Annotated in this window: 87 protein-coding genes, 2 rRNA genes, 10 pseudogenes and 1 riboswitch (2 of these 100 only partly in view); of the genes and pseudogenes, 37 read left to right on the plus strand and 62 right to left on the minus strand. The window is 71.0% G+C overall.

Going from position 1 to position 115,343, the window contains the following annotated elements; genetic code table 11:
* Positions 1-1,318, minus strand: a 23S ribosomal RNA gene (locus StrepF001_RS03160) (it extends 1,803 nt beyond the left edge of the window).
* Positions 1,319-1,623: 305 nt separating this feature from the next.
* Positions 1,624-3,150 (minus strand): 16S ribosomal RNA (locus StrepF001_RS03165).
* Together the 16S and 23S rRNA genes form the textbook arrangement of a ribosomal RNA operon.
* 555 nt (positions 3,151-3,705) lie before the next feature.
* Between StrepF001_RS03165 and StrepF001_RS03170 the strand changes: the two genes are divergently transcribed.
* Both StrepF001_RS03170 and ptsP read left to right on the plus strand, forming a co-directional pair.
* A complete protein-coding gene (locus StrepF001_RS03170) occupies positions 3,706-4,155 on the plus strand; it encodes a PTS glucose transporter subunit IIA (RefSeq protein ID WP_129796733.1) in 450 nt (149 codons plus the stop codon).
* A 78-nt stretch (positions 4,156-4,233) separates the two neighbouring features.
* Positions 4,234-5,904, plus strand: a complete 1,671-nt coding sequence (gene ptsP / locus StrepF001_RS03175; RefSeq protein WP_129796734.1) for a phosphoenolpyruvate--protein phosphotransferase — start codon at positions 4,234-4,236, stop codon at positions 5,902-5,904.
* A 74-nt stretch (positions 5,905-5,978) separates the two neighbouring features.
* On the opposite strand, the gene StrepF001_RS03180 is transcribed toward ptsP, so the two are convergent.
* Both StrepF001_RS03180 and StrepF001_RS03185 read right to left on the minus strand, forming a co-directional pair.
* Positions 5,979-6,872: a hypothetical protein gene (locus StrepF001_RS03180; RefSeq protein ID WP_129796735.1), complete on the minus strand. Its 894-nt coding sequence runs from the start codon at positions 6,870-6,872 to the stop codon at positions 5,979-5,981.
* 198 nt (positions 6,873-7,070) lie between these two features.
* Positions 7,071-9,038 carry an acetoacetate--CoA ligase gene (locus StrepF001_RS03185; protein WP_129796736.1) on the minus strand — a complete coding sequence of 656 codons (1,968 nt, stop codon included), beginning with the start codon at positions 9,036-9,038 and terminating at the stop codon, positions 7,071-7,073.
* 214 nt (positions 9,039-9,252) lie between these two features.
* On the opposite strand from StrepF001_RS03185, the gene StrepF001_RS03190 reads away from it, so the two are divergent.
* Positions 9,253-11,619, plus strand: coding sequence for a glycoside hydrolase family 31 protein (locus StrepF001_RS03190; protein WP_129796737.1), 2,367 nt, complete (start codon positions 9,253-9,255; stop codon positions 11,617-11,619).
* Between the two features lie 2 nt (positions 11,620-11,621).
* On the opposite strand, the gene StrepF001_RS03195 is transcribed toward StrepF001_RS03190, so the two are convergent.
* Positions 11,622-12,158 carry an NUDIX domain-containing protein gene (locus StrepF001_RS03195; protein ID WP_129796738.1) on the minus strand — a complete coding sequence of 179 codons (537 nt, stop codon included), beginning with the start codon at positions 12,156-12,158 and terminating at the stop codon, positions 11,622-11,624.
* 47 nt (positions 12,159-12,205) lie between these two features.
* On the minus strand, positions 12,206-13,015 hold the full coding sequence (locus StrepF001_RS03200; RefSeq protein ID WP_129796739.1) for a M15 family metallopeptidase: 810 nt from the start codon (positions 13,013-13,015) through the stop codon (positions 12,206-12,208).
* Between the two features lie 155 nt (positions 13,016-13,170).
* Between StrepF001_RS03200 and StrepF001_RS03205 the strand changes: the two genes are divergently transcribed.
* The 3 genes from StrepF001_RS03205 (at position 13,171) to StrepF001_RS03215 (ending at position 16,647) form a co-directional block, all read left to right on the plus strand.
* Complete coding sequence (locus StrepF001_RS03205; protein ID WP_129797495.1) at positions 13,171-13,596, plus strand: zinc ribbon domain-containing protein; 426 nt, start codon at positions 13,171-13,173, stop codon at positions 13,594-13,596.
* Positions 13,593-14,783 carry a lipid-transfer protein gene (locus StrepF001_RS03210; protein WP_129797494.1) on the plus strand — a complete coding sequence of 397 codons (1,191 nt, stop codon included), beginning with the start codon at positions 13,593-13,595 and terminating at the stop codon, positions 14,781-14,783. Before StrepF001_RS03205 ends, StrepF001_RS03210 begins: the two co-directional genes overlap by 4 nt.
* A gap of 211 nt (positions 14,784-14,994) precedes the next feature.
* Positions 14,995-16,647: a GGDEF domain-containing protein gene (locus tag StrepF001_RS03215; protein ID WP_129796740.1), complete on the plus strand. Its 1,653-nt coding sequence runs from the start codon at positions 14,995-14,997 to the stop codon at positions 16,645-16,647.
* A 420-nt stretch (positions 16,648-17,067) separates the two neighbouring features.
* On the opposite strand, the gene StrepF001_RS03220 is transcribed toward StrepF001_RS03215, so the two are convergent.
* Positions 17,068-17,859: an IS630 family transposase gene (locus tag StrepF001_RS03220; RefSeq protein WP_206306758.1), complete on the minus strand. Its 792-nt coding sequence runs from the start codon at positions 17,857-17,859 to the stop codon at positions 17,068-17,070.
* Complete coding sequence (locus StrepF001_RS46255; protein WP_206306759.1) at positions 17,748-18,188, minus strand: helix-turn-helix domain-containing protein; 441 nt, start codon at positions 18,186-18,188, stop codon at positions 17,748-17,750. Before StrepF001_RS46255 ends, StrepF001_RS03220 begins: the two co-directional genes overlap by 112 nt.
* A gap of 134 nt (positions 18,189-18,322) precedes the next feature.
* On the opposite strand from StrepF001_RS46255, the gene StrepF001_RS03225 reads away from it, so the two are divergent.
* Together StrepF001_RS03225 and glpK are read left to right on the plus strand one after the other, a co-directional pair.
* Positions 18,323-19,072, plus strand: coding sequence for an MIP/aquaporin family protein (locus StrepF001_RS03225; protein WP_129796741.1), 750 nt, complete (start codon positions 18,323-18,325; stop codon positions 19,070-19,072).
* 20 nt (positions 19,073-19,092) lie between these two features.
* Positions 19,093-20,613: a glycerol kinase GlpK gene (glpK, locus tag StrepF001_RS03230; RefSeq protein ID WP_129796742.1), complete on the plus strand. Its 1,521-nt coding sequence runs from the start codon at positions 19,093-19,095 to the stop codon at positions 20,611-20,613.
* Between the two features lie 75 nt (positions 20,614-20,688).
* Here the strand turns inward: glpK and StrepF001_RS03235 are convergent, their stop codons facing one another.
* From StrepF001_RS03235 to StrepF001_RS03255, 5 genes and pseudogenes are all read right to left on the minus strand, one after another.
* Positions 20,689-21,294 (minus strand): ATP/GTP-binding protein, encoded by a 606-nt coding sequence (locus tag StrepF001_RS03235; protein ID WP_129796743.1) that lies wholly within the window; start codon positions 21,292-21,294, stop codon positions 20,689-20,691.
* A pseudogene (locus StrepF001_RS03240) lies at positions 21,275-24,909 on the minus strand (hydantoinase B/oxoprolinase family protein). Before StrepF001_RS03240 ends, StrepF001_RS03235 begins: the two are co-directional and overlap by 20 nt.
* A gap of 24 nt (positions 24,910-24,933) precedes the next feature.
* Complete coding sequence (locus StrepF001_RS03245) at positions 24,934-25,329, minus strand: DUF742 domain-containing protein (RefSeq protein WP_129796744.1); 396 nt, start codon at positions 25,327-25,329, stop codon at positions 24,934-24,936.
* A gap of 9 nt (positions 25,330-25,338) precedes the next feature.
* A complete protein-coding gene (locus StrepF001_RS03250) occupies positions 25,339-25,776 on the minus strand; it encodes a roadblock/LC7 domain-containing protein (RefSeq protein ID WP_129796745.1) in 438 nt (145 codons plus the stop codon).
* Positions 25,773-28,712, minus strand: a complete 2,940-nt coding sequence (locus StrepF001_RS03255; protein WP_129797496.1) for a nitrate- and nitrite sensing domain-containing protein — start codon at positions 28,710-28,712, stop codon at positions 25,773-25,775. Before StrepF001_RS03255 ends, StrepF001_RS03250 begins: the two co-directional genes overlap by 4 nt.
* A gap of 416 nt (positions 28,713-29,128) precedes the next feature.
* Here StrepF001_RS03255 and StrepF001_RS03260 point away from each other — a divergent pair, with 416 nt between their 5' ends.
* The 4 genes and pseudogenes from StrepF001_RS03260 to StrepF001_RS03275 all read left to right on the plus strand — a co-directional run bounded on the left by StrepF001_RS03260 (position 29,129) and on the right by StrepF001_RS03275 (position 32,481).
* A complete protein-coding gene (locus tag StrepF001_RS03260) occupies positions 29,129-29,776 on the plus strand; it encodes a hypothetical protein (RefSeq protein ID WP_129797497.1) in 648 nt (215 codons plus the stop codon).
* A gap of 142 nt (positions 29,777-29,918) precedes the next feature.
* Positions 29,919-30,604, plus strand: a pseudogene (locus tag StrepF001_RS03265) (SRPBCC family protein); the annotation flags it as partial.
* A gap of 37 nt (positions 30,605-30,641) precedes the next feature.
* A pseudogene (locus StrepF001_RS03270) lies at positions 30,642-30,838 on the plus strand (aldehyde dehydrogenase family protein); the annotation flags it as partial.
* Between the two features lie 86 nt (positions 30,839-30,924).
* The gene (locus StrepF001_RS03275; RefSeq protein ID WP_129796746.1) at positions 30,925-32,481 is read left to right on the plus strand and encodes an amino acid permease; all 1,557 of its coding nucleotides are present in this window, start codon (positions 30,925-30,927) and stop codon (positions 32,479-32,481) included.
* Positions 32,482-32,617: 136 nt separating this feature from the next.
* Here the strand turns inward: StrepF001_RS03275 and StrepF001_RS03280 are convergent, their stop codons facing one another.
* The 4 genes from StrepF001_RS03280 to StrepF001_RS03295 all read right to left on the minus strand — a co-directional run bounded on the left by StrepF001_RS03280 (position 32,618) and on the right by StrepF001_RS03295 (position 40,686).
* Positions 32,618-37,393 carry a hypothetical protein gene (locus StrepF001_RS03280; protein ID WP_129796747.1) on the minus strand — a complete coding sequence of 1,592 codons (4,776 nt, stop codon included), beginning with the start codon at positions 37,391-37,393 and terminating at the stop codon, positions 32,618-32,620.
* A gap of 59 nt (positions 37,394-37,452) precedes the next feature.
* Entirely contained in the window at positions 37,453-38,334 is an 882-nt protein-coding gene (locus StrepF001_RS03285; RefSeq protein WP_129796748.1) for a hypothetical protein, read from the minus strand.
* A 37-nt stretch (positions 38,335-38,371) separates the two neighbouring features.
* Positions 38,372-39,898 carry a hypothetical protein gene (locus StrepF001_RS03290; RefSeq protein ID WP_129796749.1) on the minus strand — a complete coding sequence of 509 codons (1,527 nt, stop codon included), beginning with the start codon at positions 39,896-39,898 and terminating at the stop codon, positions 38,372-38,374.
* A 92-nt stretch (positions 39,899-39,990) separates the two neighbouring features.
* The gene (locus StrepF001_RS03295) at positions 39,991-40,686 is read right to left on the minus strand and encodes a GntR family transcriptional regulator (protein WP_129796750.1); all 696 of its coding nucleotides are present in this window, start codon (positions 40,684-40,686) and stop codon (positions 39,991-39,993) included.
* Positions 40,687-40,860: 174 nt separating this feature from the next.
* Between StrepF001_RS03295 and StrepF001_RS03300 the strand changes: the two genes are divergently transcribed.
* The 5 genes from StrepF001_RS03300 to StrepF001_RS03320 are packed head-to-tail and all read left to right on the plus strand — an operon-like array spanning position 40,861 to position 45,288.
* Positions 40,861-42,180 carry an MFS transporter gene (locus StrepF001_RS03300; protein WP_129796751.1) on the plus strand — a complete coding sequence of 440 codons (1,320 nt, stop codon included), beginning with the start codon at positions 40,861-40,863 and terminating at the stop codon, positions 42,178-42,180.
* Entirely contained in the window at positions 42,177-42,998 is an 822-nt protein-coding gene (locus StrepF001_RS03305; protein ID WP_129796752.1) for a putative hydro-lyase, read from the plus strand. The genes StrepF001_RS03300 and StrepF001_RS03305 overlap by 4 nt, the downstream gene beginning before the upstream one ends.
* Before the next feature lie 15 nt (positions 42,999-43,013).
* Complete coding sequence (locus tag StrepF001_RS03310; RefSeq protein ID WP_129796753.1) at positions 43,014-43,772, plus strand: 5-oxoprolinase subunit PxpA; 759 nt, start codon at positions 43,014-43,016, stop codon at positions 43,770-43,772.
* The gene (locus StrepF001_RS03315; RefSeq protein ID WP_129796754.1) at positions 43,769-44,422 is read left to right on the plus strand and encodes an allophanate hydrolase subunit 1; all 654 of its coding nucleotides are present in this window, start codon (positions 43,769-43,771) and stop codon (positions 44,420-44,422) included. The genes StrepF001_RS03310 and StrepF001_RS03315 overlap by 4 nt, the downstream gene beginning before the upstream one ends.
* Entirely contained in the window at positions 44,419-45,288 is an 870-nt protein-coding gene (locus StrepF001_RS03320; RefSeq protein WP_129796755.1) for a biotin-dependent carboxyltransferase family protein, read from the plus strand. The genes StrepF001_RS03315 and StrepF001_RS03320 overlap by 4 nt, the downstream gene beginning before the upstream one ends.
* 22 nt (positions 45,289-45,310) lie before the next feature.
* Here StrepF001_RS03320 and StrepF001_RS03325 read toward each other — a convergent pair whose 3' ends face one another.
* From StrepF001_RS03325 to StrepF001_RS03345, 5 genes are all read right to left on the minus strand, one after another.
* On the minus strand, positions 45,311-46,282 hold the full coding sequence (locus StrepF001_RS03325; RefSeq protein ID WP_129796756.1) for an SGNH/GDSL hydrolase family protein: 972 nt from the start codon (positions 46,280-46,282) through the stop codon (positions 45,311-45,313).
* Positions 46,279-47,442 (minus strand): glycosyltransferase, encoded by a 1,164-nt coding sequence (locus StrepF001_RS03330; RefSeq protein ID WP_129796757.1) that lies wholly within the window; start codon positions 47,440-47,442, stop codon positions 46,279-46,281. Before StrepF001_RS03330 ends, StrepF001_RS03325 begins: the two co-directional genes overlap by 4 nt.
* Complete coding sequence (locus StrepF001_RS03335; RefSeq protein WP_129796758.1) at positions 47,439-48,569, minus strand: glycosyltransferase family 1 protein; 1,131 nt, start codon at positions 48,567-48,569, stop codon at positions 47,439-47,441. The genes StrepF001_RS03330 and StrepF001_RS03335 overlap by 4 nt, the downstream gene beginning before the upstream one ends.
* A gap of 245 nt (positions 48,570-48,814) precedes the next feature.
* Positions 48,815-50,233: a HEAT repeat domain-containing protein gene (locus tag StrepF001_RS03340; protein ID WP_129796759.1), complete on the minus strand. Its 1,419-nt coding sequence runs from the start codon at positions 50,231-50,233 to the stop codon at positions 48,815-48,817.
* A 323-nt stretch (positions 50,234-50,556) separates the two neighbouring features.
* A complete protein-coding gene (locus StrepF001_RS03345; protein ID WP_129796760.1) occupies positions 50,557-50,949 on the minus strand; it encodes an ankyrin repeat domain-containing protein in 393 nt (130 codons plus the stop codon).
* A 304-nt stretch (positions 50,950-51,253) separates the two neighbouring features.
* Here StrepF001_RS03345 and StrepF001_RS03350 point away from each other — a divergent pair, with 304 nt between their 5' ends.
* Positions 51,254-51,448, plus strand: coding sequence for a hypothetical protein (locus tag StrepF001_RS03350; protein WP_129796761.1), 195 nt, complete (start codon positions 51,254-51,256; stop codon positions 51,446-51,448).
* A gap of 58 nt (positions 51,449-51,506) precedes the next feature.
* The gene (locus tag StrepF001_RS03355; RefSeq protein ID WP_129796762.1) at positions 51,507-53,108 is read left to right on the plus strand and encodes a hypothetical protein; all 1,602 of its coding nucleotides are present in this window, start codon (positions 51,507-51,509) and stop codon (positions 53,106-53,108) included.
* Between the two features lie 48 nt (positions 53,109-53,156).
* On the opposite strand, the pseudogene StrepF001_RS03360 reads toward StrepF001_RS03355, so the two are convergent.
* Positions 53,157-54,655: pseudogene (locus StrepF001_RS03360) on the minus strand (PLP-dependent aminotransferase family protein).
* Between the two features lie 101 nt (positions 54,656-54,756).
* Here StrepF001_RS03360 and StrepF001_RS03365 point away from each other — a divergent pair.
* The 4 genes from StrepF001_RS03365 to StrepF001_RS03380 all read left to right on the plus strand — a co-directional run bounded on the left by StrepF001_RS03365 (position 54,757) and on the right by StrepF001_RS03380 (position 58,214).
* On the plus strand, positions 54,757-55,410 hold the full coding sequence (locus StrepF001_RS03365; protein WP_129796763.1) for a hypothetical protein: 654 nt from the start codon (positions 54,757-54,759) through the stop codon (positions 55,408-55,410).
* A complete protein-coding gene (locus StrepF001_RS03370; protein WP_129796764.1) occupies positions 55,407-56,174 on the plus strand; it encodes a glycerophosphodiester phosphodiesterase in 768 nt (255 codons plus the stop codon). The genes StrepF001_RS03365 and StrepF001_RS03370 overlap by 4 nt, the downstream gene beginning before the upstream one ends.
* 52 nt (positions 56,175-56,226) lie before the next feature.
* Positions 56,227-57,573, plus strand: coding sequence for an MFS transporter (locus StrepF001_RS03375; protein ID WP_129796765.1), 1,347 nt, complete (start codon positions 56,227-56,229; stop codon positions 57,571-57,573).
* A gap of 266 nt (positions 57,574-57,839) precedes the next feature.
* Positions 57,840-58,214, plus strand: coding sequence for an RNA polymerase-binding protein RbpA (locus StrepF001_RS03380; RefSeq protein ID WP_099500427.1), 375 nt, complete (start codon positions 57,840-57,842; stop codon positions 58,212-58,214).
* A gap of 112 nt (positions 58,215-58,326) precedes the next feature.
* Here the strand turns inward: StrepF001_RS03380 and fxsA are convergent, their stop codons facing one another.
* From fxsA to StrepF001_RS03400, 4 genes are all read right to left on the minus strand, one after another.
* Complete coding sequence (gene fxsA / locus StrepF001_RS03385) at positions 58,327-58,881, minus strand: FxsA family membrane protein (protein ID WP_129796766.1); 555 nt, start codon at positions 58,879-58,881, stop codon at positions 58,327-58,329.
* Between the two features lie 42 nt (positions 58,882-58,923).
* The gene (locus StrepF001_RS03390) at positions 58,924-59,724 is read right to left on the minus strand and encodes a polyprenol monophosphomannose synthase (protein ID WP_129796767.1); all 801 of its coding nucleotides are present in this window, start codon (positions 59,722-59,724) and stop codon (positions 58,924-58,926) included.
* Between the two features lie 584 nt (positions 59,725-60,308).
* Positions 60,309-61,910, minus strand: coding sequence for an amidohydrolase (locus tag StrepF001_RS03395; protein ID WP_129796768.1), 1,602 nt, complete (start codon positions 61,908-61,910; stop codon positions 60,309-60,311).
* An 80-nt stretch (positions 61,911-61,990) separates the two neighbouring features.
* The gene (locus StrepF001_RS03400; protein WP_018548954.1) at positions 61,991-62,431 is read right to left on the minus strand and encodes an Lrp/AsnC family transcriptional regulator; all 441 of its coding nucleotides are present in this window, start codon (positions 62,429-62,431) and stop codon (positions 61,991-61,993) included.
* Positions 62,432-62,696: 265 nt separating this feature from the next.
* Between StrepF001_RS03400 and StrepF001_RS03405 the strand changes: the two genes are divergently transcribed.
* Complete coding sequence (locus tag StrepF001_RS03405) at positions 62,697-63,134, plus strand: hypothetical protein (RefSeq protein WP_129796769.1); 438 nt, start codon at positions 62,697-62,699, stop codon at positions 63,132-63,134.
* Positions 63,135-63,601: 467 nt separating this feature from the next.
* On the opposite strand, the gene StrepF001_RS03415 is transcribed toward StrepF001_RS03405, so the two are convergent.
* Positions 63,602-64,774: an acyl-CoA dehydrogenase family protein gene (locus StrepF001_RS03415; protein ID WP_129796771.1), complete on the minus strand. Its 1,173-nt coding sequence runs from the start codon at positions 64,772-64,774 to the stop codon at positions 63,602-63,604.
* A gap of 325 nt (positions 64,775-65,099) precedes the next feature.
* Between StrepF001_RS03415 and StrepF001_RS03420 the strand changes: the two genes are divergently transcribed.
* A complete protein-coding gene (locus tag StrepF001_RS03420) occupies positions 65,100-66,332 on the plus strand; it encodes a glycoside hydrolase family 18 protein (RefSeq protein ID WP_129796772.1) in 1,233 nt (410 codons plus the stop codon).
* Positions 66,333-66,388: 56 nt separating this feature from the next.
* Here StrepF001_RS03420 and StrepF001_RS03425 read toward each other — a convergent pair whose 3' ends face one another.
* The 3 genes from StrepF001_RS03425 to StrepF001_RS03435 form a co-directional block, all read right to left on the minus strand.
* Entirely contained in the window at positions 66,389-67,048 is a 660-nt protein-coding gene (locus tag StrepF001_RS03425) for a TetR/AcrR family transcriptional regulator (RefSeq protein WP_129796773.1), read from the minus strand.
* A gap of 65 nt (positions 67,049-67,113) precedes the next feature.
* Positions 67,114-67,254, minus strand: a complete 141-nt coding sequence (locus StrepF001_RS03430) for an SCO1431 family membrane protein (RefSeq protein ID WP_129796774.1) — start codon at positions 67,252-67,254, stop codon at positions 67,114-67,116.
* A 153-nt stretch (positions 67,255-67,407) separates the two neighbouring features.
* Positions 67,408-68,802, minus strand: a complete 1,395-nt coding sequence (locus StrepF001_RS03435) for a peptidase C39 family protein (RefSeq protein ID WP_129796775.1) — start codon at positions 68,800-68,802, stop codon at positions 67,408-67,410.
* 214 nt (positions 68,803-69,016) lie between these two features.
* Between StrepF001_RS03435 and StrepF001_RS03440 the strand changes: the two genes are divergently transcribed.
* The gene (locus tag StrepF001_RS03440) at positions 69,017-69,637 is read left to right on the plus strand and encodes a hypothetical protein (protein WP_129796776.1); all 621 of its coding nucleotides are present in this window, start codon (positions 69,017-69,019) and stop codon (positions 69,635-69,637) included.
* A gap of 434 nt (positions 69,638-70,071) precedes the next feature.
* Complete coding sequence (locus StrepF001_RS03445; RefSeq protein WP_129796777.1) at positions 70,072-71,937, plus strand: AAA family ATPase; 1,866 nt, start codon at positions 70,072-70,074, stop codon at positions 71,935-71,937.
* A gap of 225 nt (positions 71,938-72,162) precedes the next feature.
* Here the strand turns inward: StrepF001_RS03445 and StrepF001_RS03450 are convergent.
* The 9 genes and pseudogenes from StrepF001_RS03450 to StrepF001_RS03490 all read right to left on the minus strand — a co-directional run.
* Positions 72,163-73,182: pseudogene (locus StrepF001_RS03450) on the minus strand (hemolysin family protein); the annotation flags it as partial.
* On the minus strand, positions 73,179-74,510 hold the full coding sequence (locus StrepF001_RS03455) for a hemolysin family protein (protein WP_129796778.1): 1,332 nt from the start codon (positions 74,508-74,510) through the stop codon (positions 73,179-73,181). The gene StrepF001_RS03455 and the pseudogene StrepF001_RS03450, both read right to left, overlap by 4 nt.
* 214 nt (positions 74,511-74,724) lie before the next feature.
* Positions 74,725-75,177, minus strand: a complete 453-nt coding sequence (locus StrepF001_RS03460; protein WP_129796779.1) for a PH domain-containing protein — start codon at positions 75,175-75,177, stop codon at positions 74,725-74,727.
* Between the two features lie 16 nt (positions 75,178-75,193).
* Positions 75,194-76,042 carry an ATP phosphoribosyltransferase gene (gene hisG, locus StrepF001_RS03465; protein ID WP_129796780.1) on the minus strand — a complete coding sequence of 283 codons (849 nt, stop codon included), beginning with the start codon at positions 76,040-76,042 and terminating at the stop codon, positions 75,194-75,196.
* A gap of 45 nt (positions 76,043-76,087) precedes the next feature.
* Positions 76,088-76,360 carry a phosphoribosyl-ATP diphosphatase gene (locus StrepF001_RS03470; protein ID WP_031486114.1) on the minus strand — a complete coding sequence of 91 codons (273 nt, stop codon included), beginning with the start codon at positions 76,358-76,360 and terminating at the stop codon, positions 76,088-76,090.
* Between the two features lie 34 nt (positions 76,361-76,394).
* Positions 76,395-76,880, minus strand: coding sequence for a 6,7-dimethyl-8-ribityllumazine synthase (gene ribH / locus StrepF001_RS03475; RefSeq protein WP_129796781.1), 486 nt, complete (start codon positions 76,878-76,880; stop codon positions 76,395-76,397).
* Between the two features lie 25 nt (positions 76,881-76,905).
* A complete protein-coding gene (locus StrepF001_RS03480; RefSeq protein WP_129796782.1) occupies positions 76,906-78,204 on the minus strand; it encodes a bifunctional 3,4-dihydroxy-2-butanone-4-phosphate synthase/GTP cyclohydrolase II in 1,299 nt (432 codons plus the stop codon).
* Positions 78,201-78,842: a nicotinamide mononucleotide transporter family protein gene (locus StrepF001_RS03485; protein ID WP_129796783.1), complete on the minus strand. Its 642-nt coding sequence runs from the start codon at positions 78,840-78,842 to the stop codon at positions 78,201-78,203. The genes StrepF001_RS03480 and StrepF001_RS03485 overlap by 4 nt, the downstream gene beginning before the upstream one ends.
* Complete coding sequence (locus tag StrepF001_RS03490; RefSeq protein ID WP_129796784.1) at positions 78,839-79,441, minus strand: riboflavin synthase; 603 nt, start codon at positions 79,439-79,441, stop codon at positions 78,839-78,841. Before StrepF001_RS03490 ends, StrepF001_RS03485 begins: the two co-directional genes overlap by 4 nt.
* A 148-nt stretch (positions 79,442-79,589) precedes the next feature.
* Positions 79,590-79,720: riboswitch (FMN riboswitch) on the minus strand.
* Between the two features lie 257 nt (positions 79,721-79,977).
* Here StrepF001_RS03490 and StrepF001_RS45430 point away from each other — a divergent pair.
* Positions 79,978-80,139: a hypothetical protein gene (locus StrepF001_RS45430; protein WP_165396150.1), complete on the plus strand. Its 162-nt coding sequence runs from the start codon at positions 79,978-79,980 to the stop codon at positions 80,137-80,139.
* Positions 80,140-80,241: 102 nt separating this feature from the next.
* Positions 80,242-80,996: pseudogene (locus tag StrepF001_RS03495) on the plus strand (SDR family oxidoreductase).
* Here the strand turns inward: StrepF001_RS03495 and StrepF001_RS03500 are convergent.
* Positions 80,993-82,188 (minus strand): annotated as a pseudogene (locus tag StrepF001_RS03500) (ROK family transcriptional regulator). The pseudogenes StrepF001_RS03495 and StrepF001_RS03500 overlap by 4 nt on opposite strands.
* A gap of 128 nt (positions 82,189-82,316) precedes the next feature.
* Here StrepF001_RS03500 and StrepF001_RS03505 point away from each other — a divergent pair.
* Together StrepF001_RS03505 and StrepF001_RS03510 are read left to right on the plus strand one after the other, a co-directional pair.
* On the plus strand, positions 82,317-83,528 hold the full coding sequence (locus tag StrepF001_RS03505) for an MFS transporter (protein ID WP_129796785.1): 1,212 nt from the start codon (positions 82,317-82,319) through the stop codon (positions 83,526-83,528).
* A gap of 101 nt (positions 83,529-83,629) precedes the next feature.
* On the plus strand, positions 83,630-85,021 hold the full coding sequence (locus StrepF001_RS03510) for a solute carrier family 23 protein (RefSeq protein ID WP_129796786.1): 1,392 nt from the start codon (positions 83,630-83,632) through the stop codon (positions 85,019-85,021).
* Here the strand turns inward: StrepF001_RS03510 and StrepF001_RS03515 are convergent.
* Entirely contained in the window at positions 85,003-86,133 is a 1,131-nt protein-coding gene (locus StrepF001_RS03515) for a glycoside hydrolase family 6 protein (protein WP_129797498.1), read from the minus strand. The two genes, StrepF001_RS03510 and StrepF001_RS03515, sit on opposite strands and share 19 nt — an antisense overlap.
* Before the next feature lie 193 nt (positions 86,134-86,326).
* Here StrepF001_RS03515 and StrepF001_RS03520 point away from each other — a divergent pair, with 193 nt between their 5' ends.
* A complete protein-coding gene (locus StrepF001_RS03520) occupies positions 86,327-87,013 on the plus strand; it encodes a DUF5995 family protein (protein WP_129796787.1) in 687 nt (228 codons plus the stop codon).
* Positions 87,014-87,101: 88 nt separating this feature from the next.
* Positions 87,102-88,031, plus strand: a complete 930-nt coding sequence (locus StrepF001_RS03525; RefSeq protein WP_129796788.1) for an LLM class F420-dependent oxidoreductase — start codon at positions 87,102-87,104, stop codon at positions 88,029-88,031.
* Here the strand turns inward: StrepF001_RS03525 and StrepF001_RS03530 are convergent.
* From StrepF001_RS03530 to rpe, 12 genes are all read right to left on the minus strand, one after another.
* Positions 88,028-89,725 carry an NAD(P)/FAD-dependent oxidoreductase gene (locus StrepF001_RS03530; protein ID WP_129796789.1) on the minus strand — a complete coding sequence of 566 codons (1,698 nt, stop codon included), beginning with the start codon at positions 89,723-89,725 and terminating at the stop codon, positions 88,028-88,030. The genes StrepF001_RS03525 and StrepF001_RS03530 overlap by 4 nt on opposite strands.
* 46 nt (positions 89,726-89,771) lie before the next feature.
* Entirely contained in the window at positions 89,772-90,560 is a 789-nt protein-coding gene (locus StrepF001_RS03535) for a carbon-nitrogen hydrolase family protein (protein WP_129796790.1), read from the minus strand.
* Positions 90,561-90,724: 164 nt separating this feature from the next.
* A complete protein-coding gene (locus StrepF001_RS03540; protein WP_240797274.1) occupies positions 90,725-91,105 on the minus strand; it encodes a DUF742 domain-containing protein in 381 nt (126 codons plus the stop codon).
* 7 nt (positions 91,106-91,112) lie between these two features.
* Positions 91,113-93,080, minus strand: a complete 1,968-nt coding sequence (locus StrepF001_RS03545) for a nitrate- and nitrite sensing domain-containing protein (RefSeq protein WP_129796791.1) — start codon at positions 93,078-93,080, stop codon at positions 91,113-91,115.
* A gap of 139 nt (positions 93,081-93,219) precedes the next feature.
* Entirely contained in the window at positions 93,220-94,374 is a 1,155-nt protein-coding gene (locus tag StrepF001_RS03550) for an MFS transporter (RefSeq protein ID WP_129796792.1), read from the minus strand.
* Between the two features lie 91 nt (positions 94,375-94,465).
* On the minus strand, positions 94,466-94,918 hold the full coding sequence (locus StrepF001_RS03555) for an Lrp/AsnC family transcriptional regulator (protein ID WP_129796793.1): 453 nt from the start codon (positions 94,916-94,918) through the stop codon (positions 94,466-94,468).
* A gap of 10 nt (positions 94,919-94,928) precedes the next feature.
* Positions 94,929-96,398, minus strand: coding sequence for an amino acid permease (locus StrepF001_RS03560; RefSeq protein WP_129796794.1), 1,470 nt, complete (start codon positions 96,396-96,398; stop codon positions 94,929-94,931).
* Between the two features lie 234 nt (positions 96,399-96,632).
* On the minus strand, positions 96,633-97,028 hold the full coding sequence (locus StrepF001_RS03565; protein WP_129796795.1) for a hypothetical protein: 396 nt from the start codon (positions 97,026-97,028) through the stop codon (positions 96,633-96,635).
* A gap of 144 nt (positions 97,029-97,172) precedes the next feature.
* Complete coding sequence (locus tag StrepF001_RS03570) at positions 97,173-98,618, minus strand: GuaB1 family IMP dehydrogenase-related protein (RefSeq protein WP_165396176.1); 1,446 nt, start codon at positions 98,616-98,618, stop codon at positions 97,173-97,175.
* Between the two features lie 107 nt (positions 98,619-98,725).
* Positions 98,726-99,064, minus strand: coding sequence for a barstar family protein (locus StrepF001_RS03575; RefSeq protein ID WP_129796797.1), 339 nt, complete (start codon positions 99,062-99,064; stop codon positions 98,726-98,728).
* Between the two features lie 357 nt (positions 99,065-99,421).
* Entirely contained in the window at positions 99,422-100,465 is a 1,044-nt protein-coding gene (locus StrepF001_RS03580; RefSeq protein WP_129796798.1) for a sugar-binding domain-containing protein, read from the minus strand.
* A gap of 89 nt (positions 100,466-100,554) precedes the next feature.
* A complete protein-coding gene (gene rpe / locus StrepF001_RS03585; RefSeq protein ID WP_129796799.1) occupies positions 100,555-101,241 on the minus strand; it encodes a ribulose-phosphate 3-epimerase in 687 nt (228 codons plus the stop codon).
* Positions 101,242-101,432: 191 nt separating this feature from the next.
* Between rpe and StrepF001_RS03590 the strand changes: the two genes are divergently transcribed.
* Together StrepF001_RS03590 and StrepF001_RS03595 are read left to right on the plus strand one after the other, a co-directional pair.
* Positions 101,433-101,726, plus strand: coding sequence for a hypothetical protein (locus StrepF001_RS03590; protein ID WP_129796800.1), 294 nt, complete (start codon positions 101,433-101,435; stop codon positions 101,724-101,726).
* A 388-nt stretch (positions 101,727-102,114) separates the two neighbouring features.
* Positions 102,115-102,651, plus strand: a complete 537-nt coding sequence (locus tag StrepF001_RS03595; protein ID WP_129796801.1) for a phosphate-starvation-inducible PsiE family protein — start codon at positions 102,115-102,117, stop codon at positions 102,649-102,651.
* Here StrepF001_RS03595 and StrepF001_RS03600 read toward each other — a convergent pair.
* The 3 pseudogenes from StrepF001_RS03600 to StrepF001_RS49990 form a co-directional block, all read right to left on the minus strand.
* Positions 102,625-103,509: pseudogene (locus tag StrepF001_RS03600) on the minus strand (FUSC family protein); the annotation flags it as partial. The gene StrepF001_RS03595 and the pseudogene StrepF001_RS03600 sit on opposite strands and share 27 nt — an antisense overlap.
* Positions 103,510-103,691: 182 nt before the next feature.
* Positions 103,692-104,225 (minus strand): annotated as a pseudogene (locus StrepF001_RS03605) (IS5 family transposase); the annotation flags it as partial.
* 238 nt (positions 104,226-104,463) lie between these two features.
* A pseudogene (locus StrepF001_RS49990) lies at positions 104,464-105,595 on the minus strand (hypothetical protein).
* Positions 105,596-106,292: 697 nt separating this feature from the next.
* On the opposite strand from StrepF001_RS49990, the gene StrepF001_RS03620 reads away from it, so the two are divergent.
* Positions 106,293-106,742: a DUF1931 family protein gene (locus StrepF001_RS03620; protein WP_129796802.1), complete on the plus strand. Its 450-nt coding sequence runs from the start codon at positions 106,293-106,295 to the stop codon at positions 106,740-106,742.
* Between the two features lie 239 nt (positions 106,743-106,981).
* Here the strand turns inward: StrepF001_RS03620 and StrepF001_RS03625 are convergent, their stop codons facing one another.
* Together StrepF001_RS03625 and fmt are read right to left on the minus strand one after the other, a co-directional pair.
* Positions 106,982-108,400 carry a transcription antitermination factor NusB gene (locus StrepF001_RS03625; protein ID WP_129796803.1) on the minus strand — a complete coding sequence of 473 codons (1,419 nt, stop codon included), beginning with the start codon at positions 108,398-108,400 and terminating at the stop codon, positions 106,982-106,984.
* Between the two features lie 68 nt (positions 108,401-108,468).
* The gene (fmt, locus tag StrepF001_RS03630; RefSeq protein ID WP_129796804.1) at positions 108,469-109,401 is read right to left on the minus strand and encodes a methionyl-tRNA formyltransferase; all 933 of its coding nucleotides are present in this window, start codon (positions 109,399-109,401) and stop codon (positions 108,469-108,471) included.
* A 370-nt stretch (positions 109,402-109,771) separates the two neighbouring features.
* On the opposite strand from fmt, the gene StrepF001_RS03635 reads away from it, so the two are divergent.
* Entirely contained in the window at positions 109,772-110,317 is a 546-nt protein-coding gene (locus StrepF001_RS03635; protein WP_129796805.1) for a hypothetical protein, read from the plus strand.
* A 146-nt stretch (positions 110,318-110,463) separates the two neighbouring features.
* On the opposite strand, the gene StrepF001_RS03640 is transcribed toward StrepF001_RS03635, so the two are convergent.
* The 3 genes from StrepF001_RS03640 to coaBC form a co-directional block, all read right to left on the minus strand.
* Positions 110,464-112,623 (minus strand): primosomal protein N', encoded by a 2,160-nt coding sequence (locus StrepF001_RS03640; RefSeq protein ID WP_129796806.1) that lies wholly within the window; start codon positions 112,621-112,623, stop codon positions 110,464-110,466.
* A 190-nt stretch (positions 112,624-112,813) separates the two neighbouring features.
* A complete protein-coding gene (gene metK / locus StrepF001_RS03645) occupies positions 112,814-114,022 on the minus strand; it encodes a methionine adenosyltransferase (protein WP_129796807.1) in 1,209 nt (402 codons plus the stop codon).
* Between the two features lie 239 nt (positions 114,023-114,261).
* Positions 114,262-115,343, minus strand: the 3' portion of a protein-coding gene (coaBC, locus tag StrepF001_RS03650; protein ID WP_129796808.1) for a bifunctional phosphopantothenoylcysteine decarboxylase/phosphopantothenate--cysteine ligase CoaBC. The gene runs 124 nt beyond the window's last position; the window shows 1,082 of its 1,206 coding nt (coding positions 125-1,206); the start codon falls outside the window, past its right edge; it ends in the stop codon at positions 114,262-114,264.

The following is a 115,343-nucleotide window of genomic DNA, read 5'->3' on the forward strand; positions in this document are numbered from 1 at the left end:
CAGACGACGCTCCCCTACCCATCACAGCGGGCGTTGGCCCTCATGCTGCAATGACACGACTTCGGCGGTACGCTTGAGCCCCGCTACATTGTCGGCGCGGAATCACTTGACCAGTGAGCTATTACGCACTCTTTCAAGGGTGGCTGCTTCTAAGCCAACCTCCTGGTTGTCTCTGCGACTCCACATCCTTTCCCACTTAGCGTACGCTTAGGGGCCTTAGTCGATGCTCTGGGCTGTTTCCCTCTCGACCATGGAGCTTATCCCCCACAGTCTCACTGCCGCGCTCTCACTTACCGGCATTCGGAGTTTGGCTAAGGTCAGTAACCCGGTAGGGCCCATCGCCTATCCAGTGCTCTACCTCCGGCAAGAAACACACGACGCTGCACCTAAATGCATTTCGGGGAGAACCAGCTATCACGGAGTTTGATTGGCCTTTCACCCCTAACCACAGGTCATCCCCCAGGTTTTCAACCCTGGTGGGTTCGGTCCTCCACGAAGTCTTACCTCCGCTTCAACCTGCCCATGGCTAGATCACTCCGCTTCGGGTCTTGAGCGCGCTACTCTACCGCCCTGTTCGGACTCGCTTTCGCTACGGCTTCCCCACCCGGGTTAACCTCGCAACACACCGCAAACTCGCAGGCTCATTCTTCAAAAGGCACGCAGTCACGAGAATGAAGCAAGCTCCATTCCGACGCTCCCACGGCTTGTAGGCACACGGTTTCAGGTACTATTTCACTCCCCTCCCGGGGTACTTTTCACCATTCCCTCACGGTACTATCCGCTATCGGTCACCAGGGAATATTTAGGCTTAGCGGGTGGTCCCGCCAGATTCACACGGGATTTCTCGGGCCCCGTGCTACTTGGGTGTCTCTCAGACGAGCCGCTGACGTTTCGACTACGGGGGTCTTACCCTCTACGCCGGACCTTTCGCATGTCCTTCGCCTACATCAACGGTTTCTGACTCGCCGACCGGCCGGCAGACCGGTCAAGAGAGATCCCACAACCCCCACGACGCAACCCCTGCCGGGTCTCACACGTCGTAGGTTTGGCCTCATCCGGTTTCGCTCGCCACTACTCCCGGAATCACGGTTGTTTTCTCTTCCTGCGGGTACTGAGATGTTTCACTTCCCCGCGTTCCCTCCACATGCCCTATGTGTTCAGGCATGGGTGACAGCCCATGACGACTGCCGGGTTTCCCCATTCGGACACCCCCGGATCAAAGCCTGGTTGACGACTCCCCGGGCCTATCGTGGCCTCCCACGTCCTTCATCGGTTCCTGGTGCCAAGGCATCCACCGTGCGCCCTTAAAAACTTGGCCACAGATGCTCGCGTCCACTGTGCAGTTCTCAAACAACGACCAGCCACCCATCACACACCACCGTGATGCACTGGGGCCGGCATCCGAAGGACGAGCAGCGCTCGCACCCTCAGACACCCAACAGCGTGCCCGGCACGGCCAGCCGACCAGATCAGCGTTCCACGCCCTTGCGGGCAGTACTAGCGCCTGGTCCATCCTGGACCGTGCCGAATAATCAACGTTCCACCCATGAGCAACCGGCATCGGACGTTCGCCGATGTACCGGCCCCTGAACCGGGCAAGCCCGGCTTAGAAGTGCTCCTTAGAAAGGAGGTGATCCAGCCGCACCTTCCGGTACGGCTACCTTGTTACGACTTCGTCCCAATCGCCAGTCCCACCTTCGACAGCTCCCTCCCGCGAACGGGTTGGGCCACCGGCTTCGGGTGTTACCGACTTTCGTGACGTGACGGGCGGTGTGTACAAGGCCCGGGAACGTATTCACCGCAGCACTGCTGATCTGCGATTACTAGCGACTCCGACTTCATGGGGTCGAGTTGCAGACCCCAATCCGAACTGAGACCGGCTTTTTGAGATTCGCTCCACCTCACGGTATCGCAGCTCATTGTACCGGCCATTGTAGCACGTGTGCAGCCCAAGACATAAGGGGCATGATGACTTGACGTCGTCCCCACCTTCCTCCGAGTTGACCCCGGCGGTCTCCCGTGAGTCCCCAGCACCACAAGGGCCTGCTGGCAACACGGGACAAGGGTTGCGCTCGTTGCGGGACTTAACCCAACATCTCACGACACGAGCTGACGACAGCCATGCACCACCTGTACACCGACCACAAGGGGGCGCCTGTCTCCAGACGTTTCCGGTGTATGTCAAGCCTTGGTAAGGTTCTTCCGCGTTGCGTCGAATTAAGCCACATGCTCCGCCGCTTGTGCGGGCCCCCGTCAATTCCTTTGAGTTTTAGCCTTGCGGCCGTACTCCCCAGGCGGGGAACTTAATGCGTTAGCTGCGGCACCGACGACGTGGAATGTCGCCAACACCTAGTTCCCACCGTTTACGGCGTGGACTACCAGGGTATCTAATCCTGTTCGCTCCCCACGCTTTCGCTCCTCAGCGTCAGTAATGGCCCAGAGATCCGCCTTCGCCACCGGTGTTCCTCCTGATATCTGCGCATTTCACCGCTACACCAGGAATTCCGATCTCCCCTACCACACTCTAGCCAGCCCGTATCGAATGCAGACCCGGGGTTAAGCCCCGGGCTTTCACACCCGACGTGACAAGCCGCCTACGAGCTCTTTACGCCCAATAATTCCGGACAACGCTTGCGCCCTACGTATTACCGCGGCTGCTGGCACGTAGTTAGCCGGCGCTTCTTCTGCAGGTACCGTCACTTGCGCTTCTTCCCTGCTGAAAGAGGTTTACAACCCGAAGGCCGTCATCCCTCACGCGGCGTCGCTGCATCAGGCTTGCGCCCATTGTGCAATATTCCCCACTGCTGCCTCCCGTAGGAGTCTGGGCCGTGTCTCAGTCCCAGTGTGGCCGGTCGCCCTCTCAGGCCGGCTACCCGTCGTCGCCTTGGTGAGCCGTTACCTCACCAACAAGCTGATAGGCCGCGGGCCCATCCTTCACCGCCGGAGCTTTCCACCATCAAAGATGCCCAAGATGGTCGTATCCGGTATTAGACCCCGTTTCCAGGGCTTGTCCCAGAGTGAAGGGCAGATTGCCCACGTGTTACTCACCCGTTCGCCACTAATCCACCCCGGAGGGCTTCATCGTTCGACTTGCATGTGTTAAGCACGCCGCCAGCGTTCGTCCTGAGCCAGGATCAAACTCTCCGTGAATGTTTACCGGTCATCCGGTGCAACACCACGAGAGCGGAACAGCCGGGCGGAATAGGCCCGGCCGTTCACAGCGTCCTCGCTGTGTTATTTCAAAGGAACCTCGCCCCGGCCTGACGGCCGGAGACGGGGCATCAACATATCTGGCGTTGATTTTTGGCACGCTGTTGAGTTCTCAAGGAACGGACGCTTCCTTCGTACTCACCCTCTCGGGCTTTCCTCCGGGCGCTTCCCTTCGGTGTTCCAAACTCTATCAGTGTTTTTCCGTCTCTCTGACCACCGTCCTGCGGGCATGCAGAAGGTGACCCCGAGATAGGATCTGACGAGTTGGATGCTGCCAGGCCTAGGCGCTCGTTGCGTCGCTCGGTCCCAAGCAGGGGTACGACTCTACACGGGGCTCCGGAGTGGGCGCAAATCGATTTGTGCTGTGCTCTAGGGCGGCCAAGCGGGACCTCGCATGCGGAACCGGGACTTCATATGACATACCCTGCTGACCAGTGTGCCGTCCGGGACAGGCAGTGACGGCCCATATACATCGCCACCTCTGGGAGGCTTCCCATGACCACCGTGACGTCCCCGATTGCCGGACGCACCATCGGGCTGGCCGCCGTGCCGGATCCGGTCTTCTCCGGGGCCATGGTCGGCCCGGGTACCGCCATCGACCCCGTCCGTGAGCCCTCCGAGGCCGTCTCTCCCGTGGACGGAGTCATCGTCTCCCTCCATCCGCACGCCTTCGTCGTCGTGGACGGCGAGGGGCATGGTGTGCTCACTCACCTCGGCATCGACACCGTGCAGCTCAACGGTGAGGGCTTCGAAGTGCTCGTGAACAAGGGGGACACCGTGACGCGCGGTCAGAGCATCGTGCGCTGGGACCCTGCCGCCGTCGAGGCCGTCGGCAAGTCGCCGGTGTGCCCGATTGTGGCGCTGGAGGCCACGGCCGAATCCCTCTCCGAACTCCGTACGGACGGCGACGTCAAGGCCGGCGACAGTCTCTTCGTCTGGAAGTGACGTCATTGCCGTCGTAAGACGGCGTGTAGGACAACCACCGCGGCGGCGGGACCCGCCGCACTATCGGAGACGGGTGAGATGGAGACAACGCTGCGAGGCGTCGGTGTGAGTCACGGGGTGGCGATCGGCGAGGTTCGGCACATGGGAACGGCGGTGCTCGAGCCGCCTGCCAAGCAGATCCCGGCGGAAGAGGCGGAGCGTGAACAGGGGCGCGCCCGCCAGGCCGTGGAAGCCGTGGCGGCCGACCTGATAGCGCGCGGAAATCTGGCAGGGGGCGAAGCCCAGGGGGTGCTCGAGGCGCAGGCCATGATGGCTCAGGACCCCGAACTGATGGCGGACGTGGACCGGCGGATCGCCGTCGGCAGCACCGCCGAGCGCGCGGTGTACGACGCCTTCGCCGCGTACCGGGATCTCCTCGCTGGCGCCGGTGAGTACCTGGCCGGCCGGGTGGCCGACCTCGATGACGTGCGGAATCGCATCGTCGCACGGCTGCTCGGCGTGCCCATGCCTGGTGTCCCGGACAGCGACGAGCCGTATGTCCTCGTCGCGCGCGATCTTGCGCCGGCCGACACTGCGCTGCTGGACCCGACACTGGTCCTCGGCTTTGTCACCGAGGAGGGCGGTCCGACCAGCCACAGCGCGATCCTGGCGCGGGCTCTGGGTGTGCCGGCCGTGGTGGCCCTGCCGGGTGCCGGTGAACTCACCGAGGGCACGGTCATCGCGGTCGACGGCAGCACCGGCGAGATCTTCGTGGCTCCCAGCGACGAGAAGAAGGCGCAGCTGGAGGCTTCGGCCGCTCAGCGAAAGGCGGCGCTGGCCGCGTCGACCGGGCCGGGTGCCACGTCCGACGGCCACAAGGTGCCGCTACTCGCCAACGTCGGAGGTCCCGCGGACGTTCCGGCCGCGGTGGAGGCGGGTGCCGAAGGTGTCGGTCTGTTCCGGACCGAGTTCCTCTTCCTGGACGACAGCAAGAAGGCTCCTTCCGAGGAGAAGCAGGTCGAGGCCTACCGACAGGTTCTCGAGGCGTTTCCCGAAGGCCGCGTCGTGGTCCGTGTACTGGACGCGGGCGCGGACAAGCCGTTGGACTTCCTGACGCCGGCCGATGAGCCGAACCCGGCCCTGGGTGTGCGTGGGCTGCGCACGCTGCTGGACCACCCCCAGGTGCTGCGCACGCAGCTGACCGCTCTCGCGAAGGCCGCCGAGGGTCTGCCGGTCTACCTCGAGGTGATGGCTCCGATGGTGGCGGACCGCATCGATGCCAAGGCGTTCGCGGACGCGTGCCGGGAGGCCGGTCTGCAGGCCAAGTTCGGCGCGATGGTGGAGATTCCGTCGGCAGCGCTGCGGGCGCGTTCGATCCTGCAGGAGGTCGAGTTCCTGTCGTTGGGGACCAACGACCTCGCGCAGTACACCTTCGCCGCCGACCGTCAGGTGGGTGCCGTGTCCCGTCTGCAGGACCCGTGGCAGCCCGCGCTGCTGGACCTGGTCGCGGTGTCCGCCGAGGCGGCGAGGGCTGAGGGCAAGAGCTGCGGTGTCTGTGGTGAGGCCGCTTCCGACCCGCTGCTCGCGTGTGTGCTGACGGGTCTGGGTGTCACCTCCCTTTCCATGGGTGCGGCGTCGATTCCTTATGTCCGGGCGACACTGGCGAAGTACACGCTGGCGCAGTGCGAGCGCGCTGCGGCAGCTGCGCGGGCGGCGGACAGCGCCGAGGAGGCGCGCAGCGCGGCTCAGGCGGTCCTTTCCGGCGAGTAGGGGAACCGGCCACCGGCAGATCCTTTTCTGGGGCGCTCCACCTGCGGGTGGAGCGCCCCTTCGTCGTCAGGTGTTCAGTGGTGGTGCTCCGTGGTCGGTCCTCCGTCCGGTCCCAGGTCGGGTGGTTCGCAGTAGTCGACGCCTGATTCGGGGGCGATGAGGTCTCCCGATTCGATGTCGGTGCAGTAGGCGTCGAAGACCTCGCCGGCGCTGAGGGGTTCGAGGCCGTCTCCGCGGAGGCGCCATCCGTAGATGCGGTCTGCGGTTCCGGGAGTGGTCGTCCGCATGACGAGTCCGCCGGGGGTCTGGGTGGCAATGCCCAGGGCCAGGACGGTGCTGAATTCGAGGGCTTCGGCCTCGTCGAGTCGCGTGGTGCCCTCGGTGTCGTCTGCGTGGAGGACGGCGACGAGGGTCTCCGGCGTGGCTGAGACGCTGCACACGAGGTGCCGGTTGCCCGGCGGGGCCGTGTCGAGAATGCGGACGAGGAGGTTTGTGGCGCGGGCGAACGCGGCACGGCCGAGGTCCTCGCCGCAGGTTGCGCAGGCGCCGAGGCGGGCCAGGAGCGTCGAGGCGTATTCCCAGGTCGCTTGCCGGACCGCTTCGTCGACGAGTACGGGAACCAGGTCGGTGAGGGTCTGGCCTTCGTAGGGAACGGTGGAGCCCGTGGCCGCCAGTTCCGCTGTGAAGCGGGTGCGGCTCGCCGGGATGTCGGGGTCGAGTCCCTGCTCCGCGCAGAACTCGGCGTACTCCCGTGGGTCGAAGAGAGCCACCGTGGTGTGGCTGCCCTGCGAGGCGCGTGTCCTGAGCAGGGATTCGACCTCCTGGAGGTAGGTCTTGTGGTCGTCGAAGGTGAAACTGCGGTAGCGCCGCATGGCGCGGAAGTCGTGTTCATCGGTCAGCAGGCCGATGATGCCGGCGATTTCGCGGCGCAGGACGCGTCGCATGGTCTGGTGGTCGGTGTGCGCCATCTTTCCCCCTGTGCGCAGTCGATCAATGCTCACTCACAGTAACCGGCCGCACTGACAACGGTGTCCGAGATGGTCGATCGCTGACGAACAGCACAGGTCACAGCGGGCATGGCCGACTGGCGTGCTTGGGCCTCGGACGTCGACGTCGTGGTCGGTGAACGGGAGGCAGCCGTGCTTGATCGCTTGCGGTGCGGGGGGTCAGGCTCGCTTGCGGCCCAGGTCCTCGTAGAAGTGGAGCAGCTCGAGGTTGTCGATGGAGCCGGGGTTGACGGCCTTGTCGAGGGGGGTGCCCTGGAGCAGGCGTTTGACCGGGACCTCGATGCGCTTTCCGGTGAGGGTGTGCGGGACTCCGGGCACCTCGATGATGTCGTCGGGGATGTGGCGCGGTGAGAGCTGCTCTCGGATGGTCTGCTTGATGCGGTTCACGAGGGTTTCGTCGAGGGTGGCTCCGGGGGCAAGGTGCACGAACAGGGGCATCCAGTAGCCGCCGTCGGGCTGTTCGATGCCGATGACGAGGGATTCCTTGATCTCGGGGAGGCGTTCTACGGCTTCGTAGATGTCGGCTGAGCCCATGCGCACGCCCTGCCGGTTGAGGGTGGAGTCGGAGCGGCCGTGGATGACCACGGAGCCTCGGGAGGTGACAGTGATCCAGTCGCCGTGGCGCCACACGCCGGGGTAGGTGTCGAAGTAGCTGTCGTGGTAGCGGCTGCCGTCCGGGTCGTTCCAGAAGCAGATCGGCATGGACGGCATGGGGTTGGTGACCACTAGCTCGCCGACCTCGTCGATCAGAGGTGTGCCGCTCGGGTCCCAGGACTGCAGGTCGGTGCCCAGGCCGGGCGCCTGGAGTTCACCGATGTACACGGGCAGGGTCGGTACGGCTCCTGCGAAGCAGGAGCACACATCCGTGCCGCCGCTGACGGAAGCGATCCACAGGTCGTCGCGGACCTCGTCGTGGAGCCAGCGGAATCCGTCGGGGGGCAGGGGCGATCCGGTGGTGGCGACACATTGCACTGTGGAGAGGTCGTAGTCCCGCGCGGGGTGCAGGTCTGCTTTGCGGCAGGCCATGACATACGCGGCCGAGGTGCCGTAGAGGGTGGCTGCCGTGCGTTCGGCGACGCGCCATTGGGCGCCTGTGTCGGGGTAGCCGGGGCTGCCGTCGTAGAGGACGATCGTGGTGCCGGTCAGGAGGCCGGAGACGAGGAAATTCCACATCATCCAGCCGGTCGACGTGTACCAGAAGAAGCGGTCCTCGGGGCCGAGGTCGCAGTGCAGGCCGAGTTGCTTGAGGTGTTCGACGAGGATGCCGCCCTGGGACTGGACGATGGCCTTGGGGAGGCCGGTCGTGCCGGAGGAATACAGCACCCACAGGGGGTGGTCGAAGGGGACCTGCTCGAAGTGCGGGTCGGTGTCCGCGCTCGTCAAGGTGGACCATTCCAGCGCTCCGTCGGGTGCTTCCGTGCCGAGGAGGGGGATGTGCACGACGGCGCGCAGGGTGGGCAGCTCGCGGCGCAGCTCGGCAACGGTGTCCCGGCGGTCGTGCTGCTTGCCGCCGTAGCGGTAGCCGTCGACGGTGAACAGGACCACCGGTTCGACCTGCTGGAAGCGGTCGAGGACGCTGCGGGCGCCGAAGTCGGGGGCACAGGACGTCCAGACGCCGCCGACAGTGGCCGTGGCGAGGAGGGCGACGACGGCCTGCGGGATGTTCGGAAGGTAGCCGCTGACGCGGTCTCCTGGGCGGACGCCGAGGGCGCGCAGTTCAGCGGCCAGGGAGCCGACCTGGCGGCGCAGCTCGGACCACGTGACCGGGCGCGGCTCGTGGGTCTCGTCGACGCACAGGAGGGCCGGTTCGTCCGGCCGGGTCGTGGCTGCGCGCAGGGCGTGCTCGGCGTAGTTCAGGGTCGCGTCGGAGAACCACTGCGCGCCGGGCATCGATCGATCACCGAGCACGCGCGCGTAGGGGGTCGAGAACCGGACGTCGAACCATTCGGTGACGGCTTCCCAGAACGTCTCGAGCTCGTCGACGGACCAGCGGTGCAGCGCGGCGTAGCCGCCCTCGGACGGGGCACCGTGGTGCTCGGCTGCCCAGGCCTGGAACTTGGTGATCTGTGCCTGGGTGATGCGTTCCGGGTCTGGCTGCCAGAGCGGCTGGGGGTTCACGATCGACATGAGGCGGCTCCCGGGCTGTGCGCGTCGTGTGGCGTCGCTCGCGCACGGGCTGGGGTGCGCGCGTGACGCGGCTGTCACGGACGATGCCATGTGATCGACTTGTACACCAGGGTGCCACCCACATAGTCCGCGTCGTGAAGATGTGGTCGTGGCACGGGTGAACGGCAGTTGAACGGCACCCTCTTATGGGCCGGTCAATGGCAGGCTGAGCAGCATGGACGGTCGTGACCTGGTGCGTTCGGTGAAGGCGGTGGGTTCCGTGCGGGCGGCCCAGGGATTGCGTACCGTTCGGGCGGCGTGGCGCAGAAGGCGCGCCGACGCCGCTGGGCTGCCGCCGCGGGGTGCCGAGCGCGCGAGAGTGCCCGGACAGGTGCGGGATGTGGAACCGGGGCAGGGTGGTGGCACTCTGCGGTTCGACAGGTCCCGGCTGCGGATCGTCGTCGCGGTGAACGGGGCCGTCTTCTGGGGCTGGGACGGTGTGGGGCCGGAGCCCTCGTACGCGCTCGCCGGGCGCTGCCCGGAGCCCGACCCCCGCGCGGTGCTGGAGCCGGACAAGGACGGCGGCTGGCGCGTCGTGGCCGAGCGGGTGACCGTCGTGGTGTCGCGGAACGGTGCTGTCGAGGTGCGCACCCCCGGGGGCGTGACCCTGCGTCGCGCTCTGCCGCCGCGGTGGTGGGAGCCGGTCGGAGGAGACCGGGCGCGTTGGTTGCAGCGGTCGGAGGTGCCGGCGGACGCGCGTTTCTTCGGACTCGGCGGGCGCGCATCCGGGCCGCGGTTGCGGGACGGTACGTACCGGCTGTGGAACACCGATCCGGGCCGCGCGTTCGCGCCTGGGGACGATCCGCTGTACATCACGATGCCCGTGCAGTTCGTGGTGGCCGATGCGGGCTCGCATCTGGTGTTCCATGACAGCACGTGGGATGGCACCGTCACGCTGCGGGAGGGCGAGGAGGGGGCCGGTTCCGGACACGACCGGGCAGGGATGAGCGAACTGCGCATGGACGGCGGTCCGCTGCGGTGCTGGGTGATCGTGGGCACTCCCGCGCGCGTGCTGCTTGCCTGGGCCTCGCTCACCGGGGCGCCCGCGCTGCCGCCGGCATGGGCGCTGGGCCACCATCACGCGCGGTGGGGCTTCGGCAGTGAGCAGGAGGTACGGCGGATCGTCGCAGGGTATCGGGAGCATGGCCTGCCGCTCGACGCGGTCCATCTGGACATCGACCACTACGACGCCCACCAGGTGTTCACCGTGGACCACGAGCACTTTCCGAAGTTGCCGGAGCTTGCCGAGGAGCTGCAGCGGGACGGGATCCGGCTGGTGTCCATCGTCGATCCGGCGGTGAAGGCCGAGCCCGGCAACGACGTGTACGACAGCGGGTCGGCGGAGGACGCGTTTGTGCGGGACGGCTCGGGAGAGCTGGTGCGGGGCGTGGTGTGGCCGGGCGAGGTGGTGTACCCGGACTTCACGCACGCGCGCGTACGTGAGTGGTGGGGTGGCCTCTATGAGGAGCGGCTCGCTCAGGGGTTCTCCGGGTTCTGGCACGACATGAACGAGCCGACGTCGTTCGCGGCCTTCGGCGAACCGACCCTGCCGAGATCGTCCCGGCATGCCCTGGAGGGGCGGGGCGGCGACCATCGCGAGGCGCACAACGTGTACGCGCTGTGCATGGCGATGGCGGGATACGAGGGGCTGCGCGAACTGGCGCCACAGCAGCGGCCGTTTGTGTTCTCGCGCTCTGGCTGGGTCGGCATGCAGCGCTACGGAGGCACCTGGTCCGGTGACGTGGCGACGGGCTGGCCGGGGCTGCGGGCGTCACTGTCGCTGGTCATTGGGCTGGGCCTGTGCGGAGTGCCGTATTCGGGGCCGGACGTGGGCGGCTTCGACGGAAGTCCGTCGCCCGAGCTGTATCTGCGCTGGTTCCAGTTCGGAGCGTACCTGCCGCTGTTCCGCACGCATGCGAGTCTGCGAGCGGGGCGCAGGGAGCCGTGGGAGTTCGGCGCCGAGGTGCTGGAGCATGCTCGCGTGGCGCTCGTCGAACGTCGGCGGCTCCTGCCGTACTTCATGACGCTGTCGCACCTGGCCCGCCGTACAGGGGCGCCCTATGTGCGGCCGCTGTGGTGGGGCGCGCCCGAGGACCGGGCTCTGCGGGACTGCGAGGACGCCTTCCTGCTGGGCGACTGCCTACTGGTGGCGCCCGTGCTCGATCCCGGCGCGGACCGGCGTGCCGTGCAGCTGCCCCGGGGGCTCTGGTACGACACGGCCACGGAGCAGATGTACGAGGGGCCCGCGCAGGTTCTCGTCGAAGCCCCTTTGTCGCGGATTCCGGTGCTCGCGCGCGCGGGTTCCGTCCTCCCTGTGCGCGGGGATGACGGCGCACTGGAGCTGGAGGTGTGGGCTCCCGCTCCGGGACGCGGTGGAGGCGGGCTGGTCGTCCCGGACGTCGGCGACGGGTGGGAGGAATCGGAGATCGAGCGGTATGCCGTGCGTTGGGAGGGCTCGCGGGTGGTCGTCGAGCGGGAGGATGCCGACCGCATGGGCGAGCCGCCCCATCCGGTGCGTGTACGCGGGCTCGGGGACCGCTGACGTCAGACGTACCTGCCCTCGAACCAGGCTCGGACGGCGAGCGTGTGCAGGGGGAAGGCGAGTTCCTCGGGCCTGCGCAGGAGATGCCAGCCCTCCGTCTCGTCAGTGGCAGCCGACTCCGGGAGGCTGTCGGCGGGACGTTCCGGAAGGACACCGAACACCAGCAGATGGCCGTCGGGCGAGCTCATCGCGTCGACAAGCCGTACCTCGCGGCTCGCCGCCTCGATGCCCGTCTCCTCCTTGAGCTCTCGGACGACGGCGTGCCGCCAGTCCTCACGGTCGTCGATGTAACCGCCGGGCAATGCGATGCCCCCGCGCGCGGGGGCCACGGTTCGGATGACGACGACCAGAGCAGTGCCCTTGGTGTCGTAGACCGGCTGGAGGGCGACCGCCACCGGGAGTGGATTGCGGTACGCGACGGTGCCGCAGGCCGGGCAGGTGCGGGGCCAGCCGGAGACGCCCTCTCCGTAGGGCGATCCGCAGCTCGAACAGTGGGAGTTCGGCGCGGGGTTGGGGATGAGGTGTTGAGTCTCGGACACGCGGCGGACTGTAGCCGATCTTGGAGAGGGCGTCTTCCCCAGGCCGCTCAGTGGTCGTGGGCGAGCGACTTCGCCGACACGGGGAAGTCGAAGTAGGTGTCCGGGTAAGGCTCGGGCTTGTACGTGTAGTGCCACCATTCCTCGGCCAGGTTCACGAATCCGAGGTCTTCCAGGACGTTCTTGAGCAGGAGCCGGTTGGCCCGCTGCTCGCTCTGGATGCGCGGGTCGAGGGTGTGGGAGAGGGTGTCGAAGCAGTCGAATCCGGTGCCCATGTCGACGGTGTTGTCGGGGAAACGCTCGCTCTGGGGTGCGTAACAGGGCACGAGGGGTTCTCTGGGGGCGTAGGGCCGGGCCGGCCTGGCCGGGAGCTTCACGATCGTGAGATCCACGGTGGAGCCGCGGCTGTGGCCGGACTTCTCGGCGATGTAGCCGTCCGCGAACAGGCGGGTCTTGTCGACATTCGGATAGAACTCGTTCTTCATGGCCTGGTCGTCGAGATCCTTGGCCCAGCGGACGAAGTGGTTCACGGCTCGCTGTGGCCGGTAGCAATCGTAGACCTTCAGTGTGTAGCCCTGGCGCAACAAGATCGCCTGGGCCTCGTGGAGCGCCTCGGCGGCGGGGCGGGTGAGAATGCAGAGGGGCTGCCGGTAGCCGTCGATGCGCTCACCCACGAAATTGTGCGGGGTGAAGTAGCGCATCTCCTGAATGATCGTCCGGTCCACGGTGCGCAGTGCGACGAAGCCGTCGGGCGCCTTGGGCTCGGTCTTCGCCTGGGCGGTGGCGGAGGCGGTGGTCAGAGCCAGCGCGGCGGCGAATGAGGTGATCAGGCCGCGGACCACCAGGGAAAGTCGTGTCATGTCTCCTACATATTGCCGGAGAGATCGGCATCCGGGAAGCGGTAGGGGGCAGTGCGCGTCCGATCGGGTGACGGAACGAGCTTGCCGTGACAGACTTCTGACGGACCGTCAGTTCTGTTTGCCGTGCGGGAGGACCATTGCGTATATGCACACCCGTGGTGGCCGGATGGTTCACCGGTGACGGGGACGGCTTCCGTCTCCTGGGCACGCGCTGCTCGGCCTGCGCCGCGGTCTTCTTTCCGCGTGAGGACGCCCATTGCCGCAACCCCGGGTGTTCCGGCGGGGCTCTGCAGGAAGTGCCCCTCTCGCGCCGGGGCCGCATCTGGTCGTACACGGACAGCCGGTACCGGCCCCCGTCACCGTATGTGACCGATCCGGAACTTCCGTGGGAGCCGTACACGTTGACCGCTGTGGAGCTGGAGTCCGAGCGGATCGTGGTTCTGGGGCAGGCAGTTCCCGGAGTGACCGTCGCCGACCTGGCGGTGGGCATGGAGGTGGAGGTCGTTCCCGGCGTGCTTTACGAGGACGCGGAGACGATCTGGACGACATGGAACTGGCGGCCTACGGGGGTGACGAAGTGATGGGAGACGTGGCGGTGCTCGGGGCCGGCATGCACCCGTGGGGCAAGTGGGGGCGCAGCTTCGTTGAGTACGGAGCGACGGCGGCCCGCGCGGCGCTCGCCGACGCCGGGCTGGACTGGCTGCAGGTCGGCTCGATCGTCGGCGCGGACACCGTACGCGGCGGCTATCCGGGGTATGTGGCCGGGGCGACGTTCGCCAGGGCGCTGGGCTGGCAGGGGGCGCGGGTGACCAGCGTGTACGCGGCGTGCGCATCAGGGGCACAGGCCGTGTACAGCGCGCGGGCCCAGATCCTCGCGGGGCTCGCGGACGTGGTGCTCGTGGTGGGCGCCGATGCCGCGCCCAAGGGGTTCTTCCGGCCGGCCGGCGGTGACCGGCCCGACGACCCCGACTGGCTTCGGTTCAGAGTGCTCGGAGCGACCAATCCGACGTACTTCGGGCTCTACGCGCGGCGAAGGATGGCCGTCCACGGGGACACCTTGGACGACTTCGCGCAGGTCAAGGTGAAGAACGCAGCGCTGGGTGCGCTGAATCCGAACGCGCGCTACCGCAAGAGGGTCACCGCGGAGGACGTCGCCGCCTCTCCGGTGGTCGCCGATCCGCTGCGGCTGCTCGACATCTGCGCGACCTCGGACGGCGGGGCGGCGCTGGTGCTGTCCAGCATGGAGTTCGCGCGGCGGCACGGGGTGGACCGGCCGGTGCGGATACGGGCGGTGTCCACGGTGACGCCGCGCTACCCCAACACGGTGCTGGACCTGCCGGACATCGCAACGGACCCCGCTGCGGCAGCGGCGAGCGCCACCGAGCCGTTCCGGGCGTCCATCGCGCGTGCGGCCTACGAGGAGGCAGGCACAGGCCCGGAGGACCTGTCCGTAGCCGAGGTGTACGACCTGTCCACGGCCCTGGAGTTGCAGTGGTACGAGGATCTGGGGCTGTGCGGCGCGGGCGAGGGCGCGAAACTGTTGTGGGACGGCGCGACGGCACCGGGCGGGCGAATACCGGTGAACGTGAGCGGTGGGCTGGCCTCGTTCGGGGAGGCGGTTCCGGCCCAGGCGATCGCCCAGGTCTGTGAGGTCACCTGGCAGTTGAGGGGGCATGCCGGTGACCGGCAGGTCTCCGGGGCGCGCGTGGGGATCACGGCCAACCAGGGCCTGTTCGGGCACGGATCTGCGGTGATCGCGGTTCGGTGAGCAGCAGGCGTGCCCACGGTGCGACCGACCGCAGTACACACACCGACGGCTTGGCGCACGGAGGTCACCGAGTCGAACGTATGCGTGCGGCTTCAGCGGCTCGGCAAGGCTGGTGGCAGGTTTTTCGTACGCTGCGTGATCGGCCCGGAATCCTGCGTGAACGTCTCATGAACTGGGCCTCTGCGCGCTCCGGCAGCGCCATCATGCTCCCGTGCACTCCTGGTCGGATACGCTCCGCTTCGCTTTCCAACCGGTGGTCAACCTGTCCACCGGCGGGATCGCGGCTCTGGAGGTCCTCGCCCGTCCGGAGGCCGGCGATGTCCTGGCCGAGGCCCGTCGGGACCCGGAACTCGACGGTCAGTTGGCCGTGTTGGGACTCCGCGCAGCGGTTCGCAAGGAGACGCTGCTGCCGCTGCATGTGAACGTGTTCGCCGGCACCCTGGCCGACCTGGGCGGTCTCGCCTCGCTGCACGATGCCGTGCGCGCGGTGGGCCGGATGCCGTGGGAGGTGACGATCGACGTCTGCCCGCCGTACACGCATGTGCCACAACAGGCCCTCCTGGAGGCGGTCACCGCGCTGCGCGAGCAGGGCTTCCGGATCAGCGCGGACGGTGTCGGAGACGGCGACGTACCGCTGCGGCTGCTCACGGACATCGCCCCCGACCTGGTGAAGCTCGACGCGTCCCTGCTGGCGCGGGCGGCAGCGGTGAGGGCGATGCGGACGCTGTGCGACGAGGTGGGGGCGCTGCTGTCCGTGGAGGGGGTGGAGACCGAATTCCAGTGCGCGGCGGCGCTGTCGGCCGGGGCGCAACTGGCCCAGGGTGAGCTGTTCGCACCGCCGGCCAGGCTGCCCACAGTGGATGTATACGTTCCGCTCCGCTCCGCCGGGGTCGAGGCACCGGCGCGTTCGGGCCCACTGGTGCGCGAGTTCGTCCGGCCTGCCGCGCTGCTGCCCGCGCACGCGTCCGCAGCCCAGGTGCGGGCACTGCTGACCGGCTCGCCGGAGGTGTCCGGCGTGTTGCTCGTGGACGGGGAGGGAGTGCCGGTGCGGTCCGTGCACCGTTCGCGCTTCCTGCTGTCGATGTCGGGCCGCTACGGACACGCCTTGTACGCCGACCGGCCCGCGGCGAAGCTGGGCGATCCGCCGCGGACGGTGGGGGTCGACGCCACCGCGTGGGAGGTGCTGGACGTGGTGGCGGACGGCGGCAGGGATCGTACCTCGGACGACGTGGCCGTCGTCGACGCGTACGGCCGGTGCGTGGGCGTCGTACGACTGGCGGACCTCGTGCGAGCGCTGGCTGAGACCCGCGTCGAGGAGGCGGCCGGGCTCAATCCGCTGACCCGGCTGCCCGGTTCGGACGCGATCACCGGTGAGGTGGACCGGCGGATCGCGGACGGGCGGACGTTCGCTCTCAGCTGGCTGGATGTCGACCACTTCAAGCAGGTGAACGACGGAGCAGGGTTCGCGGCTGGTGACGAGCTGATCCGGTCGGTGGGGCGGGCGCTGCAGCTCGCGGCGTCCGGCAGCACCCGCGTGGGACACATCGGCGGGGACGACTTCCTGGTGCTGGCCGACCCGGAAGGGCTGGATCCGCTCGCCGCCTCGGTCCTGGACACGCCCTGGTCGGCGGGCGGGCGCCCGGTGACGTTGTCCCTCGCCACGGTGCTGTGCGCGCCCGGAAGCGTGACGGATCACCGGCAGGCGGCCGCCTGGCTGGCGCCGCTCAAGAAGGCCGCGAAGTCGCTGAACGGCGCGAGTTGGGTGCTGGGCCGCGCAGGGGCATCCGGGCACGAGATCCGGCGCGGTTCGGAGTCGGCGGCGAGCCAGGCGGGGTGCGCGGTGGGGGACCCCGGGCGAGGGTGAGCGGTCGGCCCGGCGCGGGCCGGTTGCGGCACCGGTCCCGAGGTTCGCGCCGGTCGGTGCCGAGCCCTGCTGCACAGCGAGTCGGCGTGGACGGTGGGCCGGCGCGCGTACGCGGGCTCTGAACCGTTGCTGTCGGCGACCTTGACGCCCCTTGGGCGCCGGTGAACACTTCCCGGTGTCAGTCGACATCGCCGTACATTCTCGGCGTATTACGGCAATGCGCCGCATGGGCCCTCCGAGCCAAGGCCCGCTCCCCCACGGGTGATTCGGCTGCCACGGCACTCTCGTCACGGACGCCGGGCGGGGCGCGGAACCCTCCCTGCCTTCGGCTGACGTCGGCACGTGAGCAACGGGACACTCACCCTGCACGGAGGACCGGGGTCGATCACTCCGGGCCAGCGCCTAGTAGATTGTCGCAACTTAGTTTTGCTGTGCGGTTGGGTAGAGGTGGCGCAGTTTCACGCGGGCGTCGTCGGTGGTGAAGTGCCAGTCGACTTGGCGCTGGTCGCTGTTGGTCTGCTGCTGCCAGGCGGCGAGTTCGGCGTTGAGCACGGCGAGGTCGTCGATGCGGCGGTCCAGGCACTGGCGGGTGAGCGCGGAGAGCTCGATCTCGGCGATGTTGAGCCAGGATCCGTGTTTGGGGGTGTGGTGGATCTCCAGGCGCTGTGCCAGCGCGAAGGCTTTCCCCGGGTCGAACGCCTCATAGAGCGAGGCGATGGTGTGGGTGTTGAGGTTGTCCATCACCAGCACGACCGTGGCGGCGTCGGGATAGTCCACGGTCAGCAGGTGTTCGACCTGGCGCGCCCAGTCGACCTTGGTCCGGCGGGGCTGGGCATCCACGCGTCGCCATCCGCGCAGCGGTTCAACCCAGCAGAAGATCGAGCAGGTCCCCGAGCGGACGTACTCGTTGTCCTCGCGGCGGTCACGGCCGGGCCGCGGGGGAAGCGGATCGCGGACGTGGCCGAGCAGCTGGTACGGCTTCTCGTCCATGCACACCACCGGGCGCGCCGGGTCGCAGGGGCGGCGGTAAACCGCCAGGACGTCTTCCATCGCCGCGGCGAAGGCCGCATTCGCGGAGGGCGGGATGGTCCAGCACTTCTTCAGGTGAGGACGAAGTTCCGTTTTTTTAACACCCGGCCGATCGTGGAGTGGTCCAGGTTCGGGATGTCCTCGATCAGCGCGACGTGCTTCTCCAGCAGGCGCAGCGACCACCGGGCATGTCCCTTGGGCGGCGTCGAGCAGGCCAGCGCGATCAGCCGGGCTTCGACCTCGCCGGTCACCGGGGAGGGCACCGGCGGGCATGCGCGTTCCTTCCGGCCGACCGTGGCCCACACATCGCCGCCGGTCTCCGCGTACCGCTTCGAGATCAGGCGGACCGACTCGCACGAGACCCCGACCCGTGCCGCGATCACCGCCCGCGGATCGACCTCGCCGACCGACCTGTCCAACGCGAGCAGCACCCGAGCCCGCCTGATCATCGACGCGCTGCGGACCCCCGTCGTGGTCACCCGCACCAACGCCTGACGATCCTCAGCACTCAAGGCAACCGGATACTTCTTCTGTGACGACATGGCACCCCCGCCCGGCCGAAGTGAAGCGGCGAGGGGAGACTGCCCGACCGTCAACTCCACCAATCAGAGCCATACTTAGCAGCGACAATCTACTAGGAGCCGCCATGAGCAACGGAGACATCTTCGTCGGCGAGATCATCGGTACCGCGATCCTCATCCTGTTCGGGGCCGGTGTCTGCGCCGCCGTCACCCTCAGATACTCCAAGGCGCGGGCCTCGGGGTGGATCGTGATCGCCTTCGGCTGGGGTTTCGGCGTCCTGGCGGGCGCCTACACCGCCGCTCCCCTGTCGGGCGGGCATCTCAATCCGGCCGTCACCCTCGGCATCGCCGTCGACACCGGCGAGTGGGGCACGGTCTGGGTCTATCTACTGGGCCAGATCATCGGTGCCATGCTCGGCGCCGTCCTCGCCTACCTGGTGTATCTCGCCCAGTTCCAGGCCAATGTCCGTACGTCCGGCACGACCGAGGGCACGGCTGACGAACCGACTCCGACCCTCGGCATCTTCTCCACCATCCCGGAGATCCGGAATCCGCTCGCGAACCTCATCACAGAGATCATCGCGACCATTGCGCTGGTCCTGCCGATCCTCGCCTTCGGCCTGACCGAGGGTCTCGGTGAATCCGGAACCACTGTGCTGATCGTCTCACTGCTGGTCGTCGGCATAGGTCTCTCCCTCGGCGGGCCCACCGGCTATGCGATCAACCCCGCGCGCGATCTCGGCCCGCGCATCGTGCACACCTTCCTGCCGATCCCGAACAAGGGCACCTCCGACTGGGGTTACGCCTGGATCCCGGTCGCCGGCCCGCTCGTCGGAGGAGCACTCGCGGGCCTCATCTACAACGCAGCCTTCTGAACCGAGCCCAAGGGGTAGCCATGACGGACAACGCCGAGAAGTACGTCGCCGCGATCGACCAGGGCACCACGTCGAGCCGCTGCATCATCTTCGACCGGAACGGCGCGATCGTCGCCGTCGACCAGCGCGAGCACCGGCAGATCTTCCCCAAACCGGGGTGGGTGGAGCACGACGCCACCGAGATCTGGTCCAAGGTGCAGGCCGTGGTCGCCGGGGCGATCGCCAAGGCCGGGCTGCGCGCCGACCAGCTCAGCGCGCTCGGGATCACCAACCAGCGCGAGACGACGGTGCTGTGGGACCGCGCCACGGGCAAGCCTGTGCACAACGCCATCGTGTGGCAGGACACCCGCACCGCCGCACTCTGCAACCAACTCGGCGGCCCGGACGGCCAGGACCGGTTCCGCGAGCAGACCGGACTGCCGCTGGCCAGCTATTTCTCCGGCCCCAAGGCAGCCTGGCTGCTCGACAACGTGCCCGGCCTCAGGGCACGCGCCGAACGGGGCGAGATCGCCTTCGGCACCATCGACTCCTGGCTCATCTGGAATCTCACCGGCGGCACCGACGGCGGCCGGCACGTCACCGATGTGACCAACGCCGGACGCACCATGCTCATGAACTTGGAGACACTCCAATGGGACCGGTCCATCCTCTCCGCGATGAACGTGCCCGAGTCCGTCCTGCCTGAGATCAGGTCATCGGCCGAGGTGTACGGGACGGCTGTGGGCCAACTCGCCGGCGTCCCGGTCGCGTCGGCGCTCGGGGACCAGCAGGCTGCCGTGTTCGGGCAGGCCTGCTACGACGTGGGATCGGCGAAGAACACATACGGCACGGGCAGTTTCCTCCTGCTCAACACCGGCAACCGGCCGGTGCCGTCGAAGAGCGGGCTGTTGACGACGATGGGCTACAAGATCGGCAGTGAGGCTCCCGTCTACTGCCTGGAGGGCTCGATCGCCATAACGGGTGCGCTGGTGCAGTGGTTCCGCGACCAGCTCGGCATCATCCGTACCGCCGACGAGATCGAGACGCTGGCGGCAAGCGTCGAGGACAACGGCGGCGCTTACATCGTGCCCGCGTTCTCGGGCCTGTTCGCCCCGTACTGGCGCTCCGACGCCCGTGGCGTCGTCACCGGACTCACCCGGTACGTCACGAAGGCGCACCTCGCGCGCGCGGTGCTGGAGGCGACGAGCTGGCAGACGCGCGAGGTCGTGGATGCCATGTACCAGGACTCCGGGGTGCACATCACCACGCTGAAGGTGGATGGCGGCATGACGAAGAACAACCTCCTGATGCAGCACCAGGCAGACGTGCTCGGCGTGCCGGTGATCCGGCCCCGGGTGTCCGAGACGACCTGTCTGGGCGCCGCGTATGCGGCCGGACTCGCCACCGGCGTGTGGAACGACCTCGACGAGCTCAAAGCGCACTGGCAGCGGGACGTCGAGTGGACGCCGACCATGGAGGCGTCCGTGCGGGACCGTGAGTGCCACAACTGGCGCAAGGCCGTGGAGAAGAGCTTCGGCTGGCTGGAGGACGGCGAGGACTGAACCACGCGCGCGTGACGCCGTTTTCGGACTGCGGCCCGTACCCCGGTCGGCGGGGGTACGGGCCGTACTCGTGCGTCAGGTGGTGACGGTCTGGCGGCGGTCCGCCGCCAGCGCCATCGCGTGCTGGACGACGCCGACGAGGACCTCCTTGACCGACTGGCGGTCGCGCGCATCGCACATCAGGAGGGGTACGTCGACGTCGAGGTCGAGGGCCCGGCGGACGTCTTCGGCCGGGTGACGGGCGGCTCCCTCGAAGCAGTTGACGCCGACCAGGAACGGCAGGGAACGCCGCTCGAAGTAGTCGACGGCGGCGAAGCAGTCCTGAAGGCGGCGGGTGTCGGCGAGTACGACAGCGCCGAGCGCGCCCTCGGAGAGCTCGTCCCACATGAACCAGAACCGCTCCTGGCCGGGTGTCCCGAAGAGGTACAGCACGAGGTCCTCACGCAGCGTGATGCGGCCGAAGTCCATGGCCACTGTGGTGGTGTGCTTGCCTTCCACGCCGCTGGTGTCGTCGACCGGGCGCCCGGCTTCGGTGAGCAGTTCCTCGGTGCGCAGCGGCCTGATCTCGCTGACCGCGCCGACGAGGGTTGTCTTGCCGACACCGAAGCCGCCGGCCACCAGGATCTTGAGCGTGACGGGCTCGACCGGGGGCTTGCCGCGCTCAGAACGCCCGAAGATCATCGATCTCTTCTCCTGCTTGATGGGGGTCGGGGGGCGGTGGCCCGTAGCCTCCGCCGCCGGGGGTTTCGACAACGAGTACGTCACCGGGGCCGACGTCCGTCGCATCGCTTCCGCCGAGTGTGGTGACCGTGCCGTCCGCACGCTCGACGCGGTTGGCGCCGAGGGCGCCGGGCTCGCCGCCCCCCATGCCGTACGGGGGAACCCTGCGGTGCTGGGAGAGCGTCGAGACGGTCATCGGCTCGTGGAACCGGATGCGGCGTACCGCGCCGTCGCCGCCGCGCCACCGTCCCGCGCCTCCGCTGCCGCGCCGGACCGAGAACTCCTCGAGCTGGACGGGCAGGCGCCACTCCAGGACCTCGGGGTCGGTCAGCCTCGAGTTGGTCATATGGGTCTGGACGACGCTCGCGCCGTGGAAGCCGTCACCCGCGCCGGAGCCGGAGGCGACGGTCTCGTAGTACTGGTGGCGGGCGTTGCCGAAGGTGACGTTGTTCATGGTTCCGGAGCCCTCCGCCTGGACCCCGAGCGCGGCATACAGGGCGCCGGTGATGGCCTGGGAGGTCTCCACGTTGCCCGCGACGACGGCGGCGGGCGGCTCGGGCGCCAGCATGGAGCCGTGCGGTACGACGATGTCGATCGGGCGCAGGCAGCCGTCATTGAGGGGGATGTCGTCGGCGACCAGGGTGCGGAAGACGTAGAGGACAGCCGCATTGACGACGGAGTAGGGCGCGTTGAAATTGGTGGCCAGCTGGGGTGACGTACCGGTGAAGTCGACCGTGGCGGAGCGGTTTTCGCGGTCCACGCGCACACGTACCCGGATGACGGCGCCCGAGTCTGTCTCATAGGCGTACTCGCCGTCGTCCAAGGCGTCGATGACGCGGCGCACGGCTTCCTCGGCGTTGTCCTGGACGTGCCGCATGTACGCCTGGACGACGTCGAGGCCGAAGTCGCGGATCATGCGGGCGACTTCGTCGACACCCTTCTGGTTGGCGGCGATCTGGGCGCGCAGGTCGGCGAGGTTGGTCTTCGGATTGCGGGACGGGTGGGGTGCCTCGGTGAGCAGGCGGTGGGTCTCCTCCTCGCGGAACCGGCCGTTCTCGGCGAGCAGCCAGTTGTCGAAGAGGACGCCTTCCTCCTCGATGGTGCGGCTGCCTGCGGGCATGGAGCCGGGGGCGATACCGCCGATCTCGGCGTGGTGGCCGCGCGAGGCGACGTAGAAGAGGATTCGGTCACTCTGCGTGTCCTCGGCGCTGTCGGCGTCGAAGACCGGGGTGATCACGGTGACGTCGGGGAGGTGGGTGCCACCGTGGTACGGGTCGTTCACCGCGTAGGTGTCCCCGGGCCGCATGCTGCTGCCGCGGCGCCGGATGACCTCCTTCACGCTCGTGCCCATCGAGCCCAGGTGGACAGGGATGTGGGGGGCGTTGGCCACCAGGTTTCCGTCCGGGTCGAACAGGGCGCACGAGAAGTCCAGACGCTCCTTGATGTTGACGGACTGCGCCGTGGACTCGAGTCGGGCACCCATCTGTTCGGCGATGGACATGAAGAGGTTGTTGAAGACTTCAAGGAGAACCGGGTCGGCTTTCGTGTCGAGTTCGGAACTCTGTGTAATCGCCGCGCGTTCCATGACCAGATGCCCGTCGTCGGTCGCCGCGGCCTGCCAGCCGTCGTCGACGACGGTCGTCGCACTGGCCTCCGTGATGATCGCGGGGCCTGTGACGGTGTCGCCCGGAGGCAGGTCCTCGCGGCGATGGAGGGGTACGTCGCGCCAGGCGCCGCCGGTGTGGAGGCGGACGGCCTGCGGGGCGGTGGGGCAGCCCTCGTAGGGGCGAGAACGGAGAGATCGGGGGGTTCGGTGATGCCAGTGGCTTCCACGGAGAGGGCTTCGACGACGATCGGGCGGTCGAGGATGAATGAGTACGTGGCGCGATGACGTTCTTCGAAGGCGTGCTGCATCGTGGCGGGATCGGTCAGCTCGACGGTGAGGGTGGTGTCGGTGCCGTCGTAGCGGAGCTGGGCGCGGCGGGTGACCTCGATACGGTCCTCGGGAACGTCCTCGGCGAGGAGCTCGGCGCGGGCGGCTGTCTCCAGGTCGTCCGCCGTCTTGAGGACGCCGGGCATGGCGGCGGGCTCCAGGGAGGCCTCGACGGACTGCTCGCGCATGGCGGTGGTATCGGCGAGGCCGATGCCGAGCGCGGAGAGGACTCCGGCCATGGGGGGTACGAGGACGGTGCGGATGCCGAGCGAGTCGGCGACCATGCAGGCGTGCTGGCCGCCCGCACCGCCGAATGTCGTGAGGGCGTAGCGGGTGACGTCGTGGCCCTTCTGGACGGAGATCCGCTTGACGGCGTTGGCGATGTTGGCGACAGCGATCTGCAGGTAGCCCTCGGCGACCTGTTCCGGGGTGCGGTCGTCGCCTGTCTTTTCGCGGATCTCACGCGCGAGGGCGGCGAAGCGGTCGCGGACCAGGGCCGCGTCGAGGGGCTGGTCGCCGTCGGGGCCGAACACGTGAGGGAAGTGGTCGGGTTGGATCCGGCCGAGCATCACGTTGGCGTCGGTGACGGCGAGCGGGCCGCCGCCCCGGTAACAGGCGGGCCCGGGGTCCGCGCCCGCCGAGTCCGGACCTACGCGGTAGCGGGAGCCGTCGAAGTGAAGAATCGAGCCGCCACCGGCCGCGACGGTGTGGATGTCCAGCATGGGGGCACGCAGTCGGACGCCGGCGATCTGTGTGGTGAAGACGCGTTCGTACTCACCGGCGAAGTGCGAGACGTCGGTGGAGGTGCCGCCCATGTCGAAGCCGATGACGCGGTCGAAGCCGGCGAGCTGCGACATGCGGGCCATGCCGACGATGCCACCCGCGGGGCCGGACAGGATGGCGTCCTTGCCGCGGAACTGGCCGGCTTCGGCAAGCCCGCCGTTCGACTGCATGAACATCAGGCGTACGCCTTCGAGCTCATCGGCGACGTGCTGGACGTAGCGGCGCAGCACGGGCGACAGGTAGGCGTCGACGACGGCGGTGTCTCCCCGCGGCACGAGCTTCATCAGCGGGCTGACCTCGCTGGACAGCGAGATCTGCGGAAAGCCGATGCGCCCGGCGAGTTCCCCGACGGCCTGCTCGTGGGCGGGGTGGAGGTGGCTGTGCATGCAGACCACGGCAACGGCTCGGATTCCGTCGTCGTACGCCTGCCGGAGAGGGCCTGCAAGAGCGTCCAGGTCGGGGGCGCGCAGGGCGGTGCCGTCGGCGGCGAGGCGCTCGTCGGCCTCGATCACGCGTTCGTGGAGCAGCTCGGGGAGGTCGATGCGGCGGGCGAAGATGTGGGGGCGGTTCTGGTAGGCGATGCGCAGGGCGTCGCGGAAGCCACGCGTGGTGACCAGCAGGGTGCGCTCCCCCTTGCGTTCCAGGAGGGCGTTGGTGGCGACCGTCGTCCCCATCCGTACTGCTTCGACGGGGTCCTGGGAGCCGGCCAGCAGTTCGCGGACACCCGCCACGGCCGCGTCGGCGTATCGGGCCGGATTGTCGGACAGCAGCTTGTGTGTCAGCAGCCGACCGTCCGGGCGCCGCGCGACGATGTCGGTGAAGGTGCCGCCCCGGTCGACCCAGAACTGCCAGCCTGTCACGTCTCCACCTCGCTTCCGCGCTGCTCACAGCGCCCGGAGGCCGTTGATCACGTCGCGCAGAATATTCTCGTCCGGCAGCTCGGCCGGGGGTACAGGGCGTGTCACATGGATCAGTTCCGCGTCCACGAGGTCCCCGATGAGGACCCGTACCACTCCGATGGGCAGGTCGAGTTCGGCTGCGAGTTCGACGACCGACTGAGGGGCCTCGCGGCAGAGCGCGACGATGTCCACGTGCTCCGGGGACAGCGCCGGGTCCGCTTCCGGATCGTCCGCGTGGGGCTCCGTGACGACCACCGCGATCAGATCGAGGCGGTGCTGGGCCGCATGGCTGGTGCGGCCGCGCGTCATGGCGTAGGGGCGGACGACCGGTCCTGCTTCGTCGTCGAACCAGTGGCTTCTTGCCTGACCGTCTGCGCTCATGTCATCCCACTACCCGCCTGCGGGCAGATCGGTGCGCGGAGCGGTGGCCAGATGCGCGCCGACGCGCTTCACGAGGAGCGTCATCTCGTAGGCGACCTGACCGACGTCCGAGTCGGCGTCGGAGAGGACGGCGAGGCAGCTGCCGTCGCCGGCGGCCGTGACGAAAAGGAAGGCGTCGTCGAGCTCGACCACCGTCTGCCGCACGTTGCCCGCCTCGAAATGCCGGCCGACGCCCTTGGCGAGGCTGTGGAATCCGGAGGCGACGGCGGCCAGGTGCTCGCCGTCCTCCCGGGTCAGGTCCTTGGAGACACCAGTCGCCAGGCCGTCGCCGGAGAGCACAACGGCCTTGCGGATGCTCGCGACGCGGTCCACCAGGTCGTCGAGGAGCCAGTTGAGCTCGCCGGACTTGCCGTTCGCGGTGTGGCCGGTCGCCTTCGGTGCGGTCATCGACCGTCCCCCTTAGTCGTTCCTTGTGGTGCTGTGCCGCGCTGGGCGTCGTCGCCCGCGGCGTTCTGCTCGCGGCCGCGCTGCCAGCCGCGCTGGAGCGAGGCCATCCGGCTGCGGACCTCGTCGGCGTCCCGTTCCACGGGTTCCGTCCTGTCCTCGGTGCGGCGGCCGGGGTCCTGCCGGAGTTGCGGGGCCAGGCTGGCCTGGCGGACGCGCCGTGGGAGCGGACCGACGGCGGACCCGGGCTCGTCGGCCGTGGTGCGCTCGGCGGTGTCGTCGACTGCGCCGGACTCGATCGCAGAGGGCGCTGTGCGCCTTGGGAGGGCGGGAGGCGCCGCCGGTCCATCGAGGCTACGCCCGGGCCTTGCGGTGCGCCCGCCGAGGTCGCGTACCGGGGACTCGGTGCGCTCGGCGCGACTGCCCCCCGGGGAGTCGGAGCGCTCACCGCGGTCCTCGCCCTGGGAAGCTGGGCGCTCGTCGGCACGGCCGTCGGGGCTGGATGACCGGCCGAGTGGCGAGCCGCCGCGGCGACGGGTCGGCAGGGGTGCTGTTCGCTCCGTCTCCGCTCGACGTGCGGCGGGTCCGGTCGGGTTCTCCTCGTCGGCTTCCTGGCGACGGGACCGCTCCTCGGCGACCGGGCGCCCGTGGGAGCTGACCAGCTTCGGGGTCCGTCGGCGGGGCAAGGGCACCGGGGTGCCGAGGTGATCGTCCGTGTCGGCCCGACCGGATCCGTCGAGAGGGCCGGCGCCCGGCTCGTCGTCGGCGCTGCTCGTCTTCTCGTCGTCCGCGCGGGTGAGGGAGCGGCGCGGACGGAACAGGCCGCCGCGCTCGGTCTCCTCGCCATCGAGCCCGCCGGGGAAGTCCGCGATGGCGTCCAGGTCGACGGGGGCCTCCAGTTCGACCGGCCCGTCCAGGAGCGAGGTGGGCAGGCCTGGCAGTTGCACCGGCACCTGGGAGAGTGCGGTCCTGCGGCTCTCCTCGAGTTCGGCCTCTTTGGAGGGCCGAGGGCGGTCGAGACGGAAGCCGAGACCGTTCGTGTCCGGTACCTCATCCGTCAGCAGCGAGTCGGGGATGAAGACGACGGCCGTGGTGCCCCCGTAGGGGGACGGCTGCAGCGAGACCCGGACGTTCTGCCGCTGGGCGAGCCGGCTGACCACGAACAGCCCGAGCCGGTCGGTGTCGGACAGCTCGAACTCCGGGGTCTCCGCAAGCCGGAGGTTTGCGTCCAGCAGGGCCTCGGCCGCCATGCCGAGGCCACGGTCGTGGATCTCCAGCGTGAAGCCGTTGGCGACCCGCTCGCCGAGCACATGGACGGCCGTGTGCGGGGGCGAGAAGACCGTGGCGTTCTCCAGGAGTTCGGCCACGAGATGGGTGAGGTCCGCGACTGCCGGGCCGGTGACAGCGGTGCGCGGCAGGCGGCGGACCTCGATCCGCTCGTAGTCCTCGACCTCTGCGACGGCGGCGCGTACGACGTCCATGAGCTGGATGGGTTTGCGCCACTGCCGGGAAGGGGCGGCACCGGAGAGGATCACCAGGCCCTCGGCGTGTCGGCGCATACGGGTGGTGAGGTGGTCGAGGCGGAACAGGTCGGCCAGTTCCTCGGTGTCCTCGGTCCTGCGTTCCATGGCGTCGAGGAGCGTGAGCTGCTTGTGGAGGAGAACCTGACTGCGGCGGGCGAGGTTCACGAAGACCTCGGAGACACCGGAGCGGAGTTGGGCCTGTTTGACGGCGGCTTCGACGGCAGCGCGCTGCAGGGTGTTGAGGGCTTGGCCGACCTCGCCGAGCTCGTTCCTGTCGTACTCCAGGCGCGGGACCTCGGTCTCCACGTCGACCTCTTCGCCCGCCGAGAGGCGGCGCATCACGCTGGGCAGTCGTACGCCGGACGCCTCGTGCGCCTCCAGGCGCAGTTGCCGCAGATCGCGAATGTGGCCGCGGCCGATGCGGACGGACACGAAGAGCGAGACCAGCAGTGCGATCAGGCCGAGGACTCCGGCGACGACGGCCTTGACGATGACGCCGATCGCGATCGGGCGGACGCGGTCCTGATAGCGGTCCGCAGCCTCGTCGTCAAGGGTGCCGAGTTCGTCGAGGACGTTCCCGGCGGCGGTGTCCCAGCTCTGCGCGGTGACTCCGCCGGCATCGCCGGAGGGCTCGGAGACGGCGGATTCCTCGGCGGCGCGCAGGGGTGCGCTGGCGGCGTTCTTCCAGAATCTCTCGTAGCGGTCGCGCTCCGAGCTCGGCAGCAGCGGCAGGTTGGTGTCGTACATCAGTGTGCGCTGGGCCATGAGGTCGGTGATGTCGCGGATCTCGCCGCGGGAGAGCTTGCCGACGATCAGCGCGGAGCCGAGGAGAGCGTCCTCGCGGGAGAGCAGTTCGCGGGCTCGGGCGAGGTTGACGAGTGCCCGGTGCTGCGTGTCCATCTCCACATTGTCGACGACATGGAGGTCGGCGAGGAGGACGAAACAGGGGTCGACCAGGCGGTTGTACAGGTCGAGGGCCTGAGAGCGGTTGACGGTGCCGTCCTCCACACTGCTGCGCAGGGATTCGATGCTCTCGAAGGCGTCCAGTACGGCGGTCAGGCGTTCGTTCGTGGCCTCGCCGAGGGCATCACGCACCTCGGTGTCGCGGGCGTTCTTGCGGACCTTGGCCAGGGCTTCGTCGGTGGCGGTCCGGCTGCGCCTGAGCGCGGCGAGTCCGTCCGAGGCACGAGGGTCGGCGAGATGGACCAGGGTCTGGCGGCGTTCCTGCTGGAGGACCCGGACGGTGTCCTCAATGGGGTAGCCGATGTTCTCGACCACGGACGAGACGCTGACCAGCCGACCTGCTTCGCGTCCCGTAAGTACCGTGGCAAAGGTCCAGATCGCGGTCAGGGACACCAACGGCACGAGCAGCAGCGCCACGATCTTCCTGCGGATGGACTTCCCGCGAAAGCGCATGGCCTCCCCCAGCTCGACCCCCACCGGCAGGGGGTACATGTGCATCAACAAACGGCGCGAGCCTACTACCGTCGCACAGTTAACTCGAAGGGCCTTCCGGAGGCCGAGCTTCCGTACGGGTCGCCGGGCATGGGGAGTTGTCCGGTCATTGCGGGAGATTGCCCCCCGGATTCCGGCCGCGGTCCCGAGACCCGATCAGATCGGCATGACTGGGCGTTTGGCCGGAATTTTTCGCTCGTTGGGAATCTTCGGGGCGCACCGTTCGTCCTTCTCTACAGGAAATGGGGGCGGAATGGGCCACAGGAGCCGCATCCTGCACCCGGGCGGCGTAAAACAGCGCAAGCCGGGCAGCCACTGGGGAGTCGGGTCTTCGGACCGGGGCGAGCGGTCTACTGGCGGTGGGGAGTGACACGGTGATGGGCACGGCGGAGCTTCGTGAGGCACCCGCGGACGGCACGGCCGCGCGGGTGAGGGAGCGGCGGGACACCAGGGCACCGGATCGCGACATTCCGGCAGGCGGACCCGAGCCGGCGGACCGGCGCGCGGCCAGGCAGGGGCGGGATGCGGCCGACGCGGGCTTGTCGGGGGAAGGGCGTGACGCTCCGGCGGGTATAGGCACCGGAGCGACGGAACACGGCCGCGTCGCGGGGTCCGATGAGCCGGATGCAGCCCGAGGGCGGTCGTATTACCGACCGTTGTGGGTCGAGGAGCCCGCGAAGCGCCGTCGGCTGCCCGACCCGGTGCGGACGGCGGCCGTGCGGGCGGTGCTCATCATCGCCGTGACGTTGATCCAAGCGATGATCGCCTTCCTGTGCACGATGGCCGGATCCTGGCTGGCGTTCCCCATGGTGATCAGCAGCGTCGTCAGCACCGTGGTGGCGACCTGGAGTGTGCTCGACGTATGGGTGACGCGTCAGGTCTGGAATCAGCGCAACGGCGTGGTGTCGATGCCGAGCAGCACCGCACGCGCTTTGCGCCGCGAACGGCGCAGGGCACGGGCCACCGAGCGCACGCAGCAGCGAATACGCCGACGGGGCGGCACCGGACAGCTGTCGCACCCCTGAGGTACCTGTCCTCGGGGGCGGGAGCCGCGGCGTCGGGCTCCCGCCGGTGGCGGCGGCCAGTCTGTTCCGCCGAGGCCCTTCCGCTCAGAGTGCGGCCGGCTCCACTCTCCCTTCCCCGCCCACGAACTCGCGTCCTTCCTGTTTGATCAAGGTGCCGGACGTCGATCGCGTCGAGTACGGATTGATCAAGGTGGCGCTGCGCGAGTGGCTCCGCTACGCCTGGGGTGTGCCTCGCCGACGAACCCCCCTCCTTTGAGGAGACGGTGACGGGTACGGCCGTCGAGTGGATCGGTGACGCGGCCGCCATCGAGCGCTACGGCACGGAGAACCTCGCGCTCGGAAAACGCATCACCTATGACGTGAAGGCGGACTGGAAGCTGATCGTCGAGAGTTTCATGGAGTGCTGCCACTGCGCGACGTTCCATCCCGAACTCACCAATGTCCTCCCAGAGTTCACCGACGGCTACGCAGCGGTCTTCGTCAATCTCGTACCGGATCACGTCATCCTGCACCGGGGGTTCCCGCTTGCCGAGGGCCGCACGGAAGTCGACTGCGACCGGCTGTACGAGCCGGAGGTGGTGGCGTCGGGGGCGGACGTGTCGAAGTCGGTGGAGCTGTTTCACGGGGTGAACGTGCAGGACTTCGAGGCGTGTGAAAGGACCCAGTCGGCGATGGGTTCCCGCGCGTACCGCAAAAGCGGTGTGCTGTCCCAACGAGCACCACATCGGGATCTCCCACGAGTGGCTGGTCGAGAGGCTGGGAGGCGGCCATGCCGGACCTGTTCATCGACAGCGAGTGGCGCCGTCTCCTCGACGAGTGCACCCGTGAGAGCCGCTGCCCGCAGACGGCTCGCCGGTCGGGGTCGTGGACGAGCGACGAGGCCCGGGCCCGCGGGTCGCGGCTGCGCCTGGGCACGGTCTGGATCAACGACTACCACCCGTACGTCCCGCAGGCGGAGTGGGGCGGCGTCAAGAAGTCCGGTTCGGGCGCGATGGCGGGTCGGCGGGGCTCGTCGAGTACCGCGAAATCAAGCACATCTGGCGCAACACCGCACCCTCCCCCGGGCTGGTTCAGTCCCGCCCCCACTGATCCCGACACCGCACGAGCCGCGTACTCCCCACCGTCCCCAGCCCCACCAGGAGCCCGCCATGACGACAACCCGGCAATCACCCCCCGGACAACCCGGCCGCGACGACGCCGAACTCGCCGAGTTCGGCTACAAACCCGAACTCAGGCGCACCCTCGGCAGCTTCCACACCTTCGCCGCCGGGATCAGCTACATCTCGATCCTGACCGGCACGTTCCAGCTGTTCTACTTCGGCTACGGCAGCGGCGGCCCCGCCTACTGGTGGTCGTGGCCGATGGTCTTCGCCGGCCAGTTCATGGTCGCCTTGTGTTTCGCGGAGCTGGCAGCGCGCTATCCGGTCGCGGGCTCGGTCTACAACTGGTCGAAGAAGATCGGTAATCCGCATCTGGGCTGGCTCGCGGGCTGGATGATGCTGGTCGCCTCCATCGTCTCGATCTCGGCCGTGGCGCTGGCCTACCAGCTGACGCTTCCCCAGATATCTGATGTGTTCCAGTTCGTGGGGGACGGCACCGGCACCTACGACGTGGCGACCAACGCGGTCATCCTGGCCGCGGTGTTGATCCTGTTCACCACCGTGGTGAACGCCTTCGGCGTCAAGCTGATGGCCCGGATCAACACGGCCGGCGTGTTCATCGAGCTGATCGCCACCGTTGTACTGATCGTGCTGCTCGCGGCGAACATCACGCGTGGCCCACAGGTGGTCACGGACACCGCCGGAACCGGCGCGGGCCACTCGGCCGGCTACCTGGGCGCGTTCCTGGTGGCCTCGCTGGCGTCGGCCTACGTCATGTACGGCTTCGACACCGCCGCCTCCCTCGGCGAGGAGTCCCTCGACCCGTCCCGGAACGCGCCCCGCGCCATCATCCGGGCGATCGTCGCCTCCTTCGCCCTGGGCGGACTGGTCCTGCTGCTCGCGCTGATGAGCGTGTCCACTCTCAACGGGGACAAGCTGTCGACGGAGGGTCTGCAGTACATCGTGCTCGACGTGCTCGGCCCCACCGCCGGCAAGGCGATGCTGTGGTGCGTGCTGATCGCGGTCACGGTGTGCGCCCTGGCCGTCCACACGGCGGCGATCCGGCTGGCGTTCGCGATGGCCCGGGACAACAACCTGCCCGCGTCCTCCCTGATGGCCCGGGTCAGCCCGCGCTTCCAGACGCCGGTGCTGCCGGCCGTGATCATCGGGGTCCTCGCGCTCGCGATCCTCGTGGTCAACATCCGCCAGCCGCAGATCTTCACCGTCGTCACCAGCATCGGCATCATCATGATCTACCTCGCCTACCTCGGCGTCACCGCGCCCATGCTGGTGGCCCGGCTGCGGGGGAAGTGGCAGTCGGCAGAGGGCAGGTTCTCGATGGGCCGCTGGGGGCTGCCCGTCAACATCGGCGCGGTGGTGTGGGGCGCGGTCATGACGGTCAACCTGATCTGGCCGCGGGCCTCCGTCTACAACGCAACGGCCCCGTTCCACTGGTACCTGCAGTGGGGTGCCGTGCTGTTCGTCGCGATCATCGCGGGCGGCGGCTTCGCCTACTACTGGTTCGTCCAGCGCCACCGCACCGGCGTCCTCGCCGAGCACCAGTTGGAGACCGCTGCCCCGCTCACCGCCCCGCCGGCAGACTGAGATCCGGCCACAAGGAGGTCAACAGCTCATACGCATCGGCGAGTTCGACTACGTGGCGGTCGTCGGCGGCACGGCGGGCAACGTGGTCGCGGCCCGGTTCTCCGAGAACCCCAGCGGATCTGTTCAAGGGGGATGACTAGGCCGGTCGCTTGAACATCCTCGTCGCCGTGATCTCGCTGTGCCCGGCTTCGCCGACGGGAGCCTCACGCGGAAGTCCCGGCCGGAGGTGTTCCTCCACGCTGATGTACTTCAGGCCCGCGCGCAGGTCCGCGTCGTTGCGCAGCCGGATGACCAGCGGGAACTCGGCGAGTGCCGTGGTGTCGAACAGGCCGGTGGTGTAGAGGAGCTGGACGCCCAGCGCGTCCGACACGGCGCGCTGGAGCTCCAGCAGGTACGTGGCGTTGGCGCGGCCGATGGGATTGTCGAGGAACAGCGTGCCGGCGTGCCGGTGCTTGTCGCGGCCCCGGTCGTTGGAGCGCAGCGCGGCCATCGTGCAGTACAGGGCGATGGCCGCGGTGAGCAGCTGGCCGCCGGAGAACACATCGCCCATCTGTCCGACCGGGACACGCTCCGCGCGCAGGACGGCGTCCGGCTTGAGGATCTCGACGGCAACGCCCTTGGGCTGAAGTGCCGCGGCCACGCCCCGCAGCAGCAGGGACATACCATCCCGCCGCAGGTCGGAGTTCTTCTTGACGGCGGCCCGGGTCGCCTCGTCGATGACCTCGCCGAGCCGCTCGGTGAGGGTGGCCTGGTCGGGTTCCTCGAAGCGGATGCGCAGGAACTCCTGTCCGGACCACTCGCCGAGCCCTTCGGGCAGCCGGGACAGCCGCTGCGCCGAGCGCAGGGTGGCCAGCGCCGAGTCGACCAGCCCGCGCAGCCGGTCCACGATCGAGTCCCGGTTGCGCTCCAGCTGCGCCAACTCGTCGGTGAGGACGCGCAGTCGGGGCGCGAAGGCATCGGCCCACTTCTGGGCGTGCTCGGGCAGCGCGGATGCGGGCAGCTCGCGGATCTGCTGCCGGGCGGGGGTGCGCACCTGCTCGTAGCGGGTGGAGTTGGCGTGCCGGACGAGGATGTCGCTCGCCTCTCGGACGGCGGCCTCGGCGGCCGACAGGTCAGCGGCGCAGCCGCGCAGGGACCGGCGGGCCTCGGCGGCGGACTGCCGGGCGTCCTCGAGGCCGGCCGGGTACGGCTCCGGCGCCTCCTGCTCCTCGTCCCCGGCGTGCTCGCGCAGCAGGTCGCGCAGCAGCGCGGCGATCTCGTCGAAGCCGCCGGCCGCGTCCTCCGCGGCGCGATGGGCGTCGAGGAGCTCGGCGTGCGCCTCCCGGGCCTGCGTCAACGCCTCGGTACGCGAGGCCAGTTCGGAGGCCGCCGTGCGCAGCAGCGCCTGCGCGTGCTCGGCGTCGCGGGGCTGGAGGTCGTCGGGCAGCTCGGTGTGCGTGTCGCCGTCCTCGGGTGCGTGCCGCTCGGCCTCGCCACGCAGCCGGCCGAGGTGCTCGCTGGCGCTGGACATCCGGGTCTCCAGGAGCTGTACGAGCTCCTCCGCGCGCGCGGCGGCGGACTGCCGGGACGGCCCGTCGGAACCGTCGGGGGACTCGAGCAGCTGCTCCGCGCGCGTGCGGACCTTGTTGCTCAGCCGGTCCAGCTCCGCGCGCGCTGCGCTCTCGTCGCTCTCCGAGCGCGCCTGCTCGGCCCGCAGGTCGGCGCCGACGCCGACCTTCTCGTACACCTGGGATGCTGCGCGATAGGCCTCGCGCAGAGCGGGCAGGGCCGCCTTCGGCGCGTCCGTGGCCTCTTCCGGTACGTCATCGGGGGCGCCGGCGATCTCGGAGCGCTCGGCGCGCAGCGCACGCGCGGTGCGGCGGGCGTCGTCGGCGGCCCGCTGGGCGGCACGCCGGTCCTCGTCGGCGGCGCGGGCACGCTCCAGGCAGGCCTGGGCGCGGGCCTCCGACTCGGTGGCCTCGTCGGCGAGTTCACGCAGCTTCACCTGCCAGCCGGCCCGCTCGCGCAGCCGGAAAGCCAGCCCGGCGAGGGCGTCGGCGGCGCGCCGGGCCTTCTGTGCGGCCTCCTGCCGCTCCTCGCGCACCTGCGCGGCCTCCGCGGCGGCCTCCTCGGCCTCGGCCCGCACGGTCCGCGCCTCGGTCAGCTCGGCCTCGGCCTCCTCGGCGGACGCGCGCGCCTCCCGGGCGGCCTGCGCCAATTCGACCAGCCGGCCGGCCGGACAGCCCGTACGCCACGAGGCAAGGCGTGCGGCCAGTTCACGATCCTTGCCGAGCCGCGCCGCGAGCGTGCGGATCCCCTGGTCCCGTTCGGTGGCCCGCGCGCGCAGCGCCTGCCGCTCCTCGTCGGCGGCGTGCTCGTCGTGCATGGCCGGGTTCGGCGGGACGAGGAACATGTCGCCGGGGGCCGAGTCGGCGGGCGGGGTGGGTGCGAGCAGGGCGGCGGCCGTGCCGACCGCCACGGCGGAGCGGGGCAGCAGCGCGGCGTCGCTCAGCGCCTCCCGGGCGCGTGCGTGCGACGCCGGGTCGGTGATGATCACGCCGTCGACCAGCTCCGGACGCGCGGCCAGCACGCGCGCGTGGTCGGCGGGATCGACGGCCTGGGCGAGATAGCGCCAGCCGGGCAGGGCGGGGATGCCGTGTTCACCGAGGTACTCCACCGTGGCCAGCACGTCCGGGCCGGGCGGCAGCAGCCCGCCGTCACCGAGCGCACCGAGGATCCGGGCGTCGTCGGCGGCGGCCGTCCTCAGCTCGAACAGTTGCCGCTCGGCCGAGGAAACCGCTTCGTCGAGCAGCTCGCGCAACTCGTCGGCGAATCGGTCCAGTTCCTCGGCCGTGAGGGCGCCCTCGGCGAGGGGGCGCGGAGCCCTGCGGGCGTCCTGGCGCGGGCGGCGCGACGGGGTGTCGGCCACGTCCGTGCCCGCGCCCCGCCCGGCCGCGCCGTCGGCTGCGTCGGCAGCGGCCGCTGGAGCGCTGCCGGTGAGGCCGTCCGCGGCCTCCGACGGCGCACCGGGTACACCGTCTCCGGAACCCTGTCGCCCGGCCCCGCCCCCGGACGCCGCCCCGCCGGAGCCGGGCAGGCTGAGCAGCTCCGCCAGCCGCTCCTGAGCGGCCAGCCCCTCGGCGATACGGCGCTCCGCCTCGTACGACCGCTCGGCCGCCGAGGCCGCGTCCGCCGCGCGGGCCGCCGTCAGCTCGGCGCGGGACTCCGCCGAGGCGGCCTCACGCGCGTGCTCGCTCGCCCGGCGCGACACCTCACGCGCCGTGTCCCAGGCGGCCACCGCCGACTTCTCGGCATCGCTGGCCGCGAGGGCCGCGCGGGCCGGATCGGCGTCGGGTGCGCTGTCGTCGAGCCAGCCCGCGCGCACCGCCTCGGCGGTCTCCTGCTCGACCTCGGTGAGGCGCTGACGCAGGTGCCCGGTCTCGCTGCGGGCCCGCTGCGCCTGCGTGGCGGCGGCGGTGGAGTCCCCATAAGCGGACTCGCTGACCTCCTGCAACGCCGCGGACCGCTCCTCCTCCTCGTTGGCGAGGGCCTCGGCGCTCTCCGCGGCCACGTGCAGGGCCCGTACGAGGTCGACGGCGGCCTTGGTCCGGGCGGCCAGTGCGGGGGCGGCGTCCCGCTCGGCCTCCTGGATGGCGGCGGCCACGCGTGCGACCCGGTCGGCGGCGGCGCGGTGCCGCAGCACGGCTTCGGCGGCCTGCCAGGCCGCGTGCAACGTACGTGCGTCGGCGAGCTCGCGTTTCTGCGCGGCCGCCGACTTCTCGGCCGCGGCCAGCGCCAACGAGGCGTGCCGGTAGGCGAGTTCGGCCGCGATCAGCGCGCTGCGCTCGCGCCCCGACTCGGCGTGGGTGACCGCGTAGGCTGCGGCCGTGACCCGCTGGGCGAGGTCGGCGGCCCGCACCCGCTCCTGGGCGCCGCGCGCGGACAGCCGCCGGGCCAGCGTCCGCGTCCGCCGCTCGGCGCCGGCGTGGATGTCACGCGCGCGGGCACGCGCTTCGGCGGCCTCCACGATCCGCCCGAGCAGGTCGACCGACCCGGCGGTGAAGTCCCGTTCGGCGATCAGCTCGGCGCGCCGCCCCAGCTTGTTGCCGAAGCCGCTGACGAGGTCGGCGAGCCCGTCGGTGTCCCGGGTGTCGGTGACCGCGCGCAGCAGCAGATCGGTGAAGTCGGAATCCTTCTTGACCGCGAAAAGGCCGGCGGCCTCGCCCTCGTCGGCGTTCATCTCCCGCTGGTAGCGGAAGAGTTCGGGGTCGAGGCCGAGGTCGCCGAGGTGCTCGATCCACCGGTCGTGGATCTCCTCCCAGTGCACTTCCAGGTGCGGGTACGCCTTGCCCGCCTCGGTGAGCGCGTCCCGGAAGCCCTTCATGGTGCGCCGACGGCCCTGCGCGCCGGACTGGCCCTCGGCGGGCGGCCGTATGGCGGTGGCCTCGGCCACGGGCAGGTTGTCCAGCGTGAGCCCTGGCCCGGGACGGAAGGAGTACCAGGCCTCGGCGAACTTCCGCGGGTCGTTGGAGACCTGACGGCCCCGCCATTCGCTCACCTTGCCGACGACGACGCACTCGCCGGTCTGCACATGCTGCCACTCCAGCGCCACGTGCCCGCAGTCGTCGGCGAGCAGGAACTTTCGCAGCACACCGGAGCTGGCGCCGCCCAGAGTGTTGCGGTGACCGGGCAACATGACCGAGAAGATCAGCTTCAGCAGGACGGACTTGCCGCCGCCGTTCTCCAGGAAGAGCACACCGGCGGGCGCGGGCCGGCGCGGCGGACCGACGGGCTCCTCCTCGAAGAACTCCGCCTGGGTGGGCGCGGGGTCGGGCACGGGCTCTCCCACACTGCGCAGGTCAAGCACGGTGTCGGCGTAGCGCGCACCGGCGGGCCCGATGGAGTAGAGGCGGACCCGGGACAGCTCGTACATGGCGGACTCTCGTAAGCCTTCGTCAGTCTTCGTCAGGAATTCGTCAGGGGAAAGGGAGTTCAGGCGGAGTGGAACGGCAGCCCGGCGTCGGCCACCAGCTCCAGGTCGTCGGTGTCCTCGGCGGGCAGCAGCGTCGGCGTGCCGTCGGTGACCGGGACGACGCCCAGGTCCAGTAGCTCGGCCATGGCGGCGCTGCCCGCCATGTCGCGCACCTGGAGCTGATAGCGGGCGGTCGTCCGGTACGTCCCGCCGTTGTCGTCGCCGGTGCGCTGCAGGAACCCGGAGTCGGTGAGGAACGCCACGGCCTTGCCGACGATACCGGTCGTGGAACCCGCGAGCCGGCGCGCGTCCTTCGTGGCACCCGTTGCACTGCGTCTGACCCAGATCCGCCACGCGGCCTCCAGCCCGGGCGCGTCCGTGGCGGGGTCGGTGTTCTCCCCCTGCTCGGCCGCCCGCTCCTCCAGCCGCCGGCAAGCCTGGCGCACGAAGGCGTCGATGCCGTTGACCGTCACGCGCCCGATGTAGCCGTCGTCGGCCAGGTCCTCGGGCCGCGGAAACGCCATGGCCGCCACGGCGAGATGTGCGAGCCCGTGCAAGAAACGGTCCCCGGAGTCGGCAGCGGTGCGCCGCGCGTAGTCGCCCATGCGAACGGCGAACACCGAGTCCTCTGCCGCGGTCACCGCCATCCCCGCTCGCGGCGACACCTCCAGCACGACCAGCCCGAGCCCGGTGGCGACGGCGTCCGCGAGCCGCGCGAACGCCGGATCCTCCCGGTACCGGCGCAGCAGATCCGCGTACTCCTGGTCCCGTGCGGGCAGCAGCTTCGGCTGCAGTCCGAACGCCACGAGCCGCGCCGCGTCGGCAGCGTCGGCAGGGGTGACGGCGGCGGAGGCGGACAGGGCACCGGCCTCCGGCTCACTCCGGTCGACGTTCTCGCTCACGGTCGGTGCTCCTCGCTGCGCTGGTGCTCGTACGTACTCATGCCGCCTCTGTCCTGTCGGCCGCCATCCCTGCCGCATCCAGCAGAGCCGTACCGACGATGAGATCGGCCCCGCCGAACTCGGGGTCGTCCAGCTCGGTCCCGTCGTCCACGGCGAACAGGAGCTTCTCCTCCCCCTGCCGGTAGGCCGTGCCGACCGCCGGGCTGGCCGCGTGGACGGCCAACAGGGCGACGAGATAGGGCAGGTCGGGATCGCGCCGCCGAGCCTGAGCCAACAGCCCCGACAACCGCCGCGGCGCATCCGCCGGCAGGTCCAGCAACTCCGTGGCCGCCGCCAACTGCTCCTCGCTGAACCGGCTGTCGTCCGGCGTCGCGATCAGGTCCGGCTCCGGCATCTCGGCCCCCAGATGCTCCCGCTCCAGCGGCGGAGTCAGCAGCAGGTCCACCAGGTCCCCCATCCGAACGGACACCGGCGTGCGCAGTCCGGTGCCCCGCGCGAAGAAGGCGTCCGTGACGTGGATCGCCTGTTCCAGCGGCAACGGGAGCACCGGCGCGACGAGATGGCCGTACAGGTCTATGCCCGACGTCGCCATCGGCGCGGCGAAGGCCTGCCGGTCCTGCTCGGCCCGGAACAGCGGCCCGGCCTCCAGCAGCCGCGACTGCAACTGGGTGTGCCGACGGATGCAGTCCTTGACGATGTCGACCAGTTCGGCGGCCCGCCGCTTGTGCTCGGGGTCCTCCGACTCGTCGCGCGCCCTGCGGATGTTGGTGAGGATCGCGTTCTCGTGCCGGTAGCGGTCTGCCACGTGGTCGAGCGCCTCCGCGATCATGTCGGGCACGGTGTTCAGCCAGTCCACCGCACGGACGTTGCGCCGGGTCGCCTCGAGCGCCCTGCGGAGGGTCTCCGAGTACTGCACGGTCCGGTAGCGGGCCTGCTCGGCCGCCAGCTGGGCGTCCGCGAGCCGACCGCGGTTGATCAGCACCTCCAGCTTGACCTCGGCGGCGATCTGCGCGCTGGTGACGTCGGTGTCGAGGGCGCCGACGAGGACGTTGACCGCCTCGTCCGTCGTACGAAGATAGACGCTGCCACCGGGGCCCGGCACCTCCTCGATCAGCTTGAAGTCGTAGTCACGCCGGACATACGTACCATCCGGTGCGAATGTGCCGTACACCGCCCGGAACCCGCGGTCCACGCTGCCGACGTTGATCAGGTTCTCCAGCACCCAGCGGGCCACACGCTCGTGCTCGACGACGGGTCGCTGCGGGGCCTGCGCGGCGATGCGCGGCAGGAGCCGGGCGACGACCTGGTCGTGGTCGGCGCCGGTGTCGAAGTCCATGTTCAGCGTGACCAGGTCGATCGCCGCGAGGGCGACCTCCGCCATGCCGTACACCGCGTACTCGCCGGCGAGGTTGGCCTTGCGCGCATCGAGATCGTGCAGCGGCGCGGTGCAGGCGAGCGCGCGCAGCCGCCGCGCCAGTCCCTCGTCGGCGGCCGGACCCGGAGCGGGTCGCGGCCCCGCGCTGAACTGGGGCGGAACACTGTCCGTCGATGCAGGCGAAGTCACGGTGCACAGATTAGGTCCTCGGTCTGACAACGACCCAAACGACGCAGATGCGCCCCTGCGTCACGGTTGTCACACCGACGACGGTGAACGCTCTAGCCGTCCTCGCCCACCCGACGCCGGTACACCTCCACGACCCGCTTGAGCGAGTCGTCGAGGTAGGTCTCCAGCAGCCGCTCGGCCTCGACCCGGTCCCCCGCCTGCAGCGCCTGGAGGATCTGGCGGTTGCGCATGAGGTACGGCTCGTGCAGCCGGCGCGGGTCGTCCACGACGTGGAAGGCGAGGCGCAGTTCGGCGAAGACGCTGCGCATCAGCTCGTCGGTGCGCTCACTGCCGGCGAGCGCGACCAGCTCCCGGTGGAAGTGGATGTTGGCCGTACCCAGGCCTTTCCAGTCATTCTCGACGGCGGCCCGCTGCCCCTGCGTCACCGCCGACGCGAGGCCGTCGAGGCCGTACGGCGGCTCGCCCAGACCGCGGACGACCGCGCACTCGACGAGCCGTCGGGTGCGGTAGATGTCCTCGACGTCCTCCACGGCCAGAACCCGCACGAAGACGCCGCGGTTCAGCTCGTGGACCAGCAGACGTTCATGTGTGAGCAGCCGGAACGCCTCGCGCAGGGTGTTGCGGGAGACCCCGAGCGCTCCGCCGATGCTGTCCTCCGAGAGCCGGGTTCCGGGCGGGAAGTACCCCTCGGCGATGCGGCTCCTGAGGATGTCCGAGACCCGTTCGGCAGTGCTGGTACGCCCCAGGAGGGCGCGGTCGTCGGCCAGTCCGGCCAGCTGCTCTGCCATGCCCGGAATTCAACCGCAGATACAAGAACGAAACAACATGAGTATTGAGGGATCGTTCAACGATCCTCTACCTTGCTACGAACGGCGCCGCCCATCCCCACCGCGGCACCGACCGCCTCCGCACGGCACGGCTCAGTCCTCAAGCACCCTCCGTCCTCCCACTGCGAGGTGCCCATGAGCACGACCCCTCCACCGCAGGCCCTGACCACCGACACCCGCCCCGGGGCGGGGGAACACACCGCCGACGACGGCGCGTTCGCCTGGCTGCGCGCCCTCGGCCCGCGGGGCCGCCGCGCCTTCGCGGGCGCGTTCGGCGGCTATGCGCTGGACTCGTACGACTACTTCACGCTTCCGCTGAGCATGGTCGCGCTGGCCGCATACTTCGGCCTGGACAGCGGCCAGACAGGCCTGTTCACCACCGTCACACTCGTCGTCTCCGCGGTCGGCGGCGCTCTGGCCGGGGTGCTGGCGGACCGGATCGGCCGGGTCAAGGCGCTGATGATCACGGTCATCACGTACGCCGTCTTCACCGTGGCCTGCGGCTTCGCGCCCAACTACGAGACTCTGCTGGTCTTCCGGGCCCTGCAGGGGCTCGGCTTCGGCGGCGAGTGGGCGGTCGGCGCGATCCTGGTCGCCGAGTATGCGAGCGCCAAGCACCGCGGCCGCACTCTCGGAGTGATCCAGAGCTCCTGGGCCGTCGGCTGGGCCCTGGCCGTGATCGTGTACACCCTGGTCTTCTCGTACCTCGGCGACGACCTGGCCTGGCGCGTGATGTTCTGGACCGGCGCGCTTCCGGCGGTGCTGGTCATCTGGATGCGACGCCGGGTGCACGACGCACCGGAGGCGGTCGCAGCTCGGGAGAAGAACCCGCAAAAGGGTTCATTTGCGGCTATTTTCCGGCCGGGCACGGCCGAGGCGCCCGGTCTGCTGCGCACCACGTTCTTCGCGGTGCTGCTCTCCACCGGCGTCCAGGGCGGTTACTACACGCTCGCGACCTGGGTGCCGACCTATCTGAAGACGGAGCGCGATCTGTCGGTCGTCGGCACCGGCGGCTATCTCACGTTCCTCATCTCCGGCGCCTTCATCGGCTATCTGACGGGCGGTTACCTCACCGACCGGCTGGGCCGTCGGCGCAACATCTGGCTGTTCGCCCTGCTGTCGGCCGTCTGCATCCTGGCGTACGCCAACATCCCCAGCGGGGCCAACACCCTTGTGCTGGTGCTGGGTTTCCCGCTCGGGTTCTGTATGTCGGCCATCTTCAGCGGCTTCGGTTCCTTCCTCAGCGAGCTGTACCCGACCGCGGTGCGGGGCACGGGGCAGGGGTTCACGTACAACACCGGTCGCGCGGTGGGCGCCGTCTTCCCCACGACGGTCGGCTTCCTGGCGGACAGCTGGGGCGTGGGCGGCGCGCTGGTCTTCGGTGCCATCGGCTACGGACTCGCGGCGCTGGCGCTGCTCGGGCTGCCCGAGACGCGCGGGAAGGAACTGGCGTGAACCGCACGGAGGACCGTCCGCTGATCCTTGTCGACGAGCACGCGCGCGCGTGGAGCCCGAAAACGGCCCGAGCCCGCTTCCGCGCGGGACTGACCGGTCCGACGGCCGGGGCCGCGGCCGGTTACACCCAGGCCAACCTGATCTCGGTGCCCGCGGACTGGGCGTACGACATGCTGCTGTTCTGCCAGCGCAACCCCAAGCCCTGCCCGGTGCTCGACGTCACGGACGCCGGCTCGTGGACGACGGTGCTGGCGGCCGGCGCGGACCTGCGCACCGACCTGCCGCGCTACCGGGTGTGGCGGGACGGCGAGTTGGTGGACGAGCCGGCGGATGTGCTCGGCCACTGGCGGGAGGATCTGGTGTCGTTCCTGATCGGCTGCAGCTTCACCTTCGAGTGGGCGCTGACCGGCGCGGGCGTGCCGATCCGCCATATCGAGCAGGGGCGGAACGTCCCGATGTACGTCACGAGCCGTCAGTGCCGGCCGGCGGGACGGCTGCACGGCCCGCTGGTGGTGTCCATGCGTCCCGTGCCGCCCGAGCACCTGGCGGCGGCGATCCGGGAGAGCAGCCTGCTCCCGGCGGTGCACGGCAGCCCTGTGCACTGCGGCGATCCGTCGGGGCTCGGCATCGACGACCTGGCCGGCCCGGACTTCGGCGACCCGGTGGACGCCGAAGCGGACGACATCCCCGTGTTCTGGGCCTGCGGGGTGACTCCGCAGGCCGCGGTGATGGCGTCCCGACCGCCGTTCGCCATCACCCACGCACCGGGCCAGATGTTCCTGACCGACGCCCGCGACGAGCAGTACCGCGTGGCCTGACCACCAGAGGGGACCATGACCGCGATCGATCTGAACGCCGACCTCGGCGAGGGCTTCGGCCGCTGGCGGCTCACCGACGACGAGCAGTTGCTGTCCGTTGTCACCAGCGCCAATGTGGCCTGCGGCTTCCACGCCGGGGACGCGGCCACCATGCGCCGGGTGTGCGAGCTGGCGGCCGCGCGCGGGGTGACGATCGGCGCCCAGGTCTCCTACCGGGACCTGGCCGGGTTCGGGCGGCGCGCGATGGACGTCCCGTCCGCCGAGCTGGCGGCCGAAGTGGCGTACCAGATCGGCGCCCTGGAGGTCTTCGCACGGGCGGCGGGTGCCCGCGTGGCCTACGTCAAGCCGCACGGTGCGCTGTACAACCGCGTGGTGCACGACGAGGAGCAGGCCGGCGCGGTCGTCGACGGCGTGCTCCTCGCGGACGTCACGCTGCCCGTGCTGGGGCTGCCCGGTTCGCGGCTGTTGGAGCTGGCCGCCAAGGCCGGGCTCCCGGCCGTCACGGAGGCCTTCGCGGACCGCGCGTACACCGACGAGGGCACCCTCGTGCCGCGCGGGCGGGAGGGCGCCGTGGTCACCGACCCGGAGGCCGTCGTGGAGCGCTCGGTCGGCCTGGCCCGCTCGGGCGTGGTCACCTCGCACTCCGGGTCACCCATCGAGGTACGCGCGCGTTCCCTGTGCCTGCACGGGGACACGCCCGGCGCCGTCGAACTGGCCCGCCGGGTGCGGGAGCGGCTGGAGGAGTCAGGTGTCCGGGTGGAGGCCTTCGCATGAGGGCGCTGCCCGTCGGCAACGACGCCCTGCTCGTCGAGGTGTCCTCGGGCGAGGAGGCACAGGCGCTGCACGCGGAGCTGCTGCGCCGCCGCGCGGAGGGCGCGCTGTCGGTCCGTGAGATCGTCCCCGCGGCCCGCACCGTCCTCCTCGACGGCCTCGCCGACCCGGTGCGCCTGGCTGCCGAACTGGCCGCCGGCGAGGTGCCGCCCACTCCCCCACGCGCGCGTGAGGTCGTCGAACTCCCGGTGCGCTACGACGGCCCGGACCTGACCGACGTCGCCGCACACTGGGGCGTCGACGAGCAGGAGGTGGCCCGCATCCACGCGGGCACCGAATTCCGCGTCGCCTTCTGCGGTTTCGCCCCCGGCTTCGGCTACCTCACCGGCCTGCCGCAGCGCTACGACGTCCCGCGCCGGGCCACGCCGCGCACGGCCGTCCCGGCCGGTGCGGTAGCGCTGGCGGGCCCGTACACGGGTGTGTATCCGCGCTCGTCGCCGGGCGGCTGGCAGCTGATCGGCACCACGGACACCGGGCTGTGGGACCCCGCGCGCGTGCCGGCCGCGCTGCTGTCACCGGGCACACGCGTGCATTTCGTGCAGGTGGGACCGGTGCGACAGACCGGAGCGGCGGGACCGGCGGTGGCGGAATGACCGACCGCGCGCTCGCCGTCGTACGGGCCGGGGCGCTGACCACCGTCCAGGACCTGGGCCGCCCGGGCCACGCCCACCTCGGAGTGCCCCGCTCCGGGGCGCTCGACGCACCCGCGGCGCTGCTCGTGAACCGGCTGGCCGGCAATCCGCCCGAGGCGGCCGTCCTGGAGACCACCCTCAACGGCTGTGCGCTACGGCCGCGTTCTGCGGTCACCGTGGCGGTCGGTGGCGCCCCGTGCCCGGTCACGGTGGGCGGACGCCCGGCCGCCTGGGGCGCGCCGGTGCGGGTGCCCGCCGGGGCGCTCCTGGACGTCGGCGCGGCCTTCTCCGGGGTGCGCAGTTATGTGGCCGTCTCCGGCGGTATCGCCGTCGAGCCGGTCCTCGGCAGCCGCTCCACCGACCTGCTGTCGGGGCTCGGCCCGCCACCGCTCACGGACGATGCGGTGCTCCCCCTGGGGCACCCGGTCGGCCCCCACGCGCGCGTGGACGTCGCCCCGCAGCCGGCGCCCCCGGCCGAGCTCGTCCTGCACGTGACCCTCGGTCCCCGAGACGACTGGTTCACACCGGCGGCCGTACGCACGTTCACGTCCCGCACGTACCGGGTGTCCGCCGCGAGCAACCGCATCGGGCTGCGCACGGAGGGACCCGCCCTGGAGCGGGCCCTCCCCGGTGAACTCCCCAGCGAGGGCGTGGTCCTGGGAGCGGTCCAGGTCCCGCCCGACGGCCGGCCGGTCGTCTTCCTCGCCGACCACCCCACCACCGGCGGCTACCCGGTGATCGCGGTCGTCGGCGCGAGCGACCTCCCGGCAGCCGCACAGGCGGTGCCGGGCACCCCGGTCCGATTCGTTGCCGTACGCCGTCGCTGACTCCCGCAGCCCCCTGCGTGCGCTACGCCGCCTCCGGCTCGGGCTGCTGCTCCGGTACCGAGCGCTGTCCCGGCACCGACACCCCCTCCGACAGGGACCGCTGACCCGGCACAGCCCGATGCTCCGGCAACGGCATCGGCTCCGGCAACGGCATCGGCTCCGGCACCGACAGAGACAGCGAGGCCAGTGCCATGGACACCGCCTGTGCCGCCCGCACATCGAGCTGGCCGCTGGTGCCCCGCGCGCGGTGGCGCATTTCGTCGACCGCGAGGCGCAGCAACTGGGGCAGCAGGTCGTTGCACCGGCGCACCACCCAGGCGGTACCCGCCGTGGCAAGCCACAGCAGGCTCGCCGACTTGGTGGGCGGCGGGAACTCGGGCTCGGGCGCGGGCGCGGTCCCCGACGCGATCCCGGCGTCCACCAGCAGCCCGTGGAACCGTACGGCCAGCTGCCGGTGCCCCCGCTCCCCGGGGTGCAGCCGGTCCGAGCTCCACATCTCCCGGTCGTCGACCCAGTCGCCCTCGGCCGCGTGCACGTGCAGGGCCCCGTACCGCTCGGAGAGCGCATGCACCACGGTGTTGACCGCCCGCTGCCGCCGTGCCAGCGGGTGGCCCAGCACCCCCGGCAGCCCGAGCATCGAGCCGGGGTCGGGCAGGCACGCGGTGAGCAGGGCGGTGCCCTGCCGGGCGAAGGCCGCGTAGACCTTGTCGAGGCGTTCGGCGACATGGTGGATGTCGAACGTGCGACGCAGTGTGTCGTTGACGCCGACGAGGACGGACGCGACGTCCGGGCGCAGAGCCAGTGCGGCGGGCAGCTGGGCCTCCAGCACGTCCCGCGTCTGCGCCCCGCTGACGGCGAGGTTGGTGAATGCGGCGGGCGGTTCGCACAGCCCGCGGGCGAGCAGCGCGGCCCAGCCGCGCCACCCATTCCCCACGGGATCGCCCACCCCCTCGGTCAGCGAGTCCCCGAGGGCGACGTAACGGACCGGTCTCATGCCGCGCCCTCCGCACGCACGAAGGGACGCGTCGGCACCGCCGCGTCGTGCGCGGTGAGGAAGGCGTCCACCGCCGTACCCCAGCCGAAACACTCCGCACGCGCGCGTGCCGTCTCCCGGCGCTCGCGCTCGGGACGGTCGAGGAGCATCTCCACGGCGTCCGCGAACGCGTCCCCGGTGTCCGCCGCGGTGGCACCGGCGGATCCGATCACCTCCGGCAGCGCGGAGGACGCACTCGCCACGACGGGCGTGCCGCAGGCCATGGCCTCCAGCGCGGCGAGCCCGAACGTCTCGGCGGGCCCGGGAGCCAGGCAGATGTCGGCGGAGGCCTGAAGCGCGCCGAGCAGGCTGCGGTCGGCGACATGCCCGAGGAAGGTCACCGGCAGGTCGCGCTCCTGCGCCCGCTGTTCGAGCCGTGCGCGCAGCGGCCCGTTTCCGGCCACCACGAGCACCGCACGCACACCGCGCCCGCGCAGCGCCTCCAGGGCGTCCAGCGCGGTACCGGGCCGCTTCTCCACGGACAGCCGGGAGCACATCACGAGCAGCTTCTCGTCCGCACGCGCGTGGGTGTCGCGCAGCGCGGCGTCGCGCAGGGTGGGACGCCGGTTCATCAGGTCGACGCCGAGCGGGGCCCGTACGACGTTGCGGGCGCCGATCCGCACGAACTCCCGCTCGGAGAACTCGGTGGTGCACACGACCTTCGCGTACGTGTGGGCCGTACGGACGTTGAGGGCGTCGGCGGCGCGCCGGGACAGGTTCTCCGACAGACCCCAGGTGCGCAGCACGCCGTCGGCGGTCTCGTGGGAGACCATCACGGCGGGGACCCGGGCGCGGCGGGCCCACTTCCCGGTCCACCGCAGCGTCGTACGGTCGGAGACCTCAAGGCGGTCGGGGGCGAGCTCCTCCAGGAGGGCGGCGACCCGCCGCTTGTCGATGAGCACGCGGTAGCCGCCGGTGCCGGGCAGCACCGGGCCGGGCAGGGTGATCACCCGGCCCTGCTCGGTCTCGCAGTCGCTGTACTTCTCACCCGGCACGATGAGGACGGGATCGTGGCCCGCCACCTTGAAGCCCTTGCCCAGCTCGCGCAGCGCGGTGCGCAGCCCCCCGGAGGCGGGGGCGACGAAGTTCGCCAGCCGGACGATGCGGAGTGCGGTGTTCATGCCGCCACCGCCGGCCTGCGGGCCTGGAGCACGGCCTCGTAGTGGGCGATGAGCTGGTCGCCGATGGCGGCCCAGGTGCGGCCCTCGACGGTGGCTCGTGCGGCGGCCCCGTAGGCGGTGCGCAGCCCCTGGTCGGCGGCCAGGGTCCGTACCGCCTCCGTGACGGCGTCCGCGTCGCGCGGCGGGACGAGCAGCCCGGTGCGGCCGTGGTCGACCAGGTCCAGCGGGCCGCCGACGGCGGGCGCGACGACCGGGACACCGCTCGCCATGGCCTCCTGCACGGTCTGGCAGAAGGTCTCGAAGGGGCCGGTGTGGGCGAAGACGTCCAGCGAGGCGAAGATCCGGGCGAGGTCGTCGCCGCCGCGGCGGCCCAGGAAGACCGCGCCGGGCAGTGCCTCGGCCAGACCGGGCCCGCTGGGCCCGTCGCCGACGATCACCACCCGTACGCCCGGCAGGCCGCAGACCCCGGAGAGCAGCTCGATGTGCTTCTCGGGCGCGAGCCGCCCGACATAGCCGACGATCAGCTCACCGTTCGGGGCGAGCTCGCGACGCAGTGCGTCGTCCCGGAGGTCGGGGCGGAAGCGCACGGTGTCGACACCGCGCCGCCACAGGTGTACCCGGGGCACGCCGTGGGCTTCCAGGTCGGCCTGGGAGGCGCTGGAGGGGGCGAGGGTGCGGTCGGCGGCGGCGTGGACGGAGCGGATGCGCCGCCAGGCCGCGGCCTCACCGGCGCCCACGTAGGTACGGGCGTAGCCGGCCAGGTCGGTCTGGTAGACGGCGACGGCCGGGAGGCCGAGCCGGGCGGCGGCGGCCATGCCGCGGACGCCGAGGATGAAGGGGCTGGCCAGATGCACGATGTCGGCCTGGTGTGCCAGGAGCGCGGCGGCGAGCCGCCGGCTGGGAAGGGCGACGCGGACCTGGGGATAGCCCGGGAGCGGTAGGGAGGGGACGTGGACGACAGGGCACGGCGCGAGAGCGGCGGCTGCCTTGCTGCCCGGAGCGGGGGCCGGTGCGACGACGAGGGGAGCGTGACCGCGATCGACGAGGTGTCGGGCGGTCTGAAGCGCGCAGTGGGCCACGCCGTTCACATCGGGGGGAAAGGATTCGGTCACGATGACGACACGCATACGGGTGTTGTCGCCGCGCTGGACGTGGCCGCGTCAACGTCGATCTTTCCGAACGGGGAACGATCCATGAGCGTTGCGCTGCGCACTCGAGCAGGTCAGGCCGCGTCCATGCGCCTCTGGCCGATGAGTCATCCCACGTTCACTTTGCGGGCCCGGCGCGCCCGAATTCAGCCGTCGGGCCCGGCAGGTCCGAGTTCACTCAGCAGGTGCGCCAGGTCCGGTCCGGCTGCCCGCCCTCGCGGCGTTCACACAGCGGGTGCGTCGGGCCCGATCCGGCTGCGTACCGCCGTCTGGACCTCCGCCTCCTCGGCCGGGTCCGCGGCGAGCCGACGCAGTTGCTCGACGACCCGGGCGTCGCCTGTCTCGGCGTGTCGGGCGGCGAGCTCGCGGGTGGTCTCCTCGCAGTCCCAGAGGCATTCGACGGCGAAGCCCGCGGGGAAGGAGGGATCGGTGGCGGCGAGCGCGCGGGCGGCCCTGCCACGGAGGTGGGACGATGCGGTCTCGCGGTAGATATGGCGCAGAACCGGTGCGGCACAGCCGATGCCGAGCCGTCCGGCGCCGTCCACGAGGGTCCACAGCGTCGGTGCGTCCGGCCCTTCGCCCCGTACGGCTTCGCGCAGGGCTCCGAGGACCAGGTCGCTGTCGTGGGCTCCGCCCCGGCAGGCGAGCATGCGTCCGGCGGCGGCGCCCAGCGGATCGGGCCGTCGCGCCCAGCCGCGGGCCCGGTCGACGGCGGCGACACTGCGCATCCGCTCGAAGGCGTCGAGGGCGGCCTCCACGACCGGCGCCGAGCCGGTGGCGACGGCAGCCTCGATCAGGTCGAGGGCATCGGGATCGTTGCTGTCGGCGAGATAGCGCAGGGCGGTGCAGCGGGCACCCTCGGTGCCGTCCTTGGCGGCCTGGACGATCTCGGGCCGGTCCTCGGGGCCGGCGACGGCCGTGAGGCAGCGGGCGGCGGGCACATGGAGCGAGGCGCCGCGTTCGAGGCCCTGCTGGGCCCATTCGAACACCGCCTGCACACTCCAGCCCGGGCGGGGCCCTGTGGGCCGCATCTGCCGCTGCCATCGGTCGAAGCAGCCGGTTTCCTGTGCGGCACGCACGCGCAGGCCGATCGATTCGCGCGGATCCTCGGCCCACAGCCGCCATGGCCGGGGCTCGAAGGCGTCCCGCACCGCGGCGGCCAGTTCGGCCTCGCCCTCGGCGTCGGCCGGGAAGCGGGCCAGCACGGGCGCGGCCAGGGCGCGCAGACCGGCGTCGTCGTCACGCAGGGCGAGTTCGTCCAGGGCCCAGGCCCAGTTGGAGCCATGGGCGGCGTAGCGGCGCAGCAGGTCCAGCGCGTCGCGCCTGCCGTAGGAGGCGAGGTGGCCGAGGACGGCGAGGGCGAGCCCGGTTCGTGACTCGTCGGTGTCGACGATGTCCTCGGGGTCGAAAAGATGCGCCTCGATCGCGCCCAGGTCGCCGCCCAGGTCGAGGTAGAGGCGGGCGTAGTACAGGGAGCGGTTCTCCACCTGCCAGTCGTGGCGGGGGTCGCGCAGCACACAGTGATCGAGGGCCGCGAGCGCCTCGGCCCGGGGGGCGGTGAGCGCGTGCAGTGTGCCGTCGCCGCGGCCCCGCTGGAGCAGGCCGAGCAGCGTACCGCTGGGCGCTATGACCGGATCGAACATGGGAAACAGCCTCACATCAAGCGTCGACGCAACCGGGAAACGTGCTCTACCTGGCCGCGTGACAACACGTCGGGGCGCCCGCCGTCTCTTGCTTGCTGTAGACCATCTTCCTCTGCCTCTCGTCTGTGGCCCATGCGGACCGATCACGGCCCGCGTGGTGCGGCAACACCTGCCCAGCCATCGCGTCCGTGAATCACGACGTCATGATGACCCGGCTGTTCTCGATGCCGCGACCGAAATTTCCGGCGGCCCGGTACCGCCTCCCCCGTTTTCCGTGCCCTGCCTGATCAGGACGGCTCTTTTCGCTGGTCAGGGCAATGGTCTCAGTGTGCGCCGAACAGTTCCAGCAGTTCCGCCCTGCCGAACATCCGGGCGGTGTCGACGGCCGACGGGGTGCCGGCGGCCGGGTCGGCGCCGCCCTCCAGCAGGGCCTTGATCACTTCTTCCTCGCCCTTGAAGACCGCCCCTGCGAGCGGGGTCTGGCCTCGGTCGTTGACCCGGTCGGCCTCGGCGCCACGGTCGAGCAGCGCCCGCACGGTCCCGGCGTGCCCGTGATACGCGGCGAGCATCACGAGTGAGTCGCCCCGGTCGTTGGTGAGGTTGGCCGGAACGCCCGCGTCGACATAGGCCACGAGTGCCTCGGTCTGTCCCTGCCTGGCCAGAGCGAAGATCTTGGTCGCGAGCTCCACGACCTCGGGGTCTGGGGCTTCGGTCATCGGCCGGACCACCTCTCGCTAGGAACGTCGGAGACCCAAGAGAACAAGCGTACGACCGTGAACGGTGGACCGTACGAGTGAATCGCCAGCGTACTGGCTGTACGGGAACATGACCGGCCGCACGCGAGGCAAAGATCACCAATGCACCCATGGAACGCAACCTCCCCGCCGGGCACGCCGAGCCGACCCCGCCATCTGGATGAAATTCGCCATATTTCACCCAGTTGCACCTTTTATAGTATGGATACATGCTGTGACCCTGGAAGTACTCATGGTGATTGCCCCCTCGACACCAGGAGACCTCATGATTCTGTCCATCTCAGGCGTCGTCCTGCTCGGCGTCGTCGTCTTCATCTGCTGCCGCAGCCACGGACTCAAGTGGTCCCACGCCTGCGTCTCGGCCCTGTTCGGTTTCTACGTCTCGAGCACTGCCGTCGCCCCGAGCATCAAGGCGGGCGGCGAGAGCCTGGCAAGTCTGCTGGGCGGCCTCAAGTTCTGACGTCGCCCGCACCGCCCGGACTCACCATCCCGCACATACGCACCTCCAGGAGACACCCGTGGCCCGGCGCCCCCTCCCCCGCATTCTGAGCAACGGCAGCGCGCAGCTCGCCCGGAGCCGGGAGCTGGCCCGGACGGCGGCCGACAGCGCCACCGACGTCCTCCACCCCCTGATCACGATCACCCGCGGTCTGCGCCGACTGGCATCGGCCGGGCGGCGCAAGTGGGCCGACACCCCCAAGGACCGGCGCGGCCCGCTGCTGTTCCTGATGGCCTCGGTGTTCCTGGCCGTGGCGCTCGTCCCGTACGGCCCGCTGCTCGCCGTCATCGCCCTGATGGCGGCGGCAGCCTGGCAGGGCCGCAACCGCACCGGACAGACCCCCGAGGGACCCGACGAGTCCCAGATCCAGCGCCTGCAGTCGCTGTACGAGGCGATGGTCCCGTACTTCTCGACCGCCGAGGACCCGGCGCCCCTGTACGCGCACGGCGGCGAGTGGGAAAAGGCCTTCCCGGAGTACGAGTTCGACGCCACCGGCCGCATCACGCACCTCGCGATCCGCTACCCGGCGTACTTCCCGGACGGCGAGGCCGAGGCGCGCGCCCGGATCGAGCACCTGCTCTCGACGAAGTCGGGCCGCGGCCGCGAGTACCGCTTCGCGTGGGACGAGGAGGGCAACCAGCTCACGGTCACGGTCCTCGCGCCCCTGCCCACCGACATCGCCGTCCAGCGCTTCGTGACGGCACCCGGCGAGACGGTCCTCGGTTTCACCGACCCCACCGAGGTCCAGCGCACGCTCCCGCTCGGCCACGGTGCGCAAGCGCGCGACGTTCCGCCCGTCGTGTGGCGCACGGGCATCCGCTCCACCGAACCGCACCTGCTGGCCGTCGGGCAGCCGGGCAGCGGCACGTCGACTCTGCTGCGCTGCATCGCCCTGCAGGCCCTGCAGTTCGGCGACATCGTCATCGTCGACGGCGGCGGCACCGGTGACTACGCCTGCCTGACCGGCCGGGACGGGGTCCTGGCGGTCGAGTGCGCCCTTGCCGGGGCGCTGGCGAGCCTGGAGTGGGCCACCACCGAGACCGAGCGACGGCTGATCGCCGTCAACCGCGCCCGGCAGGCGGGCCACCCGCCGCCCGAGGACACCAGGCGCCCCCTGTGGCTCCTCCTGGACCGCCCGACCGCGCTGGGCCAGGTGGCCGCCGCGGACGGCCACAAGGACCCCCAGTCCCTGCTCCAGGTGCCGCTCCGGCACGGCCGATCCGCCCATGTGACGGTGGTCGTGGCCGAGCAGTTCGACGGCCTGGACGCCCTCAGCGACCCCGTACGGCAGCACACGCGCGCGCGGGTCGTGCTCGGCACCGCCACCGCCGAGCAACTCGAAGCGGTCCTGGGAGCGCCCCCGCACACCACGCCGGTCCCCCAGGTTCCGCCGGGCCGCGGCTACGCACGGCTGGGTGCGGGACCGGTCCTGCGCCTCCAGGTCCCGGCGACGCCCGACCCCTATGACGACGCGACGAGCGACGACCACCGCCAGGCGGTGCTGGACCTCCTGCCGCCGCGTACGACACCGGCGGACGCGGCGCCCGAGCGGGTACCCGCGGAGCCGGAGCCGGTGTCCGCGGAGGCCGTGGTGGCGGAGAGGTCCAGGGCACGGACGTAGCCGGGGCTCTGCAGCCCCCCTGCCGCCGGGACGGCTGCCCGAGACTCCTCAAGCCACGAACGACCCCGGCGCCACCGCCCCACGGTCCCCCGCTCTCCACCAGCCGAGCGCGCCGCCGCCAGCCGCACCGCCGCCTCCTCCGCCACCGCACCCCCCACGGTGAACGGCAGCCGCACATACCCCTCGAAGGCCCCGTCCACTCCGAAGCGCGGCCCGGACGGCACCCGCAGCCCGACCCGCTCGCCCGCCTCTGCGAGCCGCGAGCCCGACAGGCCACCCGCGCGCACCCACAGTGTGAGCCCGCCCCGCGGTACCTCGAACTCCCAGTCGGGCAGCTCCCGGCGCACCGCGGCGACCAGGGCGTCCCGGTTGTCCCTGGCCTGCTCCCGGCGCACCGCGACCGCCTGCTCCCAACCCCCGGTGCCGAACAGCCAGTTCACCGCGAGCTGCTCCAGCACCGGCGTGCCCAGGTCGGCGTAGGCGCGCGCGGCCACCAGGCTGCGGATCACGTCCGGTGCCGCCCGCACCCAGCCGATGCGCATCCCGGCCCAGAAGGCCTTGCTGGCGGACCCGACGGTGACGACGGTGGACCCGGCCGGGTCGAAGGCGCAGACGGGCCGTGGCATCTCGACGTCGGCGTCCAGCCACAGCTCGCTCATCGTCTCGTCGGCGACGAGCACGGTGCCCGCCGAGCGGGCCGCCTCCACCAGCCGCCGCCGCTGGTCCTCGTCGGCGAGCGCCCCGGTCGGATTGTGGAAGTCGGCGACGACGTAGGCGATCCGCGGTGCGGCTTCCCGCAGCACCTGCCGCCAGCGGTCCAGGTCCCACCCGGCGAGCCCCTCGGCCATCGCGACGGGCACGAGCCGGGCGCCTGCCTCCCGCATCAGCTGCAGGATGTTCGCGTACGACGGCGACTCGACGGCGATGCGCTCACCACGCCCGCCGAAGAGATGGCAGATGGCGTCGATGGCGCCCATCGCGCCGGTCGTCACCATGATCTGCTCCGGCATGGTGGGAATCCCGCGCGCGGTGTAACGGTCGGCGATCATCGCGCGCAGTGCGGGCAGTCCGGCCGGGTAGTCGCCGTGCGTACGTGCGTAGGGCGGCAGCTCCTCCAGGGCGCCCTGGACGGCGCGGGTGAGCCAGGGTTCCGGCGCGGGCAGTGCCGCGCAGCCGAGGTCGATCATCGAACCGAGCGCCTCGGGCGGCAGCGGTTCCAGGCCGCGCGCAGGGATCGGATTTCCGGCCGGTACGGCGGTCCAGCTGCCGGCGCCGCGCCGCGACTCCAGGAATCCCTCGGTGCGCAGCGCCTCGTAGGCGGCGGCGACCGTCGTACGGCTGACGGACAGCGCGAGGGCGAGTTCCCGCTCGGCGGGCAGCCGGGCGGCCACCGGCACCCGCCCCTCGAGCACCAGCAGGCGGATACCGTCGGCAAGCGCGCGATAGGCCGGCGGACGGCGCGACCCCGGACCCGCCGGACGGTCCTGCTGCGACTTGAGCAGCCGGGCGAGCTGCGCCGCCCCCACCGCCGAGGTCCACTGAGCCATGCGTACCAGTCCACCTTCCCCGAATTGGCCATGGATGGCGTTACTTCCCAAGCCACAGAGTGTCATGCATCAGGCCACTACCACCACCAGGGGGGCACGTCTTGTCCACGCAGGGGCATCTCATACGTCGGTTGACCCAGCTCTATGCCGGCCTCGCGCTGTACGGTGCGAGCTCCGCGCTCCTGGTGAAGTCCGGCCTCGGCCTGGAGCCCTGGAACGTGCTGCACCAGGGACTGGCCGAGCGCACGGGCCTGAGCATCGGGACCGTGCTGATCATCGTGGGGGCGGCCGTCCTCCTGTTGTGGATCCCGCTGCGCCAGCGTCCCGGCCTCGGCACGGTCTCCAACGTCTTCGTGATCGGCGTCGTCATGGACGGCACGCTGGCGGTGGTGCCCCAGGCGCACACCCTGGCCGTGCAGGTTCCGCTGATGCTGGCGGGCGTCGCTCTCAACGGCATCGCCACCGGCCTCTACATCGCCGCGCGGTTCGGTCCCGGTCCGCGCGACGGGCTCATGACGGGGCTGCACCGGCGCACCGGCCGCTCGATCCGGCTGATCCGGACCGCCGTCGAGGTCACGGTCGTGGTGACCGGCTTCGCACTGGGCGGCACCATCGGTGTCGGGACACTGCTGTACGCGGTGTCGATCGGCCCGCTTGCCCAGCTGTTCCTGCGAGTGTTCGCCGTCCCCTCGGCATCCGGCGTCAGTACCGTCGTTGCCACCGGTCAACCCCGGCGCGCGATACTGCGTCCGTGAGCACGCGCATACGCCACCCCTTCCTGGACCACCCCGGCCCGATCGCCTTCGCCCACCGGGGTGGGGCGGCGGACGGCCTGGAGAACACCGTGCTGCAGTTCCGCCGCGCGGTCGAGGCGGGCTACCGGTACATCGAGACCGACGTCCACACCACGCGGGACGGCCGGATCGTCGCCTTCCACGACGCGACGCTGGACCGGGTGACCGATGGGGCGGGCCGGATCGCCGACCTGCCCTGGGACGACGTACGGCACGCGCGCGTGGCGGGCCGGGAACCGGTGCCGCTGTTCGAAGAGCTCCTGGAGAGCTTCCCCGACGTGCGCTGGAACGTCGACCTCAAGGCGGAGTCGAGCCTCCACCCCTTCCTGGAGCTGATCGAGCGCACCGACGCCTGGGACCGGATCTGCGTGGGCTCCTTCTCCGAGGCCCGCGTGGTCCGCGCCCAGCGCCTGGCCGGACCGCGCCTGGCGACCTCGTACGGCACGCGGGGCGTGCTCAATCTGCGGCTGCGCTCCTGGGGCGTGCCGGCCGTGCTGCGCCGCTCGGCGGTCGCCGCCCAGGTGCCCGAGTCGCAGTCCGGCATCCAGGTCGTGGACCGCCGCTTCGTCCGGACCGCCCACGCGCACGGACTGCAGGTGCACGTGTGGACGATCAACGAACCGGAACAGATGCACCGGCTTCTGGACCTCGGCGTCGATGGCATCATGACCGATCACATCGACACGTTGCGCAAGGTCATGGAGGACCGGGGCGTCTGGGTCTGACACCCCGGCCGGCCCCCGCGCACGGCACCTTCTCGGGGAAGCGAGGGCACGGGTGGGCACCGAGACCGTGCGGACACCGGAGGCGGACGAGGCCGCCGGGCGACGGCGCGAGCAGCGTGGCTGGTACTTCTACGACTGGGCGTGCTCCGTCTACTCGACGAGCGTGCTCACCGTGTTCCTGGGCCCCTATCTGACCACGGTCGCCGAGTCCGCCGCGGACGCCGACGGCTTCGTCCATCCGCTGGGGATCCCGGTGCGTGCCGGTTCCTTCTTCGCCTACTCGGTGTCCCTGTCGGTGATCGTGGCCGTCGTGGTGATGCCCCTGGTGGGTGCGGCCGCCGACCGCACCGGACGCAAGAAGCCCTTGTTGGGTGCCGCCGCGTATCTGGGGGCGGCGGCGACGGCGGGCATGTTCTTCCTGGACGGTGACCGTTATCTGCTGGGCGGCGCACTGCTGGTCGTCGCGAACGCGGCGCAGTCCGTGGCGATGATGCTCTACAACTCCTACCTGCCGCAGATCGCCCCGCCCGAGGAACGCGACGCGGTCTCCTCCCGGGGCTGGGCCTTCGGCTATGCGGCGGGAGCGCTGGTTCTGGTCGCGAACCTGGTCCTCTACCTCGCCCACGACACCTTCGGCGTCTCCGAAGCCATGGCCGTGCGCATCTGCCTGGCGTCGGCCGGCCTGTGGTGGGGCGCGTTCGCGCTCATTCCGCTCCGGCGTCTGCGCGATCGCCGCGGGGCGCGGCAGGAGGCGTCCGTGAACGGCTGGCGGCAGCTCGCCGCCACGGTCCGCGACATGCGCCGCCACCCGCTGACGCTGTCCTTCCTGCTGGCGTACCTCGTCTACAACGACGGCATCCAGACGGTGATCACCCAGGCGTCGGTCTACGGCTCCGAAGAGCTGGGCCTCGGACAGTCCACACTCATCGGCGCCATCCTGCTCGTGCAGGTGCTCGCGGTGTTCGGCGCGCTGGCGCTGGGCAGGCTGGCCCGTCGGTACGGCGCGAAGCGCACGATCCTCGGCTCGCTGATCGCCTGGACGCTGACCCTGGCCGCCGGCTACTTCCTGCCGGCCGGGGCGCCGGTCTGGTTCTTCGTGCTGGCGGCCGGGATCGGGCTCGTCCTCGGCGGCAGCCAGGCACTGTCCCGTTCGCTGTTCTCCCACCTGGTCCCGGCCGGCAAGGAGGCCGAGTACTTCTCGGCGTACGAGCTGAGCGACCGCGGAATGAGCTGGCTCGGTCCGCTGCTGTTCGGTCTGACCTACCAGCTGACCGGAAGCTATCGGGACGCGATCATCTCGCTGGTGGCCTTCTTCGTCCTCGGGTTCGTGCTGCTCGCGAGGGTTCCGGTACGGCGTGCGATCGGCGAGGCCGGGAACCCGGTTCCGGACAGGATTTAGCGCTCACAGCGAAAGGGCTGTAGTGTACGCGTTTGGCCTGCCAGGCGTACCGTTACTGCGCGTCAAAGAAGCCAAAACGCTGGGTGACATCTACTGCCAGATGTGACAAACCGGGCGCCGGTGGGTACAACATGGGCGGCTACGACGGCGACGCATGACCCGGAACGGGACTCCGAACGGGAATCTTTACCGCCGACCGGACGTTGACCGGATGACGACGACAGCGACACCTGTCCTGTGGGCGACAAGCCCGGGAGGCACGATTCATGAGTGAGCGAGCTCTTCGCGGCACGCGCCTCGTGGTGACCAGCTACGAGACGGACCGCGGCATCGACCTGGCCCCGCGCCAGGCCGTGGAGTACGCATGCGAGAAGGGGCACCGCTTCGAGATGCCCTTCTCGGTCGAGGCGGAGATCCCGCCGGAGTGGGAGTGCAAGGTCTGCGGTGCCCAGGCACTCCTTGTGGACGGCGAGGGTCCGGAGGAGAAGAAGGCCAAGCCGGCGCGTACGCATTGGGACATGCTGATGGAGCGGCGCACGCGTGAGGAGCTCGAAGAGGTCCTCGAAGAGCGCCTCGCCGTTCTGCGTTCCGGCGCAATGAACATCGCGGTGCACCCCCGAGACAGCCGCAAGTCCGCCTAGTCCCTGCGGGGCTCGGACGGGGGGTTTCAGTGCGCCAATGACCGCGGGCGCCGTACGTGAGAAGTGGACGTACGGCGCCCGCGGTCTTGTGTGCGACGGTCACGTCCTGTACTCAGCGTGTCAGCGGAGGGCGAGGTTCCTGCGGGGTCTCCCCGGGCTCGTCCCTGACGACCTCACCCTGCACGACCTTGCCGTCCGGGCGGTGCATGCGGGCCTGCTGAAAGGCGCCGCCGAGGCTACCGGGTGCGGCCCGGCGGAGCCGGCGGTCCACTGTGCGCTCCGCGTACCGGCTGAGGGCCTTCTGGACCGGCGGAATCAGCAGGAGCAGGCCCACCCCGTCCGAGATCAGACCGGGAAGCATCAGAAGCAGGCCGCCCAGCATCATCAGGCCGTTGCCGCCGCCGCTCGACGGCGCACCGCCGCGCTGAAGTGACTCGTTCAGGTTCTGGAAGGCGCGCCGGCCCGCCCGCTTGATGACCACCGTACCGAGCACCAACCCGGCGAGCAGCAGCAGGAAGACCGTGAACCCGCCCGCCCAGCCGGCGACCACGGTCAGCAGCCAGATCTCCAGCACCAGCCACGCGGCGATGCCCAGCGGCAGGAAGGTGCGCAGCCGTGAGCGCCGGGGCCGTGTGGAGTAGGGAGGGGTCGAAGCGCCAGTCGTCATGCATCCAGTGTGCCTGGGCCCGGCTCAGCGCGGGATAAACCCCTACGACTGCGGCGGCCGCCCCCGGCCCAGGATCTTGCCGACCCGCTCCCCCACGCCCCATGAGGTGACCCGCCACAGCGCCTCGACGAGGATGTCGCGGCTCATCTTGGAGTCGCCCAGCTCGCGCTCGACAAAGGTGATCGGCACCTCGACGACGTGATAGCCGGCCTTCACGGCACGGCGGGCCAGATCGACCTGGAAGCAGTAGCCCTGGGAGGCGACGTCGTCGAGGCCGAGGCCCTCCAGGGTCTCGCGGCGGAAGGCGCGGTAGCCGCCGGTGACGTCGCGGATCGGCACATCCAGCAGGACGCGTGAGTAGAGGCTGCCGCCACGGGAGATGAACTCGCGGCTCCTGGGCCAGTTCACGACCCGACCGCCGGGCACCCAGCGCGAGCCGAGCACCAGGTCGGCACCCTTGAGCGCGGTCAGCAGCCGGGGCAGCTCCTCGGGCTGGTGGGAGCCGTCGGCGTCCATTTCGATCAGTACGCCGTACCCGTTCTCCACACCCCAGCGGAAGCCCGCGAGGTAGGCGGCGCCGAGGCCCTCCTTGCCCTTGCGGTGCAGGACCCGGACGTGGTCGTCGCCGGCGGCCAGCTCGTCGGCAAGCTTTCCGGTGCCGTCGGGGCTGTTGTCGTCGGCCACGAGGACGTGCGCCTCGGGAACCGCGTTGCGTACCCGGCCGACGATGCTCTTGATGTTCTCCGCCTCGTTGTAGGTCGGAATGATCACCAAGGCGGTGCCGAGCGGGCCGAAGCGCCTCCCCCGGGCCTCTGCCGCGCGGGTCCCCTCGCCGTCGTTCACTGCTGCCCCTTCATGTCCGTCGCAGACGTCCACCATAGTGGCCGCAGCCTGCGCGGACATGAACAGGACGGCCGTAAGACGGTGTCGATTCCGCAGGAGCGGGGTAAGGATGGGTTTTTGACCCTCTGTGCGAGGCGCGCTGCGGATGGGGGCCCGGCGCCCTTCGGGCCGACCTGGGACCCGCCGGCTGCGGGTCGACCTGAAGCCGTTGTCTACTGAGCTCCCGGGCCCCACCCTGGTCACACCCTTCCCCCCTCCGAGCTCTCGGCTTCGCTCAGGCAGGGACGGACCCCCGTCCGGCCGGACGTTCCCCAGCCGCGGCGCGGTCGCTGAGCCTGGCTCCCAGTGACGGTGCCCCGGTGCGGTACACCGTCCCTGACCCAGCGGTGCCGCGACGCGTACGCGGACGTTCGCCGGTCGGGCGTCCCGTGGTGGACCCGGCCGAACCTACCGGCCCCGGGCCGCGGCCTGTCAACAGCCGTGTGAGCCAGGGGGTTTCCCACCATGCCCAGGTCGGCCCCCTGGACACGCAGGTCGCGCAACGGCGCAGCGGGCGGTGAGGTCCGCCGCGCCACCCCGGGAGATCACTCGCCTGGCCGTACGAACACCGTCCGTCCACCCACCACGGTGCGCAGGCAGACGGGCAGGTCGGAGCCCGGGGTCAGGTCGGGCAGGCCGGGGGTGCCGGAGCGAGGGTCGGTCGACCAGCGCGCGACCCGGTCGTCGGGCGCCTGGACGACCAGCTCACCGGTGCGCCACACGGCGTAGTCCGCGGGCGCGCCCGGCACCAGGACGCCCGCGTCGTCGCGTCCGGTCGCCCGCCAGCCGCCGCGCGTGTGCGCCGTGAACGCGGCGCGCACGGAGACCCGGTGCTCGGGCGTGCGATGGAAGGCGGCGGCCCGGACGGTGCCCCACGGGTCGAGGGGTGTGACCGGGCTGTCGGAACCCAGGGCGAGCGGGACGCCGGCGCGCAGCAGCGCGGCGAAGGGGTTCAGCGTGCGGGCCCGCTCCACTCCGAGGCGCTGGGCGTACATGCCCTCGTCGCCGCCCCACAGCGCGTCGAAGGCCGGCTGCACGGACGCCGTCAGGCCGAGCTCGGCGAAGGCCGCGATGGTGTCGGGGGTGAGCATCTCGGCGTGTTCGACGCGGTGGCGGGCGGCACGGATCCGGGCGAGGCCGACCTTCTCGGCGGCGGCGCGGACGCCCTCGACGACGGTGGTCAGGGCGGCATCGCCGATCGCGTGGAAGCCCGCCTGGAGGCCCGCCTCGGTGCAGGCGACGACATGGGCGGCGACGGCTGCCGCGTCGAGGTAGGCGGTGCCGGTGTGGCCGGCGTCGGCGTACGGCTCGTGCAGGCAGGCCGTGTGGGAGCCGAGGGCGCCGTCGACGAACAGATCCCCGGCGGCGCCGGCCGCCCCCAGCTCGCGCGCCTTCTCGACGTCCCGCTCGGCCCAGTAGCCGACGACCCGCGGCCCCGGCTCCTCGGCGGCGAGCCGCAGCAGCCCCTTGAAGTCGTCCTCGGAGGAGATCTCCGGCCCGGCGCACTCGTGGACCGAGCCGATGCCGAGGGACGCGGCGTGGGCGAGGGCGGCGCGCTGGGCCTCGGTGCGCTGGGCCGGGGTGACGGCGGCGAACGCGGCGGCGCGTACGGCGTGATGGGCGTCGCCGGTGAGGGGGCCGTCCTCCCGGCCGAGGCCCGGAACGAGGTCGAGCAGGGCGGTGGTGACGACCGCCGAGTGCACGTCGATCCGGCTCAGGTAGAGGGGACGGCCGCCGGTGGCCTCGTCGAGCTCCGCGCGGGTCGGGGGACGGCCGCCCGGCCAGCGCGCGGCGTCCCAGCCGTGTCCGAGCAGGACGCGGTCCCTCGGCCGGGCCTCGGTGAAGTCCCGGACCAGCGCGAGGGCCGCCTCCAGGGAGGGCGCGCCGGACAGGTCGAGGCCGGTGAGCGCGAGGCCGGTGGACGTGATGTGCACATGCGCGTCGGTGAACGTCGGGGTGACCAGGGCGCCATCGAGGTCGATCACCTCGTCCACGCCGTCCGCGAAGGCGTCGGCCGCGCCCTCGGAACCGACCCAGGCGACCTGGCCGCGCTCGACGACCATCGCGGTCGCGAACGGGTCGGCGGGGCTGTGGACCTCTCCGCGGCGGAGCAGGACGGTCTTCGGCGGGGCGGTGCGTTCACTCATGACCGACAGTTTCCCGCCCTGCGCCGGTTGCGCTGCACCCGGGGCCCGGCGGTCGGGGTCGGCAGCCCCCGTCGGCCCGTTCAGATGCGCGGTGGCCGTGCCTCGTACGGCGTGGACAGCACCACCGTCGTCCGCGTCGACACCCCCGCCAGCGATCGCAGCCGCGCCAGCAGCTCCTCCAGCTCGTGGGGGGTGGCGACCCGCACCTTGAGGATGTAGTTCTCGTCGCCGGCCACGCTGTGGCAGGCCTCGATCTCGGGAACGCCCGCCAGGCGGTCCGCGATGTCGTCGGGGGCGCTGGGGTCGAACGGTTTCACCGAGATGAAGGCGGTCAGCGGCAGCCCGACGGCCTCCGGGTCGACGACCGCGGCGTACCCGCGGATGACGCCACGCTGCTCCAGCCGGCGCACCCGCTGGTGCACGGCCGACGTGGACAGGCCCGTGGCCTTGCCCAGGTCGGTGTAGCTCATCCGCCCGTCCTTGACGAGCAGCTGCACGATCTGTCGGTCCAGCTCCTCCATGGCGCTAGAACCTACAGTGCGCCTGATCTCCTCGGATACCTCAGCAGCGCAGGTCATACCCGGTTCGTGATGTGCCCGAGAGCCGGCCGTGAGCCGGCTGGGGGACGAACGTGCCGCGCCGGGCACCTGCGAGCGGCATGTGACGAACGCCACAGGCCTCGAACGGTCTCCGTGATGAAGTAGTGATTACCCCGGAGAGCGGACGGGAAGTGCTTGCTGTGGTCGAGGCCGCAGCGCCTTCACGGCCCAGCCCGAGGGGGAGAACATGCAGAGTCTTAAGCGCCCTGGTCGTACCGCACCCAAGCGCCAGCAGCCGGTCGTCGAGCCCGAGCCGGAGGGTGTCGAACCCGACGCCTTCGAAGCCGACGAGCTCGACGCGTACGACACCTTCGAGATGTACCGGGTGATCTGCCCGGACTGCGCACAGCCCATCGCCTTGCTGGCGGACGAGGATTTCCTGCCGGAGCACGCACTGTGCGCCTCGCCGTGGAACCCGTTCGGACTCACGGTCTGCGCCGGCACGGGCCGCAGGGCCGCCGACGCCCGGCCCGCGGACGAGTCCATCGAGCCCCAGGAACAGGACACCGCCCTCCTGCTGACGCTCCCTCAGGGGCTCGACTGGCGGATGCAGCCCTTCTCGCACGTCGGAGGCCCGGGCTCACGCCCGATGCGCGTCCCGTCGATGCGCCGCCACGCCGCCTGAGCGACCTCGCTCGACCCCAGTAGCTGCCCTGCACCATGGCCCGCAGACTGCCGTGGTGCAGGATCAGTGCGCCCTGGGCCGGCGGGAGGCGAACGCCGGCCACCCAAACCACCCTGGACGCAATTCAGTTGACGGTACGTCAGAGGACGTGTCGGCGGCCGGACGCAGTCCCGGACCGTTTCGTGAACGCACGCTCGATTCCGCAGATCGGTGACCTGCCCGCGCTTGGTCGCGTTGCCCAGGCATGACCCCCACCTACTCCACGACCGGGCGTCAGCACCGAGCGTTCGTTCCCGCCTCGGCGGACTCGGTTCCGCGGACCCCTCCGCCGCCCGCGCCGCCGCTCCAGGACCCGCCCATCTACAGCGATCTGATGCGCACCTGGGCCAACCGCGGCCGCACGCTGCCGGGGCGCCACGATCCGGAGTGGATCCGGCTGGCGGCGCCCCTGGTCAGGCGGGGTCAGTTCAGCGGGTCTCCGGACCCGCGAGGTGACGGGCGATGACCATCCGCTGGATCTGGTTGGTGCCCTCGACGATCTGCAGGACCTTGGCCTCGCGCATGTACCGCTCGACCGGGAAGTCCGCGGTGTAGCCGTATCCGCCGAGGATCTGCACGGCGTCCATGGTGACCTTCATCGCGGTGTCGGTGCAGTGCAGCTTGGCCATGGCCGCCTGCTTGGCGAAGGGCCGGCCGGCGTCCCGCAGCCGTGCGGCGGCCAGGTACAGGGCGCGGCCCGCCTCGATCTGCGTGGCCATGTCGGCGAGCATGAAGCGCAGCCCCTGGAAGTCGGCGATCGGCCGCCCGAACTGCCGCCGCCCGGTCGCGTACGCGACGGCCTCGTCGAGCGCCGCCTGGGCCAGGCCGATCGCGCAGGCCGCGATGCCGAGCCGTCCGGAGTCGAGGGCGGACAGGGCGATCGCGAAGCCCTGGCCCTCGTCGCCGATGCGCCGGGCGTCGGGGACCCGTACGCCGTCGAAGTTGACCTGGGCGGTGGGCGAGCCCTTCATGCCCATCTTCTTCTCCGGCGCCGCCGCGCTCAGCCCCTCGGCGTCGCCGGACACCAGGAAGGCGGTGATCCCGCGCGGGCCCTCCTCGCCGGTGCGGGCCATGACGGTGTAGAAGTCGGCGACCCCGCCGTGCGTGATCCAGGCCTTGGTGCCCGTGATCACCCAGTGGTCGCCGTCCCGGACGGCCTTCGTGCGCAGCGAGGCCGCGTCGGAGCCGGAGGAGGGCTCGGAGAGGCAGTACGCGCCGAGGAGACCGCCGCCGAGGATCGCGGGCAGGTGCTCGACCTGCTGCTCCTTGGTGCCGTAGGCGGCGAGGGCGTAGGAGGCGAGGGTGTGGACGCTGACGCCGAGGCCGACGGTCAGGCGGGCCGCGGCGAGCTCCTCGAGCACCTGCAGGTAGACCTCGTACGGCTGGTCACCGCCGCCGTACTCGGAGTCGTACGGCAGGCCGAGCAGTCCCGACTCGGACAGCAGGGTGAAGAGCTCGCGCGGGAAGCGTCCGGCGTCCTCCTCCTCGGCCGCGTGCGGGGCGATCTCGCGCTGCGCGATGTCGCGGACGAGCGAGATCAGATCCCGGGCCTCGTCCGTGGGCAGTTGACGGTCCACCGGCTGCGGGGCGCGGTCGGGCATGGCGACGCTCTCCTCCCTTTCGGGCGCTGCGGCGGAGGTGCCGTGGGTGTGGCGGCTCCGCCGGGTCTCACGGGTGCCCAGCCGACGCTCCGGCTCCCGGGTCACGGAAGGCGCTGACCAGCGACTGTGCGCTGTGAGTATGCCCGATCGGAGGCATCGAGTCACCGGTTAACGGTCGCTTACTTCAGGAAACCTCCGACCGCCCAAATTGGTCCGCACCATTGACCGACTGGTCTAGTCCTCCTACTGTGACGGACCAACCGACGCTTCATCGCGTTCATGCCAATCGGCGCCCGTCCCCCTCTCCCCCACGAGGAGACACCCGATGCGAACCTCCCACCGTCCCCGCGCCCGGTTCCGGGCCCTTCTCGCCGCCGCGTGTTCCGCCGTCCTCGGCGCCGGACTGCTCGCCGGCGTCGGCACCGCCACCGCCGCCCCCACAGCGGAACGCGCAGCCGGCTCCAAGGTCGTCGGCTACTTCACGGAGTGGGGCACCTACGACCGCAAGTACCTGGTCAAGAACATCGAGACCTCCGGCTCCGGAGCCAAGCTCACCCACATCAACTACGCCTTCGGCAATGTCACCGGCGGCAAGTGCGCCATCGGTGACGCCTATGCGGCGACCGACCGGGCCTACACCGCCGCCGAGTCGGTGGACGGCGTCGCGGACACCTGGGACCAGCCGCTGCGTGGCACCTTCAACCAGCTGCGCAAGCTGAAGCAGAAACACCCGGACCTCAAGGTCCTGTGGTCGTTCGGCGGCTGGACCTGGTCCGGCGGCTTCGGCGAGGCCGCCCGCAACCCGGCCGCGTTCGCCCAGTCCTGCTACGACCTGGTCGAGAACTCCAGGTGGGCGGACGTCTTCGACGGCATCGACCTCGACTGGGAGTACCCGAACGCGTGCGGCGCCACCTGTGACACCAGCGGCCGGGACGCGTTCAAGAACCTGATGGCGGCCGTCCGGGCGAAGTTCGGCTCCGGCAACCTGGTCACCGCGGCGATCACCGCGGACGCCACACCCGGCGGCAAGATCGATGCGGCCGACTACGCGGGCGCCGCACAGTACGTCGACTGGTACAATCCGATGACGTACGACTTCTTCGGCGCCTGGGACACCACCGGCCCGACGGCCCCCCACTCGCCCCTGACCTCGTACTCGGGCATCCCGAAGGCCGACTTCCACACGTCGGCCACCATCGCCAAGCTCAAGGGCCTCGGCATCCCGGCCTCCAAGCTGCTGCTCGGCATCGGCTTCTACGGGCGCGGCTGGACCGGCGTGACCCAGTCGGCACCCGGCGGCACCGCGACCGGGGCGGCGGACGGAACGTACGAGGACGGCATCGAGGACTACAAGGTGCTGAAGACAAAGTGCCCGGCGACCGGCACGGTGGGCGGCACCGCGTACGCCAAGTGCGGAAACGACTGGTGGAGTTACGACACCCCCGCGACCGTCGCAACCAAGATGACGTACAAGAACCAGCAGGGCCTGGGCGGCACCTTCTTCTGGGAGCTGAGCGGCGACACCGCGGACGGTGAGCTGATCAAGGCGATCAACTAGCTGCAGGGAACGGTTCACCTGGGGCGGAGGTTCCTTCTCGGGCCTCCGCCCCTCGCTCAGGGGTCCCGGCGGGCGGACGCAGGGGCCGGGTAGGCGGGGTCCAGTTCCTCGATGGCGCGCAGGGCACCACCGAGGGTCTTCACCAGCAGCTCACGCATCGTGTCGCGGGAGAGCTCGGGCCGATCGATCCAGTCGAGGGTGGCGCCCTCGACGGCGCACACCCAGCCCAGCAGTCCCATCCGCGCGAGCGGGTCGATCTTCCGCCTGCCGTACGCCCCTTCGGCGATGGTCGCGACGATCGCCTCGCGCACCCCGTCCCGGATCGCCTGCACCTCGGTGTCGAAACCGACGCCGCCGCTGACGATCGTGCGGTACGCGGCGTGGTTGTGCTCGGCGTAGCGCAGATAGCCGTCGATCGTGCGGTGGACCCGCTCCACCGGCGGGAGTTCCAGGCCGCCGGCCGCGAAGGTGACCAGGTCGGCGACCGAGTCCTGGACGATGGCCAGGTAGTAGCCGCGCTTGGAGTGGAAGTAGTAGTAGATCAGCCCCTTGGCGACATGCGCCTGCCGGGCGATGTCGTCCATCGACAGCGCGTCGTACGACGTGTCGGCGAACAACCTGCGCCCGATGGCGATGAGTTCGGCGCGGCGCGCCAGCGACCGCTCGGTGCCACGCGCCCGGGGGCGGGCCGCGTCGCGCTGTTGACTGATCTTCACTGTCGACCCTGGTTCCAACGGGCGGCGGGACACCCGCAGTATGTCAGGTCGCCGTGTGGGTCAGTTCACAGCAGACCGAGCTGGGTCACGAGCATGGCGAGCACCACGACGAGCGTCCAGCCCATGACGTGCTCGACGATCTTCGGGCCGTCGTCCTTGGGTCCGCCGGTGCGAACGCGGGCGGCAGTGGCTGAGTGTGCAGTCATGGCGTCTCGCTGAGTGTCGTGCGTGCAGTGGACTCTCCCCCACGGCTCCCCCGCCGATCCGTCCACCTTGCCACTCCTGGCGGCTTTTGCGGCGGAGACGTTGGTCACAGCCGACGGCCCCCGGAGGGGGTCCGGGGGCCGTCACGGGCCGGTTCAGCGCACGCCCACCGTCGCGAGCGCCATGCGCTGGCGCGGGGTCGGACGGGCCGGGAAGTAGAGGTAGCAGACTCCGCCGGTGCCGGAGACGACCTTGCCGGAGGCGTTGTACCGCTTGGTCCTGAGCCAGATGTTCTCCCACTCGCGCCGCCGGTAGACGCGTCGCACCGCCTCGTTGCTCGGCGAGGCGGGGTCGTTGGCGATCACATCGCCGTCGGCGGTGAAGCCGATCACGGTCATCAGGTGGCCCGAGGTGCCGTATCCGGCTCCCGTCAGCTCCGACGCGAGGAACGACTGGGACGTTATGGCCGGGATCCCGGCGGCGATCAGCGTCTCCAGGTCGGTGAGCGAGCCGAGCCGGGTGACCACGCCCTGCAGGCCCTTGAAGGTCGCGGCGTAGGCGGCGTTGAAGGGCCAGTTGCCGCAGCCCGCGTACTGGTAGTCGTAGGTGTACCGGGCGGCGTGGCACACCTGCGGGTCGGCGTAGCTCGGATCGACCCAGGCCAGCTGCTCCTCGCTGAGCCGGCCGCCCCAGTACTCGATGATCATCTGCGAGGAGGTGGGGCTGCACCAGGCCTCGCCGCCGTTGTCGTACTCCGGGTACTGGCCCTTGTGGATCTCCTGCGAGTACCGCGGGACGATCAGCTCCTCGGCCGGGCCGGGCGTCGAGGCGGGGACGGTGAAGCGGTCGGGCACGTCGGAGCCCATGGCGCCGAGCCGCCACACGGTGGGGGTGAGCTTGGTGCCCGGCTTGCGGTACAGGGTCAGGCGCAGTCGGTACGAGATGAGACGCAGGCCGGTGGCCGGGTCGTCGACGGCGAAGGTGTCCGTCCAGACGGTGCTCCGGCCGTCGGTCTGGTCGTCCACCGAGGTCCGCCGGATGTCCTGGTCGCCGGCCGCCCAGCGGCCCATCACGTACCAGGGCGTGTCCGTGCCGTCGGAGTAGGTGCCGCGCAGTTCGACCTGGATCCAGGTGCCGGCCGGGGTGTGCGCGTTCCAGGAGGCGATGGCCTCGGTGGAGGGGACGGCGAGCCGGTGGACCGGGGAGGTCCAGGTCGCGTACTCCCAGGTGGAGGTCTTGCCGGTGTGCGGGTCGCGATAGTCGACGGTGCCTGCCGGGGCGGCGATCACGACGCCGGGCCGGGCGCCGGCGACGGCACGGGTGCCCTGGGCGGTGCCGCCGCGCCAGTCGGTGTACGTCGTCCAGGCACGGTTGTCGACGGAGCGGGCGGCGGTCCGGGCGGGGCCGGCCGCGGAGGTGTCCGGCTGGGGTCCGGGGTTGTCCGGACGGGTTCCGGCGACGGCCACCGCCGGGCCCGCACTGCCCACGACGGCGGCGGCGACCGCGGCGGCCAGGAGGGTTCTGCGGGACGGCTGTTCGGCTCTGCTCATGGGCGGAAGACTCCCGGGGTCCGAGTCGGGGGCTGGTCCAGTGCACAGTTGCGTGCGCCAACTATGGCCGTGGGCGCCCGGTACTGCCAGCACTTCGGGGCATGCCGCGCCCACCAATATTGGTCAGGACCACTGGCATGACCTGGATCGGAGCACGCCCGAGCGCGGGGCATGATGGGGGCGTGTCGCTCTCCAGCCCCGCCCCGCCCCCGCGCTGCACGACCTCGCCCACAGGCTGCGCACCCTGCCCCCGTCCTGCGGCCCCGTCCGACTGATCGGCGTCGACGGTCACGCGGGCTCCGGAAAGACCACGTTCGCCGGGCAGTTGGCCGAGGTACTGGGCGGCGCGCCGGTGCTGCACCTCGACGACATCGCCAGCCACGACGAACTGTTCGCCTGGACCGGCCGGCTGCTGCCCCAGGTGATCGAGCCGCTGCGCCGCGGCGAGACGGCGCACTACGCCCCCTACGACTGGCGGGCCCGGCACTTCGGACCACCCCGCCCGCTGCCGCCCGCACCGGTGGTCCTGGTCGAGGGCGTCGGCGCGGGCCGCCGCGCTCTGCGTCCCCATCTGGCGCAGCTGCTGTGGCTGGAGCTGCCCCACGAGGAGGCCTGGGCACGCGGGCAGTCGCGCGATGGGGCGGAACAGCGCGAGTTCTGGGCCGGGTGGCTCGTGGCGGAGCGGCGACATTTCGCCGAGGATCCCTCGCGACCCTTTGCCGACCTGCTGGTGCGCCAGGTGATGGAGGGGTACGAGGTGCTCCCGGGGCCCGCCGGACCTACTGGTCCGGACCAGCAAGTCACGCACGGTGATGGACCATCCGCAATGTGCTGAATTTGTGAAGACCCCTGCGGCGGAACTTGGCCGAGTGCCTCAACTCGGCTTGACCGGGGGCCCGTACAGGACTTACGTTCTCAATGAGCGGCCGAACGAGGTCGCCCACAGACGCGAAGCCCCCGATTGTTCCCCCGTGATCGGGGGCTTCGTTCTGCCCTCTTCCACTTCTTCCGGGCGCTCCGAGGCGCAATCCCCTCACCCTCGGTCACCATGCGCAGTGTGCGCCCCCTCTGCTCCCACCTCGCCGAACGGCCGGTGCGGCACCCTTCGGCGGGCACCGACCCGCGGGTACGATGCCCTCGGTGCGACCTGCGGACGGCTGCTCCGCGCACCGTTGCAACTCCGGTCCGCGGCACAGCGGTTGGACCGAGTCGGTCGGCGGGCGACGGCCCGGCGGCGAACCAGCGGGGGCAGGTTTGTGGGGGGACGTGATGGACTTCGGCACGCAGGGCCCCGAGGCCCCTGCCGACCTCGCCTGGCTGCGAGGCGTGGACGCCTACACGATGGGCGCCTATCCGCAGGCGGAGGAGGAGTTCCGGACCGCGGTACGGCTGGATCCCGGGATGGCCGACGGCTGGCTGGGGCTGCACGCGCTGCGCGTGGACACGACGACCGCGCTGCTCAGGATGTTCCGCCACCGTGAGCGCTTCGGGGAACAGCGCAGCCGGCACCGCCGCACGCTCAACTCCTGGTACTGGCTGGGCTGGTGGGTGCAGCCCGTGCTGGAGAGCCCGCGCGATCTGCTGCTCGCGCACGCCTCGCACTGGCTGGACGGCCGCCACGTCCCGGAACTCGATCGCGCGCTCGCCGGTCTGCCGCCCGTCGACACCGATCCGCAGGTGCGCTTCCTGCATGCCTGCCGCGCCTATCTGGTGAAGGACTGGGAGCAGTTGGTGCGGCACACCGATCCGCTGCTGGGCGATCCCCTGCTCGGCATCGAGGCCGGTCTGTTCGGCGGCATGGCCCGGGTCCGCCTCGAGATGTACGGACAGGCCGAGCCACTGCTGTCGGCGGCCCTGATGCGCTGCCGCAGCGAGCAGCCGCAGCGCAAGGAGCTGCGCTACTGGCTGGCCCGCGCCCACGAGGGCACCGGCCGCTCGGCCGCCGCGCTCCCGCTGTACCGGGCGGTGCACCGTGTCGACCCCGCGTTCATGGACACTTCGGCCCGGCTGGCGGCGATCGCCGAGGGGGACGGGTACGACGACGCCACCGACCTCGCCGCGATCGCCCTCGCCGGGACCGGGCAGGACAGCCTGGACGGCCCCGACGCACTCGATCCGCTCTACGGCAGCGAGAGCCGGGACCTCAAGCTCTCCGAGCCCGGCCTGCCGCCGACCGGGCCCCCGCCCTCGGTCACCGACCCGACGGTGCGGGAGAAGAACACCGGGCCCGCGCCGTCGCTGCCCGCCGGACCGACCGACCCCGCATTACTCGAGGAGGCGCTCGCCGAGCTCGAGCGCATGGTGGGCCTGGAGCCGGTGAAACGCCAGGTCAAAGCGCTGTCCGCGCAGTTGAACATGGCACGGCTGCGGGCCGTGCAGGGACTGCCCGTCCAGCCGCCCAAGCGGCACTTCGTCTTCTCCGGCCCCTCCGGCACCGGCAAGACCACGGTCGCCCGCATCCTGGGCCGGGTCTTCTACGCCCTCGGCCTGCTCGGCGGTGACCATCTCGTGGAGGCCCAGCGGGCCGACCTGGTCGGCGAGTACCTGGGGCAGACCGCCGTGAAGGCCAACGAACTGATCGACTCCGCGCTCGGCGGTGTGCTCTTCGTCGACGAGGCGTACTCGCTCTCCAACTCCGGTTACGGCAAGGGCGACGCGTACGGCGACGAGGCGCTCCAGGTACTGCTGAAGCGGGCCGAGGACAACCGCGACCACCTCGTGGTGATCCTGGCCGGCTATCCGGAGGGCATGGACCGCCTCCTCGCCGCCAACCCCGGCCTGTCCTCCCGCTTCACCACCCGCGTCGACTTCCCGTCGTACCGGCCCCTCGAGCTCACCGCGATCGGCGAGGTGCTGGCCGCGGAGAACGGGGACGTGTGGGACGAGGAGTCCCTGGACGAGCTGCGGTCGATCGCGGGTCACGTCGTCGACCAGGGGTGGATCGACGAGCTGGGCAACGGGCGGTTCCTGCGGACGCTGTACGAGAAGAGCTGCGCGTACCGGGATCTGCGGTTGTCGGCGTATCCGGGGGTGTTGTCGCGGGATGATTTGTCGACTTTGCGGTTGCCGGATCTGATGCAGGCGTATGGAGAGGTGCTGTCGGGGCGGGGGCCGCAGGATCCGTCGGCCATGTGACGCCATACGCAGCTGCGGGCAGTCGTGCCTCCCCCAGTGCCTTAAGGGCCTGGGGGACCCCCAGGGCGATGGGGTCCCCCGCTCGAGCGAAGCCGAGAGTGGGGGAGGGTGGGCGCAGCGGCACCCCGCCGGCGCGGGCGAGCAAGACCCCGCCCGCACCAGCATCGGGCACCGCTCAGCCGGCCAGCACCTCCTCCGGCGCCCACTCCCCCGCGGCTCCGGCATCTGTCGATGCGCCGGATCCCGCACCTCCCCCACCAGCAGCTCCAGTACGTCCTCCAGCGCCACCAGCCCCAGCACCTTGCCCGCCCCGTCCGCCACCTGCGCAAGATGCGTGGCGGCCCGGCGCATCACCGTCAGCGCGTCGTCCAGCGCAAGCTCGGACCGCAACGTCGTCATGGGCCGCCAGAGATGCTGCGGAACCGCCCGTTCGGAGTCCTCGAGGTCGAGTACGTCCTTCACGTGCAGGTACCCCATGAAGGCGCCGTTCTCCGCGGCCACCGGGAAGCGGGAGTAGCCGGTGCGGGCGGTCAGCTCGATGATCCGGCCCGGCGTGACCGAGGGGCTGACCGTGATCAGCGACTCACGTCGGAGGAGGACGTCGGTGACCGGGCGGGAGCCCAGCTCCAGGGCGTCCTCCAGGCGCTCGGCCTCCTCGGGGTCGAGCAGGCCGGCCTGGCCGGAATCCTCCACGAGCCGGTTGAGCTGCTCGCTGGTGAAGACCGCCTCCACCTCGTCCTTGGGCTCGACACGGAACAGTCGCAGAACGGCCCGGGAGCAGGCACCGAGGGCGACCGTGATCGGCCGGCACAGCCGGGCGAAGGCGACCAGGCCCGGGCTGAGCCACAGCGCCGCCTTCTCCGGAGCCGCCATTGCCAGGTTCTTCGGGACCATCTCGCCGATGACCAGGTGGAAGAAGACGACGGTGGCGAGGGCGATGACGTACCCCAGCGGGTGCACCATCGCGTGCGGCAGATGGATCCACTCGAAGACCGGCTCCAGCAGATGGGCCACCGTCGGCTCGGCGACCGCGCCCAGGGTCAGCGAGCAGACGGTGATGCCGAACTGTGCGGCGGCCATCATCTGCGGCAGCCGCTCCAGGCCGTACAGCACCTGCCGGGCCCGGGCGGTGCCGAGCGGTTCGATCTGGCTGCGGCGCACCGAGACCAGTGCGAACTCGGCGCCCACGAAGAAGCCGTTGGCGAGCACGAGCAGCGCGGCGAACAGGAGTTGGAGCACGCTCATCGCACGGCCTCCATGACAGGGGCGATGCGCACGATGCGTACCCGCTCGGCGCGGTAGTGCCCGACCTGGCGCACGGCCAGCCGCCAGCCGGGGAGTTCGGCCCGGTCGCCGACGGCCGGGATCCGGCCGAGCAGATCGGCGACCAGTCCTGCGACCGTCTCGTACGGGCCCTCGGGCACGTCGAGGCCGATGCGCCGCAGGACGTCGATCCGGCAGCTGCCGTCGGCGTCCCAGGCAGGGCGGCCGTCCTCCGACGGAGCGGCGGCGAGTTCGGGCTGTTCGTCGAGCACGTCGTCGTGCTCGTCACGGACCTCGCCGACGATCTCCTCGACGATGTCCTCCAGGGTGACCACGCCGGCCGTGCCGCCGTACTCGTCGACGACGACCGCGATCGGCTGCTCGCTGCGCAGTCGGGCGAGCAGCGGCCGGACCGGCAGTGTCTCCGGGACGAGCAGCGGCGGCCGGGCGATCCGGCCCACGGGGGTGCGCAGCCGCTCGGAGGACAAGACGGCCAGGGCGTCCTTGAGGTGGACCATGCCGACGATTTCGTCGATCTTCTCCCGGTAGACGGGGAAGCGGGACAGGCCGGTGGCGCGGGTCAGGTTGACCACGTCCGCGGCGGTCGCCGAGGACTGGAGCGCGCTCACCTTCACGCGCGGGGTCATGACGTGCTGTGCGGTCAGCTCGCCGAGCGACAGCGTCCGTACGAAGAGGTCCGCGGTGTCCTGTTCCAGGGCACCTGCGCGCGCGGAGTGCCGGGCCAGGGAGACGAGTTCGCCGGGGGTGCGGGCGGAGGCCAGCTCCTCGGTGGGCTCGATGCCCAGGGCGCGGACCAGGCGGTTGGCGACGGCGTTCAGTGCGGCGATCACCGGCCGGAACACGCGCGCGAAGACATGCTGCGGGCCCGCGACGAAGCGTGCGACCTGCAGCGGCCGGGACACCGCCCAGTTCTTGGGTACAAGTTCGCCGACCACCATCTGCACGGCCGAGGCCAGCAGCATGCCGACGACGACGGCCACGCCGGGCACGGCGCCCTCGGGTATGCCGACGGCCGTGAACGGACCGTCCAGCAGCCGGGCGAGCGCCGGTTCGGCGAGCATGCCGACGACGAGGGAGGTGATGGTGATGCCGAGCTGGGTGCCGGAGAGCTGGAAGGACAGTTCCTTCAGCGACTCGACGACCCGATGGGCGCGTCGGTCGCCCTCGGCGGCGGCCTTCTCGGCGTCCGGGCGGTCGACCGTCACCAGGCCGAACTCGGCGGCCACGAAGAAGCCGTTGGCGAGAATGAGCAGGAACGCGGCTGCCAGGAGCAGCAGAGGGAGGGTCATGATGCCGCCGCCCGTGCGCTATGTCGGCAGGGGGCGGCGCAGGTACTGCAGGACGATCCGTCCATCGCCGGAGGGAGTCACTCCTCGGGTAGCAGGAACCCCTGCGCACCGGCCGGCACCACAGGGGCGGAGGCGCAACGGACACGCCTCCGCCAACAGATTAATCAAGACACCGGCCGATACGGCAGGGTGAACGGCCCGGAGTCGGCCCGAGTCAGCTGTGATGTTGCCCGGCCCGGGCCTCGACCAGCGCTCGCAGCGCCCGGGCGTCGGCGATGGCGTGCTCCTTGGCGATGCCCGGCTGGATGCCGATCGCGGCCAGGCTGGTGCCGTCGCTGAGGTCGAGGAACACCCAGGGGTCGCCGACCCGCAGATGTACCTGGACGATTTCCGCCCAGGCCAGCCGACGCGTACTGGCGAAGTTGACGACCGTGACACCGGATTCGTCGGCGACGACCTTCGGCCGGGCCAGCACCAGCACCACCGCCGACAGAAGCGCCGCGGTGAGCACGAAGCTGAGCCGCTCGGCCGTGCTGAGCCGGTCCAGCAGCAGCGCGACCAGCAATACGGTCACGAAGATCGCGACGGCCGCGGTGAGCAGTACGGCGCGGGTGCGGCCCGGCCGGAAGGTGACGGGCAGCTCGGGAAGAGGGGTCGAGTCCGGCATGGGTGTGTGGCGCCCCTCAGAGACGGCAGGCGTGGATGGCGGTGGTCAGGATGGCCCGCGCGCCGATGGCGTACAGGTCGTCCATGATCCGCTGGGCGTCCTTGGACGGCACCATGGCGCGGACCGCGACCCAGCCCTCGTTGTGCAGCGGCGAGATGGTCGGGCCCTCCAGGCCGGGGGTGATGGCGACGGCCTGTTCCAGGTGCTCGGCGCGGCAGTCGTAGTCCATCATCACGTACGTCCGGGCCACCAGGACGCCCTGCAGCCGGCGCAGGAACTGCTGCACCTTGGGCTCCTCGGTGTCCGCCCCGACCCGCCGGACGACGATGGCCTCGGACTTCATGATCGGCTCGCCGATGACCTCCAGGCCCGCGTTGCGCAGCGAGGTGCCGGTCTCGACGACGTCCGCGATGACCTCGGCGACGCCGAGCTCGATGGCGGTCTCGACGGCGCCGTCGAGGTGGACGACGGAGGCGTCGATGCCGTTGTCGGCGAGGTGCTTGGCGACGATGCCCTCGTACGAGGTGGCGACGGTGCTGCCGTTCAGGTCCTCCACGCCGTTCGCCGTGCCGGGCCTGGTGGCGTAGCGGAAGGTGGAGCGGGCGAAGCCGAGCGGGAGGATCTCCTCGGCGTTGGCTCCGGAGTCGATCAGCAGGTCGCGGCCGGTGATGCCGATGTCGAGGCGGCCGGAGGAGACGTAGATCGCGATGTCGCGGGGGCGGAGGTAGAAGAACTCGACCTCGTTCTCCGGGTCGACGATCCGCAGTTCCTTGGTCTCCCGGCGCTGCTGGTAGCCGGCCTCATGCAGCATCTCCGCCGCAGGGCCGGACAGTGAACCCTTGTTGGGGACGGCGATGCGCAGCATGAGGTCGGCTTCCTTTGCGTGGTTTCTTACGGGAACGGGTGCGGCTTACAGGTGGGCGTAGACGTCGTCCAGGGAGATCCCGCGGGCGACCATCATCACCTGGACGTGGTACAGCAGCTGCGAGATCTCCTCGGCGGCCGCCTCCTTGCCCTCGTACTCGGCGGCCATCCAGACCTCGGCGGCCTCCTCGACGACCTTCTTGCCGATGGCATGGACACCCTTCCCGACCAGCTCTGCGGTGCGGGAAGTGGCGGGGTCGCCGTTGGCGGCCTTGTGCTGGAGCTCGGTGAAGAGCTCCTCGAACGTCTTCTTGGACATGGTGGCGCCCACTTTACGCGGTGTACCGGGCGGCCTAACGCCATGGTTCAGATACTGAGCGGAGGGTGGCCGCCGTGGCCACCGCCGCCGTCACCGCCTCGTGGCCCTTGTCCTCGTTGGAGCCGGACAGACCCGCGCGGTCCAGGGCCTGCTCCTCGGTGTCGCAGGTCAGCACGCCGAAGCCGACGGGGACGCCGGTGTCGACGGAGACCTGGGTGAGGCCCTGGGTGACGCCCTGGCACACGTACTCGAAGTGGGGGGTGCCGCCGCGGATGACGACGCCGAGGGCGACGATCGCGTCGTAGCCCCGGCCGGCGAGGACCTTGGCGACGACCGGCAGCTCCCAGCTGCCGGGGACCCGGAGCAGGGTCGGCTCGTCGATGCCGAGGTCGTGCAGGGCGCGCAGGGCGCCGTCGACCAGACCGTCCATCACCTTCTCGTGCCACTGCGCCGCGACCACGGCGACCCGCAGGTCACCCACATTGCGTACGGACAGTTCCGGTGCGCCCTTGCCGCTCACGTTCTCGTGTCTCCTCGTTGTTCGCTTACTGGTTGCTGCAGGTGGACACGGCAGGCGTGTCCAGCCACGGCAGGTCGTGCCCCATCCGGTCCCGCTTGGTGCGCAGGTAGCGGAGGTTGTGCTCGCCCGCCTGGACGGGCATCGGCTCGCGGTCGGTGACCTCGATGCCGTGCCGGACGAGCGCGTCGGTCTTCTCGGGGTTGTTGGTCATCAGGCGCACGCTGCGGACTTTGAGGTCCGTCAGGATCTGCGCGCCGGCGGCGTAGTCCCGGGCGTCGGCGGGCAGGCCGAGCTCCAGGTTGGCGTCGAGGGTGTCGCGGCCGCGCTCCTGCAGCTCGTACGCCCGGAGCTTCGACAGCAGTCCGATGCCGCGGCCCTCGTGCCCGCGCAGGTAGACGACGACTCCCCGGCCCTCGGCCTGGATGCGCTCGAGGGCGGTCTCCAGCTGGGGGCCGCAGTCGCAGCGCAGGGAGTGGAAGATGTCGCCGGTGAGGCATTCGGAGTGGACGCGGACGACAACGTCCTCGCCGTCGCCGATCTCACCGTGCACCAGGGCGACGTGCTCGACGCCGTCGACGGTGGAGCGGTAGCCGTACGCCGTGAAGGTGCCGTGGGCGGTGGGGAGCTGTGTCTGTGCCTCGCGGCGGACGGTGGGCTCGGAGCTGCGGCGGTAGGCGATCAGGTCCTCGATGGAGATGATCGTCAGGCCGTGCTTGCGGGCGAACGGGACGAGTTCGGGCAGGCGCAGCATCTGGCCGTCCTCACCGGCGATCTCGACGATGGCGCCGGCCGGGCGCAGGCCCGCGAGGCGGGCGAGGTCGACGGCGGCCTCCGTGTGCCCGTTGCGGACCAGCACGCCGCCGGGCTTGGCGCGCAGCGGGAAGATGTGGCCGGGGCGGACCAGGTCGGCGGGCTCGGCCGTGCCGCTCGCCAGCAGCTGAAGGGTGGTCGCCCGGTCGGATGCGGAGATCCCGGTGCTCACACCGTGAACGGCCGAGGCGTCCACGGAGACCGTGAACGCGGTCTTCATCGACTCGGTGTTCTCCTCGACCATCTGCGGGAGGCGCAGCCGGTCCAGTTCCGCACCCTCCATGGGGGCGCAGATCAGGCCGCGGCACTCGCTCATCATGAAGGCGACGATCTCGGGGGTCGCCTTCTCGGCGGCGATGACGAGGTCGCCCTCGTTCTCCCGGTCCTCGTCGTCGACGACCACGACCGGGCGGCCGGCCGCGATGTCGGCGATGGCCTGCTCGATCGGGTCGAGGGTGAGGTCGTCGCTGTCGTCGGTGTAGTCGGTGCGGTAGAGGATCGGGGCCGCGCTCATGCCGGCGCTCCTTCCAGGACGGGCCGCGCGTCCTTGCGGGACCGCAGCCACCAGTCGCGCATGCCCCACAGGACGAGTGCGCCGTAGATGACGTAGACGAAGCCGGAAAAGGCGTAGCCGTTGGCGAAGTTGAGGGGCACGCCGACCAGGTCGACGAGCAGCCAGGCGAACCAGAACTCGACCATCCCGCGCGCCTGGGCGTACATGGCGACGATGGTGCCGACGAAGATGTAGGCGTCCGGCCAGGGGTCCCAGGACAGGGTCGGGTAGGCGGTGAAGAGCAGGGCCACGGCGACCGTGCCGGCGGCGGCCGCGGCGATCATCGCCGCGCGCTCGCGCCAGGTGGCGAAGCGTACGGAGATACGGCCGTCCGCGGCCCGGCCCTTGCCGCGGTTCCACTGCCACCAGCCGTACAGCGCGACGGCCATGACGACGACCTGCTTGCCGGCGCTGCCGGCGAGGTGGCCGTAGAACGCCGAGAAGAGGACGAGGCCGGACAGGAACTGCACCGGCCAGGTCCACAGGGAGCGCCGCCAGCCGAGGGCGAGGGTGATCAGACCGAGGACGTTGCCGACCATGTCCGACCAGATGATGTGCTGGCCGAAGAGGACGAACGCCTCGGAGTTGAGCCAGTTCACTGGGCCGCCCCCTGGGCGCCCAGGAGCCGCTCGACGTACTTGGCGATGACGTCGACCTCGAGGTTGACCGGGTCGCCGGGCTGCTTCAGGCCGAGGGTGGTCAGGGCGAGGGTGGTGGGGATCAGACTGACGGTGAAGTGGTCGGAGCCCGCCTCGACGACGGTGAGGCTGATGCCGTCGACGGTGATGGAGCCCTTCTCGACGACATAGCGCGCGAGGTCCGCGGGGAGGGAGACCTTCACGATCTCCCAGTTCTCGGACGGCTTGCGTTCCAGGACGGTGCCGGTGCCGTCGACATGGCCCTGCACGATGTGCCCGCCGAGGCGGGCGCCCACGGCGGTGGGGCGTTCGAGGTTGACGCGGGAACCCGCGGTGAGGACGCCCAGGCTGGAGCGGTCGAGGGTTTCGGCCATGACGTCGGCGGTGAACTCGTCGCCTTCGTGGTCGACGACCGTGAGACAGACGCCGTTGACGGCGATGGAGTCGCCGTGCTTCGCACCCTCGGTGACGACGGGGCCGCGCAGCCGGAAGCGGGAGGCGTCGCCGAGGTTCTCGACGGCGGTGACTTCGCCCAGCTCTTCCACGATTCCGGTGAACACTTCCCGGGTCCTCCTGCCTCTTCGGGCACGGACTCCGGGGCTGTCGCTGGACGACAGAATGTACGGGCTGTGGCACCGAGGACGACGCCGGACAGAACCCGCCCTTGCTGGACGAGCCGATACGGCGGCGCGCACGAATGCCCGCCCGCCGCGCACTGCCTCCCATCCGGACTTTAACCGTCGGTCCAGGAATTTCACCTGGTCAACCGGCCGCTGGAAGCGACCGGGTCGCGGACTGTAACCGCCGGTTCGGACTTTCACCGACCCCGGAGTGCGCTGCTTCTGGTACAGGGCAAGTGTGCCACGCCGGATCGACGTCCATACGGGCGATGGGTGTGGAGTGGCTCACAGGTCACGTCACTGGACTTCTCGACCGGGCGAACGGGCGCCAACTCCCGCATGGCCGCACCGGCTTGGAAATTGGTTTATACCTATTGACGCACTGGTCTAGTCCTCTCTAGGGTCTGCGCCAGCGGGCCCCGGCGGCGGTGACGACGGCCCTTGCCCGCCGCCGGGCCTCGCCACGGCGCACGCACGTGTCCTGGCAGAGTGACCCCCTGGAGCCGGCCGTCCGGGCGGGCGGCACGCTGGTCGCGGTGGTGTCGGTCGAGCTGCGCGAGGGGCTGATCGCCGACCTGCGGGCCGTGGTGAATCCGGACAAGCTGGAATGTGTACGAGGTCGGCTCGCGCGTGTCTGATCGTCCCCGGCGCGGTGGTCACATTTCCCGAGGGCTACCGGGGCACAGCTGACGAAGGGCGCTCCACCTGGGAGCGCACGGCGTCCGAAGGAGCTGAACAGCATGACCACGATCCTGGTGACCGGCGGTACCGGGACGCTCGGCCGGATCCTCACCGAGCGGTTGCGCGCGGACGGGCACGAGGTGCGGGTGCTCAGCCGGCGTGCGCAGCCGTACGCGGTCGATCTGCGTGAGGGGGGCAGCGGTCTGGACGCGGCCGTCGAGGGCGTGGACACGATCGTGCACTGCGCGACCTCGCCGCGCGGCGGAGACGAGGAGGCGGCCGCACATCTGATCGCGGCGGCGCGCCTGGCCGGCGTGGGCCACCTGGTCTACATCTCGATCGTGGGGATCGACCGGGTGCCGTTCGGTTACTACAAGACCAAGCTCGCCGTGGAGCGGCTGATCGAGGAGTCGGGGCTGGGCTGGACCGTGCTGCGCACGACCCAGTTCCACGACCTGCCGGTCCGGGTGTTCGACATTCTGGCCAAGCCGCCGGTCATGCTGCTGCCGGCCGGGGTGAACGACCAGCCGATCGAGGTCGCGGAGGTCGCGGGCCGGCTCGCGGAGCTGGCGGCGGGGGCACCGGCGGGCGGGTCGAGGACATGGGCGGCCCCGAGGTAAGGACCCTCGACTCGCTGGCCCGCGCCTACCTCAAGGCCACGGGACGACGTCGGGCGGTGGTGAGCGTGCCGCTGTGGGGCAAGGCGTACCGCGGCTTCCGCAACGGCGGCCATCTCACACCGGAACGGGCCGTGGGGAAGGGCACGTTCGAGGAGTACCTGGCGGCACGCTTCGGTGCTGGACGCGGGGCCTAAGGCCGGTCCGGGGGTGCGAACAGTTCGTCCTGGGCCCGGTCGCGCGCGGTCAGCAGCGCGCCGCGCAGCACCGCGCCGCCGCCCAGGACACCGGCCCGCACCTCCGTGGCCAGCGGCGACATCCGCCGCAGCCGCTGCTCGACCCGCCCGGCGAGGACATCCCCCGGCCCGTCCCACCTCACCGCCGAGCACCACACAACCGGGGTCCAGGACGGCGACGACGGAAGCGACGCCCACGGTCAGACGGTCCGCGAGGGCGTCGAGGAAGGGGGCGGCGTCGGAAACGCCGGCGGACACGGCCGCCACCGCGTCCCGCACCAACGCCGCTGCCACCGGCTCACCGCCCCCGCCGAGCCGACCACCCGTGCTCCCCCGCCAGCCGGGCGATCGCCGCCGCCCCGGCCAGGGAGTGAAAGCCGCCCTCGCAGTCGGTGGCAGAGGGCAGGCCGGCCGTCCCCGGCACCGGGAGGAACCCGATCTCGCCGGTGCCGCCGGAGGCCCCGCGGCGCAGCAACCCGTCCAGGACCACCGCGGCACCGGTGCCGTGGCCGAGCCACAGCAGCACGAACGTGTCCCGGTCCCGGGCCGCACCGTCCCGCTGCTCGGCCAGGGCGGCGAGGTTGGTCTCGTTCTCGACGATGACGCGGGCGTCGGGGAGCCGTTCCTGCAGGGCGGCGACCAGGCGGCGGTGCCACTCGGGCAGGCCGGAGGAGTCGCGGAGTTCGCCGGTGGCCGGGTCGATCAGGCCGGGGGCGCCGATGCCGAGGGTGTGCAGCTGGTCGGCGCCGGCCTCCTTCGCCACACGTTCGACGAGGGCGACCGCCTGTTCCACCGCGGGCCCCGTCCCCGCGTCGCCGTCGATCGGCACGGACGCCTCGGCGAGCACCCGGCCGAGCAGGTCGGACACGACCACGGAGACGCCCTCGGTGCGCACGTCGAGCGCGGCCAGATGGGCCCGGTCGGCGACGATCCCGTACAGCTTGGCGTTGGGCCCGCGCCGCTGCTCCCCCGCCTCCCCGACCACGGCGATCAGACCGGAGACGGTGAGGCGTTCGACGAGGTCGGCGACGGTCGGCCGGGACAGCCCGGTCAGCTGCTTCAACTGCCCCGCCGTCAACGGGCCCTCCTGCTGCAGCAGTCGCAGGGCGAGCCGGTCGTTGATGGCCCGGGCGGTGCTGGGGGTTGCGGGCATGCCGGGATCCTTCCAGACGGCGGGGCCGCACGACGTACGGCCGCCGGAATCCCCTATCTATCAGGCAGGGTCCCTGATAGTTTACGCGGCGGACAAGGCGAGGCCGAGACGCGACAAGGGGCGGGAACATGAGTGACGTGGTCCACGAGCACCGCGAGGTGAAGCGCGCACGGTACGCGGTGGCCGCCGTGTTCGCCGTGCACGGCGCCGTCACCGGCTCCTTCGCGACCCGCGTGCCGTGGATCCAGGACCACGCCTCGGTGAGCGCGGGCCAGTTGGGCCTCGCGCTGGCCTTCCCGGCGCTCGGGGCGTCCGTCGCGATGCCGCTCGCGGGCCGGATCAGCCACCGCTTCGGCGCCCGCACCGCGCTGCGCGGACTGCTCTCCCTGTGGACGCTGGCGCTGATCCTGCCGTCCCTGTCTCCCAACCTGCTCACGCTCTGCCTGGCCCTGTTCGTCTACGGCGCCACGGCGGGCATGGCGGACGTCGCCATGAACGCGCTCGGCGTGGAGGTCGAGAACCGTCTCAGGAAGTCGATCATGTCCGGCCTGCACGGCATGTGGAGCGCGGGCGCGCTGGTCGGCTCGGCCGGCGGCACGCTCGCCGCGCACCTGGGTTCGGACGCCCGGCTGCATCATGCTCTGGCGGCCGCGGTCCTGACCCTGCTGGGCCTGGTGGCGTGCCACTGGGTGCTGGACCTGCAGCCGACCGAGGACGAGGAACCGCCACCGCGGTTCGCGCTGCCGCCGAAGTCGGCGGTGCTGATCGGCGCGGTCGGATTCTGCGCGGTGTTCGCGGAGGGGGCGAGCCTCGACTGGTCGGCCGTCTATCTGGAGGACGAGCTGGGGAGCTCGGCGGGGCTCGCGGCCGCCTGCACGACCGGCTTCACGCTCACCATGGCGCTCGCCCGGCTCGCGGGCGACCGTGTGGTGGACCGTTTCGGCTCCGTGCGCACGGTCCGCTTCAGCGGTGTCCTCGCGACCCTCGGCGGGCTGTTGATCGTCGTCGCCGGCCATCCTGCGGTGGCGATGGCCGGGTTCGCGCTGATGGGTCTGGGCATCGCGGTGGTCGTCCCGCTGTGCTTCGCGGCGGCGGGCCGCAGCGGGCCGAACCCCAGCCAGGCCATCGCCGGTGTGGCCACCATCACGTACACCTCCGGCCTGATCGCCCCGAGTGCGATCGGCTCCCTCGCACAGGCGACGAGCCTGGTGGTGTCGTTCGGCCTGGTGACCGTCCTGTCGTGCGGACTCACGGCTTTCGCGGGCGTTCTGCGCTCGGGCGACCGGGACCGCCCGAAGGTCGGTCCGCCGAGCGCAGCAGTTCCCGACCCGCGGCCCTGAAGGGGTTGCTCCCACGCGAGCGCTCACGTGTGCGAAGCACTCCCGGCCTGCCCTGACAATGGTCCGGACGGACTGCACGCACAACGAAAGCGACACCTCACATGGATCTCGGCGTCCGCTGGAAACTGCACGGCGACGGACGCACCCCCGCACCCGGGGCGGTGGTCCGGCCCGATGAGCGGCTGTCCTGGCCGCGCACGGCCGGGCTCGGCGCCCAGCACGTGGTGGCGATGTTCGGGGCCTCCTTCGTGGCGCCGGTCCTCATGGGCCTGGACCCCAACCTGGCGATCATGATGTCGGGCGTCGCGACGGTCGTGTTCCTGCTCGCGACCCGCGGCCGGGTACCCAGCTACCTCGGCTGCTCCCTGTCCTTCGTGGGCGTCGCCGCGGTGATCCGCGCGCAGGGCGGTACGAGCGCCACCGTGACGGGCGCGGTCTTCGTCGTCGGCGTCGCGCTGTTCCTCGTCGGTCTGGCGGTGCAGCGGTTCGGGGCGCGGATCATCCACGCGACGATGCCGCCGATCGTCACCGGCGCGGTGGTGATGCTGATCGGCTTCAACCTCGCTCCGGTCACGGCGTCCACGTACTGGCCGCAGGACCAGTGGACGGCCCTGCTGGTGATGCTGTTCACCGGCCTGGCCGTCGTCTGTCTGCGTGGTTTCTGGTCGCGCATCGCGATCTTCCTCGGTCTGGTCTTCGGCTACGGCATCTCCTGGGCCTTCGACCGGATCTTCGGCAGGATCCACTCGGTGGACGCGAGCGGCAAGCTCACCGACCACTGGCGCCTGGACCTCTCCGGCGTCGGCCAGGCCGACTGGATCGGCCTGCCCACCTTCCACGGGCCGTCCTTCGAGTGGTCGGCGATCCTGGTCGCGCTGCCGGTCGTCATCGCGCTGGTCGCCGAGAACGCGGGCCATGTCAAGGCGGTCGGCGAGATGACCGGCGACCCCCTGGACGACAAGCTCGGTACGGCGATCTCCGCCGACGGTGTCGGCTCGATGCTCTCCACCGCGGTCGGCGGCCCGCCCAACACCACGTACTCCGAGAACATCGGTGTGATGGCGGCGACCCGCGTCTACTCGACGGCCGCCTACTGGGCCGCCGCGGGCTTCGCGCTGCTCTTCGGTCTCTGCCCGAAGTTCGGCGCGGTGGTGGCCGCGATCCCGGGCGGGGTGCTCGGCGGTATCACCGTCATCCTGTACGGCATGATCGGCCTGCTCGGCGCCCAGATCTGGATCAACGCCAAGGTGGACCTGCGCAATCCGCTCAACCTGGTGCCGGCCGCGGCGGGCATCATCATCGGCGTCGGCAATGTCTCCATGGAGTTCACCGACAGCTTCTCGCTGAGCGGCATCGCGCTGGGCACGCTCGTCGTCATCACCGGCTACCACGCGCTGCGGGCCTTCGCCCCCGCCCACCTCAAGACGCAGGCGCCGCTGTTGGACGAGGGCACGTCCCGCTACGACGAGGGGGCTCAGCGCGCCAAGTCGTAGGCGTACGAGGGTGTGAAGGTGCCGGGCCGGCCCTTGCACCCGTCCGACTCCCCCGGCAGCTTCACCCACAGGTAGGCGTCGATCCGCTCCTCGCCGGTGTTCGTGGTGGGCGCCCGGCCGATCTTCCGTCCCGCCGGGTCGCACCATTCGCCGTCGGCGGGAGCGCCGTTGCCGTTGCGGCTGGTGTCGATCACGGCGCCGAGGCTCGCCGGGCCGCCCAGGGCGTCGAGCACCTGTCGGTCGTAGGCGATCTCGTCGGCCGTGCGGTGGAAGTTGGAGACGTTGCTGAAGATGCCGTCGGAGGAGGCGGGTGAGGCCGCGCCGGCCTGCTTCAGCAGCGCCGCCTGCTCGGCGGCGGGGTTCCAGCCGGAGTGGCCGGCGTCGTGGTAGACCCGCGCCCTGGGGTTGGCGGCCTTGAGGACGCGGCCCGCGCGGGCCAGGGAGGCGAAGCGGTCGGCGCGGTCGCCGGCGGAGAGACAGCCGGCCTGGGCGACGGAGTCGGGCTCCAGGACGACGATGACGTCGTCCGAGCCCAGCCCGGCGGCGAATCGGTCGATCCACGCGTCGTACGCGGCAAGGTCCGGCGCCCCTCCCTGGGAGTGGCCGCCGCAGTCGCGGTCCGGGACGGCGTACACCACGACGACCGGCACCCGGCCCTGCGCAGCGGCTCCTGAGGTGACGGCCGCGACCCGGGAGGTGATGGTCGCGGGCGTGAAGTCGGCGAACCACACGGAGGCAGGCTGGTCGGCGATACGGGACTCGATGACCGAGCGGCGCGGATCGTCGGGGTTGGCCCGGACCCAGTCGAGGACCTGGGACTCGGGATGGCGGTAGAGCCGGGTGTGCACGGTGGCGGTCCGCTGTTCCCGTTCGGTCCGGCTGGACGAGGGCGTGGGCGCCCCCTTCTTGGTCGCGGATGCGGATGCAGACGGAGACGGCGCAGGAGAAGGCGTCACCGGCGACGACGGCACGACCGGCAGACGCTCCAGACGCGTCGAGGCGGACCCGGTCGGCGACGGCCGCGCCTGGTCCGAACCGTTCCCGTCGTCCCCCGCGGTCAGCACGCCGGTGACCGTACCGACCGCGACCACGACGGAAGCCGCCGCCACCATGGCGCCCCGCCGGACGGCGCGACGGCGCTCGGCCCTGCGAGCGGCCAGGCGCCGGGCACGTAAGCCTGACACGGTGCTGCTCCCCCCCTCTTCGGCCCGTTCTCGGCCCCGCGCGACGGGCGCGTTCCCCCGTTCCGGGGAAGCGTCGGGCCCGTCGGCACTCGGGCAAGCCTAGGACTGGGACCCTGCCCCCATGACGCAGTTGGAACAGTTCACCACTCCCGTCGACGCGGTGGTCGCCCGGATGCGCGCGCTGGACGCGGCCCTTCCGGCGCGGGACGGGGTCGCGGTCTTCAACCGCGTCTACCTCGCCGTCACGGAGGCCGTCGACCGGCGCATCGACGCAGGACGGTTCCCGGACCCGCGGGCCGCGATCACGCTGGACGTGCGGTTCGCGGAACGCTATCTGGCGGCGGTCGACGCGGCCGCCGAGGAGCGTCGCCCGCCTGCCTGCTGGCGACCGCTGTTCCAGTACCGTCGCCATCCCGGCGTACGACCGCTGCAGTTCGCGCTCGCGGGCATCAACGCGCACATCGGGCACGACCTCGCGCTCGCCGTCGTGGACGCCTGTCGTACGCTCGACTGCGAACCCGGCGACCTGGAGGACGAGTTCGACCGCGTGGGCGACCTCCTCGTGACGCTGGAGGAGCGCATCCGCGAAGATCTGATGCCGGGTCCGGACCTGCTGCAGATCGCCGACCCGCTCACCCATCTGCTGGGCGCCTGGAGCCTGGAGCGCGCCCGGGACGCCACCTGGTCGACGGCACGGGCCCTGTGGGCACTGCGCCGGCTCCCGGACGTCGCCCGGGAGTTCACCGACCGCCTCGACGCGGCGGTGGGCCTGGCGGGACGGATGATGCTCACCCCGCTGCCGGACTGATCCGGCCCCGGCCGTGCCGTGCGCCGGAACTCCTGTGTGAGAGCTGTACGTTCGACAGAAACGGACCTCTTGCAAAGGAGCACAGAGCATGGCGACCCGCCTCGGACTCGGCCTCCCGCAGAACAGGCAGTACGACCTCGGACGGGACGTGCCCGACGTGGCGCGCGCCGCCGAGAGGACCGGTTACGACAGCCTGTGGGTGTACGAGCGGGCTCTGTTCCCCGAGCCCGCCACCCAGGGCCTGTACGGCATCGAGGGACTCCCCTGGCCCGACTCCTACCGGGGTGTGGCCGACCCGCTGGTCACGCTCACCCTGGCGGCCGCGGCCACCGAGCGTGCCGAGCTGGGCACCAGCGTGCTGGTGGCGCCGCTGCACGTGCCGTTCCAGCTCGCCAAGGCACTGGCCTCGCTGGACGCGGCGAGCGGCGGCCGGGTGGTCGCCGGCTTCGGCACAGGCTGGTCCCTCGACGAGTACGCGGCCGCTTCGGTGCGGCCGTTCGAGGAGCGCGGGCAAATGCTGGACGAGCTGATCGGGGTGTGCCGCGCGGTGTGGGGTGCGGACCCGGTGTCGTACGACGGGCGCGTCACGAAGATCGCCTCGGCCGTGGTCGGCCCCAAGCCGGCCCGGCCGATCCCGATCCTGCTGGCAGCGAACACCCCGAGGGCGCGACGCCGCCTCGTCGACCACGCCGACGGCTGGATGCCGGTGGGCATGGGCGCCGAGGCCGTGGCCGCGCAGTGGCGTCAGCTGCAGGACCTGGCGGCCGAGCGCGGACGCAAGGAGCCGATCCGGACCGTGATGCGGGTGAACCCGCGGTACACGACCGCGGCGTACGACGGCCCCGACCGCAGTCCCTTCCAGGGCAGCGTCGACCAGATCGTCGAGGACCTGGTCGCGCACGCCGAGGTCGGCCTCGAGGAGATCCTCCTCGACCTCCAGTCCACCGTGCGGGACGCCCAGGAACTCAAGGACGTCGCCGCCCAGGTGTACGAGAGGGCGCGAGCGGCCGGGATCTAGTCCTCGGGGAGTTCCACCGGCGCGATCTCGTCGTAGCGGTCGCCGGGGCCGGGGTTGGCCGGGTCGGTCGTGCCGCCGAAGTGGTGCATGACGCCCCAGACCGCGTTCAGCGCGGTCTGGACGGCGCCCTCGGCCCAGCCGGCCGTCCAGGAGATGTCGTCGCCGGCGAGGAAGATGCCCCGCTTGTCCTCCGGCAGCCGGTCCTGCATGAAGTGCGTGAACAGGCGCCGCTGGTAGCGGTAGTGGCCGGGCAGGTTGGCCTTGAACGCGCCCATGAAGTAGGGCTCGTTCTCCCAGGAGACCGTCACCGGGTTGCCGATGATGTGCTTGCGGATGTCGACCTTGGGATAGATCTCGCCGAGCGACTTCAGCATGACCTCCATCCGCTCGTTCGCGGACAGCGGCAGCCACTTCAGGCTGTCGTCGCACCAGGTGTACGACAGGCAGATCACGGCGGGCTTGTCGGGACCGTCGTCGAGGAGGTAGGTCCCGCGCGTCATGCGGTCGGTGAGGGTCATCGACATGACGTCCCGGCCGGTCTCCTCGTCCTTGTCCAGCCAGAACGGCCGGTCGACCGGGACGAACAGCTTCGAGGACTCCATGTAGTGGGTCCGCTCGATCGCGGTCCAGTGGTCGATCGGGAAGAGCGAGTCGTCGCAGGCGATCTTCGACAGCAGCATCCAGGACTGGGCGGTGAAGATCGCCGCCTGGTAGGTGCGGATGTCGCCGTTCGCATCCGTCACCGTGATCCGGTTGCCGGCGGTGCGGTGCAGACGGGTCACGGCCGGGCGCGGCTCACCGCCCTCGTGCAGCGTGGCCAGCGAGGTGCCGTACGGCCAGTGCACGATCTTCTCCGGCTCGCGCTCCCACAGGCGCAGCGGCAACTGCTGGGAACCGCCGACGATGCCGCGGTGGTGGTCGTCGGCCTCGGTGTAGACGACCCGCAGGATCTCCAGGATGGAGTTGGGGAAGTCGGTGTCCCAGCCGCCGGTGCCGAAGCCGACCTGGCCGAAGATCTCGCGGTGCCGGAAGGACTTGAAGGCCTCGGAGTCGCAGAGGAAGCCGTAGAAGGTCTGGTTGTCCAGCTTCTCGACGAGCTTCGCCCAGATCTCGCGGATGCGCGGGACGTCGCGCTCGCGCATCGCCCGGTTCATGTCGGAGAAGTCGGCGCCCTCCTCCAGGCACCTGTTCCAGGCCTGAGCCACGTCCCGGTAGACCTGCGGCAGGTCGTCGATCGTCTCGGCGTAGTGCGACTCGCCCTTGAGGTCGACGACGGTGGACGGGGTGGTCTCGGCCAGCGGGTTGGGGAACGGGCGGGTCTGGAGTCCGACCAGGTCGATGTAGTGCTGGAGGGCCGTGGAGGACGGCGGGAAGCGCATCGCGCCCATCTCGGCGGTCAGCGACGGGTCACAGCCGTCGAAGCCGACGGTCCGCAGCCGTCCGCCGATCCGGTCGGCCTCGTAGACGACCGGCTTGAGGCCCATCTTCATCAGCTCGTACGCGGCCACGATGCCGGACAGGCCGCCGCCGATGACCGCGACCTCGGTGCCGTGCTCGGTCGCGGGAACCTGGCCGAGGCCCGCCGGGTGGGCGAGGAAGTCGTCGTAGGCGTACGGGAAGTCCGGACCGAACATGGTGATCGGCGGCTGCTGCTCGTCTGCGTGCTCGACGGCGTTGGGCACGGTGGACGTCATGGGGTACGGACTCCTTGCGCGGGAAGTGCTGGGGGAAGCTGGGGGTTCAGACGAGGGACCCGTAGAGACCGGGGCGGCGGTCCTTCAGGTACGGGTTCGCCTCGCGGGAAGCGGCGAGGAAAGCGGGGTCGACATCGGCGAGGACGAGTTCCTCACCGCGCCCGGCGCGGGTGCGGGCGATCCCGTCGGGCCCGGCGAGGGTCGAGAGCCCGACGAACTCGAACTCCCCCTCCTGGCCGACCCGGTTGACGTACGCGACGTACATCTGGTTCTCGAAGGCGCGTACCGGGACGACGCACTCGGCGACGAACTGGAACGGGTGCATCTGCGCGGTCGGCACCAGCAGCAGGTCGGTGCCGGCGAGGGCGTGGGCCCGGACGTTCTCCGGGAACTCCACGTCGTAGCAGATCATCAGGCCGACCCGCAGGCCGTTCAGCTCGGCCTGGACGACCGGCTGGTCGCCCGGGGTGAAGTGGTCGCGCTCGAAGCAGCCGAAGAGGTGGGTCTTGCGGTAGTTGGCGAGGCGGGTGCCGTCGGCGGAGATCAGCTGGGCGGAGTTGTACACCGCCTCCGAGAAGCGCTCCGGATACCCGTACGCGATGGCCAGGCCGTGCCGGGAGGCGATGTCGGCGATCGCGTCGGCGGCATCGCCGTCGGCGGGCTCGGCGAGGCGGGCGATGTCGTCGCCGATCGCGTAGCCGGTCAGGAACATCTCCGGCGCGGCCAGCAGCGCGGCGCCCGCGGCGGCGGCGCGCCCCGCGGCCTCGTCGAGGACCTTGAGGTTCTCGACGGTCGAGCCGGGGCGGCCGGAGCTCTGGAGCAGGGCGGTGCGCATGCGTGATCCTCACCGGTACGGGGATGAGTGTGGGGGCCACGTAGACGGTACGGGCGGCGGGTTCCACGGGACAAGGAGGAGCCGTTGCGCGCCGGTGAGCCGATCGTTGCGTCCGTTCGGGGCGTGGCGGCGATTCGTTGCACGGCCCGGTCCGGGCGAGCCGGTCACAGTTCGCGCAGCCGCGCCACGATCTCCCGCAGCAGCTCAGGGTCCGTGGCCGGTCCGCCCGCCGCCGGCCACCGCGGCTCGTCGATGCGCACCAGACCGGCCTCGGCCAGATCGCCGAGCAGCACCCGTACGACGGTCAGGGGCAGGTCGGCGTCGGCGGCGAGCTCGACGACCGGCCGGGGGCCACGGCGCACGAGGTCGAGCAGCGAGGCGCGGGCGTGGTCGAGGCCCGGCCGTCCCTCGTCCGCCTCCACTGAGGTGACCTGCGACATCAGGTCGACCGTGTGACGGCCGGAGGGCCTGGTCCGGCCGCGCGTCACCATGTAGGGGCGCACCATCGATCCGGTCTCGTCCTCGTACCAGTGGTCGTCGGTCACGGCCGGCTCAGGGATCGTCGGTGCCGGCGGCCGACCGTACGGCGGTGTCGGCCTCCTCCGCCTCCAGCGACGCGAGCACCCCCTCCGGCAGCAGCACCGCCGCCGTCGTACCGCCGTACGGCGATCCGCTCAGGGTGACCCGGATGCCGTGCCGGGCGGCGAGTCTGCCCACGACGTAGAGCCCGAGCCGGTCGTGCCGGGTGGGGTCGAAGTCGTCGGGGCGGGTGAGGGTGCGATGGGCCTGAGCCGGCTGGTCGGCGGCGAGGCCCAGGCCCCGGTCGTCGATCTCCAGCACGAAACCGCCGCGAGCCGCTCGCCCGGTGCGCATGGTGACCCGGGTGTGCGGCGGCGAGAACATGGTGGCGTTCTCGACGAGCTCGGCGATCAGGTGCACGACGTCCGCGACGGCGTCCGCGGCGACGCCCACCGGCTCCATCGGGGGCACCTCCACGCGCGCGTAGTCCTCGATCTCGCTCACCGCGGAGGACACGACGTCGGCGAGGGGCACCGGGCGCCGCCATCGGCGGCCGGGTGCCGCGCCGGAGAGAATGATCAGGCTTTCCGCGTGGCGTCGCATCCGGGTGGTGAGGTGGTCGATGCGGAACAGCTCTTCCAGGACGTCCGGATCGTGGGTCCGCCGTTCCAGCGTGTCGACGAGCTTCAACTGCCGGTGCACGAGCGCCTGGTTGCGCCGGGCGATGTTCAGCAGCACCGCGGACATGCCCCGGCGCAGCGCGGCCTGCCGGACGGCGGCCTCGACGGCCGCGAGCCGTGCGGCGTTGAAGGACCGGCCGACCTGCCCGATCTCGTCGTCGCCCGCCTCCCCGTCGGCGAGCGGCGGCGCCTCGGCGGCGGCGTCCACGTCCTCTCCGGCGCTCAACCGCTCCATCACATCGGGCAGTTGGTGTGCGGTCAGCAGATCGGCGGCATCCCTCAGCGTCTCCAGCCGGCGGGAGATGCGCCGGGCGCCGCGCACTGCCAGCCACAGCGACAGGCCCACGGCCGCGAGGCCCACCACACCGACGGCGACCGCCTTGGCCAACTCCCGGTAGGCGAAAGCCCGTCCGCGGTCGGCGGAGTTCACGGCCGACTCGGTGCACAGCAGCATGTACCGCTTGACGGCCCGGTCGGTGGTGGTGCGCCAGGAGCCGGCCGCGACGGCCTCGCCCGCGTCGTCCGCTCCGGCCCGCAGCAGGGCGTCCTCACTCGCGGTCAACTGCCGGTGCAGGTCGCCGCGTCGGAACTCCTCGAACAGCGCCCGTGAGTCGGACGGCAGGTCGGGCACATAGGTCCGCTCGAAGACCCGGCGGTCCTCGATGGTCGCGGTCAGCGTGTCGTACTGCCGGTCGGTGAGGGTGCCCGCGGCACGCGCCCCGGCGACCAGGGCGTCCTCGCGCGAGACGAACTCCCGCACCCGGACCAGCTCGATGACGACCTGCGCCTCCCGCGCCAGTTGCCCGGCCTGCAGTGCGGTGAGCGCGGACTGGACGTCGAAGCCGGGCTCCACGAGGGTGCTGTACTCGCTCACCGCACGGTCCCAGGAAATGTCCCGGGACAGCACCCGCTGGCGCAGCGCCTCCAGCTGGTCGGCAAAGTCCACGACGGCGTCGAGCACCTGCCGCTGCCGCGCGGAGAGCCGGTCGCGGTCGCCGTCCCGGATCGCGTCGCGCATGGCGCTCACCGCACGGTCGGTGCGGCGCTGCTGCTCCAGGAGGTCCACGGCGGTGTCGGTACGGTGCCCGGCGCCCAGGTACGCGGCCGAGAGCCGCCGCTCGATCTGGATCTGCCCGATGGCCGTGTCCACGGGTGTGCCGAAGTCCTCGTAGACCCCCTGGACCCGGATCAGCGCACGCAGTTCGCCGGTGACGGACCACATGGCGAAGCTCCACAGCATCATCAGAGCGATCACCGGCGCGACCGCGAGCGCCACGATCCGGGCACGCACGGTGGTGGGACGGCCGATGGGCCGGCGCATGGTCTCCCCAGGGCGACAGGACGATCGGACGGTTGGACACAGTCGGTTACCCACCGGTTCTACCCACCGGTAGCAAAGCCGCGGCACAACCTACGGGACGGCGCCGCGGACCGCAATGGTCATCGGCGCCACCCCTGCCTCACGGCTTACGCCTCCCGCGCTCCGTTCCCCCGGCCGCCATCACCAGCGCGGTCACCAGATACGGCAGCCCGAACACCGCGAACGCCGTGCTGTGCCCGGTCGACGAGGCGACCGTCGCATAGCCGCCGAACACGGCGACCGTGGCCAGTTCGGTCCCCAGGCCCGCGACCGATGTCAGGGTCGCCCGCCCGGTGTCGTCGATCCGCCGCTGGAGCCGGGCGTCGGCCAGCACGTTCGCGAGCTGGAACCCGCCGAAGGCGACGGCGACCAGCACCAGTCCGGCCGGCGTCCGCGCCAGGGCGCCCGCCGCGAGGGCCAGTGCGGAGCCCCCGAGCAACGCCGCGAACCCGGTCCGGCCCAGGCGTTCGCCCGCACCGGCGAGCAGGCTCCCGGCCGTGGCGCCCGCCCAGATCAGCAGGAGCAGGTAGGGAGCGGCCCAGCCGGGGACGCCGGTGTCGCGCACCAGCAGCGGCGTGTACTCGTCGAGTGCACCCCACACCGAGGCGACGAGGGCGACCAGCAGGAGCGCGGCCCGCACGGGCCGGTCGGTCCGGGCCGCGGCGAGCCCGGAACGCAGGGTGCCGGCCCAGCTCTCGCTCCCGGCCGTCGGCGACCGGTGCTCCGGGAACCGGCTCGCCATGGCCGCCGTCAGCAGGCAGGTCAGCACGCTCGCCGCGCCCACGGCCGGGTAGCCGCCGAGCGCGAACACCGGCCCGGCGAGTCCCATCGCGGCCATCACCGCCACCAGGCCCGCCGCACGGGCACGGCCCATCACACGCGCGTAGTCGTCGGCCGCACCGAGCCGGTCGAGTTCCTCGTACACCAGCGCCTCCAGGGCGCCGGATCCGAGCGCTCCGCCGACGCCCCACAGGACGAAGCCGAGCGCGAACGCCCAGTACGACGGCGTGAGCACCCACAGGGTGAAGCCGACGGCGGTCAGCAGCGGGCCGAGCCACAGCAACAGCCGACGGGAGACGGCGTCGGCGAGGGCGCCGGAGGGGACCTCCAGCACGACGGCGGTGACGGACCACAGCGCGAAGAGGAAGGAGATCTGCCCGACCGTCAGACCGGTGTCGCTGAAGAGCAGCGCGTACAGCGGGTAGAGCAGGACGAACTCGTCGAGGAACGCGTAGCCGTACAGCGTGGCGGTCAACCGCCGGACGCCGGGCTCGCTTTGAGGTGAGACTCAATGTCGCCAGGTCATGGCATCGATGCTAGAGGGCCGCGCCCGCACGGCCAACCGATTATGTCGGCGACCCCGACGAGAAGCGCCGCAGCAGCGGCGACAGCACGAGCACCGACTTGGTGCGCTCCACGAACGGCTCCCCCGCGATGCGCTCCAGGACCCGTTCGAAGTGTCGCATGTCGGAGGCGAAGACCTGGGCGATCGCGTCCGCGTCCCCGGTGACGGTGGACGCGGCCACGACCTCCTGGTAGCGCTCCAGCCCTCGCTGGATGATCTCCGGCGAGGTGTTGCTCCGGCAGTAGATCTCGACGAACCCCTCGGTCTCCCAGCCGAGCGCCGACGGGTCCACCCGTACGGTGAAGCCCGTGATGGCACCGGTGGCGCGCAGCCGGTCCACGCGCCGTTTCACGGCGGGCGCGGACAGGCCGACGAGCTGCCCGATGTCGGCGTAGGAGCGGCGGGCGTCCTCGGCGAGGGCGTGCACGATGCGTTCGTCGAGATCGTTCAGCACTGCGGGTGGTTCACTTCACTTCTGCTGCGGCGAGACGGGAACGGCGGTAGCCGTACACGAAGTAGAACACGAGACCGGCGGCCATCCAGAACCCGAAGACGACCCAGGTCACGGTGTCGAGGCTGAACATGTTGTACGCGCAGAAGGCGAAGCCCAGGATCGGCAGAACCGGGCCGAACGGCACCTTGAACGTGCGCTCCAGCTCGGGTCGCCGGTAGCGCAGGACGATCACCGCGATATTGACCAGGGCGAAGGCGAACAGCGTGCCGATGCTGGTGGCGTCGACGAGTTTGCCCAGCGGGATCAGGGCCGCGAGCACACCGCAGAACAGGGACACGATCACCGTGTTGAGGCGGGGCGCGCCGGTCTTCGGGTGGATCTTTCCGAGCGCCTTGGGCACCAGGCCGTCGCGGGACATCGCGAACAGGATGCGGGTCTGGCCGTAGAGCACGGTGAGGACGACGCTCGCGATGGAGATGACCGCGCCGAGCGCGAGCAGGGTGCCCCAGAAGGTCTGGCCGCTGACGTCGTTCATGATCGCGGCGAGCGAGGCGTCGGAGCCCTCGAACTTGGTCCAGTTCCACGCGCCGACGGCGACGGCCGCGACGAGCACGTACAGCGCGGTCACGATGATCAGCGACAGCATGATCGCCCGCGGCAGGTCGCGCTTGGGATTCTTGGCCTCCTCACCGGCGGTGGAGGCGGCGTCGAAGCCGATGTAGGAGAAGAAGAGCGTCGCACCCGCGGCACTCACGCCCGCCATGCCGAGCGGCATGAAGTCGGCGTAGTTGCCGGACTTGAAGCCCATGAAGCCGACCGCGCAGAACAGCACAAGGGCGGCGATCTTCACCGCGACCATGATCGTGTTGACGCGGGCGGACTCACGGGCACCGCCCAGCAGGAACACCATCGCCAGCAGGACGACGATCAGGGCGGGCAGGTTGATGATGCCGCCCTCACCGGGCGCCGAGGACAGGGCGGACGGGATGGTGACCCCGATGGTGCCGTCGAGCAGCTCGTTGAGGTACTCGCCCCAGCCGACGGCGACAGCGGCCACCGAGACGCCGTACTCCAGCACCAGGCACCAGCCGCAGATCCAGGCGACCAGTTCGCCCATCGTTGCGTACGCATACGAGTACGAGGAACCGGCGACCGGGATGCTGCCCGCCAGCTCGGCGTACGAGAGGGCCGAGAACAGTGCGGTGAGTCCGGCGATCACGAACGCCAGGGTGACCGCGGGGCCGGCCTCGGGGACGGCGTCGCCGAGGACGACGAAGATACCGGTGCCGAGGGTGGCACCGATGCTGATCATGGTGAGCTGCCACAGCCCGAGGGAGCGCCGAAGCGCGCCTCCCTCGCCCTGGCCACCCTCCGCGACCAGGTGTTCGACGGGCTTACGACGCATCAGGCGCGCGGCGACGCCCGGTGACGGCGGGGCGGTCTGGCGATCGTTCTGCGGGGGTGCGCCTTGGTCGAGCACGCGCTGGCTCCTTCATCGCTGCCGGTCAGGGAGACGGGGACCGGCGGCACCCCTTCGAGCAGGGACCCACCGAGCGGGGTCCCCGCCACGCCACGTACGAGGCGACAGCCTATGAGCAGCGACGTTGCCCTTGTAATGCAGCAACCTTGCGTATGCCCGCAAGATCATTGCGTTCATCGGGAAGGTGTGAGCGTTCGTTGCACGGCTGCTGTCGACCGTTGCGCGAACACCGTTTCAGAGCTCGTCCGGGCCTCCCGCCACCGCCCGCGCCTCGGCCGCGTCCGACGCGTCGAAGCCCATCTGGCCGGGCTTTCCGTACGCCTCGGCCTGGGCGTCGATCCAGCGTGTGTGCGCCTCCCAGGCGGCCTGTTTGCTGGTACCCAGCGCCGCGCCGATCCGGGACCAGGAGGCGCCGGCCTCGCGGGCGGCGCGCACGGTGAGCTGACGCCCGTACGCGGCCTTGCGGGCCACGACCTCGCTCAGCGCGAGAAGTTCCAGCAGCTCGGCCCGGTCGAGGGCCTCCTCGTCACTGCCGGCCCCGGCCAGCGACTCACGTCGGCGCAACTCGTCGAGGCGGGTCACGGCGGTCAGAAGCGTGTACTGCGGCTCGATGCCCTGCGGTGTCGTCATGACCCCAGGCTCGCGTCAAGGCTCCTTGACGTCAAGAGGGCTTGACCCTCGCCTGCTGCCGGGCAAGACACTGCGCGTGGAATACGAACGGCCCCCGGTTTCCCGGCGGACGGGTCAACGGGGGCCGTACGGAAGGGAGTCGGGTCAGTTCCAGCTGGCGTGCAGAGGCTTGCCCTCGGCGTAGCCGGCGGCGCTCTGGATGCCGACGACGGCCTTCTCGGCGAACTCCTCGAGGGAGCCGGCGCCGGCGTAGGTGCAGGAGGAGCGGACGCCCGCGATGATCGAGTCGATCAGGTCCTCGACGCCGGGGCGGGCCGGGTCCAGGTACATGCGGGACGTGGAGATGCCCTCCTCGAACAGCCCCTTGCGGGCCCGGTCGTACGCCGACTCCTCCGACGTGCGGTTGGCCACCGCACGCGCGGAGGCCATGCCGAACGACTCCTTGTAGAAGCGGCCGTCGGGGTCCTGCTGGAGGTCGCCCGGCGACTCGTACGTGCCCGCGAACCACGAGCCGACCATCACATTGGACGCACCCGCGGCCAGTGCCATCGCCACGTCCCGCGGGTGCCGGACCCCACCGTCGGCCCACACGTGCTTGCCGTACTTCTTCGCCTCGGCGGCACACTCCAGCACGGCCGAGAACTGCGGCCGGCCCACGCCGGTCATCATCCGGGTCGTGCACATGGCGCCGGGGCCCACGCCGACCTTGACGATGTCGGCGCCCGCCTCGATCAGGTCGCGCACACCTTCCGCCGAGACGATGTTGCCGGCCACGATCGGCACCTGCGGGTCGAGGGCGCGCACCTGCTTGACGGCGCTGATCATCGACTCCTGGTGGCCGTGCGCGGTGTCGATGACGAGCGTGTCCACGCCCGCGTCGAGCAGCTGCTTGGCCTTGCCCGCGACATCGCCGTTGATGCCGACGGCGGCCGCTATGCGCAGCCTGCCCTTGGCGTCGACGGCCGGCGTGTACAGCGTGGCGCGCAGCGCGCCCTTGCGGGTGAGGATGCCGACCAGCTTGCCGTCGGCGTCGACAGCGGGGGCGTAGCGCCGGTTGTGGTGGTCGAGGGTGTTGAACGCCTCGCGCGGGTCCATGCCGGCATCGAGCAGGAGTAGCTCGTCCTTGGACATGACCACTTCGAGCTGGGTGAAGCGGTCGACGCCGGTCAGGTCCCGGTCGGTGACGACACCGATCGGGCGGTGCTCCTCGTCGACGACGACACCGGCGTTGTGCGCCCGCTTGTGCAGCAGGGAGAGCGCGTCGGCGACGGTCTGGTGCGGCGCCAGCACGATCGGGGTGTCCAGGACCAGGTGGCGGCTCTTCACCCAGGAGACGACCTCGGTGACGACCTCGATCGGGATGTCCTGCGGGATGACCACGAGCCCGCCGCGCCGGGCCACCGTCTCGGCCATGCGGCGGCCGGCGATCGCCGTCATGTTGGCGACGACGAGCGGAATCGTGGTGCCCGTGCCGTCCGGGGAGCTGAGGTCCACGCCCTGACGTGAGCCGACCGCGCTGCGGCTCGGCACCATGAACACGTCGTCGTACGTCAGGTCGTACGAGGGCTGGATGTCGTTGAGGAAACGCACGTGCTGCACATCCCAGTCGATCAGAGGTGGCCCCCGGACAGGTCAGCCAGGGGGAAGAGCACGTACTTCATTGTCCCATGACGGCCGGAATGCGATGCCCGGTCACTTCATCCAGGCTGGTCAGAGCCCTCATCGGAGGATCCTCCAAGGGCGAGCGCCACGGTCAGCGCCGACGCCACGTCCGCGGCCTGGGCGAACACCTCCCGGGCGGTCTTCCACTCCTGTGGGCGCGCCTTCGCGTACGGCTGCCAGTTCCGTACGACGATCAGCAGCCCCTTCTCGACGGCGTCCTCGGGCCAGACATCGTGGTCGGAGAGGCTGTCGGCCAGTGCGTCCCAGTTACGGCCGAACCAGTCGGGCAGCTGAAGGGCCCGGGCACAGCGGTCCATCAGGCCGGCCTTGTCCGTGACCCCGTCGAGGTCGAGGGTGACCACGAGCTCCGTCATCTCAGTACCGCCCTGAACGAGTCGTATTGAACCCTCCCCCAACTAAAGCAGGGGGATTCCTGGCTCAGGACGCCCCGCAGGCCGACGACCCGCAAGGTCTTACTCCCTCAACACCAGCCGGGACGGAACCTGCCTGGTTTGTTGAGCAAAGCTCGAGTGTGCCGTCTTGGCTCTCGATCGGCACAGTGTGCGCGCTTGGTTCTCGCAACGCACGGCGTGCAGCGTACCGGATCGTGCGGGCGGTCTTTCGCCCTGACGGCGAAACCCCGACGGCGAAGAGGCAGGCCAACACCCGGGGGACGAACCGCAGCACCATGCCGCCGATGCTGCCACGGCCGCCCCCTCAGGGCCTTGACATCAGGCCCCGTCCGGGTCGGCCCGGTTCAGGGCGGGCCGCGGCGTCGGCCCGGCCGCCATCAGATAGTCGGCCGCGGACGTGTCCGTCACCAGGCTGGTGACCAGCCCCGAGCGCAGCACGGCATCGATCGCCGCCGCCTTGCGCTGCCCACCGGCGATCGCGACGACCTCGGGGATACGGCGGAGCTGGTCGGCCTTGACCGTGATGCACCGCTCGCCGAGGTCCCGTCCGACCCGGCGGCCGTCGGAGTCGAAGAGGTGCGCGGACATCTCGGCGGCGACGCCGAGGGACGCGTAGTGCGCGCGCTCCTCGTCGCTGAGCATGTCGTGCACCGTCGAGATGCCCGGTTCCCAGGAGCCGATGGAGACGCAGGCGACCGTGACCTTGTCGAAGTACTCGAAGGCCCGGGCGATCCCGGTCTGGTTGCGCAGCGCGGCCGCCGTGGCGGCGTCCGGCAGCAGCATCGGCGCGTAGATGGGGTGGGCGTCACCGCCGGACACCTGCGCGGCCCGCCGCACGGCCTCCACCGAGCCGCGCTCGGCGGTCCCGGCGTCGTACACACCCGTCAGCTGCACCACCGTGCAGGGCGGCAGCCGGTCGAGGGCGGCGGCCATGTGAATGGTGGACCGGCCCCAGGCCAGGCCCAGGACGTCCCCCTCGTTGACGAGCTCGCCGAGCAGGTCGGCGGCCACCTCACCCAGGTTCTCGGGATCCGGGGTCTCCTCGGCCTCGGCCGGGGATTCGACCACGACGGCGTGCCTGAGGCCGTAGCGGGCGCGCAGCGCGTCGGAGCGCTCGGCGTCCAGCTCGGCCGGGACGCGGATCTCGATGCGCACGAGATCCCGTTCGAGGGCGGTCTCCAGGACCCGGGCCACCTTGAAGCGGCTGACGCCGAACTCCTCAGCGATCTGGATCTTGGACTTTCCCTCGAGGTAGAAGCGGCGGGCCATGGCCGCCGCCTGCACCAGCTCAGCGGGTCCCATCCGCATGGCTGACCGGCCCGCCGACATACCCGACACGGCGATCTCCTCACTGCTGTTCACACTCTGGATTCGCCGTTCATCCTTGCAGATCCGGCGCGGTTGATCAGCCCTGATCGACGACCGACGGGCGCCGTTCACGTAACCGTGGCTCAGTGGTCGCACGCCCATGTTGCCTGCTTCGTCACGGCCTCCGCCTTGGCCCGCAGGCCACGCACCGCGGCGGCCGGGTCGGCGGCGCCGTACACCGCCGAACCCGCAACGAAGACGTCGGCGCCCGCCTCCGCACACCGCTCGATGGTTGCGTCCGAGACCCCGCCGTCGACCTGGAGCCACAATTCGAGGCCGTGCTTGCCGATCAGCTCACGGGTGCGGCGGATCTTCGGAAGCATGATGTCGAGGAACGCCTGCCCACCGAAGCCCGGTTCGACCGTCATGATCAGCAGCATGTCGAGCTCGGGAAGCAGATCCTCGTACGGCTCGATGGGCGTCGCGGGCTTGAGCGCCATGGACGCGCGGGCGCCCTTGGCCCTGATCTCCCGGGCGAGACGCACCGGTGCGGCGGCCGCCTCCACATGGAAGGTGACCGAAGAGGCACCCGCTTCCACGTACTGGGGTGCCCACCGGTCGGGGGCCTCGATCATCAGATGGCAGTCCAGCGGAGTGTCCGTCGCCCGGGCCAGGGACTCCACGACCGGCACGCCGAGCGTGAGGTTCGGTACGAAGTGGTTGTCCATGACGTCGACGTGGAGCCAGTCGGCCCCCTCGACCGCCTTCGCCTCGTCGGCGAGACGCGCGAAGTCGGCGGACAGGATGCTGGGGTTGATCTGCACGGCCATGCCCCAAGCCTGCCACGCCCTCCGGGGGTGAGCGTCATCGGTGTCGGGTGGGATTGGTTGCAGGAGCAGCGCGGGCCGTCTGCGGCTGGTCGCACCCGCGCGGCGGAGCCGCATATGTCACGGCCCCGCGCCCCTTTCGGAGCGCTGCTGCCCCCGGCCCCGCGAAGGCGGGGTGCAGGTTCTCGTTTCCAATGACCAATGCCAAGGACCTGACCTGCGGTTCCTTGGTTGTCTCCTTTGTGGTCGGCCTCGTTTCGTCTCAGGACCTTGACCAATCGCGCTACGGCTGCCCCGGCCCTCCATTACACAAGGACGATGGACGCCAAGAGTCGGGAGGAAGACAGGGTTGCGCGAATTCGATCCTGCTCGAGCGCCCCGCCGCCACGCTCAAGATGCTGTCGGACAACGATCGAGCGACGGGCCTCAGCGCCCTGTGCCTGCCGCACCAGACGGTACTCCAGCAGACTCTCTACCGGTGTACGTGAAGCGGGTGCTCGACCCGGCGACGACATAGCCGAAGTAAGGCAACGCAACCGCATGCGGATCCTGCTTGCAATCTCCTACGCCCGCGAGACGCGCTCGCTGTGGGAGGCCATGCGCAAGCTGCCAGCATCATGGCGCCCGTGGCGCCCCTGCCACGACCAGGGGGGAGGTCCCGGACCATCTCGCAGGGCAGGCCCGGGTCGGCGACCAGGACGAGCCGCAGGTTCCTGCCGTTCGTGTCCGCGTCGGGCTGCCTCATACACTCTCGTCCTGCCGCCGGGCAGGCCTCGTCGCGCCTCGCCGCTTCCCTCAGGCTGCCACCACAGGGAGGTATCCGCTCGTCCACCCGTTCGGCAGCACGCCGCGCCTGCGGGCCGGGGCGCCCCTAGCATGCTGAATGTGCGACCCATTCTCCCGAAGGTCGAGGGCGGCCGGGTACAGGGCCTCCTACAGCTCATCGAGGACGGCATCCACCTCGTCGTCGCGGCGCTCCTCGTACTGCTCGCGGGGCTCCTGACCGTCGGGGTCGCCCATGACGTCATCAGGTCGATCCAGGGGCCGTACCGCGAGGAGACGGTCGTTCTCTCCGCCCTGGACAGCAGCCTGGTGCTGTTCATCGTGGCCGAGCTGCTCCACACCGTCCGCCTCACCATCAGGAACCGGACCCTCGACGCGGAGCCGTTCCTCGTCGTCGGCCTGATTGCCGGCATCCGCAAGGTGCTCATCGTGACGGCTGAGGCGGAAAAGTCCTTCCGGTGGAACGTCGAAGGGATCGAACTGCTCGTCCTGGCGGGGCTGATCCTCGTGATGGCGACAGCGATGTACGTGTGGCGGCGCTCGACACGGCCGGGAGACTACTTCCCGCTCCAGGAGGCGCGGCGCTCCCCGTCGCCGGAGCCGTCACCCACCCCGGTGCGCGGTTCCTGATCCGTCACCTTCCGCAGCCACGGCCGCCCGCACCCGTTGCTCCTCGCGAGCGGAGCCGACGTCCCGTTCCAGGGGTGTGCGGCTTACTGCTGCCGCGAGGTCCTCCAGGGCCCGCTTCTGCAGTTCCGCCTCGCGCCGTAGCACCGGGCTCCGGTCCCCGGCGGCGCCCTCCCACGCGTGGAGCGCCTCCTCCACGCGTCCCCAGTCCGGATTCCTGTGCTCGCGCACGTCGACTGCCGCCCGCGCGGTGTCTGCCTCCAAGGCCTCGGCGAACCGCTCCGCCTCGGGGGGGCGAAACGGCTGTCGGCCCGCGGGACGTGGCTCTCCATGAGCATCGCCGCCCGGTCGAGTCCCTTGAGCGCCTCCTGCGCCTCCCGCGATGTCAGACCTCTGGGGCGGACCGGTTCCTGCCTTGCCTGGTCGTAGGCCTCCTGCCAGGCGGCACGTGCCTCCCTGCCCGCCAGCAGGGTCCTGCGCATGTCGGCGCGATGTTCCCGGGTCGGTTCGGCGTAGCTGCGGAGCACTGCGGCCGCGTAGCGGCCGTTGGCGGCGAGCCAGTCCGCAAGCCGGCCCGGCAGCCGGGGGGGTCTCCCATGCGGGGAACACCACGTACGCCAGCATTGCCAGGGCCCCGCCGAGCAGGGTGAGCACCACCCGCTCCGGGACCGTCTGCTCCCAGGCCTGGCCGCCCATGCCGAGCAGGAAGACGAGGTACGCGGCAGTGAAGCACTGGGAGTAGGCGTAGCCGGTACGGATCAGCGTGTACGACAGGGCCGCCGAGACCACCGCCAGCGCGCCGAACACATGGGCGTCCGGGCCCAGGGCCCGCACCATCCCGGTGGCGAGCGCGAGCCCAGCAGCCGTGCGCAGCGCGAGCAGAGGCTCCAGCCGCGCCTCCTCGATCGTGAGCCCGGATCGCACGACCTCCCCGAAGGTCCGCAGCCACCTCACGGATGTGAGCCTGGCCGGAACGCCCTGCCGGGGCGCGTCGGCCGCGCCGCCTCCTGACGGCATCGCGGTCGGCGGACGCGCGCCCCCGGGCCGACCTCCACCCGCACCGGCGGCACACCGTCGACCAGCGGCAGCGGCTGTATGACGTCGGTGCGGTGCCCGCCGGTCGACGTCACCCGCAGCGGAATGCCGTGCGCCTCGGTCAGCACATGATGCTTCGAGCCCGGTCGCGCACGGTCAACCCGGACTCGGACCGACTTTTGGGCTGCTGCGCCCCCGCTTGGCCTGCACGTACGAGGCATCAACAGTGACGCGGGAGAAGTCCAGGCGGTCCGCCGCCCGCAACCCGTCCAGCAACACCTGCTGAAGTTGTTCCCGCACTCCGGCCTGCTGCCATTCGGCCAGCCTCCGCCAGCAGGTAGGACCCGAACCGAACCCCAACGCCTGCGGCAGGTACTCCCATGGATGCCGGCGTACAGGACGAACAACACTCCCTGCAGTGTCTTGCGGTCATAGATCCGCTTGCGCCCCGGGTAGCGGAACCGCCGTTCATGCTTCGGCAGCAGGGGCTCGATCACCGCCCACAGTTCGTCGCTGACCTCCCACGGCTTCCGCCGCGTCATGGTCACCCCCACAAAGCACGGGATCACATACATCTCCACCGCGCCACAAAAGGATCATTCTGCAAGGACCCCTTGGCCTGGTGCGCGTCGCCCACCGGCTGAGGGGGAGCGGCCCTGGTTCAGCGGGCGTGCGCTGGCCCGAAGGACCGCCGCGTGTAGCGCGGACTCCCGGTACGCCGGCCAGCGGTGAGCGGCGATGCCGCACGCGCGTCCAGGAGCCATTTGTGCCGGTATCGGTTCACTTCGAGGGCTGGTCACCGTGGTCGTCTTGGAGCGTGTGACGACGTTCCTGTTCGCGCTTGGAGTAGGCGGCTGCCCGGATCGCCTCGTCGCTCTCCAAGCCTGATCCCAGCGCGCCGCCCACGGTGGCGACCGAAGCGACGAACCAGGACAACGTCAAGTACTCCGTGGCGTGCAGCGGGGTTCGTGTCATGGAAGCGAACACTCGGTCGTTGAGGATGAACAGCGCCCACACCAAGTTGATGACCATCAAACCCACATAGCAGACGAGCACCGATACCCACGGTCACGACCGTCGAGGCGTTGTAGAGCCGCGCCCTCTGCCTCGCCTCCGGCGAGCCCTCTGCTGATCGATGCCACAGCTGCGCGTCTACGATCAGCCAGCCGATCATGATCGCGACAGATCCGACCATGGCGATCACGAGGCGAGGCGCGCTCAGGGCCTCAGCGAGGCTCCAGACGGTGGAGTTCAGGGTGGCGACTGCTCCTGTGGCGAGTGCGGCCGCCAGGGCTTTCGACAAGCCCGGCACCAACCGCCACGGCCGGTTGGCACGGACCATACCGACGAGCACCCGCAGGTAACCGCCCGGCCCGCTGACGACGTACCGAAGACCGGCGGTCTCCTCCTCACCGGCCGGGCTCGGATGAATAGGCGTAAGACGACCGGCAAAGGGCCCCAGAAGCGGCTGACTTTGCGGACGTCCTTCAGCCCCAGTGGCCTGCGGACCCGCCAGGCTGAGCACGGCTTCTTCCACGGCCCGTCGGGCCCTCGTCTGCAGCCGCAAGCCCCCCAGTGAAGGAAGAGACAGCAGCGCCAAGCCGTGTTCGTGACTCAGATTCACAACGAGCTTGCACCCGTTTGAGTGCAGCGGAAGGTCGGTGAGGGCCACGACGATATCCCAATTCTCCGCACTTCCGCGATCCATGATCCGGCGCATCAAGGTGGGCGGGTCCTCGGTCCCTGAGGTGAAGGGCTCACTGACCACCTCGACGTCGAACCGTCGCCCCTGGCCCGACTTGTCGGCGAGCCGAGTAGGAAGTGTCTGGGCCATGCGCTGCGCGATCTCCGTCGGCGCGTCCGGATCCGCCAGGAGAGCCACGACCGTAACGCCCTGAGACGACACCCGCATGACTGGGCCCTCCTCCTCGGCGGCCCCCGCGATCGCAAGTGCCCACAGATGCCGCCCAGGTAACGTCGACGCAGCGTGACACGCTGGCCTCCGCCAGCAGGTGCGGACGGTACGGCAAGATCTCCTCGTCTTCCCAGCACAGGGCCTGCTCCCACCACCGGGCCACGATCGCGTGCGCCACCGCGAACACCCGCTCCGGCACGACCCCGGCACGCACCGCACGCCGCGCCACCGACCACCCAGCTTCGGTGTCCGGGCCCGGGAGCCGGAGTCCGGCAAAGCCCTGCCACCCGGGAGGATCCAGAACGCCTGCGAGGCACAGCACTACGTCCTGCCCGGCGTCGGGGCGGCTGGTTGGCGGGATGGTACGCGTCAACCGGCCCTGGCTGCTGTTCTCCGGCCTCTCCCGAGCGCTCCTTGGCGTGTTCGCCACCGCGGCGTTCGGCCTCATCAGCAGCGGCATCTGGGAGGCCACCCCTTACGTGGGGTCGCTCCGCGACGCGGTGTTCACCCTGCTCTCGATCCACACGCCCGTCCGACTACCCGGACACTCGGACGCCTGGGCCTGGCAGGGCAATACAGGGAGGCTAATTGGGCCCGACATGCGCATGCGTTCGCGCGCCCCCGTCGGCCAGGCTGGCTGGGAAGCCCAGGGGGCCGGGAGCCACCCCGGCGCCCACAGCCGGAGGTTGCCGTCATGACCGTGATGTCCATCGCCAGGTTCGAGGGGTTCTTCCGCGCGGTCGCCGGGCTGGACGTCGACAAGAACGATCTCAAGCGCTACAGCGACTTCGTCGACGCCAAGCTCTACGACCTGCTGACCGTCGCCCAGGCCACTGCCAAGGCCAACGGGCGCGACATCATCCGGACCTGTGACCTACCGATCACGAAAGGCCTGCAGGAGAGCATTCACCACTTCCGGAAGATCGACCAGGCACTAGAACTCAAGCCGATCCTTGAACAGCTCGCCACCCACCCCGCTCTGGACCGCCCGCCCGACGAGGAGACCGAGGCGGCCTATCCGGACATCATCGGCGGACTCAGCCTGGCCCTTGCCCAAAGCTTCAAGATCCTCCACCCCGACCTGAAGAACCCCCAGCCCCAGCACTGGGACGAGGCTCGAGCCGTCTTCGACCTCCTGTTGTGAGTGTCGACCGGACCAGGCGGTGCAGGCCACGGCCAAACAGCGTCAGCGCGCTCTGCTTCCTCGGCTGCCGCAATGACCTGCTGGCCCGCCGCAGGGCCTCATCCACGTCGGGGGTGCTGCCGAAAGCGGTCCTGGTCGGTGAGCTGGCCGAGACCGCGGCGGGCACCCGCCGGCTGCTGGAGCAGACCGCTGTGCGCCTTGCGGGGAACCTCACCATGTGACCTACACGGGGGCGAGATTCAGCCGGTCCTCCGGATCAGCGCCAGGTACATCGCGTCCGTCCCGTGCAGATGGGGCCACAGCTGCACGTCGGGGCCGTCGCCGAGGTTCGGTACGTCCGGCAGCAGTGGACGGGCGTCGACGAGTTCCGCCTCGGGGAACTGCTTGAGCACGTCGACGACCACGGCCCGGGTTTCTGCGAGGTGCGGCGAGCAGGTCGCGTAGCCGACGACGCCGCCGACGCGCAGGGACTCCAGGGCGGTGCGCAGCAGCCCGCGCTGGAGCGGCGCGAAACCGTCGAGGTCCTCGGGCCGGCGCCGCCAGCGCGCCTCGGGCCGCCGCCGCAGGGCGCCCAGGCCGGTGCACGGCACATCCATCAGCACGCGATCGAAGGTGCCCGGCAGCCACGGCGGCCGGGTCCCGTCGGCGGCGATCACCTGGTAGGGCCCGGGATTGCCGTGCAGGGCCTTGGCGACCAGCCCGGCCCGATGCGGCTGCTTCTCGGCGGCCAGCAGCGAGGCACCCCGCTCGGCGGCGAGGGCGGCGAGCAGCGCGGCCTTGCCACCGGGGCCGGCACACCCGTCCAGCCACCGCTCGTCGGGCCCGTCGACCGGCGCGTTGGCCAGGGCCAGCGCCACGAGCTGGCTGCCCTCGTCCTGCACGCCCGCACGCCCGTCCCGCACGGCGTCGACGGCACCGGGCTCGCCGCCCTCGGTGAGCCGCACGGCGTACGGCGACCAGCGCCCCGGCACGGCGGCGTCCTCACGCAGCAGCTCATCGGTCGTGGCCCGCCCCGGCCGGGCGACCAGCGTCACCTCCGGCCGCTCGTTGTCGGCCGCCAGCAGCTCCTCGATGCCGGCCCGCCCGCCGCCGAGCGCGTCCCACAGCGCGGAGACGATCCAGCGCGGGTGCGAGTGCACGACGGCGAGATGGTCCTCGGGATCCTCGTCGTAGGGCGGCGCAATCCGCTCCAGCCATCCGTCGAGGTCGTGCTGGGCGACCTTGCGCAGCACCGCGTTGACGAACTTGGCCCGCCCGTCGCCGAGCACGACCCGGGCGAGCTCGACGGTGGCGGAGACGGCCGCGTGGGACGGGATGCGCGTCCCCAGCAGCTGGTGCACACCGAGGCTCAGCACATCGAGCACGGGCGGATCGACGTCCCTCAACGGCCGGTCGACGCACTCCGCGATGACGGCGTCGTACGTCCCCTGCCGGCGCAGCGTCCCGTACACCAGCTCGGTGGCGAGGGCGGCGTCCCGCCCGTCGAAGTCCTCGCTCTCGCGCGCCTTGCGCAGCAGCGGCGGCAGCACCAGGTTGGCGTACGCGTCCCGCTCGTCGACCGCCCTGAGCGCCTCGAAGGCGAGGATGCGCACGGGGTCCTTCTTGGGCCGACGGTAGGGCTTGCCGGGTTTGCGGGGCCGACGGGAGGTGTCGCTCACGAAAAGGTGCTCCGGATTTCTGTGTACGGTGTGCACCCAGCGTACGTCGAAGGGCTCCCGCCGGGCCGTCAGGCCCCGAGCGTCTCCCCCTCCGCGATACGCACTCCGCGCGCCCAGTCCGCCGCCCGCATCGGCTTCTTGCCCTGAGCCTGCACCCACAGCAGCTCGACGGCGTACGAGCCGGTGCCGACGTGGACGCTGTGCTTGCCGACCGCCGGCTGACCGGGGGCGAGATCCGTCCGGTCGGGCACGAGCGCGACCTGGACGAGCTTGAGCCGCTCGCCCCGGAAGGTGGTCCAGGCGCCCGGCGCGGGGGTGCAGCCCCGCACCACCCGGTCGACCCGCAGCGCGGGCGCGGACCAGTCGACCCGGGCGTCCTCGACGGTGATCTTCGGTGCGACGGTGACGCCGTCGGCGGGCTGCGGTACGGCCTTCAGCGTGCCGTCCTCGATGCCGTCCATGGTTGCGGCGAGCAGCCCGGCGCCGGCGAAGGCGAGCCGTGTCAGCAGGTCGCCGCTGGTGTCGGTGGGCCGGACCGTTTCGGTCACGGTCCCGTAGACGGGGCCGGAGTCGAGCCCTTCCTCGATGAGGAACGTGGACGCCCCCGTGATCTCGTCGCCCGCCATGATGGCGTGCTGCACAGGCGCGGCCCCTCGCCAGGCGGGCAGCAGCGAGAAGTGCAGGTTGACCCAGCCGTGGGCGGGGATGTCGAGGGCGACGCGGGGCAGCAGCGCCCCGTAGGCGACGACGGGACAGCAGTCCGGCCCGATCTCCCGCAGGCGGTCCAGGAACTCCGGGTCCCGCGGCTTCACCGGCTTCAGCACCTCGATCCCGGCCTCCTCGGCCCGCTCGGCGACGGGGCTCGCGACCAGCCTGCGCCCCCGCCCGGCCGGCGCATCCGGCCGCGTGACAACGGCGGCCACCTCGTGCCGCCCGGAGGCAAGCAGGGCGTCCAGAGCGGGAACAGCGACCTCGGGGGTACCGGCGAAGACAAGCTTCATGGGCGGACACGGGCCTCTCGGCTGGGGGTTCGGCAACGGGCGACACACAAGTCTATGAGCCACTACGCCCCCGGAAAGCCCCCAACGAGCCGGGAAAGCCGCCACCGTCGATCAACCTCCACAGGCGAGGCCCACCTCTTGCCCGACTGGAAACGGGTGGGTGCGCGGGTGGGAGAAAAACGAATCCCGGCCGAAGGCCGAGCCGCCCGCGCACACCCGGCACGGACAGGCGCACGCATATGCCCATACGCCCCCTCTGCGTGACCCGTGGAGCGAATCCGCGTTGGTCAAGAAAGAGTTGACCACAACGGGCCGCGCGACCATCGCGGCCCGATCCTTTCTCCTCAACGCCGGTTCGAGAGGCTTGTTCATGGCCGACCACGCAACCCACGACGCCCAGGCTCGGGCCAGCCTGCACTTGCTGGTGCGGGACATCGAGCGGGTCCGCCGGCAGGTGGACGCGCTGCGCACGCTCACCGCCCAGCTGGGCAACGTCTACCGCCCGCGCCGCTCCGGCCCCTCCACGGGCTTCGTCGTCTACGGACGCGCCCCCGCCCCGACGGTCCGGCTCGCCCAGGAACTGCGGGACAGTGTCGAGACCCTGGTGACGGCCGCGGTCGACTTCGACCGCTCACTGGGCTTCTCGTGGGACGCGGTGGGTTCCGCACTCGGTGTCACCAAGCAGGCGGTCCACCGTCGTTACGGCTCTCGCCGCGCCACTGCACAGGCGGCAGCCGAGGCCGAGCGGAGCACGGAGCCGTCGGGCACCCGCACGGTCAATGTCAACACCGGAATCCCCACCGTGCCGACGGTCCCCGCGGCCCGCTCCATGCCGACCCAGCCGACGGCGGGCAGCAAGGCACTGTGCGACGAGGCCAGGCAGCCGACGGCCCTCCCGGGCCCGCGCAACGGCTGACGCCCACTGCCGCACCACGGCTGCCTCACCCGCCCTCCCGGCCGTGTCCGGGAGGGCAGCCGTATGCCCGACGCCACCGCAGCAGCCGTACCCGCCGCTCGCCGGGGCAGGCACGGACCGCCGCCCACACCACACGCGAACGCGCCTCACCCGATGTCGGGCGGATCGATCCGCACCCGCACCGCCTGCCCGGCTCCCCGCGCCATCCGCGCCGCCTGAGCCGCCTTCAGGGCGGCCGCCAGCGCGGCGCCCTTCCCCGGCGGCACCCGGATCAACGCCCGCTCCCACTGTTCTCCGGCAGGCGGCGTCCCCGGCCGCCGCGGCCGCCCCGCCGCTGCGGTGGGGGCCACCGGCAGCGGTACTGGCCCCAACACCTCTGCCTCCGGCGGCAGTTCGACGGCCCCCAGGAAATCCGCGACCGCCTCCGCCGGCCCGGACACCGCCGCCATCCGCGACACCGGCGGAAACCCCAGCTCGGCCCGCTCGGCGAGCTCCCGTACCGCATGCCCGACCGGGTCCCACCGCACCAGGGCCTGCACCGGCCGAAGCGTCGGCTCGGCGACGACGACCACGGTCCCCCCGTCACCATGCGGCCGTACGAGCGCGGCGGCTGCGATCCACCGCTGCAACGCGTCCTCACCGGCGCGCAGATCGGGCCGCCCGAGCATGGCCCAGCCGTCGAGCAGCAGCGCGGCGGCGTACCCGCCCTCGGCGACCGGCTCGGCGCCGGGCGTACTCACCACCAGTGCGGGCGCCCCCGGCACCGTGTCCAGCACCTGCTCGCGCCCGGAGGTCCGCACCGGCACGGCCGGAAACGCCCGCCCCAGTTCCTCGGCGGTACGTCGCGCCCCCACGACCTGGGCCCGCAACCGGAACGACCCGCATTCCGGGCAGTGCCAGGAGTCTTCCGCACGCCCGCACCACCCGCACCACAGCGCCCCGGCATCCCGCGCCTCCAACGGCCCGGCGCAGTGCCGGCACCGCGCGGGCGCCCGGCACTGCGCGCACGCCATCCGCGGCACATATCCCCGCCGGGGCACCTGCACGAGCACCGGCCCGGCCCGCAGCCCGTCCCGGACCACCTGCCAGGCGAGGGTCGGCAACCGGGCGGCCCGGGCGGCCTCGTCCCGGGCCAGGTCCTGGTCCCCCACGGTCCGTACGAGCGGAGCGGCCTTCCGCACCTGCTCCCGCAACGCGACGAGCGGCCGCGCCCACCCGCTCTCCACGAGCTGTGCGGCCTCCACCGTGCAGCTCCAACTCCCCAGCAGGAACGCGCACTTGTCCTGTGCAGCGCGGAGCAGCAGCACTTCCCTGGCATGCGGCTGCGGTGCGTGCTGTTCGCTGTGGCTGTCGTCGCCGTCGTCCCAGATGGCGACCAGCCCGAGATCCCGGACCGGCGCGAACATCGCGGCCCGCGTCCCGACCACGGCCCGTACGGATCCCCGCCGCACGGCGAGCCACTCCCGGTACCGCTTCTCCGGCCCGGCGTCGGCGGTCAGCAGCGCATGCCGCCCCTCTCCCAGCAGGGCGGTCAGCGCGGCGTCGACCCGCGCGGCGGAGCGCCCGTCCGGTACGACGACCAGCGCACCGCGCCCCGAGGCCAGCGTTGCGGCGACCGCGCGGGCCAGTTCCTCGCTCCACTGGGGGCCAGGCAGGGCGTTCCACACGGCACGCGGTGCGCCCCCGGAAGCCAGCGCCTCCAGGAAGGCCGCACCGCGCTCATAGCGCGCCCAGGACCCCGCGTCGGGCACCCCGGGCGGCGGCAGCGGCTCCGGCGACGACCGCTGCTCGGCCCGCGCGCTGCGCGGCGGCACAGCGAGCTGCAGGACGTCGGCAAGGCTCCCCGCATAGCGGTCGGCCACGGCCCGGGCCAGGCCCAGCAGCTCCTCGCTCAGCACCGGCTCCGGCGAGACGACCTGGGCGAGCGCGGCGAGCGGCCCGGTGTAGTCGGACTCGGCCCTCCGCTCGACGAGGAACCCGTCGATGAGCCCGCCGCCCTCACGACGCCCTTCCCGCACCCGATGCCGCCCGGCCCCGAACCGCACCCGCACCCGCACCCCGGGCTGCGCCTCGGCATCCAACTCCTCGGGCACGGCGTAGTCGAAGTACCGGTCGAGGTGGAGCACGCCCTTGTCCACGAGCACGCGTGCGACGGGCAACTCCTTGGCCAGCGCGGCCCCCCGCCACGTCCGCGGCTTGGCCCGGGGCGCCTTGGCCTTCCGCACGCTGTCCCGGATGAACGCGAGCTGTTCCGCCGGCGCGCCTTCGGCCCCGCCGCCGTCCCCCTGCCCGTTCTCGCTGTTCACGCTTGCATTCTTACCAAACGCCACTGACACCGGCGCCCGCCCGAGGTCGCCTCGGCCACGGACTCACGCCCGGCAGCGCTTCCACCTTCCTGTCAGCCGTTTTCGCGCATGCCGCACACGCCGAGGCCCGGCTCCCAGGGGGAACCGGGCCTCGTAAAGCCGACGCGGGGCTCGCAGAGCGAAGCGGGACCTACAGTCCCGCAGCCGCCCGCAGCGCCTCCACGCGGTCCGTGCGCTCCCATGTGAAGTCGGGGAGCTCACGACCGAAGTGGCCGTACGCCGCGGTCTGGGCGTAGATCGGGCGGAGCAGGTCGAGATCGCGGATGATCGCGGCCGGGCGGAGGTCGAAGACCTCGTCGATCGCCTTCTCGATCTTCTCGTGGTCGATCTTGGCGGTGCCGAAGGTCTCGACGAACAGACCGACCGGCTCGGCCTTGCCGATCGCGTAGGCCACCTGGACCTCGCAACGGGAGGCCAGGCCCGCGGCGACCACGTTCTTGGCGACCCAGCGCATCGCGTACGCCGCCGAGCGGTCCACCTTGGACGGGTCCTTGCCGGAGAAAGCACCGCCGCCGTGGCGGGCCATGCCGCCGTAGGTGTCAATGATGATCTTGCGGCCGGTCAGGCCGGCGTCGCCCATCGGGCCGCCGATCTCGAAACGGCCGGTCGGGTTCACCAGCAGGCGGTAGCCCTCGGTGTCGAGCTTGATGCCGTCGTCCAGGAGCGCCTTCAGCTCCGGCTCGACGACGAACTCGCGGATGTCGGGCGCCAGGAGGGACTCCAGGTCGATGTCGCTGGCGTGCTGCGAGGAGACGACCACCGTGTCCAGGCGGACGGCCTTGTCGCCGTCGTATTCGATGGTGACCTGCGTCTTGCCGTCCGGGCGCAGGTAGGGGATCGTGCCGTTCTTGCGCACGTCGGACAGGCGCTTCGACAGACGGTGCGCCAGGAAGATCGGCAGCGGCATCAGCGTCGGCGTCTCGTCGGAGGCGTAACCGAACATCAGGCCCTGGTCACCGGCGCCCTGCTTGTCGAGCTCGTCGTCGTCGCCCTCGACCCGGGACTCGTACGCCGTGTCCACACCCTGCGCGATGTCCGGGGACTGCGCGCCGATCGACACCGAGACACCACAGGAAGCGCCGTCGAAGCCCTTCTTCGAAGAGTCGTAGCCGATCTCGAGGATCTTGTCCCGGACCAGCTGCGGGATCGGCGCGTAGGCCTTGGTGGTGACCTCGCCGGCCACGTGCACCAGACCGGTCGTGATCAGGGTCTCGACCGCGACCCGGGATGACGGGTCCTCGCGCAGAAGCGCGTCGAGAATGGTGTCGCTGATCTGGTCAGCGATCTTGTCGGGGTGACCCTCGGTCACGGACTCCGAGGTGAACAGGCGACGGGACACAACGCTCCCTGGGGTTGCAGCGGCTGCTGGCTGATCATTGGCGGACGGGACGGAGGCTGCGCCCGGCGTCGTCCGAGAACAGTTTATCGGTCGCGCTCCGCCGCATGGCCACCGTCTCGCCTCTCGGGAGCGCTGTGACCTGCGGCACGGGCATTCTGCCCAAAGTCCGGCTGCGTTGGCCAGGGTCGCCACGCCTCAAATGTGCACGGGTGCGGAGCGCGGTGGAGCGCATGAAGCATTCAGCGCAGTCGTTCGGACACCAGGTCCCACACCGTTTCGGCCAGCGCCTCCTTCGGGCCGTACGGTACGGGGATCTCGGTGCCGTCGGCGCCCAGCACCACGGCCTCGTTCTCCTCGGAGCCGAAGGTCTTGCGCTCCCCCACCTCGTTCACCACGAGGAGATCGCAGCCCTTGCGCTCCAGCTTTCTGCGACCGTTGGCGAGGACGTCGTCGGTCTCGGCGGCGAACCCGACGATCACCTGTCCCGGTCGGGCGCGGTCGGCCGAGATCTCGGCCAGGATGTCCGGATTCCGCGCCAGCACGATGGGGTCCGGGTCCTGCCCGTCCTTCTTCTTGATCTTCCCGGCGGCGTACGTCGCCGGGCGGAAGTCGGCGACCGCCGCGGCCATCACGACCGCGTCGGCGTCCGCGGCCGCCTTCAGCACCGCCTCACGCAGTTGTACGGCCGTTCCGACCGGGACGACGTCCACGCCGGCCGGGTCGGGCAGGCCGGTGGTGTTCGCCGCGACCAGGGTGACCCGGGCTCCGCGGGCAGCGGCCGTACGGGCGAGGGCGTAGCCCTGCTTGCCGGAGGAGCGGTTGCCGAGGAAGCGGACCGGGTCGAGGGGCTCGCGGGTGCCGCCGGCACTGACGACGACATGGCGGCCCTTCAGGTCCGGCTCGGTGACACCCCGGGCCAGGACGCGGCGGCAGACCTCGAAGATCTCGCCCGGGTCGGGCAGCCGGCCCTTGCCGGTGTCGACGCCGGTGAGCCGCCCGACGGCGGGCTCGATGACGACCGCGCCGCGGCGGCGCAGCGTCGCCACGTTCTCCTGGGTGGCCGGGTGCTCCCACATCTCCGTGTGCATGGCGGGGGCGAAGACGACCGGGCAGCGGGCGGTGAGCAGGGTGTTCGTCAGGAGGTCGTCGGCGAGGCCGTGGGCGGCCCTGGCGAGCGTGTCGGCCGTGGCCGGGGCGACGACCACCAGGTCGGCCTGCTGGCCGATGCGCACATGCGGCACCTCGTGGACGTCGTCCCAGACTTCCGTCGAGACGGGGTTGCCGGACAGGGCGGACCAGGTCGCGGCGCCGACGAAGTGCA

Origin of the sequence: Streptomyces sp. F001, assembly GCF_004187715.1 — a bacterium.
Taxonomy (GTDB): domain Bacteria; phylum Actinomycetota; class Actinomycetes; order Streptomycetales; family Streptomycetaceae; genus Streptomyces; species Streptomyces flavusporus.

What these genes read in the sequence shown, in the direction of transcription:
- StrepF001_RS03170 (WP_129796733.1), top strand. Translation starts at nt 3,706, where the DNA reads ATGACCACCGTGACGTCCCCGATTGCCGGACGCACCATCGGGCTGGCC.
- ptsP (WP_129796734.1), top strand. Translation starts at nt 4,234, where the DNA reads ATGGAGACAACGCTGCGAGGCGTCGGTGTGAGTCACGGGGTGGCGATC.
- StrepF001_RS03180 (WP_129796735.1), bottom strand. Translation starts at nt 6,872, where the DNA reads ATGGCGCACACCGACCACCAGACCATGCGACGCGTCCTGCGCCGCGAA.
- StrepF001_RS03185 (WP_129796736.1), bottom strand. Translation starts at nt 9,038, where the DNA reads ATGTCGATCGTGAACCCCCAGCCGCTCTGGCAGCCAGACCCGGAACGC.
- StrepF001_RS03190 (WP_129796737.1), top strand. Translation starts at nt 9,253, where the DNA reads ATGGACGGTCGTGACCTGGTGCGTTCGGTGAAGGCGGTGGGTTCCGTG.
- StrepF001_RS03200 (WP_129796739.1), bottom strand. Translation starts at nt 13,015, where the DNA reads ATGACACGACTTTCCCTGGTGGTCCGCGGCCTGATCACCTCATTCGCC.
- StrepF001_RS03225 (WP_129796741.1), top strand. Translation starts at nt 18,323, where the DNA reads ATGAGCAACGGAGACATCTTCGTCGGCGAGATCATCGGTACCGCGATC.
- glpK (WP_129796742.1), top strand. Translation starts at nt 19,093, where the DNA reads ATGACGGACAACGCCGAGAAGTACGTCGCCGCGATCGACCAGGGCACC.
- StrepF001_RS03235 (WP_129796743.1), bottom strand. Translation starts at nt 21,294, where the DNA reads ATGATCTTCGGGCGTTCTGAGCGCGGCAAGCCCCCGGTCGAGCCCGTC.
- StrepF001_RS03245 (WP_129796744.1), bottom strand. Translation starts at nt 25,329, where the DNA reads ATGAGCGCAGACGGTCAGGCAAGAAGCCACTGGTTCGACGACGAAGCA.
- StrepF001_RS03250 (WP_129796745.1), bottom strand. Translation starts at nt 25,776, where the DNA reads ATGACCGCACCGAAGGCGACCGGCCACACCGCGAACGGCAAGTCCGGC.
- StrepF001_RS03255 (WP_129797496.1), bottom strand. Translation starts at nt 28,712, where the DNA reads ATGCGCTTTCGCGGGAAGTCCATCCGCAGGAAGATCGTGGCGCTGCTG.
- StrepF001_RS03260 (WP_129797497.1), top strand. Translation starts at nt 29,129, where the DNA reads ATGGGCACGGCGGAGCTTCGTGAGGCACCCGCGGACGGCACGGCCGCG.
- StrepF001_RS03275 (WP_129796746.1), top strand. Translation starts at nt 30,925, where the DNA reads ATGACGACAACCCGGCAATCACCCCCCGGACAACCCGGCCGCGACGAC.
- StrepF001_RS03280 (WP_129796747.1), bottom strand. Translation starts at nt 37,393, where the DNA reads ATGTACGAGCTGTCCCGGGTCCGCCTCTACTCCATCGGGCCCGCCGGT.
- StrepF001_RS03295 (WP_129796750.1), bottom strand. Translation starts at nt 40,686, where the DNA reads ATGGCAGAGCAGCTGGCCGGACTGGCCGACGACCGCGCCCTCCTGGGG.
- StrepF001_RS03300 (WP_129796751.1), top strand. Translation starts at nt 40,861, where the DNA reads ATGAGCACGACCCCTCCACCGCAGGCCCTGACCACCGACACCCGCCCC.
- StrepF001_RS03310 (WP_129796753.1), top strand. Translation starts at nt 43,014, where the DNA reads ATGACCGCGATCGATCTGAACGCCGACCTCGGCGAGGGCTTCGGCCGC.
- StrepF001_RS03315 (WP_129796754.1), top strand. Translation starts at nt 43,769, where the DNA reads ATGAGGGCGCTGCCCGTCGGCAACGACGCCCTGCTCGTCGAGGTGTCC.
- StrepF001_RS03320 (WP_129796755.1), top strand. Translation starts at nt 44,419, where the DNA reads ATGACCGACCGCGCGCTCGCCGTCGTACGGGCCGGGGCGCTGACCACC.
- StrepF001_RS03325 (WP_129796756.1), bottom strand. Translation starts at nt 46,282, where the DNA reads ATGAGACCGGTCCGTTACGTCGCCCTCGGGGACTCGCTGACCGAGGGG.
- StrepF001_RS03330 (WP_129796757.1), bottom strand. Translation starts at nt 47,442, where the DNA reads ATGAACACCGCACTCCGCATCGTCCGGCTGGCGAACTTCGTCGCCCCC.
- StrepF001_RS03335 (WP_129796758.1), bottom strand. Translation starts at nt 48,569, where the DNA reads ATGCGTGTCGTCATCGTGACCGAATCCTTTCCCCCCGATGTGAACGGC.
- StrepF001_RS03340 (WP_129796759.1), bottom strand. Translation starts at nt 50,233, where the DNA reads ATGTTCGATCCGGTCATAGCGCCCAGCGGTACGCTGCTCGGCCTGCTC.
- StrepF001_RS03345 (WP_129796760.1), bottom strand. Translation starts at nt 50,949, where the DNA reads ATGACCGAAGCCCCAGACCCCGAGGTCGTGGAGCTCGCGACCAAGATC.
- StrepF001_RS03350 (WP_129796761.1), top strand. Translation starts at nt 51,254, where the DNA reads ATGATTCTGTCCATCTCAGGCGTCGTCCTGCTCGGCGTCGTCGTCTTC.
- StrepF001_RS03380 (WP_099500427.1), top strand. Translation starts at nt 57,840, where the DNA reads ATGAGTGAGCGAGCTCTTCGCGGCACGCGCCTCGTGGTGACCAGCTAC.
- fxsA (WP_129796766.1), bottom strand. Translation starts at nt 58,881, where the DNA reads ATGACGACTGGCGCTTCGACCCCTCCCTACTCCACACGGCCCCGGCGC.
- StrepF001_RS03395 (WP_129796768.1), bottom strand. Translation starts at nt 61,910, where the DNA reads ATGAGTGAACGCACCGCCCCGCCGAAGACCGTCCTGCTCCGCCGCGGA.
- StrepF001_RS03400 (WP_018548954.1), bottom strand. Translation starts at nt 62,431, where the DNA reads ATGGAGGAGCTGGACCGACAGATCGTGCAGCTGCTCGTCAAGGACGGG.
- StrepF001_RS03405 (WP_129796769.1), top strand. Translation starts at nt 62,697, where the DNA reads ATGCAGAGTCTTAAGCGCCCTGGTCGTACCGCACCCAAGCGCCAGCAG.
- StrepF001_RS03415 (WP_129796771.1), bottom strand. Translation starts at nt 64,774, where the DNA reads ATGCCCGACCGCGCCCCGCAGCCGGTGGACCGTCAACTGCCCACGGAC.
- StrepF001_RS03420 (WP_129796772.1), top strand. Translation starts at nt 65,100, where the DNA reads ATGCGAACCTCCCACCGTCCCCGCGCCCGGTTCCGGGCCCTTCTCGCC.
- StrepF001_RS03430 (WP_129796774.1), bottom strand. Translation starts at nt 67,254, where the DNA reads ATGACTGCACACTCAGCCACTGCCGCCCGCGTTCGCACCGGCGGACCC.
- StrepF001_RS03435 (WP_129796775.1), bottom strand. Translation starts at nt 68,802, where the DNA reads ATGAGCAGAGCCGAACAGCCGTCCCGCAGAACCCTCCTGGCCGCCGCG.
- StrepF001_RS03445 (WP_129796777.1), top strand. Translation starts at nt 70,072, where the DNA reads ATGGACTTCGGCACGCAGGGCCCCGAGGCCCCTGCCGACCTCGCCTGG.
- StrepF001_RS03455 (WP_129796778.1), bottom strand. Translation starts at nt 74,510, where the DNA reads ATGACCCTCCCTCTGCTGCTCCTGGCAGCCGCGTTCCTGCTCATTCTC.
- StrepF001_RS03460 (WP_129796779.1), bottom strand. Translation starts at nt 75,177, where the DNA reads ATGCCGGACTCGACCCCTCTTCCCGAGCTGCCCGTCACCTTCCGGCCG.
- hisG (WP_129796780.1), bottom strand. Translation starts at nt 76,042, where the DNA reads ATGCTGCGCATCGCCGTCCCCAACAAGGGTTCACTGTCCGGCCCTGCG.
- StrepF001_RS03470 (WP_031486114.1), bottom strand. Translation starts at nt 76,360, where the DNA reads ATGTCCAAGAAGACGTTCGAGGAGCTCTTCACCGAGCTCCAGCACAAG.
- StrepF001_RS03480 (WP_129796782.1), bottom strand. Translation starts at nt 78,204, where the DNA reads ATGAGCGCGGCCCCGATCCTCTACCGCACCGACTACACCGACGACAGC.
- StrepF001_RS03505 (WP_129796785.1), top strand. Translation starts at nt 82,317, where the DNA reads ATGAGTGACGTGGTCCACGAGCACCGCGAGGTGAAGCGCGCACGGTAC.
- StrepF001_RS03510 (WP_129796786.1), top strand. Translation starts at nt 83,630, where the DNA reads ATGGATCTCGGCGTCCGCTGGAAACTGCACGGCGACGGACGCACCCCC.
- StrepF001_RS03515 (WP_129797498.1), bottom strand. Translation starts at nt 86,133, where the DNA reads ATGGTGGCGGCGGCTTCCGTCGTGGTCGCGGTCGGTACGGTCACCGGC.
- StrepF001_RS03520 (WP_129796787.1), top strand. Translation starts at nt 86,327, where the DNA reads ATGACGCAGTTGGAACAGTTCACCACTCCCGTCGACGCGGTGGTCGCC.
- StrepF001_RS03525 (WP_129796788.1), top strand. Translation starts at nt 87,102, where the DNA reads ATGGCGACCCGCCTCGGACTCGGCCTCCCGCAGAACAGGCAGTACGAC.
- StrepF001_RS03530 (WP_129796789.1), bottom strand. Translation starts at nt 89,725, where the DNA reads ATGACGTCCACCGTGCCCAACGCCGTCGAGCACGCAGACGAGCAGCAG.
- StrepF001_RS03535 (WP_129796790.1), bottom strand. Translation starts at nt 90,560, where the DNA reads ATGCGCACCGCCCTGCTCCAGAGCTCCGGCCGCCCCGGCTCGACCGTC.
- StrepF001_RS03545 (WP_129796791.1), bottom strand. Translation starts at nt 93,080, where the DNA reads ATGCGCCGGCCCATCGGCCGTCCCACCACCGTGCGTGCCCGGATCGTG.
- StrepF001_RS03565 (WP_129796795.1), bottom strand. Translation starts at nt 97,028, where the DNA reads ATGACGACACCGCAGGGCATCGAGCCGCAGTACACGCTTCTGACCGCC.
- StrepF001_RS03575 (WP_129796797.1), bottom strand. Translation starts at nt 99,064, where the DNA reads ATGACGGAGCTCGTGGTCACCCTCGACCTCGACGGGGTCACGGACAAG.
- rpe (WP_129796799.1), bottom strand. Translation starts at nt 101,241, where the DNA reads ATGGCCGTGCAGATCAACCCCAGCATCCTGTCCGCCGACTTCGCGCGT.
- StrepF001_RS03590 (WP_129796800.1), top strand. Translation starts at nt 101,433, where the DNA reads ATGACCAATGCCAAGGACCTGACCTGCGGTTCCTTGGTTGTCTCCTTT.
- StrepF001_RS03595 (WP_129796801.1), top strand. Translation starts at nt 102,115, where the DNA reads ATGCTGAATGTGCGACCCATTCTCCCGAAGGTCGAGGGCGGCCGGGTA.
- StrepF001_RS03620 (WP_129796802.1), top strand. Translation starts at nt 106,293, where the DNA reads ATGACCGTGATGTCCATCGCCAGGTTCGAGGGGTTCTTCCGCGCGGTC.
- fmt (WP_129796804.1), bottom strand. Translation starts at nt 109,401, where the DNA reads ATGAAGCTTGTCTTCGCCGGTACCCCCGAGGTCGCTGTTCCCGCTCTG.
- StrepF001_RS03635 (WP_129796805.1), top strand. Translation starts at nt 109,772, where the DNA reads ATGGCCGACCACGCAACCCACGACGCCCAGGCTCGGGCCAGCCTGCAC.